The sequence below is a fragment of the Micromonospora sp. NPDC047793 genome, from assembly GCF_040642635.1.
Lineage (GTDB): Bacteria > Actinomycetota > Actinomycetes > Mycobacteriales > Micromonosporaceae > Micromonospora.
The window spans coordinates 1-115,343 of record NZ_JBEYSG010000020.1 but is presented as its reverse complement, the minus strand read 5'-3'; the positions used below and the strand labels follow the sequence as shown (position 1 = coordinate 115,343).

92 protein-coding genes and 1 pseudogene (1 of these 93 running past the window's edge) are annotated in these 115,343 nt (G+C 67.9%); 51 read left to right on the top strand and 42 right to left on the bottom strand.

What is annotated here, in order from left to right; all coding sequences use genetic code 11:
• A protein-coding gene (locus ABZ738_RS28460) for a LamG-like jellyroll fold domain-containing protein (RefSeq protein ID WP_176093537.1) crosses the window boundary here: on the top strand, positions 1-913 show its 3' portion. Its footprint begins 50 nt before the window's first position; only the last 913 of its 963 coding nucleotides appear in the window; its start codon lies beyond the left edge, outside the window; its stop codon occupies positions 911-913.
• Positions 914-1,387: 474 nt separating this feature from the next.
• Complete coding sequence (locus ABZ738_RS28455) at positions 1,388-2,950, top strand: Ig-like domain repeat protein (protein WP_357218188.1); 1,563 nt, start codon at positions 1,388-1,390, stop codon at positions 2,948-2,950.
• Positions 2,951-3,013: 63 nt separating this feature from the next.
• On the opposite strand, the gene ABZ738_RS28450 is transcribed toward ABZ738_RS28455, so the two are convergent.
• Complete coding sequence (locus ABZ738_RS28450; protein ID WP_357218186.1) at positions 3,014-4,831, bottom strand: HAMP domain-containing sensor histidine kinase; 1,818 nt, start codon at positions 4,829-4,831, stop codon at positions 3,014-3,016.
• Positions 4,828-5,535 carry a response regulator transcription factor gene (locus ABZ738_RS28445; RefSeq protein ID WP_131052979.1) on the bottom strand — a complete coding sequence of 236 codons (708 nt, stop codon included), beginning with the start codon at positions 5,533-5,535 and terminating at the stop codon, positions 4,828-4,830. Before ABZ738_RS28445 ends, ABZ738_RS28450 begins: the two co-directional genes overlap by 4 nt.
• Before the next feature lie 90 nt (positions 5,536-5,625).
• On the opposite strand from ABZ738_RS28445, the gene ABZ738_RS28440 reads away from it, so the two are divergent.
• The 3 genes from ABZ738_RS28440 to ABZ738_RS28430 are packed head-to-tail and all read left to right on the top strand — an operon-like array spanning position 5,626 to position 8,803.
• A complete protein-coding gene (locus ABZ738_RS28440) occupies positions 5,626-6,849 on the top strand; it encodes an efflux RND transporter periplasmic adaptor subunit (protein WP_357218182.1) in 1,224 nt (407 codons plus the stop codon).
• 32 nt (positions 6,850-6,881) lie between these two features.
• On the top strand, positions 6,882-7,589 hold the full coding sequence (locus tag ABZ738_RS28435) for an ABC transporter ATP-binding protein (RefSeq protein ID WP_357218210.1): 708 nt from the start codon (positions 6,882-6,884) through the stop codon (positions 7,587-7,589).
• Positions 7,586-8,803: an ABC transporter permease gene (locus tag ABZ738_RS28430; protein ID WP_357218179.1), complete on the top strand. Its 1,218-nt coding sequence runs from the start codon at positions 7,586-7,588 to the stop codon at positions 8,801-8,803. The genes ABZ738_RS28435 and ABZ738_RS28430 overlap by 4 nt, the downstream gene beginning before the upstream one ends.
• A 148-nt stretch (positions 8,804-8,951) precedes the next feature.
• On the opposite strand, the gene ABZ738_RS28425 is transcribed toward ABZ738_RS28430, so the two are convergent.
• The 5 genes from ABZ738_RS28425 to ABZ738_RS28405 form a co-directional block, all read right to left on the bottom strand.
• Positions 8,952-9,533: a hypothetical protein gene (locus ABZ738_RS28425; protein WP_357218176.1), complete on the bottom strand. Its 582-nt coding sequence runs from the start codon at positions 9,531-9,533 to the stop codon at positions 8,952-8,954.
• A gap of 149 nt (positions 9,534-9,682) precedes the next feature.
• Positions 9,683-11,338 carry a CotH kinase family protein gene (locus ABZ738_RS28420; protein ID WP_357218172.1) on the bottom strand — a complete coding sequence of 552 codons (1,656 nt, stop codon included), beginning with the start codon at positions 11,336-11,338 and terminating at the stop codon, positions 9,683-9,685.
• Positions 11,338-12,015, bottom strand: a complete 678-nt coding sequence (locus tag ABZ738_RS28415; RefSeq protein WP_131052984.1) for a DUF4956 domain-containing protein — start codon at positions 12,013-12,015, stop codon at positions 11,338-11,340. Before ABZ738_RS28415 ends, ABZ738_RS28420 begins: the two co-directional genes overlap by 1 nt.
• Before the next feature lie 15 nt (positions 12,016-12,030).
• Entirely contained in the window at positions 12,031-12,921 is an 891-nt protein-coding gene (locus ABZ738_RS28410; protein ID WP_357218167.1) for a polyphosphate polymerase domain-containing protein, read from the bottom strand.
• 136 nt (positions 12,922-13,057) lie between these two features.
• Positions 13,058-14,731, bottom strand: a complete 1,674-nt coding sequence (locus ABZ738_RS28405) for a cellulose-binding protein (protein WP_357218164.1) — start codon at positions 14,729-14,731, stop codon at positions 13,058-13,060.
• 632 nt (positions 14,732-15,363) lie between these two features.
• Between ABZ738_RS28405 and ABZ738_RS28400 the strand changes: the two genes are divergently transcribed.
• Positions 15,364-15,597 (top strand): winged helix-turn-helix domain-containing protein, encoded by a 234-nt coding sequence (locus ABZ738_RS28400; protein ID WP_201272548.1) that lies wholly within the window; start codon positions 15,364-15,366, stop codon positions 15,595-15,597.
• A 301-nt stretch (positions 15,598-15,898) separates the two neighbouring features.
• Here ABZ738_RS28400 and ABZ738_RS28395 read toward each other — a convergent pair whose 3' ends face one another.
• Together ABZ738_RS28395 and ABZ738_RS28390 are read right to left on the bottom strand one after the other, a co-directional pair.
• Positions 15,899-17,236, bottom strand: a complete 1,338-nt coding sequence (locus ABZ738_RS28395) for an amidohydrolase family protein (RefSeq protein ID WP_357218160.1) — start codon at positions 17,234-17,236, stop codon at positions 15,899-15,901.
• A 26-nt stretch (positions 17,237-17,262) separates the two neighbouring features.
• On the bottom strand, positions 17,263-17,991 hold the full coding sequence (locus tag ABZ738_RS28390; protein ID WP_131050982.1) for an Atu4866 domain-containing protein: 729 nt from the start codon (positions 17,989-17,991) through the stop codon (positions 17,263-17,265).
• A 128-nt stretch (positions 17,992-18,119) separates the two neighbouring features.
• Between ABZ738_RS28390 and ABZ738_RS28385 the strand changes: the two genes are divergently transcribed.
• Entirely contained in the window at positions 18,120-18,947 is an 828-nt protein-coding gene (locus ABZ738_RS28385) for a helix-turn-helix transcriptional regulator (RefSeq protein WP_131050980.1), read from the top strand.
• 21 nt (positions 18,948-18,968) lie between these two features.
• Here ABZ738_RS28385 and ABZ738_RS28380 read toward each other — a convergent pair whose 3' ends face one another.
• The 4 genes from ABZ738_RS28380 to ABZ738_RS28365 all read right to left on the bottom strand — a co-directional run bounded on the left by ABZ738_RS28380 (position 18,969) and on the right by ABZ738_RS28365 (position 21,702).
• Positions 18,969-19,400, bottom strand: a complete 432-nt coding sequence (locus tag ABZ738_RS28380) for an Atu4866 domain-containing protein (protein ID WP_357218156.1) — start codon at positions 19,398-19,400, stop codon at positions 18,969-18,971.
• 73 nt (positions 19,401-19,473) lie between these two features.
• Positions 19,474-19,935, bottom strand: a complete 462-nt coding sequence (locus tag ABZ738_RS28375; RefSeq protein WP_357218153.1) for a DUF6069 family protein — start codon at positions 19,933-19,935, stop codon at positions 19,474-19,476.
• Between the two features lie 28 nt (positions 19,936-19,963).
• On the bottom strand, positions 19,964-20,956 hold the full coding sequence (locus tag ABZ738_RS28370) for an RNA polymerase subunit sigma-70 (RefSeq protein WP_357218150.1): 993 nt from the start codon (positions 20,954-20,956) through the stop codon (positions 19,964-19,966).
• A 146-nt stretch (positions 20,957-21,102) separates the two neighbouring features.
• Positions 21,103-21,702: a TetR/AcrR family transcriptional regulator gene (locus tag ABZ738_RS28365; RefSeq protein ID WP_236145516.1), complete on the bottom strand. Its 600-nt coding sequence runs from the start codon at positions 21,700-21,702 to the stop codon at positions 21,103-21,105.
• 91 nt (positions 21,703-21,793) lie between these two features.
• Between ABZ738_RS28365 and ABZ738_RS28360 the strand changes: the two genes are divergently transcribed.
• Positions 21,794-22,543, top strand: coding sequence for an SDR family oxidoreductase (locus ABZ738_RS28360; RefSeq protein WP_131050974.1), 750 nt, complete (start codon positions 21,794-21,796; stop codon positions 22,541-22,543).
• Positions 22,544-22,555: 12 nt separating this feature from the next.
• On the opposite strand, the gene ABZ738_RS28355 is transcribed toward ABZ738_RS28360, so the two are convergent.
• Positions 22,556-24,187, bottom strand: a complete 1,632-nt coding sequence (locus tag ABZ738_RS28355) for a LamG-like jellyroll fold domain-containing protein (protein ID WP_357218145.1) — start codon at positions 24,185-24,187, stop codon at positions 22,556-22,558.
• 810 nt (positions 24,188-24,997) lie between these two features.
• The gene (locus ABZ738_RS28350) at positions 24,998-25,627 is read right to left on the bottom strand and encodes a TetR/AcrR family transcriptional regulator (RefSeq protein WP_131050972.1); all 630 of its coding nucleotides are present in this window, start codon (positions 25,625-25,627) and stop codon (positions 24,998-25,000) included.
• 198 nt (positions 25,628-25,825) lie between these two features.
• Here ABZ738_RS28350 and ABZ738_RS28345 point away from each other — a divergent pair, with 198 nt between their 5' ends.
• The 4 genes from ABZ738_RS28345 (at position 25,826) to ABZ738_RS28330 (ending at position 32,242) form a co-directional block, all read left to right on the top strand.
• Positions 25,826-28,051: an MMPL family transporter gene (locus ABZ738_RS28345; protein ID WP_131050970.1), complete on the top strand. Its 2,226-nt coding sequence runs from the start codon at positions 25,826-25,828 to the stop codon at positions 28,049-28,051.
• 319 nt (positions 28,052-28,370) lie between these two features.
• Complete coding sequence (locus ABZ738_RS28340) at positions 28,371-29,084, top strand: hypothetical protein (RefSeq protein ID WP_131050968.1); 714 nt, start codon at positions 28,371-28,373, stop codon at positions 29,082-29,084.
• 108 nt (positions 29,085-29,192) lie between these two features.
• A complete protein-coding gene (locus ABZ738_RS28335; RefSeq protein WP_255446584.1) occupies positions 29,193-29,318 on the top strand; it encodes a hypothetical protein in 126 nt (41 codons plus the stop codon).
• 863 nt (positions 29,319-30,181) lie between these two features.
• Positions 30,182-32,242, top strand: coding sequence for a BTAD domain-containing putative transcriptional regulator (locus tag ABZ738_RS28330; protein WP_131050966.1), 2,061 nt, complete (start codon positions 30,182-30,184; stop codon positions 32,240-32,242).
• On the opposite strand, the gene ABZ738_RS28325 is transcribed toward ABZ738_RS28330, so the two are convergent.
• Together ABZ738_RS28325 and ABZ738_RS28320 are read right to left on the bottom strand one after the other, a co-directional pair.
• On the bottom strand, positions 32,163-34,688 hold the full coding sequence (locus tag ABZ738_RS28325; protein WP_236145514.1) for an FtsX-like permease family protein: 2,526 nt from the start codon (positions 34,686-34,688) through the stop codon (positions 32,163-32,165). The genes ABZ738_RS28330 and ABZ738_RS28325 overlap by 80 nt on opposite strands.
• Positions 34,685-35,494, bottom strand: a complete 810-nt coding sequence (locus tag ABZ738_RS28320) for an ABC transporter ATP-binding protein (protein WP_131050964.1) — start codon at positions 35,492-35,494, stop codon at positions 34,685-34,687. Before ABZ738_RS28320 ends, ABZ738_RS28325 begins: the two co-directional genes overlap by 4 nt.
• Positions 35,495-35,763: 269 nt before the next feature.
• Here ABZ738_RS28320 and ABZ738_RS28315 point away from each other — a divergent pair, with 269 nt between their 5' ends.
• Positions 35,764-36,939, top strand: a complete 1,176-nt coding sequence (locus ABZ738_RS28315; protein ID WP_131050962.1) for a histidine kinase — start codon at positions 35,764-35,766, stop codon at positions 36,937-36,939.
• A complete protein-coding gene (locus ABZ738_RS28310) occupies positions 36,936-37,598 on the top strand; it encodes a response regulator transcription factor (protein ID WP_131050961.1) in 663 nt (220 codons plus the stop codon). The genes ABZ738_RS28315 and ABZ738_RS28310 overlap by 4 nt, the downstream gene beginning before the upstream one ends.
• A 57-nt stretch (positions 37,599-37,655) precedes the next feature.
• Here ABZ738_RS28310 and ABZ738_RS28305 read toward each other — a convergent pair whose 3' ends face one another.
• Both ABZ738_RS28305 and rfbB read right to left on the bottom strand, forming a co-directional pair.
• Positions 37,656-39,191 (bottom strand): 4-hydroxyphenylacetate 3-hydroxylase N-terminal domain-containing protein, encoded by a 1,536-nt coding sequence (locus ABZ738_RS28305; RefSeq protein WP_131050959.1) that lies wholly within the window; start codon positions 39,189-39,191, stop codon positions 37,656-37,658.
• Between the two features lie 102 nt (positions 39,192-39,293).
• Positions 39,294-40,283 (bottom strand): dTDP-glucose 4,6-dehydratase, encoded by a 990-nt coding sequence (gene rfbB, locus ABZ738_RS28300; protein WP_131050997.1) that lies wholly within the window; start codon positions 40,281-40,283, stop codon positions 39,294-39,296.
• 165 nt (positions 40,284-40,448) lie between these two features.
• On the opposite strand from rfbB, the gene ABZ738_RS28295 reads away from it, so the two are divergent.
• The 14 genes from ABZ738_RS28295 to ABZ738_RS28230 all read left to right on the top strand — a co-directional run bounded on the left by ABZ738_RS28295 (position 40,449) and on the right by ABZ738_RS28230 (position 56,941).
• Positions 40,449-41,834 carry a cation:proton antiporter gene (locus ABZ738_RS28295; protein ID WP_357218135.1) on the top strand — a complete coding sequence of 462 codons (1,386 nt, stop codon included), beginning with the start codon at positions 40,449-40,451 and terminating at the stop codon, positions 41,832-41,834.
• A gap of 305 nt (positions 41,835-42,139) precedes the next feature.
• Positions 42,140-42,838 (top strand): LmbU family transcriptional regulator, encoded by a 699-nt coding sequence (locus ABZ738_RS28290; protein ID WP_236145513.1) that lies wholly within the window; start codon positions 42,140-42,142, stop codon positions 42,836-42,838.
• Between the two features lie 146 nt (positions 42,839-42,984).
• Positions 42,985-43,518 (top strand): PH domain-containing protein, encoded by a 534-nt coding sequence (locus ABZ738_RS28285; RefSeq protein WP_201272248.1) that lies wholly within the window; start codon positions 42,985-42,987, stop codon positions 43,516-43,518.
• Entirely contained in the window at positions 43,515-45,203 is a 1,689-nt protein-coding gene (locus tag ABZ738_RS28280) for a PH domain-containing protein (protein WP_357218129.1), read from the top strand. Before ABZ738_RS28285 ends, ABZ738_RS28280 begins: the two co-directional genes overlap by 4 nt.
• 76 nt (positions 45,204-45,279) lie before the next feature.
• Positions 45,280-46,296, top strand: coding sequence for an aldo/keto reductase (locus ABZ738_RS28275; protein ID WP_343232736.1), 1,017 nt, complete (start codon positions 45,280-45,282; stop codon positions 46,294-46,296).
• Between the two features lie 94 nt (positions 46,297-46,390).
• Positions 46,391-46,888, top strand: coding sequence for a GNAT family protein (locus tag ABZ738_RS28270; RefSeq protein WP_161594867.1), 498 nt, complete (start codon positions 46,391-46,393; stop codon positions 46,886-46,888).
• Between the two features lie 27 nt (positions 46,889-46,915).
• Positions 46,916-47,926: an NAD-dependent epimerase/dehydratase gene (locus tag ABZ738_RS28265; protein WP_343232735.1), complete on the top strand. Its 1,011-nt coding sequence runs from the start codon at positions 46,916-46,918 to the stop codon at positions 47,924-47,926.
• An 18-nt stretch (positions 47,927-47,944) separates the two neighbouring features.
• Entirely contained in the window at positions 47,945-49,231 is a 1,287-nt protein-coding gene (locus ABZ738_RS28260; RefSeq protein ID WP_131050951.1) for an activator-dependent family glycosyltransferase, read from the top strand.
• A gap of 2 nt (positions 49,232-49,233) precedes the next feature.
• Positions 49,234-50,505: an activator-dependent family glycosyltransferase gene (locus tag ABZ738_RS28255; protein WP_131050950.1), complete on the top strand. Its 1,272-nt coding sequence runs from the start codon at positions 49,234-49,236 to the stop codon at positions 50,503-50,505.
• Positions 50,506-50,538: 33 nt separating this feature from the next.
• Positions 50,539-51,816, top strand: a complete 1,278-nt coding sequence (locus ABZ738_RS28250) for an activator-dependent family glycosyltransferase (RefSeq protein WP_357218123.1) — start codon at positions 50,539-50,541, stop codon at positions 51,814-51,816.
• A gap of 25 nt (positions 51,817-51,841) precedes the next feature.
• Entirely contained in the window at positions 51,842-53,101 is a 1,260-nt protein-coding gene (locus ABZ738_RS28245; RefSeq protein ID WP_131050946.1) for an activator-dependent family glycosyltransferase, read from the top strand.
• Positions 53,098-54,372, top strand: coding sequence for an activator-dependent family glycosyltransferase (locus tag ABZ738_RS28240; protein WP_131050944.1), 1,275 nt, complete (start codon positions 53,098-53,100; stop codon positions 54,370-54,372). Before ABZ738_RS28245 ends, ABZ738_RS28240 begins: the two co-directional genes overlap by 4 nt.
• 5 nt (positions 54,373-54,377) lie before the next feature.
• Positions 54,378-55,652 (top strand): activator-dependent family glycosyltransferase, encoded by a 1,275-nt coding sequence (locus ABZ738_RS28235; protein WP_131050942.1) that lies wholly within the window; start codon positions 54,378-54,380, stop codon positions 55,650-55,652.
• On the top strand, positions 55,652-56,941 hold the full coding sequence (locus ABZ738_RS28230; protein WP_201272246.1) for an activator-dependent family glycosyltransferase: 1,290 nt from the start codon (positions 55,652-55,654) through the stop codon (positions 56,939-56,941). The genes ABZ738_RS28235 and ABZ738_RS28230 overlap by 1 nt, the downstream gene beginning before the upstream one ends.
• Before the next feature lie 54 nt (positions 56,942-56,995).
• Here ABZ738_RS28230 and ABZ738_RS28225 read toward each other — a convergent pair whose 3' ends face one another.
• Genes ABZ738_RS28225 through ABZ738_RS28190 form a run of 8 tightly spaced genes read right to left on the bottom strand, consistent with a single transcriptional unit; the run spans position 56,996 to position 65,860 of the window.
• The gene (locus tag ABZ738_RS28225; protein WP_131050940.1) at positions 56,996-57,925 is read right to left on the bottom strand and encodes a methyltransferase domain-containing protein; all 930 of its coding nucleotides are present in this window, start codon (positions 57,923-57,925) and stop codon (positions 56,996-56,998) included.
• Positions 57,922-59,463, bottom strand: coding sequence for an aromatic amino acid ammonia-lyase (locus ABZ738_RS28220; RefSeq protein ID WP_201272245.1), 1,542 nt, complete (start codon positions 59,461-59,463; stop codon positions 57,922-57,924). The genes ABZ738_RS28225 and ABZ738_RS28220 overlap by 4 nt, the downstream gene beginning before the upstream one ends.
• Complete coding sequence (locus ABZ738_RS28215) at positions 59,460-60,614, bottom strand: class I adenylate-forming enzyme family protein (RefSeq protein ID WP_131050939.1); 1,155 nt, start codon at positions 60,612-60,614, stop codon at positions 59,460-59,462. The genes ABZ738_RS28220 and ABZ738_RS28215 overlap by 4 nt, the downstream gene beginning before the upstream one ends.
• A gap of 8 nt (positions 60,615-60,622) precedes the next feature.
• Positions 60,623-61,495: a glucose-1-phosphate thymidylyltransferase RfbA gene (gene rfbA, locus ABZ738_RS28210; RefSeq protein ID WP_131050937.1), complete on the bottom strand. Its 873-nt coding sequence runs from the start codon at positions 61,493-61,495 to the stop codon at positions 60,623-60,625.
• Entirely contained in the window at positions 61,495-62,034 is a 540-nt protein-coding gene (locus tag ABZ738_RS28205) for a flavin reductase family protein (RefSeq protein WP_201272244.1), read from the bottom strand. The genes rfbA and ABZ738_RS28205 overlap by 1 nt, the downstream gene beginning before the upstream one ends.
• Before the next feature lie 53 nt (positions 62,035-62,087).
• Positions 62,088-63,626, bottom strand: a complete 1,539-nt coding sequence (locus tag ABZ738_RS28200; protein ID WP_131050934.1) for a tryptophan halogenase family protein — start codon at positions 63,624-63,626, stop codon at positions 62,088-62,090.
• 30 nt (positions 63,627-63,656) lie between these two features.
• Positions 63,657-64,631 (bottom strand): class I SAM-dependent methyltransferase, encoded by a 975-nt coding sequence (locus ABZ738_RS28195; protein WP_131050933.1) that lies wholly within the window; start codon positions 64,629-64,631, stop codon positions 63,657-63,659.
• Positions 64,631-65,860, bottom strand: a complete 1,230-nt coding sequence (locus tag ABZ738_RS28190; protein ID WP_131050931.1) for a class I SAM-dependent methyltransferase — start codon at positions 65,858-65,860, stop codon at positions 64,631-64,633. The genes ABZ738_RS28195 and ABZ738_RS28190 overlap by 1 nt, the downstream gene beginning before the upstream one ends.
• A 245-nt stretch (positions 65,861-66,105) precedes the next feature.
• On the opposite strand from ABZ738_RS28190, the gene ABZ738_RS28185 reads away from it, so the two are divergent.
• Genes ABZ738_RS28185 through ABZ738_RS28175 form a run of 3 tightly spaced genes read left to right on the top strand, consistent with a single transcriptional unit; the run spans position 66,106 to position 68,342 of the window.
• Positions 66,106-66,360 carry a hypothetical protein gene (locus ABZ738_RS28185; protein WP_357218112.1) on the top strand — a complete coding sequence of 85 codons (255 nt, stop codon included), beginning with the start codon at positions 66,106-66,108 and terminating at the stop codon, positions 66,358-66,360.
• A gap of 42 nt (positions 66,361-66,402) precedes the next feature.
• On the top strand, positions 66,403-67,368 hold the full coding sequence (locus ABZ738_RS28180) for a carbamoyltransferase C-terminal domain-containing protein (protein ID WP_357218109.1): 966 nt from the start codon (positions 66,403-66,405) through the stop codon (positions 67,366-67,368).
• Entirely contained in the window at positions 67,365-68,342 is a 978-nt protein-coding gene (locus ABZ738_RS28175; RefSeq protein WP_357218106.1) for a hypothetical protein, read from the top strand. Before ABZ738_RS28180 ends, ABZ738_RS28175 begins: the two co-directional genes overlap by 4 nt.
• Before the next feature lie 123 nt (positions 68,343-68,465).
• Here ABZ738_RS28175 and rfbC read toward each other — a convergent pair whose 3' ends face one another.
• Genes rfbC through ABZ738_RS28150 form a run of 5 tightly spaced genes read right to left on the bottom strand, consistent with a single transcriptional unit; the run spans position 68,466 to position 73,281 of the window.
• The gene (gene rfbC, locus ABZ738_RS28170; RefSeq protein WP_131050924.1) at positions 68,466-69,083 is read right to left on the bottom strand and encodes a dTDP-4-dehydrorhamnose 3,5-epimerase; all 618 of its coding nucleotides are present in this window, start codon (positions 69,081-69,083) and stop codon (positions 68,466-68,468) included.
• Between the two features lie 31 nt (positions 69,084-69,114).
• Positions 69,115-70,257 (bottom strand): nucleotide disphospho-sugar-binding domain-containing protein, encoded by a 1,143-nt coding sequence (locus ABZ738_RS28165; RefSeq protein ID WP_131050922.1) that lies wholly within the window; start codon positions 70,255-70,257, stop codon positions 69,115-69,117.
• 12 nt (positions 70,258-70,269) lie between these two features.
• On the bottom strand, positions 70,270-71,607 hold the full coding sequence (locus ABZ738_RS28160) for an NDP-hexose 2,3-dehydratase family protein (RefSeq protein WP_131050921.1): 1,338 nt from the start codon (positions 71,605-71,607) through the stop codon (positions 70,270-70,272).
• 1 nt (position 71,608) lies between these two features.
• Positions 71,609-72,718 (bottom strand): DegT/DnrJ/EryC1/StrS family aminotransferase, encoded by a 1,110-nt coding sequence (locus ABZ738_RS28155; protein ID WP_131050919.1) that lies wholly within the window; start codon positions 72,716-72,718, stop codon positions 71,609-71,611.
• A 29-nt stretch (positions 72,719-72,747) separates the two neighbouring features.
• A complete protein-coding gene (locus ABZ738_RS28150) occupies positions 72,748-73,281 on the bottom strand; it encodes a GNAT family protein (RefSeq protein WP_131050918.1) in 534 nt (177 codons plus the stop codon).
• A gap of 214 nt (positions 73,282-73,495) precedes the next feature.
• Here ABZ738_RS28150 and ABZ738_RS28145 point away from each other — a divergent pair, with 214 nt between their 5' ends.
• The 4 genes from ABZ738_RS28145 (at position 73,496) to ABZ738_RS28130 (ending at position 79,859) form a co-directional block, all read left to right on the top strand.
• Complete coding sequence (locus tag ABZ738_RS28145; RefSeq protein ID WP_131050916.1) at positions 73,496-73,984, top strand: hypothetical protein; 489 nt, start codon at positions 73,496-73,498, stop codon at positions 73,982-73,984.
• 143 nt (positions 73,985-74,127) lie between these two features.
• The gene (locus ABZ738_RS28140; protein ID WP_357218097.1) at positions 74,128-77,202 is read left to right on the top strand and encodes an amino acid adenylation domain-containing protein; all 3,075 of its coding nucleotides are present in this window, start codon (positions 74,128-74,130) and stop codon (positions 77,200-77,202) included.
• Between the two features lie 40 nt (positions 77,203-77,242).
• Positions 77,243-78,505, top strand: a complete 1,263-nt coding sequence (locus ABZ738_RS28135) for an activator-dependent family glycosyltransferase (protein WP_201272243.1) — start codon at positions 77,243-77,245, stop codon at positions 78,503-78,505.
• Positions 78,506-78,548: 43 nt separating this feature from the next.
• The gene (locus ABZ738_RS28130; protein WP_131050911.1) at positions 78,549-79,859 is read left to right on the top strand and encodes an activator-dependent family glycosyltransferase; all 1,311 of its coding nucleotides are present in this window, start codon (positions 78,549-78,551) and stop codon (positions 79,857-79,859) included.
• Positions 79,860-79,941: 82 nt separating this feature from the next.
• On the opposite strand, the gene ABZ738_RS28125 is transcribed toward ABZ738_RS28130, so the two are convergent.
• Both ABZ738_RS28125 and ABZ738_RS28120 read right to left on the bottom strand, forming a co-directional pair.
• A complete protein-coding gene (locus ABZ738_RS28125; protein WP_131050910.1) occupies positions 79,942-81,138 on the bottom strand; it encodes a hypothetical protein in 1,197 nt (398 codons plus the stop codon).
• Between the two features lie 145 nt (positions 81,139-81,283).
• Positions 81,284-82,873, bottom strand: a complete 1,590-nt coding sequence (locus tag ABZ738_RS28120; protein WP_131050908.1) for a glycosyltransferase family 39 protein — start codon at positions 82,871-82,873, stop codon at positions 81,284-81,286.
• 468 nt (positions 82,874-83,341) lie between these two features.
• Between ABZ738_RS28120 and ABZ738_RS28115 the strand changes: the two genes are divergently transcribed.
• The 3 genes from ABZ738_RS28115 to ABZ738_RS28105 all read left to right on the top strand — a co-directional run bounded on the left by ABZ738_RS28115 (position 83,342) and on the right by ABZ738_RS28105 (position 86,085).
• Entirely contained in the window at positions 83,342-83,584 is a 243-nt protein-coding gene (locus ABZ738_RS28115; protein ID WP_131050906.1) for a hypothetical protein, read from the top strand.
• A 284-nt stretch (positions 83,585-83,868) separates the two neighbouring features.
• Positions 83,869-84,546: a hypothetical protein gene (locus ABZ738_RS28110; protein WP_357218090.1), complete on the top strand. Its 678-nt coding sequence runs from the start codon at positions 83,869-83,871 to the stop codon at positions 84,544-84,546.
• Positions 84,547-85,173: 627 nt separating this feature from the next.
• Positions 85,174-86,085: a hypothetical protein gene (locus ABZ738_RS28105; protein WP_357218087.1), complete on the top strand. Its 912-nt coding sequence runs from the start codon at positions 85,174-85,176 to the stop codon at positions 86,083-86,085.
• A 126-nt stretch (positions 86,086-86,211) separates the two neighbouring features.
• Here ABZ738_RS28105 and ABZ738_RS28100 read toward each other — a convergent pair whose 3' ends face one another.
• Together ABZ738_RS28100 and ABZ738_RS28095 are read right to left on the bottom strand one after the other, a co-directional pair.
• On the bottom strand, positions 86,212-87,222 hold the full coding sequence (locus ABZ738_RS28100; RefSeq protein WP_357218083.1) for an endonuclease domain-containing protein: 1,011 nt from the start codon (positions 87,220-87,222) through the stop codon (positions 86,212-86,214).
• Between the two features lie 213 nt (positions 87,223-87,435).
• On the bottom strand, positions 87,436-87,657 hold the full coding sequence (locus ABZ738_RS28095) for a hypothetical protein (protein WP_357218080.1): 222 nt from the start codon (positions 87,655-87,657) through the stop codon (positions 87,436-87,438).
• A gap of 50 nt (positions 87,658-87,707) precedes the next feature.
• Here ABZ738_RS28095 and ABZ738_RS28090 point away from each other — a divergent pair.
• Positions 87,708-88,954, top strand: a protein-coding gene (locus ABZ738_RS28090; protein WP_357218077.1) for an IS3 family transposase whose coding sequence is annotated in 2 segments (ribosomal slippage) — positions 87,708-87,990 and positions 87,990-88,954 — 1,248 coding nt in all. Because the reading frame shifts where the segments join, the coding sequence is not laid out codon by codon here.
• A 1,291-nt stretch (positions 88,955-90,245) separates the two neighbouring features.
• On the opposite strand, the gene ABZ738_RS28085 is transcribed toward ABZ738_RS28090, so the two are convergent.
• From ABZ738_RS28085 to ABZ738_RS28075, 3 genes are all read right to left on the bottom strand, one after another.
• On the bottom strand, positions 90,246-92,276 hold the full coding sequence (locus tag ABZ738_RS28085) for a hypothetical protein (protein ID WP_357218074.1): 2,031 nt from the start codon (positions 92,274-92,276) through the stop codon (positions 90,246-90,248).
• 79 nt (positions 92,277-92,355) lie between these two features.
• A complete protein-coding gene (locus ABZ738_RS28080; protein ID WP_357218071.1) occupies positions 92,356-94,347 on the bottom strand; it encodes an ATP-binding protein in 1,992 nt (663 codons plus the stop codon).
• Positions 94,344-95,027, bottom strand: a complete 684-nt coding sequence (locus ABZ738_RS28075; RefSeq protein ID WP_357218068.1) for a hypothetical protein — start codon at positions 95,025-95,027, stop codon at positions 94,344-94,346. Before ABZ738_RS28075 ends, ABZ738_RS28080 begins: the two co-directional genes overlap by 4 nt.
• A 391-nt stretch (positions 95,028-95,418) precedes the next feature.
• Between ABZ738_RS28075 and ABZ738_RS28070 the strand changes: the two genes are divergently transcribed.
• The 6 genes from ABZ738_RS28070 (at position 95,419) to ABZ738_RS28045 (ending at position 105,975) form a co-directional block, all read left to right on the top strand.
• Positions 95,419-96,885: a hypothetical protein gene (locus tag ABZ738_RS28070; protein ID WP_357218065.1), complete on the top strand. Its 1,467-nt coding sequence runs from the start codon at positions 95,419-95,421 to the stop codon at positions 96,883-96,885.
• Positions 96,886-97,642: 757 nt separating this feature from the next.
• Entirely contained in the window at positions 97,643-98,581 is a 939-nt protein-coding gene (locus tag ABZ738_RS28065) for a hypothetical protein (protein ID WP_357218062.1), read from the top strand.
• The gene (locus ABZ738_RS28060) at positions 98,578-99,540 is read left to right on the top strand and encodes an AAA family ATPase (RefSeq protein ID WP_357218058.1); all 963 of its coding nucleotides are present in this window, start codon (positions 98,578-98,580) and stop codon (positions 99,538-99,540) included. Before ABZ738_RS28065 ends, ABZ738_RS28060 begins: the two co-directional genes overlap by 4 nt.
• Positions 99,540-101,417, top strand: coding sequence for a hypothetical protein (locus tag ABZ738_RS28055; protein WP_357218055.1), 1,878 nt, complete (start codon positions 99,540-99,542; stop codon positions 101,415-101,417). Before ABZ738_RS28060 ends, ABZ738_RS28055 begins: the two co-directional genes overlap by 1 nt.
• A complete protein-coding gene (locus ABZ738_RS28050; protein ID WP_357218053.1) occupies positions 101,414-102,676 on the top strand; it encodes a CHAT domain-containing protein in 1,263 nt (420 codons plus the stop codon). Before ABZ738_RS28055 ends, ABZ738_RS28050 begins: the two co-directional genes overlap by 4 nt.
• A 440-nt stretch (positions 102,677-103,116) precedes the next feature.
• Positions 103,117-105,975: an AAA family ATPase gene (locus tag ABZ738_RS28045; RefSeq protein ID WP_357218206.1), complete on the top strand. Its 2,859-nt coding sequence runs from the start codon at positions 103,117-103,119 to the stop codon at positions 105,973-105,975.
• A 1,100-nt stretch (positions 105,976-107,075) separates the two neighbouring features.
• Here ABZ738_RS28045 and ABZ738_RS28040 read toward each other — a convergent pair.
• Complete coding sequence (locus ABZ738_RS28040) at positions 107,076-107,801, bottom strand: hypothetical protein (RefSeq protein ID WP_357218050.1); 726 nt, start codon at positions 107,799-107,801, stop codon at positions 107,076-107,078.
• 351 nt (positions 107,802-108,152) lie between these two features.
• Entirely contained in the window at positions 108,153-108,344 is a 192-nt protein-coding gene (locus tag ABZ738_RS28035) for a hypothetical protein (protein WP_357218047.1), read from the bottom strand.
• Positions 108,345-108,528: 184 nt separating this feature from the next.
• Here ABZ738_RS28035 and ABZ738_RS28030 point away from each other — a divergent pair, with 184 nt between their 5' ends.
• The 4 genes from ABZ738_RS28030 (at position 108,529) to ABZ738_RS28015 (ending at position 113,495) form a co-directional block, all read left to right on the top strand.
• A complete protein-coding gene (locus ABZ738_RS28030) occupies positions 108,529-109,389 on the top strand; it encodes a hypothetical protein (protein WP_357218044.1) in 861 nt (286 codons plus the stop codon).
• The gene (locus tag ABZ738_RS28025; protein ID WP_357218041.1) at positions 109,382-110,158 is read left to right on the top strand and encodes a hypothetical protein; all 777 of its coding nucleotides are present in this window, start codon (positions 109,382-109,384) and stop codon (positions 110,156-110,158) included. Before ABZ738_RS28030 ends, ABZ738_RS28025 begins: the two co-directional genes overlap by 8 nt.
• A 543-nt stretch (positions 110,159-110,701) precedes the next feature.
• On the top strand, positions 110,702-112,849 hold the full coding sequence (locus ABZ738_RS28020) for an ATP-binding domain-containing protein (RefSeq protein WP_357218038.1): 2,148 nt from the start codon (positions 110,702-110,704) through the stop codon (positions 112,847-112,849).
• Positions 112,836-113,495, top strand: coding sequence for a DUF2290 domain-containing protein (locus ABZ738_RS28015; RefSeq protein WP_357218035.1), 660 nt, complete (start codon positions 112,836-112,838; stop codon positions 113,493-113,495). Before ABZ738_RS28020 ends, ABZ738_RS28015 begins: the two co-directional genes overlap by 14 nt.
• Before the next feature lie 219 nt (positions 113,496-113,714).
• Here the strand turns inward: ABZ738_RS28015 and ABZ738_RS28010 are convergent, their stop codons facing one another.
• On the bottom strand, positions 113,715-114,095 hold the full coding sequence (locus tag ABZ738_RS28010; protein WP_357218032.1) for a hypothetical protein: 381 nt from the start codon (positions 114,093-114,095) through the stop codon (positions 113,715-113,717).
• On the opposite strand from ABZ738_RS28010, the pseudogene ABZ738_RS28005 reads away from it, so the two are divergent.
• Positions 114,045-114,185: pseudogene (locus tag ABZ738_RS28005) on the top strand (transposase); the annotation flags it as partial. The gene ABZ738_RS28010 and the pseudogene ABZ738_RS28005 overlap by 51 nt on opposite strands.
• Before the next feature lie 95 nt (positions 114,186-114,280).
• On the top strand, positions 114,281-115,343 hold a 1,063-nt coding region (locus ABZ738_RS28000), incomplete at its 3' end, for an Hsp70 family protein (protein ID WP_357218029.1).

Sequence of the window (115,343 nt, the reverse complement as noted above, 5' to 3'; positions counted from 1 at the left end):
GGACCTTCCGCTGTCGTCGGCAGAAACCGCCGAGAGCGACCTGACCACTCCGCACGACACCCCCGACATCGTCGAGCCACGCACTCCGTCCGCCACCGGGGAGCGGGACGCCGACCCGACCGGGACCAACCCGACCGAGACCAACCCGGCCGGGACGGACACCGCGGTGACGCGCCCCCGGCGACAGCGACTCCGTCGCGCGCTGAGGTCGGTCCCGGGGCTGATCGGCATCGTCGGCGGCCTGGTCGGGATCGTCGCCGGCATCGCGGCGCTGATTCCGAAGGAGCAGCCGTCGGACCCGTTCCGGCACGCGTTGTTCACCGAGCCGTTCACCTCGACCGTCAGCGATCCGGACGAGGTCCTGGCGCGGTACGCGCTCTGGGTCGACACCGAGGACGGCGACGACGACGTGTGGCGGAGCGAGATCGACACCGTCCAGGGTCTGTTCCGCCTCTCCAACCGGACCGACGCCAGCCGGGTGCGCTACATCTGGATCAACGCCACCAACGCCGGTGACCGGGTGCCGGTCGAGATGACCGACAGGCCGGTCTCCGTCGACGTACGAATCGCGGACCGGGCCCTCTCCACCAGCGCGGCCGGATTGATGTACCGGTGGTCCGGTCAGCCGAAGCGGTACTACGCCTTCCTGCTCTCCGGAGACGGCACCTATTCGTTCGTGGCGCGCAGCGACACCCTCGGATTCTCCTACCGCCTGACCGAGCGTTCCGAGAAGATAACCGCCGAGGGCTGGAACAGTCTGGCCATCGTCGGCAAGGGCGATCAGCTCGATCTCTATATCAACGGCACGAAGGTGAAGACGGTCGACGCCGTCGATTTCCCGGACGGCACCGCCGGGGTGATCGCGACGAGTCGCGGTGCCTTCGAGTTCGACAACTTCCGCATCTACGAGTGACGGCGTCGCCGCGATCGCCGGACACGTGAGCCGGCCCCCGATCGGAAGCCGAGACGACTCCGTGGTGACGGTGCGTCGATCCCCGCACGGCCGTGACCAGGAGCGACCTGAGACGTAACGGCCCTGGAACACTCTTGACATCGAAAGGCGACCCCCGCCACACTACCGATGCTAATTCGATTTAGCACAGGACCAGATCCACAGAGTACCGAAACGGGTCATACCCCCCACCGGGCAGTAGCCCACGTGGCCCACGAGGAGGCTCTCCATGTCCGACCACCCCGCGCCTCGTCGCGCAGACCTCACCCACCTTCAGCGGCTCCGGCGGCAGTAAGCCGGAGCCGAGAGCCAGGGTCCGAACACGACCACGAGATCCGAACAGCACCGCGAGAAGCGGTTGTAGAGGAGTGTGCTCAGTTGAAGACAGAGACCGGAAAGCGCAGGCTCAGGCGTACCGTCTCGTTGCTCGCGACCATGTCACTCGGAGTCGGCCTCGTCGTCTCCGCGCCGGCTGCCGCCTCGGCCAAGCCTGCGGCCAAGGAGGGTGCGACCGTCAAGGCGGACAAGCACTCACCGACCGGATACACGGTCACCTTCGTCTACCGCAACCCGAACGCCACGCAGGTCCGTCTCGCCGGGGACCTGACCCTGCTCGACGTGAACACCGGCAACACCCGGTACCAGCCGGAGGAGTGGCAGCCGGGTCGGTACCACGCCGGGGGAACCGAGTTCCTCCGCGACATGACCAGGGACAAGAAGGGCAACTGGTCGGTCTCGCTGCCGCTGCACGCGGGCGGCATCAGCTACTGGTACCGGGTCTGGGACCCGACCCAGGGCTGGGAGAACAAGCGCATCTGGGACCCGGCCTCGACGAACCCGCGTCCGCCGGGCGAGTCCTCGTTCCGGACCCGGAACAACGACGTCCTCGACGCCGTGTACGTGCCGTACGCGACCAAGCAGAACGACCCGGTGCTCAAGAGCCGTGCCGAGTACGAGCTGCCGGCCAAGCCCAAGGACCGGGGCACCGTCAGGTACGTCCCGTACACCACCATCCTCGGCGACAGCGGTCACTACCTCGGTGTCTACCTGCCGCCCGGTTACAACGCCAAGCGCGCACAGCCGTACAAGGTGGCGTACCTGGCGCACGGCATCTTCGGTGACGAGACCGACTTCATGGTGCCGGCGAACGTCCCGAACATCCTGGACAACATGACCGCGAAGGGCGAGATCGAGCCCACCGTGGTCGTCACCATGGGCAACCACTTCACGGGCACCAGCCTCGGCTTCGCGTCGTACAACCAGACCAACGCCGCCGACAACCTGGTCCAGACGATCCTGCCGCTCATCGAGGACCGGTACAACGTCGCCACCGACCGGTCCGGCCGGGCGTACGCCGGGTTCTCGTACGGCGGTATGACCGGCGCCCACGTGATCCGCGGCTACCCGACCACGTTCGGGTACTACGGTCACTTCTCCGGCAACCCGTCGCTGAGCGCCCAGGACTACGACAACGTCGCGAACGCGGTCGGCGACGACGACCTCCTCGTGTTCCTCGGCAACGGCGTGTTCGAGGGCAACCTCAACAACCAGAACGCCATCGCCGACAACTTCCGCGCCCGTGGGTACACCGCCCACACCACCCAGGTCCCGGGTGCGCACGACGGCATGACCGCCAGCCAGCTCTTCACGATCTTCGCCCGCGACCACCTCTGGACGGGCGTCGACACGGTCGGTGACGCCCGTGCCAAGGTCAAGGCGAAGGCCGCGCCCGCGTCGGTCCCCGCCGGCCGCGCGTTCACCCTCGACGTCGAGGTGCGGGCACAGAAGAAGCACAAGAAGTCGCCGACGCCGACCGGCGAGATCACCGTGACCTTCGCCGGCAGCACGCACGTGGTGACGCTGAACAAGGGCAAGGCCGTCGTGAAGCTGCCGACCAGCGGGCTGTCCGCCGGGTCGTACGCGGTGCACGTCGCCTACTCCGGTGACCGGACCTACGCGCCCACCGCAGAGGTGCACCAGAAGCTGCGGGTGCGCTGACCGATGAACACGGTGGGCCGTTGACCTCCCCCGTCTCGGTCCACCCGCACCGGCGGGGCCGCGTCATTCCTGACGCGGCCCCGCCGGGGTGTCCGGCAACCGGACGGTGAACAGGCTGCCCTCGCCCAGGGTGCTCTGCACGTCGATGGTGCCGCCGTGTGCCTTCACGAGATGCTGGGTGATCGGCAGACCCAGGCCGCTGCCACCGGTCGCCCGGGTACGCGAGCCGTCCGCCCGCCAGAACCGGTCGAAGATCTTCGGCAGGTGCTCGGCCGCGATGCCCACCCCGGTGTCCCGTACGGTGATCGTGGTGTCCTGCGCGGCGACGGTGACCGACCCCCCGGGCGGGGTGTAGCGGATCGCGTTCGAGACCAGGTTGCCGACGATCTGCCGCAGCCGTACCGCGTCGGCCGGCAACACGGGGTCCTCATCGATCTGAACGGTCAGCGCGATCCCGGCCGCCTGGGCCGTGCCCCGATGACTGTCCACCACCTGCGTGACCACGTCCCGCACGTAGGTCGGCTCGGGATGGATCCGCAGCGTGCCCGCGTCGGCGGCGGCCAGGTCGGCGAGGTCGTCGATGATGTGCTGGAGCAGCACCGCCTCCTCGTGCAGCAGGTCGAGCAGTTGGGCGTCGGTCGGCGCGAGATCGTCCTGGGCCGCCTCCAGCCAACTGCGGATGTTGGTCAGCGGCGTACGCAGTTCGTGCGCGACGTCGCTGACCATGGCGCGTCGCTGCGCCTCGGCGCGGTCCCGACGGTGGGTCGAGTCGTTCAGCGCCCGGGCCAGCCGGCCGATCTCGTCCGGTGCGGAGACCGGGGCCGGCTGCTGCCGGTCGACGGCGTCGGTGAGTGTCCGCAACGGACGGACCAGCCGGCGGCCGACCAGCACCGTGACGATGATGGTGGCCACCAGCACCGCGCCGGTGACCGTGACGATGCGGACGGTGTTCTCGCCGGAGAGCGTGAAGGTGGTCTGGTCGGCGCCGCTGTCCGGGGCGGTGATGAACAGCAGCACGGCCGGGGCCACGTGCGGCTGGAGCATGCTCCGCCGCGACTGCTCCACGCACTCGCTGATCAGGGCCGCTTCGTCCGCGTCCACGTCGACCCGGAAGGTCTCCCGGGGGGCGGGACGGACGCTGCGCTCGTCGACGGAGATGTTGATCAGGTACGCGCTGAAGTCGGGCAGGATCTCCAGTCCCTCGTCGTCGGCCAGGTCGAGGCACCTCCCTGCCAGCTGCCCCAGGGACCGCAGCGCCTTCTCCTCGGCCTGGCCGGCCGTCTCGGGCTTCGCCTCGCATCGATCTGCCGACCCGCGCGGATCCGGCGTGGTCAGCACGACGGTGAACCGCCCGTCGGGCAGCGGCTTGATCTCTCCGTCCAGGCGACTCCCCCGCAGGCACCTCAACTGTTCCTCGGCCTTCGCGAGCAGTTCGTCGCTGACGTCGTCCGGCACCCGGAACGGGCCGACCGCCCGAGGGTCGATGCGGTCGGTGCCGCCGGTGAGGCCGAGGTCCAGGTTCAGCGGGTCGACCACGGCGGCCGGGCGGGCGGCGTCCAGCGAGGGGCCGTCGAGCGTGTCGGCCACGATCGTCCGGTCGTCGGTCATCAGCGTGATCCGCCGGTCCAGTCCGGCGGCCCGCTGCTCGATGAGCGGCGACACCGCGGACCAGTCCGGGTGGGTGGCCGCGTACTCGATCAGCTCGTTGTAGACCTCGGTGTTCTCGGCGAGTGAGCGACCCTGCTCCTGGCTGATCGCCCGGGTCGCGGTCCGGGTGGCCAGCCAGGCGGTGGAGGTGATCGCGGCGATCGCGATCAGCACCGAGGTGACCAGCAACCGGGTCACCAGACTGTGCCGGATCGGCACCCGCCGGGTGCTCACCGGGATGTCGCCGAAGCGCCGGCCAGCTTGTAGCCGACCCCGAAGACGGTCACCAACCAGACCGGCCGCTGCGGATCGCGTTCTATCTTGCGACGCAGGTTCATCACGTGGACGTCGATGGTCCGCTCGGTCGAGCTGCGGTCGAGCCCCCGCGTGTGGTGCAGCAGTTGGCCTCGGGTGAAGACCCGGTTCGGCTGCTTCACCATCGCCACCAGGATGGCGAACTCACCCCGGGTGCAGGCGACCCGGACGCCGTCCACGGTCACCTGGTGCGCGGTCGGGTCGATCTCGATCGGTCCGACCCGCAGCAGCCCGGCCCCGGCGGGCGACGGTGTGCCGGGTCTCGCCCGCCGCAGCAGGGTCCGCACCCGGGCCATCAGTTCCCGGGGGCTGTACGGCTTGGTCAGGTAGTCGTCGGCGCCCAGGTCCAGTCCGGTCAGCAGGTCGTCCTCGGAGGACCGGGCGGTCAGCATCAACACCAGGACGTCGGACTCCCCGCGCAGGGTCTTGCACACCTGGAGACCGTCCATCTCCGGCATCATCACGTCCAGCACCAGCAGGTCGGGACGGAGTCGGCGGGCCGTCTCCAGCGCCGCCCGACCGTCGTGCACCACCACGGCCTCGTGCCCCTCGGCGGTCAGATAGCGGCGGACCACCTCGGCCTGGCGAGGATCGTCATCGGCGACCAGCACCTGTGCACACATGGCGGCGATGATAGGACCGGATTCCCGACGGCAGGGCTCCGGCGGCGATACCTGACAGGTTTCTAACGACCGCTGGACACCCTCGTCGGCATGGATCCGAAGCAGGACGCCCCGACCGAGTTCATACCGCGTGTACCCGATCCGCCCGTACGGCGACGTGGTGTGCGGTGGATCGCCGTGGCGCTCGTGGTGGCGGTGCTGACGGTGGGTACCGGGATCGTGGTGACCCGGCACCGGGCAGACGCACAGCCGGCGTCGAGGGAAACCGACGTGGTCGCGACCACGCCGATCGCGCGCCGTGACCTGTCGACCACCCGGACGCTGCCCGGAAGCATCGGGTACGGCCCGACGCGCCCGCTGGCCGGGCACCTGACCGCGACGGTCACCTGGTTGCCGAAGGCCGGCACCACGGTCAAGCGGGGTGGGCAACTGTTCCGGGCCGACGACCGGCCGGTGGTGCTCTTCTACGGCAGCATCCCGATGTACCGGGACATCGCCGGCACGAACCTGGTCGGCCGGGACGTCCGGGTGATCGCCGACAACCTCCGTGCGCTCGGTTACCCGATCGGCTGGCAGCCGTCGCCCGGCGAGCAGGTGACGCCGCAGCCGCCGACCCGCAACGCCGCCGACGATGACGACGACGAGCCGGCGGCGGCAGCGGAATCCCCGGCAGCTTCGCAGCGGGTACGCAGCGGCGAGGGCGTCCTCACGCCGGCACTGGTCGCGGCGATCAAGCGCTGGCAGACCGACCTCGGTGTGCCGGCGACCGGCACGATCCCGGTCGGACACGTCGAGGTGGCGAGCGGGGCGGTCCGGGTGGACTCGGTGACCGCCCAACCCGGTGACCCGGCGGAGACGCCACTGATGTCGGTGACCTCGGTCCGCAAGGTGATCACGGTCGGTGCCGAACTCACCGACGCCGCCGCCATCAAGCGTGGGGACCGGATCCGGGTGGGCCTGCCCGACGACCGTGAGGTCCCCGCCCGGGTCGTCTCCGTCGGCCGTGATCTCGTCGCCAGCGACAGCGGCATTGCGAACGGCCCAGCGCTGCTCACCGTGACGGTGGCCGTCGACAAGCCGCAGACCATCGCCGACCTCGACTCCGGTGAGGTGCAGGTGCACTTCACCGGTCGTACCGCCGTCGACGTGCTGGTCGCGCCGGTCGAGGCGCTGGTGGCGTTGCGCGAGGGCGGTTACGCGGTGCAGGGACCGGGCGGGCTGGTCGCGGTCCGCACCGGCATGTTCGCCGACGGCTGGGTCGAGATCACCGGCGACGGACTGACCGAGGGCACCGAGGTGGTGGTGCCCTCGTGACCGGACCCGTGCTCTCGGTGCGTCACGCGTCCATGGTCTATCCCGGCGGGGTCACCGCGCTGGCCGACGTCAGCCTGGACGTCGCCGCCGGGGAACTGGTCGCCGTCGTCGGGCCGTCCGGATCGGGCAAGTCGACCCTGCTCAACATCATCGGCACGTTGGACCGCCCCACCTCGGGCACCGTCCACATCGCCGGCCAGGACGTCGCCACGCTCGGCGACCGGCGGCTGTCCGCGCTGCGGGCCCGGGAGATCGGCTTCGTCTTCCAGCAGTTCCACCTCGCCGACGGGCTCAGTGCCGTCGACAACGTCGCCACCGGCCTGCTCTACGCCGGGGTGCCACGACGGCAACGGCGGGAGCACGCCCTGCGCGCCCTGGCCCGGGTCGGTCTGGCGCACCGCACCGGGCACCGCCCGGGGCAGTTGTCCGGTGGCGAGAAGCAGCGCGTCGCGATCGCCCGCGCCCTGGCCAACCAACCGTCGCTGGTCCTGGCCGACGAACCCACCGGCGCACTCGACACCGCCACCGGTCAGTCCGTGCTGCGGCTGCTGCGTCGGCTCCACGAGGAAGGCACCACCATCGTGCTGATCACCCATGACCGAGGCATCGCCGCGTCACTGCCCCGGCAGATCGAGATCCGCGACGGACGACTGATCCGCGACGACACGCACCCCTCGCCCGTCCCGGCGCGTGCCGTGGAGTCGGGCGACCCGGCCGGCGATGCGGTGTCGGACCGGTGACCGGGCCGATCGACCGGGCACCACGACCGGCCCGGCTGGCCGTACCGGACCTGCTCTCGCTCGGGCTGACCGGCCTGCGGGCCCGCCCGCTGCGGGCGGTGCTGTCGGCGCTGGGGATCGCGATCGGCATCGCCACGATGATCGTGGTCACCGGCATCCCGGCCGCCGGCCAGGCCGCGCTGCTGGCCGAGTTGACCGCGCTCGGCACGAACTCCCTCCAGGCGGTGGCGGCACCGGATCGTGATCCGCCGACCAAGCTGCCGGAATCCGCCGTGGTGATGGTGCAGCGGATCGGCCCGGTCACGGCGGCCAGCGCGGTCGGCAACACCCGCACCGTGGTACGCCGCAACGACCTCCTCGATCCCACCGACGGCTCCGGCCTCACCGTGCTGGCCGCCCGCCTCGACCTGTTGCCCACCATCAACGCACGGATCAGCGTCGGCAGTTGGCTGAACCCGGCCACGGCGGAGTTCCCCACCGTCGTACTCGGTTCGGTGGCCGCCACCCGACTCGGCATCGCCGACCTGCCCGCCGGACAACCCGCACCCCAGGTGACGATCGCGGACCGGCGGTTCACCGTGGTCGGCATCCTGGCCGAGACCCCGCTCTCCCCCGACATCGACCGGTCGGTGCTGGTCGGGTGGCCGGCGGCCCGCAGCGAACTGCGGTTCGACGGCCACCCGACGGTGATCTACATCCGTTGCGAGGAGTCGCAACTGGAGGCGGTACGCGGTGTCCTGGCGGAGACGATCTCGCCGGAGCGTCCCGGCCAGGTGGTGGTGAGCCGCCCCTCCGACGCGTTGGCCGCGAAACGGGCCACCGAGGGCAACTTCTCCGTGCTCTTCCTGGCGCTGGCTGCGGTCGCCCTGCTGGTCGGAGGCATCGGGGTGGCCAACACGATGGTCGTCTCGGTCCTCGAACGGCGTGCCGAGATCGGCCTGCGACGGGCACTCGGGGCGACCCGGGGACAGATCCGGGGCCAGTTCCTGACCGAGTCGACGGTGCTGGCGGCACTCGGCGGTCTGGTCGGCACGGCGGTGGGACTGCTCGCCACCGTCGGATACGCGGCCTGGCAGGGATGGCCGCTGGTGCTGCCCAGCCAGGCGGCGGTCCTCGGGGTCGGCGGTGCCGTGGTGATCGGGGTGCTCGCCGGTGTCTACCCCTGCGTACGCGCGGCCCGACTACCCCCGACGCAGGCCCTCGCCGCCGCCTGACCCCACCGGCCAGCACAGACGAAAGGGCGCGGCGACCGGTGCTCCGGCCGCCGCGCCCTGCTGTGCGTGTAAGGAGGGGTCCCTTCCTAACGCCTCGTGTATAGGAAGGGACCCCTCCTTACATTCTCGCCGCGCTCGTCGGGCGGCGTCAGTTCTGCGCGGCGGCGACCTTGCGCTCGCACTCGGGTGCGAACTCCAGGCCCATGCTGATCGAGCGGGAGTGGTTCTGGTCCCCGCCGAAGGCGAGCGAGATGCCGTCCTCGGAGACCTCCACGTACTTGACGCCCTTGTCCTTCAGGCACTTCACGACGGCGACCGCGAAGTCCCGGGCCTCCGGGTTGGCCGGGTCCTTCTCCCACGGCGGCAGCGGATAGAACTTCGGCTCACAGATCAGGTTCGCCGCCTCGTACGCCTCCGCCTCCTTGGCGTTGGTCTCGCCGGACGGTCGGCCGGGGTGGCCTGCGGTCAACTTGTCCGGGACACCCTGCTGCTTCAGGCACTTGCGGTACGGCCCAAGCAACGCCTCGTACTCCTCCGACGTGGTGTCGAGCCGCTCGCGCGGACGTTCCTCCTTCGGCTGCGCCGAACCGGTCCGTTCCGGCTCCGGGGTGGCCAACGAGGCCACCTGTCCGCTGCCGTCGTCCGTTTTCTTCTCGTCGGCCGTCGCCCCGCAGGCCGACAGCGCGATCAGCATGACGGCACCCATCAACAGCGTCCGACTCCTGCGCATGACAACGCCTTTCGTCCGATCGGACCGGGACATTCCCGGGCCACTGCGGCCGGTTCTTGGCCCGGCCGCAGCCAGCCTCCCGATCGGACGTGAGGAACATGTCAGGTCGGCGGGCCCCCCGCCGGACATCGACGGAGGGCCATGACAACTCAGCTCTGGGTGATCACCGGATCTGCGGCGAGGCTCTCGGTGCGTTGACCGATCAGGGTGCGCAGCCGATCCGCGTCGTCCGTCACGGTCTGCGCGTCCTGCCCGTCGACGCTCGACAACACCTCGGTGATGCCGTCGAGTGCCGCCAGTGCCGAGCCGTCGGCATAGACCTGCCGATAGATCTCGCGGTACGCGTCCTCGTACACCTTCGTGAACGTCTCGCTGGCAAGGAAGCGTTCCTTGAGGAGGTGGCCGCCCCCACCGGGCCCACCACCACCGGGCCAACCGCCAGCGGGCCCACCACCACCGGGCCTACCGCCCTCTCGCCCACCCGTACGCGGCTCCCCGGTGTCGGGACGGTCCGCACGCTCGGGCATCGTGTCGGCAGCGCCGGGCGCGCCTTCCGGCTGGCCGGGCATCGTACGGGTGGCACCCCCGCCCCGGAAACCACCACCGAGGCGCCCCTGCTCGTGCGGGCCCTGGCCGGCGTCCCCGCTGAACGCCAGGTTGTAGTCCCAGCCGACCACGGTGAACTTCTTACTGGTCAGGTCGTACCAGAGGTAGTAGTTGCGGCCCGGACCGGACATGTCGTCGAAATTGAGCAGCAGGTTCTGCCAGGCCACGTAGCGGGCGAAGGACTCCACGTCGACCCGGTCGGCGAGGTGTTCGTCGAACTCGGTGTCGCTGGCGTTCTCGACCCATCTGATCAGGTCGATGACCGGTTGCAGGTCCTGACTGCCCTTCATGGTGATCTGTTTGAAGTCGTCGTCGTAGGCGGTCGGGTCGTCGCCCTGGTCGGTGAAACTGCCGGTGGCCAGCGCCTTGTAGAGGACCCCACTGCCGTCGATCTTCGCGGTGAAGTTCTCGTCGGGATGTTCCACCACCAGGCGGGCGGTGGTCGGCCGGTCATTGACGGTGAAGCTGGTGTACGCGTACTCCTGGGCCACCTCACCGGCATCGCCGAGCAGGTCGAGCGTCACCGCCTCGTTGAGCACCGTGGAGCCGCCGCCCATGCCGGCGACGCGAACGGAGATTTCCCGGTGCCCCTGGTAGCGGCGGCCGTGGACGTACTCGTCGAAGCGGATGAGCCAGGGCAGGTTCTCCGGTTCCTCGGCCTGGAGCGAGATCCGCGACATCCCGCCGCCGTCCGGCAGCGGACCAGCACCGCCGCGATCGCCGCCGTCCGGCAGCGGACCGGCACCGCCGCGATCGGCGCCGGGCGGCATGGGACCAGCACCGTCAGGTGCCGCGCCGCCCGGTCCGCCCTGCGGGGTCTCGCCGTTGCGGCTCAGGCTGCGCAGCGTGGAGTTGCCCTTCAACCGGATACCGACGCTGGGCACGCTGGTGCCGTCGACGACCAGGTCCGCCTCGATGTAGTCCTTCTCGCCCTCGGCATAGAAGGTGTCCAACATCCGCTGGTAGTCCGCGTCGCGGAAGACGAGCGTGATGCGGTGTGCCACGGTCTCGTCGAACAGGTCGACGGTGCCGGCGATGTCCTGGGTGACCAGGCCACCGCCGACCGCACTGCTGGTGACGTACGGGCGGATGCGCACCGTGCTGAGCGTCACCGTGAGGACGAGCAGGAAGGCGGCGCAGCCGGCCAGGAACTTCCAGTAGTGCCGGATCCGGATCGGGATCCGGTGCTTGAGCCTCATCACAGGTCCGTCTGGTCGTAGCCGGTCAGCACCGTGACCCGCTGACCGCCGGTGCGTTCGGCCAGCGCGGCGATCAGGTCACCGGGTTCGGTGCCCTTCTTCAGCCGGACCGTGTACATGATCTCGGTCAACGCGCCGCCCCGAATCGTCTCCATGCTGACCAGCTCGAACTCGCTGGTGTGGCGCACCAGGACGTCCTGGATGGACTCGGTGTAGTTCTCCACCGGCGGGACCTGCACCTTCACCACCTGCCGCTGCACGTTCGCGGCGAACCAGTTGAAGCGGTACATCAGCACGATGATCATGCTGATCACGACGGCGGCGACCACGGCCAGGACGTAGAACCGGGTGCCACAGGCCATGCCGATACCCATCACCAGAAAGATGAAGCCGACGTCCCGGGTCTCCTTGATGGCGTTCCGGAAACGCACCACGGACAGTGCGCCCACCAGAGCGAACGCGCGGGCGATGTTGGACCCGACGACGAGCATGATCAGCGAGATGAGCATGCCGAGAATGACGAGCGTCTGCACGTACGACTGGCTGTACGAGATGTTCCGGTGGGTGAATCGATAGACCCAGCCGATCATCGCGCTGAGTAGGAAGGACAGCGACAGGACGAGGGCGATGTCGCCGACGCTGAACGTACCGGAGAGATCCTGGAATTCGAACGGCATGAGAATCGCTGCTCTCTACACGTAGGGATGGGAGACGGCGGCGTCGTCCGTCACGTGGAAGACGGATCGAGGGGCGCGACCGAACGCCTCCACGCTCTGGCAGTACTTCGACAACCGGACGATCGACAGGTTGGTCCGGGCGGCCAGGTCGGTGAACCAGTACGGCACCCGCTCGTTGGCCTTGATCTCCACCACGGCGAGCGTGGCCGGCACGATCAGGCGGTTCTCCGCCTCCGCGCCCAGGTGGAAGTCGCGGTCCCGCCCGCGTACCCGATGGTCGATCGTGACCCGCAGGCCGACGTCGGAGTCCCGCCCGACGAACGCCTCCCGCTGGTAGCCGGTCATCGCGACCGGACGCAGATCCAGTCCACAGACCAGTTCCAGCACCTCTTCGAGGAAGGCCCGCTGGTCGGGATGGTGCGCGACCATCTCCCGGCGGTCGCAGAAATCGCGAGCCAGGCGGTACGGCAGAGCGACGCGACGCTTCTGGGTGACCCGGTTGACCCGTTGCTTGATCTCGACGTGCACAAGGCTGTCGTCGGTGATCGTGGACCGGTCGCCGTAGTGCCTTATCCGCAGTTTGCGACGGAACCGGAGACCTTCGATCTTCTCCCAGTAGAAGAGCAGTCGATCCGTGTCGTAGTAGACGCTCCACACGCCGTATCCGGTCCGGTCACCATGGCTGTCGCGCCCCATCCGCGCGTCCAGTTCGGCACGCAGCGCCGGCACGTCGGCGACCGGCACCACGTATTTGACCTCGTACCGATTGAAGGCGTGCAATCGGCTCGGGGCGCGGAGCGCGTGTCCGGCCTGATCGTCGCGGTCCGCAGCCGGGCCGGACCCGACGATCGGTGCCGATGGTGTACGCGTTGAGCGAGCGGGTGCCCGGTTGCGCCAGGTGAGCATGGGATGTTGGCCGATCCGTAGGCGACAGATGCCAACGAATACCAACAGGCGTACCTATGAACGAGCTTTGATTCTCGGATGAACCCCCGGTGAACGACGTCGGCGTCACCGGTGACGCCGACGTCGTCCGTGTTCGTTAGGGGGTGACCACCCGGCCGCCGAAGGTCACGACCAGCCGGCCGTCGGAGGCGAAGGACCACCCCAACGACCCCGAGTACGACGAACACCGGGACCCGTTGGTGCCGGACCAGAACTGGTTCGAGCTGTCGGAGTTGCCGACGATCCGGTCGTTCGAGCCGCCGCTGCACGAGGTGTTGTTGCGGAACACCGAGGAACCGCCGTCGAAGTTGAAGTTGCGCTCGGTGTTGCCGATGTTGGCGTTGTTCGACACCGTCATCGTGCCCAGGTTCCGGTTGTAGGTGAACCCGTGCTTGCCGTTGTCGTAGGCGATGTTGCCCCGGATGGTGTGGTTCACCGCGATGTCCTCGCCGCCGAGCTTGAACCCGTTGCGGTCACCGTTGCCGGCCTGACCACCGTTACTGAGGGTGCCGTTGCCGTAGGCGAGGGAGGACTCGATGGTCACCGCGCCGATCGCGCCGGTGTCGCTCTTCGTGTAGAGGTCGTACCCGTCGTCGATGTTGTTGTGGGCGACCGTGTAGCGGAAGACGTTGCCGGCGCCGACGGTCAGCTTCGGGGCGAACCCGTCGGCGTCCTCACCGTCGGAGTCGACGTTGTCGTGCGACACCGTGCTGACCACGAGGTTGTTGGAGGGCCACTGGTCCCGGGGCGCGTTGGCGATCAGCCGCGAGAGCTGGAGCCCGGAGTCCCGGTTGTGGCGGGTCACCACCCGCTCGACGATGTTGTTGTTGCCGGCGAGCAGGATGCCGTTGTCCCCGGCCCGCTCGACGACGATGCCACGGACGTGCCACCACGATCCGCCCATTTCGAGTCCCCGGTTCGCCGGGTCCTCGCTCTGCGCCGAGAAGTTCAGGACCGGGGTCTCCCCCGCGTACGCGAAAATGTTCTTGCGGGCGCTTGACGTGCCGTTGTTGCCCTGGCCGATGGTGATCGTCTGCGAGTGGCGGTAGGTCCCGCCGCGCAGGAAGATCGTCCCGCCCGAGGTGATCCGGGTGATCGCGGAGGCGAGCGTCGTCGGACTCGCCAGCGTACCGGGCGCGCTGTCGGTGCCGGCCGGCGCCACGTAGAGCGTGTTGGACGACGGCGGAGGCGTGGTCGGCGGAGGCGTGCTGGGCGGCGGGGTGGTCGGCCCGGTCGTCGGCGGCGGCGTGGTCGGCGGGGTCGTCGTGCCGGAGGCGTACGTCTCGAACTCGGCGACCCTCGGCGTACCGCTCGCGCTGGTGATCTCGAAGTTGATTTTGCGCAGCGAGGCGGCGGCGAAGGTGATCGTCCCGGCCCCGGTGCCGCTGGCCAGCGTGGCGCCGGTGTCGTTGTTGACCAGTCGCCAGCCGCCGATGACCCCGACCGCGCCGGATGCCTCGCGGATGGTGACCGAGCCGACCGTGGTGGCGGAACCCCACTTGACCGAGATACGGCCGGTCGAGCCGGACGGCGACCAGTATGTGCCCACGTCGCCGTCGATCACGTTGCCGTAACTGGTGCCGCCGCCCTTGCTGGAGCCGTCGGCGCCGGCACCGATGCTGAGGTTGGTCGCGTTGGCGACGACCGAGGCGGCGACGAGGCCGTCCGCCGCTCCCGACGCGTGGGTCAACGGCAGCGCCGCGACCACCACGGCCGCCGCGACCACTGCGGTGCCGCCGGCCAGAAGCCTGTGTCGCACTGTGGTTCTCACTGTTGGACTCCTCGGGAGTAAGCGCGGCGCGAGACACGTCCTGCACAGCCCGACACCGCAGGTGACTGAGTTTCGTAAGCTCTCGAACTGGCCATAGAGCGAAACATCGATGTAATCTCAGGCTAGGAAAGCGCTTACTCGCGGCGCAAGAGTAGAGATGTGCAGGTTTGTTGCAGAATCCCGGAGTTGTCCGCGAGTCACGGCAGACCGGCCCACCATCCAGGCCCGAGCCTCAGTCCGACGGCCAGGGCTCCCGCACCCGCCGCCACGCCAGGATCCTCGCCCGGGCGACCGCCACCCTCGGACACCAGCCGTCCGCGTGACACCGGAGGCATCGCCGGATCCGGTGACCGTCGATGACCGCCCAGGACAACTCGACCTCGACCGGGACGCGGCTCTCGTTCACCGACACGCTCCCGCCCGGTACGCACCCGCCTGCTCCGGATAGGCGGTGGCCGGACCCACCCGGTCGAGCAACGGCCCACGACCACGACGACGCCACCACCAGCGCTTCACCGAACCTCCCACCAGCATGTTTACGACCACCTACAGAAGGTAACCCTGTACGTCCCTGTACGTCTATAGACGTACCGAACGGCTATGGTCGTCTACCGCATTCATAGGTTTCTGTCGTGGTCAATCCGATGAGCCCGACGCCCGTCTACGTTCAGTTGGCGGATCTCCTGGCCGCGAAGATCGAAAGCGGCGAGCTTCCCGCCAACCACCCACTGCCCAGCGAGAAGCAGCTACAGCAGGAGCACGGTGTGGCTCGTGGAACCGCCCGCGCGGCGGTACGCCTCCTACGCGAACGAGGACTCGCGTTCACCGTCCCGCAACGCGGCACGTACGTCGCCGACAGGTCCTGACTCAGCGACTCGGCATCCCCGCGCAAGCCCCGCCGGGCCACCCACACGAGACAGCCCGCCCAACGTCACCCCCACGAAGCAGCCACCCGCACGCTGCCGCTTCCGGCGTGCGGGTGGCATCTCGCCTCGTCGATCATGGAGTTGTGGCTAGAGTTTTGGCCTTATTCGCCCTTTTCGCGGCTACCACAACTCCATGATCGCCGAATGCGTCTCGCCGTGCGGGCAGGGCGGGCAGGGCGGGCAGGGCGTGCGGGCAGGGGCAGGGGCGGGCAGGGCGGGCGGGGGCGGGTGAGACGCGGGGTCAGGCGTTGGCCACGGTCTTGCGGATCGCGTCGCGGGACTCGGTCACCTGGCGGCGCAGGTCGTCCAGGTTCACGCCGACGAGCTGACCGTTCCGCTTGCGCACCTGGCCGGCGACCAGGACGGTCTCGATGTTGCGGGCGTCGGCACCGAGCACCAGCGTGCCGACCGCGTCGTTGAGCGGCATCGTGTTGACGGCGTCGGCGGCGACGACCAGCAGGTCCGCCTGCTTGCCGGGGGTCAGCGAACCGGTGACGTCACCGAGTCCGTTGGTCCGGGCGCCCTGCGCGGTGGCGAAGTCCAGCACGTCCCGGGTGGTGATCCGGTCCAGCGTGGTGTCCGTGCCGTACGCGTCGTTCACCGCGCGCATCCGCTGGATGGCGTGCAGGGTACGCATCTGGGTGAACATGTCGCTGGCCAGCGCCACCTCCACATCGATGCTGAGTCCGGGTCGGATGCCGACGGCCAGCGCCTCGTCGATCGCGGGTACCGCCGTCTCCAGGCCGATCTGCGCCTCGGAGGTCGGCGCCAGCGACACGGTGACTCCGGCGTCGCCCATCGCCTGCCACGCCTGCGGGGTGAGGCCGGTGGCGTGGATCAGGGTCAGGTCGGGGCCGAGCAGCCCGTCGGCGGCCCAGCGCAGGATCGCCGCCGACGACGGCACGCCGAACACCGCGTCCACGCTGACACCGAGGTCGAGATCGCGGGCGACGGCCGCCAGCTCCGGCCCGTAGGCCAGGGCCGGACCGGCGATCTCGTCGGTGGCCAACGCCGCCAGGCGCAGCGTCACCAGGCCGCCGTTCGTCGCCTGGTACGCCCCGCACAGCCGGGCCAGGTCGCCAGGCCACTGGCGGTCCCACTCACCGAAGTGCGGTCCCATCGACGCGTGTACGCCCCGGATGCCGGTGTCGACAAGCGCCTGGATCGCCGCGTCCGAGTGCGCCGCCGTACGGGAGTTGTGCGAGAAGTCGAGCATCGTGGTGATGCCGGCGTCGAGGGCGGTGAGCGCGGCGAGCCGGGTGCCGACGTACATGTCGTGCGGGGTGTACGCGGGCGCGATCCCGGCCAGCGTCGACATCACGTACGCCCCCAGGTCGGTCACGTCCGGGATGCTGCGGCGCATCTGTGCCTGCCAGGCGTGCCGATGGGTGTCGACGAATCCGGGACTGACGATCCGGTCGGTCGTGTCGACGACGGTCGCGCCCGCCGCCTCCGGGTGAGACCGCAGGTCCGGGCCGACCGCGACGATCCGGTCCTCGCGAACCAGCACGTCACCCCGTTCCAGGTCGCCGATGGCCGGGTCCATGGTGACGACCGTGCCGCCGCTGAACAACATCATCGGACTCTCCCCCTCGTAGTCGGTGATCAACGGCGGCGCAGGACGTATCCGGCGTGGTACAGCACCCCGTCGACGAACCGGCCGTACGCCCAGAAGCCCAGGTCGTCGCGGTAGACGATCCGGTCGCCGTCGATCCAGAACGCCCCCTGGTACGCGTGCGGCCGACCGCCCCGCGTCTCGTCGTACCGGCCGTCGGCGGTGAGTTCCTGGTGCAGGAAACCGGTCTCGTCGATCCACATGCCCAGGTAGGGGCTCTCGACCGATCGTGGTCCCGAGTCCGGCTCGACCGGAGCGGGCGTGAGTCGGTGACCGTTGGCCAGCGCGATCTCGCCGTCGACGACGATCGCGGCGGCCTGTTCCGGACGCCAGACGATCATCTCCAGCACGGACCGGCCGGAGGTCGGGCCGGCGATCAGGGCGAAGGTGGCCGGGTTTCCGGGGGTGAGCGCGCCGACCCGGTCGGCCGGACGAGCACGCAGGCCGGCGACAGCGACACCGTCGACGACGGCGGGCACGATGGCCAGGCCGGTGCAGTCGATGACGATCGCGCCGTCGTCCTCGGCGGCGGTGTGCAGGCCGGTGCCGACCGCGACGATCTCGTTCGTACCGACCAACAGGTCAGCCGTGGCGAAGTCACCGATCACCGGGTCGAGCGTGTGGATGGCGGCGTTGACGAACATCAGTGGACGGTGCTGGTCACCGGTGTTCCCGGCGATCTCCGCCAGTACCGCCTCGTCGAGCATGGGGCTGCTCATGGCGTACCTCCTGGGGTTGGGGTTCGTGCTCCCACCGTCACCGGAGGCGGAGTCGGCAGCCAGGCCGGAGCGAACCAGGGTGTGCCGCACCCTGCCTGGTCGGAGGCCGCGCGGTTACCGTTGGTGGCATGCCGACGACCGCGCTGGGGGCGTTCCTCACCGCCCGACGCGCCCGGTTGACCCCGGGCGACGTCGGCCTGGTCTCCAGTGGGACCCGGCGCGTCGCCGGGCTGCGGCGCGAAGAGGTCGCGGTGCTGGCCGGGGTGAGCGTCGACTACTACACCCGGCTCGAACAGGGCCGGGAGCGCAACCCGTCCTCGTCGGTGCTGGCCGCCGTGGCCCGGGCGCTCGACCTCGGGCCGGACGCCCACGACCATCTCTTCCGGCTGGCCGGGCTCGCACCTGGCAGTACGCCGACCCCCGCCCGACCGCAGGTCGGGCAGAGCCTGCGGGAACTACTCGACGCCTGGCCGGACACCCCGGCCGTGGTCATCGACCGGCGACTCGACCTGCTGGCCGGCAACGCGCTGGCCGACGCGTTCTACGCGGACTTCGCCGAGGCGGACAACCTCGTCCGGATGGCCTTCCTCGACCCTGCCGGCACGACGTTCTTCGCCGACTGGCGTCGTACCGCCGAGGCGTGTGTGGCGAACCTGCGTCTGGCCCTCGGCCACGACCCGCACGACCGGCGGGCGCGGGAGCTGGTCGAGGAGATGGGTACCGCGAGCCCAGAGTTCCGCAGGTTGTGGGGGCGGCACGACGTGCAGGGCAAGACGCACGAGGCGAAGACGTTCCGGCACAGCGCGGTGGGCGAGCTGACGCTGTCGTACCACGCGTTCGACGTACGGGACGCGCCCGGCCAGCAGTTGATCGTGTACCGCGCGGAGCCGCACAGCCGCAGCGCCGAGGCACTGCGGCTGCTGGGCACCCTGGCCGTCAGCCGCTGGCTCCGCTGAGCCGCGAACCCAACCTGGCCCCTATCCGTCCGTCCTCGCTTGCCGGTGCGCGTCGCTGCCCTCGCGATAGAAGACGTATCCCGCGTGGTGCAGAACGTCCCCGTCGAAGGTGCCGTCCGCGCTGAAACCGGTGTCGTCGACGTACTCGATCCGGGTCCCGACGACCTGGTAGGAACCCGTGTAGGCGCTCTCCCGCTCGCCCCGGGCCTCGTCGTACCGGCCGTTCGGCAGCAGCATCTGCCGGATGTGGCCGTCGGCCGTCACCCACATCCCGACGTACGGGTGCGGCGACACGTCTCCGGCGGTCACCGGTGGCGTCGGTGTCGCAGTCGCCGAGTGCGGTGCCGCGCCGTCGGAAGCGGCACCACCGCTGCCCGCCTCGGCGGAGCAACCCACGAGCAACAAGACGCCGCAGGTCGCGCTGAACAGGCCCCCGAATCTCGAATTCGCCATGTCGACCACGGTAGGTATCCGGTCCGGCAACAGCCTGGTCCCAGTACTCCCAGGAAGAACGCGCTACCCGCCCTTACGGCCGGCTCTCATGACGCCGGAGTTCCCGTGCCAGGACGGGGATCATCACCGCCGCAGGGACGACGTGCAGCCCGAGGAGGGCGGCGATGGTCGCGACGTTTCCGCCGGCCAGGAACGGCGGGATCATCGAGACCACAGTCAGGGCCACCGTGGTCCACACGAAACGTAGGGCGGGACGGGCGCTCCAGCGGAGCAGGGCGACGGCGATGACGACGCCCACGACCGAGAAGAACCCGGTCACCACCGTGAAGCCGCCCAACGGGATCGCCTCGCCCCCCTCGGGGAGCGCGAAGTCAACACCCACCACCCGGGCGAGTGCGGCGGCGAGGGTGGTCACGACCATCGCCGCGAGCGCGGCGACAAGACCGATGCCGACGAGTCGGCCGAATCGACGGGTACGGCGGGGGCGGTCCGCTGCCGGACCGGCGACGACATCGGCGTCATGTGTGCTGCTCATGTCGTTCCTCCTCTCGTTCCTCGTCGGATCAGGCCCGGGACTGCTCGGTGTCGTCCGCCGGCAGCGACGTCGGCACACCGAGCCGGGGGAACTGGTCGGCGTGGAACGTGATGATCTCGGTGATCGCGCCGCCGCTGATGCGCAGGACGTCGATGGTCAGCGGCAGGTACGCGCTTGCACCCTCTCGCCGGTGGTAGAAGGCGACGGCGGGCTGCCGGTTGACCCTGGTGGGGATGCCACGCAGGTTCAACATGTTCTCGAAGCCGTTGTCGACCCAGTCCTTCACCACCGGGTCACGACCGACGAACAGGCCCGGGGTGGGCGGCATCGAGCAGCGGACGTCCTCCCGCAGCAGCGCGGTGAGCCCACCGATGTCCGTGGCCACACTGGCGTCGGTGTAGCGGCGTACCAGCTCACGGGTCCCGGCGTCCTCCTCACCGCCGGTCCAGTCCTGGCGCTCGGCGGGCAGGTGCTCCCGCATGCCGGCGCGGGCCCGCTGCAACGCGCTGTTCACGGAGTTGACCGAGTCCCCCAGGAGTTCCGCCACGTCCTTCGCCGGCCAGCCGAGCACGTCGCGCAGGATCAGCACCGCCCGTGGGCGCGGCGCGAGATGCTGGACCGCGACCAGGTACGCCAGCTCGATCGTCTCCCGCGCGACGGCGACCGCCTCCGGCTCGTCCGCGTCGCCGGTGGTCAACTCGTCGAGCAGCCGGTCCGGGTAGGGCTGCAACCAGAGCACCTCGCCGCCGGTCGCCGGTTCGGGGCGGCGCTTGGCGAGCAGGTCCAGGCAGGCGTGGGTGGCGATCCGGTACAGCCAGGCCCGGAACGTGGACCGTCCCTCGAATGTCTCCCGCCGACGCCAGGCTCGCAGGAACGTCTCCTGCACGGTGTCCTCGGCGTCCTCGAAAGACCCCAGCATCCGGTAGCAGTGCACGTGCAGTTCTCGCCGGTGCCGTTCCGCCAGCCCCGAGAACGCCGACTCGTCGACCTCGCCCAGACCACTCATGACCTGCTCGCCCATCACGCCATCCTCATGCCTCGCCGCATCCTGACATAGGTATGACGGGCGCGGGCCCGACAACTCATCACTCCTGCCCGCAGCGCCGGATGCGCAAGGGAGGTGGGTAGATCTGTTGTCGTTGGGGCGACAACAGATCTACCCACCTCTCAGGTCGGCGGCCAGTGCCGTAGGGCGGCGTCGGCCACGCGTTGGAGGTCCTCGCGTGTCGCGCCGCCCGCCGCCTGCACGGCCATTCCGTTCGCGATCGTCATGACGAATCGGGCGATCAGGTCCGGGTCGGCGTCGGCGGGCAGATCCCCCTTCTCGACGGCCAGCTGGAACCGGTCGCGGAGGTGCTGCTGACCTCGGGCGCGCCAGGCGGCCAGGGTGTCGCGCGCGACCTGACCGGTCTCGCCGACGACCAGTGCGCCCTGGACGCCCAGGCAGCCGGCGGGGCATCCGGGCCGGGTGTTGGCCTGAACCGAACCGGTGAGGAAAGCGGTCGCCACCTCGCGGGCGGTGGGTGCTCCCAGCGCCTGGACGACGTAGGCGCCGGGACCTTCCTCGTAGCGTTGCAGGGCCAGGTGAAAGAGCTGCTCCTTGTTGCCGAAGGCCGCGTACATGCTGGTGCGGGAGATGCCCATCGCCTCGGTCAGGTCGGCCAGGCTGGCTCCTTCGTAGCCCTGCTTCCAGAAGACCGTCATGGCCTTCTGAAGTGCCGCCTCGGCGTCGAACCCGCGCGGCCGACCCTGTTGCACCTTCTCCACACGACCATCCTACCCCTTGTGCACCGATCGGTTCAGAAGTGCTACGGTCTAGTTCCGTACCGATCGGTGCGGAAGTTTGGGGAGGTCAGAAATGCGTAGGCTGAAAGGCAAGACCGCCGTCGTCACGGGAGGCGGCACCCGGGGGATCGGCCGGGCCACCGCTGCCCGACTGGTGGCCGAGGGTGCGCACGTGTTCATCACCGGCCGACGCGAGGCCGAGTTGGACGAGGCGGTGCAGACCATCGGCGCGGGCGTGACGGCCGTACCCGGCGACATCACCGTCCCGGCCGACCTGGACCGGCTCTACGACAGGGTCGCGGCCCACGGTCGCGGACTGGACGTCCTCTTCGCCAACGCGGCCACGGCCTCGTTCGCGACCATCGAGACGATCACCGAGCGGGACCTCGACCAGATCTTCGGGGTCAACGTCAAGGGCACCCTCTTCACCGTGCAGAAGGCGCTCCCGGTGCTGAACCACGGCGCCTCGGTGATCATCAACGCCTCCACCGCCGCCGATCGCGGCACTGCGGGCTTCGGCGCGTACGCGGCCTCCAAGGCGGCCCTGCGGACCTTCACCCGCATCTGGGCCAACGAACTCAAGGCACGCGGCATCCGGGTGAACGCCATCTCACCCGGCCCGATCGACACCTCCGGCATCACCGAACTCGTCGGCGAGGAGAACGCGACGGCCTTCAAGGCAAACGAGGCGGCCCGGATCGCCATCGGACGCATGGGACGCACCGAGGAGATCGCTGCCGCAGTGGCCTTCCTCGCCTCCGCCGACAGCAGCTTCATGCTCGGCGCCAACCTGTACGTCGACGGCGGCGAGAACCAGATCTGAGGATGCGCTGCACTACTCGGGACAGGCGTCGCCCGGGTCGTCGCCGAAATCGCCGAGGAAGAAGTCGAACGTCAAGCCCTGGCCATCTATTTCGAGCAGGGCGCTGTGCGACAGGCCGCACTCACCGCCGAAGGTCGCGGTGACGGTGTAGACCCCCGGCGGCACGCCGGTCAGGGCGTAGCTGCCGTCGGCGGCGGAGGTGGCCTGGTATCCGCCGGGCTGCAACTGGACCACCGCCCCCGCCAACGGCAGGAAGTATTCGTTCCACACGTTCCCGGACAGGCTCGTCGCCGGCCTCACGGTGAACTCACCGTCGTTCTTGTCACTCACCCGGTTTCCGTCGGCGACCGCCGCCGCGTAGACCGGGCGGGAACCCCTGGTGTCGCCGACGTCGAGGGTGACGGTGGCCGTGCCGCCCGGCGTGGCGGCATTCACCGTGCTACCGAGGCCGGCGTCGCCCATGCTGTACCGGAAGGCGATGACGTTCGTGTCACCACGTGCGTCGAACCGTACGGTGATCTGTCCACCCCCGGTGACCTCGCTGCCGTGCGGGAACGTGACCGTCGGCGGCAGCGGCACGGCCAGCTTCGCCAGCTCCGTCGAGGTCGCGACGGAGGTGTACACCCGTACGTCGTCGACGAGACCTGTGAAGAAGCCGTCGTCGCCACCGTTCCACCTGCGTTTGCCGACCGCCACCTCTGCGGTGGCGTCGAACCCGCCGACCAGGGTCGTGGTCGCGGCCTGGGCGACACCGTTGACGTACAGGGTCATCGTCTTGGTGCTCGCGTCGTAGACGCCGGCAAGATGCGTCCACCTGTCCACCGTCGGTGCCGCGTCGGACAGCACGCTGTGCAGGGCCGCGTCGTCGGTGTCGGCGGCCGCCATGGAGAAGCGCCAGCGCTGGTCACCGCCGGCATAGCCGAGGTGGTACGCGGACGTCCGCGAGCCGCTCGCGCTCACCACGGTCTGCACGTCGCCACCCGACGTCGAGCTGATCCTGGCCCAGGCGGCGACGGTGAAACTCGCGTCGGTCCTCATCGGGGTCGACGCACCGGTGAAGGGGTGCGGCGTGTGGAGCGCTGCGGTCCTGGTCGCCGCAGTCGTGCCCGGCAGCGACAGCGCGGTGCCCACCCCGGACCGGCCGGCGACCCGGACCGCAGGCTCACCGAGTGTCAGGGCGTTGCCGTGGCCGGAGACATCGGTCGCGGCGGCGCCCGTCTCCTCGAACGTCCAGCGGGCGGCGGGACCGGAGTCGGCTCGGACGAAGAACATGTACGTCACCTGAGTGGAGATCCGACCCGCATGACTCTTCGACCAGAGGTGGAGCACATTGATGCCGTCATGCCGTGGTGCCACCGTGATCGATGCGCCGTGGTCCGTCGACCGCGCCGCGACAGTCTCCGCTGCGCTCACCACACCGGATTCGAGGCTGTAGGCGTACTCCTTCACCTCGTGCGCACGGGTCGTCGGCGGGATCACCTCGAACGTGCCGGGCAGTCCGACGCCGCCGCGCGGCGCACCGTCGCTGAGGTAGTCGCTGGAGGTCACCGCCGCTGGTGGCGGTGGCGCCTCGGGCGAGGTGGACGCTGCCGCCCCGGCTGAGGTGGGCGCTGCCAGCGGCGACGACACCAGTACCAGCGTCAACCCCACTGTCCACCAACGCCGAGACACACTCGTGCGGTCACCAGCCACCTGACACCCCCGTGATCAAGCCAGTCGATGCACGAACAGTAGGCATCGAGGACGTTCGGTGTAAAGAGCGATCACAAGACGTAGCCACAGACGGGTGCGCCGTCCCTACCGGAGCGCGATGAGGCTCCGATAGGGACGCTTGTTCCCGAAGTCAGGACCGACGATGCGGCGCAGACCAGCGCCCGATACGGTCGCAGCCCCGGCGAACGCCACGGCCGGATCGACCGGTGGACGCGTTCACCTCCGGCGCCGGAACCGCAACGGTCCCGGCCATCGGTCACGTTCGGCAACCCGCGACCACGCGCGGACCGAGGCGTGATGCAGCCCGGGGCGAGGCCACTGCATCTCCCGCCCCGGCTCGGGCCCGCGGCGACGGCTTCGCACCGGACGAGTGAACCTCTGCCGCTCTCCCCGGCGCCACCGCACGATCAGCGGTTCGGGAAGGCCATGAATGACGAGGGCGGCGGCGTTGTCGGACTGACAGTGACCATCGCGAGGCGGCGGCGAAAGCCGGATAGGTAGACCGATGGCGGACGGCACGATGAGAGGACGCGTAGACATGATCCCTCTGAAGACCTGACGAAAGGCACGGAAAGAGAGCCGACGACGAGGTCGGCGACCGATGCGCGGAGCGGTGTCAGGTCTACAGAGCGGGCGGGGTCACGCGGGGTGATGTCCTCTCGGAGGGGGCACAGGAAGACGGTCTCGCTGAAACATAGGCCGCAACCGGGTGGAGAGGCCACCGATTAGTCCTGCTGTCGCCTAGCCATCGGTCTCTGCCACCTGCTGGTCCGGCGGCGCGAGGAGGCGCTGCAGCAGCAGCAGGCCGCTCTTGATGTCGGCGCTCCCGTCGAGCAGCCACTGGGTGCTGAGGCCGTCGGCCGCCGCGAGGACGAGCGAGGCCGCCTGGTCCAGGGGGATGTCTGTGCGTACGACCCCGGCCTCCTGGCCTTCGGCGAGCAGGCCCGTGATTTGCTCGCGCAGGTCGGCGTACCGCTCGGAGAAGTGGGCGCGCGAGTGTTCGTTTCCGGCCTCCAGGGCGTGGGCCACCATGCTGTTCAGCAACGACATCAGCCCGGGTACGCGCATGCTGTGCTCGGCCGACTGGTGGATGAGGTCGACGAAGCTGGCGTCCCCGTCGTACGCGGTCTCGAGGAAGCGGCGGTCGTGTTCCCGCAGCACCTCGATGAAGAGCTGCTCGCGGGTGCCGAAGTGGTGCTTGAGCACCGGATGCGTCACGCCGATCGCCTCACCGATGGCGCGCAGTGAGGTGCCCTCGTATCCCAGCCGGTCGTAGACCGCCAGCACCTCGTCGATGATCTGCTGCCGCCGCGCGAGCCCCTTGGCGTACGGCCCCCGCTTCGGGCGGTCCCGCTTTTCCGGGTCGGTCATGGCCCACCTCCAGAGCGATCGGCGGTCGGCATGGTGCGCCGCCTGCCCGATCCTATGACCACCACCACGAAAATATCCAGTCGGATATTTTCGTGCTAGCGTCTGCGGCACGACAGGCCGTGAGGTCGCGCTTCGTCGGCGGGAGCCGGGCGAGGTGCCCACGCGGGACCTGTTCACCGAGACGCAGGAGGAGACGGCATGGCATGGCACTTGTTCAGGCTCGGACGCTGGTCGTTCCGACGCCGCTGGACCGTGGCGGGAATCTGGGCCCTGCTGCTCCTCACCGTGGCGCTCGGAGCGACGACCCTGTCGGGCAAGACGAATGACAGCTTCGAGTTGTCCGGCATCGAGTCGACGCAGGCGTTCGACCTGATCAGGGAGCGCGACCCCGACGCCGTGCCGAACGGCGCGACGGCGCGGGTGGTGTTCCAGGCCCCGGACGGCGAGACGCTGGCCGACCCGGCCAACCAGCAGGCCGTGTCCGACTCGCTCGCCGCGCTCAGGACCGAGAACGTCAGGTCGATCGTCGGCCCGTTCGAGGCAGGGGCCGTCTCCGAGGACGGGCGGACCGGTTTCGCCTCGGTCAGCTACGCCCGCAGCGCGGTCGACCTGACCACCTCGGACCGGGAGGCGCTGGAAGCCGCCCGCGACGTCGCCGAGCGGGCCGGACTGACCGCCACCGTCGGCGGAGACGTACTCGGTGTGGAGATCGGTGGCGCCATCGCCGAACTGATCGGCATCGCCATCGCCTTCGTCGTGCTGGCCCTCACCCTCGGGTCGCTCGTCGCGGCCGGGATGCCGCTGCTGACCGCGCTGGTGGGCGTCGGAATCGGTGCCGCCTCCATCGCCGCTCTCACCGGCTTCGTCGATCTGAGCACCACCACCCCCGCGCTCGGCACGATGCTCGGGCTGGCGGTCGGCATCGACTACGCGCTGTTCATCCTCTCCCGCTACCAGGCCGAGGTCCGCCAGGGACGCCCGCTGGAGGAGGCGATCGGCCGCGCCGTCGGCACCGCAGGCTCCGCCGTGGTCTTCGCCGGCCTCACCGTCGTCATCGCCCTCGTCGGCCTCGCCCTCTGCGGCATCGGATTCCTCACCGAGATGGGGCTGGGTGCCGCGTTCACCGTCGCGCTCGCCGTACTCATCGCGCTGACCCTGCTGCCCGCACTGCTCGGTTTCGCCGGTGCCCGCGTCGTGAAGAAGCAGCTCGCCGCCGCCACCGAGGACACCGGCAGCGACCAGAGTTCCCGCACGTCACGTACCCTCGGTCGCCGTTGGGTCGAAGGTCTCGCCCGCCTCCGCTGGCCCGCGCTCATCGTCGGCGTCGCCGTCGCCGCCGTGGCCTCCATCCCGGTGGCCTCCCTGCAACTCGCGCTTCCGGACGACAGCACCAAACCCGCAGGCAGCGATGTACGCGTCGCCTACGACCTCATCGACGAGAACTTCGGCGCGGGCGCCAACGGGCCGCTGCTCATCGTCATCGACACCGCGCAGGCCACCGACCCGGCCGCCGCAGTCGGGACCGCCACCGAGAGGCTCCAGACGCTGGCGGCGGAGGACGACTCCAACATCATCGCCGTGATCCCGGCCATCACCAGCGACAGCCCCGAAGCCCAGCAGGCCTTCATGCAGCAGCTCGGCACGACGCAGTACGTGACCCTCACGGTGATCCCCCAGTCCGGACCGTCGGACCAGTCGACCAAGGACCTCGTCGCCGACATCCGGGCCACGCTCTCCGACCTGCCCGACCAGACCGGAGCCCGCGCCCTGGTCACCGGCGTCACCGCCGTCGGCGTCGACATCTCCAACGAACTGACCGAGGTGTTCCCGCTCTATCTCGCCGTCGTGGTGGGGCTGGCACTCATCCTGCTCATCGCCGTGTTCCGCTCGATCTGGGTACCGGTCAAGGCGGCGCTCGGCTTCCTCTTCTCCGTGGGCGTCTCCCTCGGAGCGACCGTCGCGGTCTTCCAGTGGGGCTGGCTCAACGAACTCGTCGGTCTCGACACCGAGGGGCCGGTGCTGTTCCTGCTGCCGATCCTGCTCACCGGCATCCTGTTCGGCCTCGCCATGGACTACGAGGTCTTCCTCGTCACCCGCATGCGGGAGGCGTACGTCCACGGCACCCCGGCGCGCCAGGCGGTCATCGACGGCTTCACCCACAGCGCCCGCGTCGTGGCCGCCGCAGCGCTCATCATGGTCGGCGTCTTCGCGGGCTTCACCCTCACCGACGACATCATCCTCAAGACCATCGGCTTCGCCCTGGCCATCGGCGTACTGGTCGACGCCTTCCTGGTCCGCATGCTGATCGTTCCGGCCGTCATGCTCATCCTCGGCCGGCGCATCTGGTGGATGCCCCGCTGGATGCAGAAGGTCGTGCCGACCTTCGACGTCGAAGGCGAATCGCTCGCTCGACACCTCGCCTGACGCTCGGCCCCGACCGGCATCTGCCCGGCCGACGCCAGCCGCTCGCACACGACCAACCAGGCTCGGCAAGTCGCTCCGATGGGGTGGCGGGACGCAGTGGACCCGCCACCCCATCGGAGCACCCGTTTCTGATCTCCACCGAAGCCGGGCAGTTCACTCCACCGTGTACGGGCGAGGACGCCGCCAGTACTGGTCGCCCTGTCGCCGGGTACGCGTGCACCGGCATTACGGTGGAGGACCGGGCAGACCCCCCACACGATCCGAAGAGGGTCCGACGCACTAGCATTGCCGCGGTCCGCAGCGGCTGAAACGAGGCGAGATGCGTTGGCTCCGGCAATTGCTGGGTAGCAGGCGAGTCCAGCTCGATCCAGAGCGGCAGCAGACGCTGCTGCGGGACGTGCGGCACCGGTACGGCGCCGGCTCGCAGGCCCGCTTCCCGGAACAGGTCGAAGCGATCACCCGGACGCTGGACGACGACGACGGCCTGGTGGTGGCGGCCCGGATGGTGAGCGAGGCCGCCAACGAGGCCCACACGCACCTGCAGGCCCAAGCCCACGACGTGTACCGACGCACAGGTCGCAGGCTCCTGGTGCATCGCCGGAACTACCGGCCGCTGTGGAAGGAGGCCGGCCCGGCGCTGCGGTGGCCGTTGTTCACGCTGCCGTGCGGGCTCCACCCGTACGCTCAGGTGGCCGCCGCCGTCGAGGTCGTCGGCAGCCACGCGTCCCGGCTCGACAAGGTGACCGACCCGCTCCCGCTCCTGGCCCACGTGTTCGAGGTACTCGACCTCACCACCGTCGCCATGGAGCACGGCCAGGTACGGGTGGACACCGATGCCGCATCCCTGGCCGACCGACTGATCTCGACCGCTGGTCAGATCCTCGCGGCCATCGACGACCCGCCCCGGCTACCGCCTCCGGTCCGCGAGATGATGCGCCGCAACAACACCCTCGACGTCCACGATCCGGCCGGGCCCCGCACCGTCGGCGGAATCAACCTGGGCGCACGGATGCGCGAGATTCTCCTGGCCTGAACCCCGCGATCACGGGGCATCCCGGAACAGCCGAGGCCGCTACCGACATTTTCGCTGGTTACGGCCCTGATCGCGAAGTGCACCCGAAGGCTCGAACACTGCGTGGCGGTGCCGAACCCGCATCCGGACCACGCCCGCTTCACGGCTGCGGACCTCCTACTCACCAGCGCCACAGACCTGTCGCTGGACGCGGTCATGGCCGCACTGGCCGGGCAGGCGGGCCGCCTCCGCTGAGCGGAGGCATCGAGGAACCAGTCCGCGGCCCGGTTGGTGGTGTCGTTGCGGAAGTTGTAGCGGGTGGTCGCGTTGCCGCCGCACCCGTGCATGATCTGGCGGCGACGTCGAAACGGCGGCTGGTCGCCCAGGCCGCCGCGGGCCTTGCTGCTGAATGGCACCCGGGCAATGAACGGTTCCGCACCGTGTCCGCGACTCGGAATCGTCTCGATCTTGTGGTGGCCATGGGGATTCTCCGTGGTCCGCGGCCGGGCCTTCCCCACCTTGCCAGGGGAGTCGACGATTGGCCGAGCCCATGATGAATGGCGACAAGGAACTGACACCAGTTGCTGCAGAATCCAGCAGACCACCCCAGAAGCCGTCCATATTCATTATCAACAAACGATTACGCCATCTCTATCCATTCTTTACCGAGGAATCGCTGGCGGGCCGCCGACGACCGCGCGCCGACACCGAGGGCACTTCGCAAGGACGACGGGTCGGTGCCGCTCTTGCGAGTCACGCGAGGGATCGACTCTCCTGGCCGGACAAATATCGCTAATTCAGCGCAATCTCCCGGGAAGAGCGACCCCCGGGGTGAACCGCTGGGCACCGCTCGCTCTCGGTCGCGCCCCAGGGTCGCCTCGATCCTCGCGCGGGCGGGTGCTGCCGACCCGGGACGAGCCACGACGAGAAGGTACGGTTCGCCCGAATCGGGCCTTTGGCCTCGTCGAACGGCCTGGTTACCAGCTATTTTCATTTCATTGAAGGCCGTCGAGAGCTGAGGAAGCCTGGTAAGGGCTCATTTCCACCATCGACCTCAGGCCGCTCAACGCCTCGGAGGCAGCGGACTCCCGACGAAAATCGGTCATCACTGTTAACCTATGCCACCGGAGGTCGGCGCAATGGAGGGGGAAATATTTGTGGTCGCAAGCGCGCAAGCACGACTGTTGGGGCCGGTCACGGTTGCGACCACCGATCGGGAGGTCGAACTCGGCCCACCGAGGCAGAAGTCCGTTTTCGCCGTGCTGGCCGCAAACGCCAACCAACGGGTCAACCGGGACGAACTGATCGAGGCCGTGTGGGGCAGCGAGCCTCCGGCGACGGCACGCAACAGCGTCCACACCTACGTGGCCGGCATCCGTGCCCGCCTAGAGCCTGAGCGTCCCCTCCGCGCGCCGTCGGAACTGTTGATCTACAACGGGTCCGGGTACACGCTGCAATTCGCGCCGGAGAACATCGACCAGCAGTACTTCGAGGCCCGTCTGGCAAACGCGGGTCGGTTGCGCCGGATGAACTCCCTGCACTCGGCGATCGGCGAGCTCGATGCGGGCCTGGAATCCTGGCGAGGAACTCCGTACGGCGGCACGGTGGGGCCCTTCGCGGAGGCCGAACGCCTCCGGCTGAGCGAGATGCGGCTGATCGCGCTCGAAGACCGTGCCGAGCTACTCCTGGAAACCCGACAATATTCGCAGGTCATGGTGCACCTGCTAAGTCTGGTACGGCGCCACCCGACGCGGGAACGGCTGCGATACCTGCTGATGTCCTGTTATGTACGGATGGGCCGTCAGCCGGCCGCCCTTCAGGAATACCACGACATACGCGCTGCGCTCGCCGAGGAGGTCGGCGTCGAGCCGGGCGACCGACTTCAGCAACTCTACGAGCAGATCCTGCGCCGCACCGGCGACGGCGCCGACGGCCAGCCGATCGGGCTGCCGGACGACCGTGTCCTGGTCAGGCTGTCGACCGGACCGGCCCCACCGATGACCGGCGGCCAACTCGACGAGCCCGACGGACAGTCCACCACGATGGCACAGCTGGCCCGGACCGTCCCCGGCTTCACCGGCCGGGCAGCAGATCTGCGACAGCTCAATGACGTGGTGTCCGCCGCACACAGCGCGGGGGAAGCCGCGGTCGTCGCGCTCACCGGCCCGCCGGGGGTCGGCAAGACCGCGCTGGCGGTGCAGTTCGCCCACTCCCTCGCCCGGCAGTTCGACGACGGGCAGCTGCACATCGACCTGCGCGGCTTCGCCGAAGAGGGCAGCGGTCCGATGTCCGGAGGAGAGGCTCTCGGGCATCTTCTCGCCGCGCTCGGAGCGCCCTCTCCCGGCGGCGACCTGGAACGGATGAGTGGGTTGTACCGGAGCCTGGTGGCGGGGCGACGGATGCTCATCCTGCTCGACAACGCCCACTCCGCCGAACAGGTGCGGCCACTGTTGCCGGGTGCCACCTCCTCGCTGACCATCGTCACCAGCCGCAACCGCCTGACCGGACTGACCGTCCGCGACGGCGCCCGTCAGCTCGCCCTGGGCCCGCTGGGCGAGAGCGATGCCGTCGAGCTGTTCGGCAACATGCTCGGGCGGCCGGCGACGTTGCAGCGGAACCGATCCGCGGTGCGCAAGGTGGTGCATGCCTGCGGGCGGCTGCCGCTGGCACTGCGGATCGCGGCTGCCCGCATCGCCGGATCGCCAGCACCGGACCGGGCGCTACTCGAACCGGTCGGGACCGAACTACTGGACCGACTGGAGGTCCCCGGGGACGAGCACTCCTCGCTGCGCAACGTCTTCGGTTGGTCCTACCGGGCGTTGGCGCCGGAAGCGGCTGCTATGTTCGTGGCGCTCGGGCGGTCCACCACCCGCACCATCAGTCTCACCACCGCGAGCGCGTTCGCCGGCACCGAGTCTTATCACGCGCGCCACGCCCTAGACGCGCTCATCGATGCAAGCCTGGTCGAGGAGATGGCGACGGACCTCTTCCGGTTGAACCCCCTGATCTTCGCGTATGCACGCGGCTTGGCGACGGCCGGCGACCTGGAATCGGACCCGTGCCGCGCACCTGGATGCGCCACACGGGTCCGGCCGCAGGCTATTCGTGATGAATCGCTCGGAGGACATTCATCTTCGAGGCCCGACGGGCGGGCCACAGGGCGGCGACCACCGCGATGACGATCGCAGCGAGCAGGTAGGAGCCCAGGCGGCCCACGGGAATGCGGAGTGTACTGACCTCGTCGGCCATCGCCCGCTGGAGAGCCCAGCCGACGGCCGTGCCGAGCGCCACCCCGAGGACGGCGCCAAACAGTGCGATCATTATCGATTCGTACCTGATCATGGCGGCGACCTGGGACCGCGCCATCCCGACTGCCCTCAGCAGACCGATCTCCCGGGTCCGCTCGATGACCGAGAGGCCAAGGGTGTTCACAATCCCGAGGGTCGCGATTGCGATCGAGAGAACGAGCAGCACCACCACGACCGTCAGGATCTGATCGATGCCCTGACGGGCGGTCGCCTTGGCATCCTCCCGGTCCTGGAGGTCGACGTTCGGGTACGCCCGCAGCACGTCACGCACCTCAGTGAGCGCTGTCGCGGCCCGAGTGTCGTCGAGGTCCACGAAGGCCTTCTGGATCAGCGTGGTAGGCGCGTGGCTGGTGTAGCCGTCGGGATGGATCACGATCGAGCGGCCCACCACTCGGTTGTCGGAGAAGATCCCGCCGACCCGGAAAGTGGCGGTTTTGCCGTCCGGATACCTACCCGAGACCGTGCTGCCGATCTGCCAGGCCCGCGACTCGGCGAGCGAGCGCTGCACCAGGATGTCGTCGGTTCCCAGCGCCGCGGAGCCCGCCACGATCGTCAGGTTCGCCGGCACCGCCAGGGCCTGCGCGTCGGCGACCACAGCCGCCATCTCCTCCTTACCGACTAACAGCGAGCCGATCTGCAACGGCGTGACGGTGCGGACGCCTGGCACCGCGGCCACCTTGTCGACCACCTCCCGGTTGAACCCGGTCAGCCCACGTGGCTCCATCGTGTAGTCGGCGCCGAACTGTCGGTCGACATCGGCCTCGGCGGAGGCACTCATCGAGGTGGCCAGCACCGTCGCCACCGACACCAGGGCCAGCCCGACCATCAACGCGGAGGCGGTCGCCGCCGAACGGCGAGGGTCCCGGTGGGCGTTCTCTCGACTCAGCCGGCCCACCGCGCCGGTCACCTTCGCGATCGGCCAGCCGAGCAGCCGGATCACCGGGCGGCCCAGGTACGGGCTGAGCATGGCGGCGGCCAGCAGCAGGACCAGCCCGCCGATCACCACCAGGGCGGCGCCGCCGGCGCCGGGGTCCGCCATTCCGCCGGCCAGTGCCGCGCCACCGAACAGCGCCACCACCAGCCCGAGGACCAGCCGGACCAGCCGGGCCCGGCGGGCCTCCGTGACGTCGTCGCGCAGTGCCGCCATCGGCGGAATCCGCGACGCGCGCCGCGCCGGGATGTACGCCGCCGCCACCGTCACGAGCACGCCCACCAGGTAGGACCAGAACACCGTCGTGGACGCGACGACCGGCGTCCGCAACGGCAGCTGGGTGCCCGCGAACTGGGTGAACAGCAAGCGCAGCAGGAACGACACCCCGACGCCGGCAACCAGACCGAGGGTGGAGCCGAGCAGCCCGATACCCAGCCCCTCGACGAGCACGGCCCGGGTCACCTGGGCGCGTCCGCCGCCCAGCGCGCGCAGCAGTGCGAGCTCCCGGGTGCGCTGCGCGATCAGCATGACAAACGTGTTGAAGATGATGAATGAACCCACCACCACCGACACCCCGGCGAAGGCCAGCAGGAAGCGGCTCAGCAGGGCGAAGAGTTGCATGAGTTCGGCCTCGAACTGTTCCGCCTGCTGGTCCGGTGTCGTCGCCTCGTACTGCTCCGACAGCAGCGGCCGCACCTGCTCGATGATCTGCTGCTGGGAGGCGCCCTGGTCAGGTTTGAGGAAGACCGCGGAGTAGCGATCCGGCCCGGTCAACAGTTCGTGGGCGGCAGCTGGCGAATAGCCGATGTACGTCACCACCCGACCGATGTCGTCGTCCTTGAGCGCGAAGATGCCGACGACCTTCATCTTGCGGGTGTCGCGCTGGGCGACCACCGTGAACGAGTCACCGACCTTGACCAGACCTTCGGTCGCGGTCCTGGTTTCCACCACTATCTCGTCCGCCCCGACCGGCTCCCGGCCGCTGAGCAGCGTAAGGGTGACACCTGGCCGCGGCGTGAACGCGCCGCCCAGGTTGGCGTTGACCCCCTCACCGACGATCGAGCCATCGTCGCGCACCAGCGCGGAGTATCCCTCGATCTGCCCGTACACCTCGGCGTCGGTGACCTTCTCGGTGAGGGTGGCGAGCAGGGCGGCCGGGACGGTCGGCGGCGGCGCGCCCTCACCGGAGACCGTCTCCACCCCGCGCACGGTCACCGTCTCCGCCTGGGCCCGCTTCTCGAGGAGCGGCCCGAAGCTCTGGCTCGCCGTGTCCCGGAAGATCATCGTTCCGGCGACGAACGCGACCCCGAGCGTGACGGCGATCGCGGTGAGCAGAAACCTGGCCCGGTGAGCGAGCAGGTTGCGCAGCGCCAGCTTGGCGATCATGACTGGAGCTCCTCGGCCGCCGCCACCCGGGCGTCCAGATTCTTCATCCGTTCCAGGACGGTCGCCGGGGTCGGCTGCCGTAGGCGGTCGACCAGGCGACCGTCGGCGAGGAACACCACGTTGTCCGTGTAGGCGGCGGCGACCGGATCGTGGGTCACCATCACGATCGTCTGTCCGCTGGCGCGAACCGATTCCCGCAGAAAGTTCAGCACCTCGCCGCCGGAGCGGGAATCCAGGTTTCCGGTCGGTTCGTCGGCGAAGATGACGTCCGGCCTGCTGGCCAGGGCACGCGCGCACGCCACCCGCTGCTGCTGGCCGCCGGAGAGCTGACTGGGCCGGTGGTCGAGGCGATTGCGCAGATCGGTGGTCTCGATGACGGTGTCCAGCCACTCCGCGTCGGGCTTCCGGCCTGCGATGCTCATCGGGAGGATAATGTTCTCCAGGGCGGACAGGGTGGGGATCAGGTTGAACGACTGGAAGATGAAGCCGATCCGGTCCCGCCGTAGCCGGGTCAGCTGTTTGTCGTCCATCCCGGTCAGCTCGTCGCCGCCGATGAATACCCGGCCCGCGTCGACCGTGTCCAGCCCGGCCAAGCAGTGCATCAGTGTCGACTTGCCCGAGCCGGACGGCCCCATGATCGCGGTGAATTCTCCGCGTGCCAGGTCGATGGTCACGTCGTCCAACGCGACCACGGCGTTCTCGCCCAGCCCGTACCGTTTGGCCACGCCCTCGGCCCGAACCGCGGCCGTCCCGTCGCTGTGTGCGGGAGGGATCGGCTGCGCCGTTCGCTCCGTGATTCCGGTCATGGGTGCTCTCCGATTCGGCGGATCTGCGGTCATGTCGAGGCCGGCGGACGATCTCATGTTGGCCCACCACGGTGCCTGGCCTCGAGTGGCGAAAGTGCCCGATCCGGTGGCCGGCCTTCGACTTTGGTCGACTGCACCGGCCACGCCGCCGGTCGGTGGTCTGCGGGCATGAGCGGCTTCGGCGCCCCGGCTCCGCGCGACGTGGCGCACGCTCACGCAACCGGCCCGCGGAAGGCGGGAACGGACCAGCACCGACCCCGTGCGCGCTCATGACCCTTCGCTGGCGTTGGCGCGGGGCCCGCAACGTCGTCGTCGACGTCTGCTGCGTCGGCATCGCGTTGATCATCGCGGTCGCCATCGCCGGTGAGGCCGAGGGCACCGGCCAGGTCACCGGTCGGGCCCTGTTCTGGGCGCTGGTGCCGGCTGTCGTCGGGTCGGTCATGCTCTGGTGGCGGCGGCGGTATCCGGTCCGGGTGGCTATCGCGCTCGCCCCACTGGCAATGGTCACCGACATGGTGGCCGGCGCTCTGTTGATCATCGTGTTCACGCTGGCCGAGTACTGCAGGTGGCGGGTCACCGCCGCTTTCACGGTGACCTATATCGCGGCCCAGGTGCCGTACCTGCTGGCCCGGCCGGAGCCGGACCAGTCCCCGCTGGTCATCAGCACGGTCCACGCGTTCCTGCTGACGATGGTCGCCCTCCTGGGCACGCTCGTGCGAGCGAGGCGGGACGCCGTCGCCGCGGTGCGGGACCGGGCGGCACGTGCCAAAGCCCAGGCGGAGCTGCGCACCGAGCAGATCCGCGCTGTCGAGCGGGCCCGCATCGCCCGGGAGATGCACGACGTTCTCGCGCATCGAATCTCGCTGGTGAGCTTGCACGCGGGAGCGCTGGAGATCCGGGCCGACCTCCCTGCGGCGGACGTTTCGAAGTTGGCCGGAACGATCCGGGTCACCGCGCACGAGGCCCTCGACGACCTGCGGGAGATCCTGGGCGTGCTTCGAGGTGGTGGCCTGGCCGTCGACGGCGCACCGATGGGCCTACGCCCGCAACCGGATCTGAACGACCTCGCCGCCCTCGTCGCGGAGTGCCGGGAAGCCGGCGCTCAGGTCACCGTCACCGACGACCGACCGGACCGGGCGATGTCCACATCGGCGAGCCGTACCGCGTACCGGGTGGTGCAGGAAGGGCTGACCAATGCCCGTAAGCACGCGGCGGGCATCGAGGTGCGGGTGCGACTGGCCGGTACGCCGGACGACGAGTTGTACGTGGAGCTGTGCAACCGGCTGGCGGACCGGGCCACCGCCATTCCGGGCGCTGGCGCCGGCCTCGTCGGGCTCGCCGAGCGGGTTGTTCTCGCCGGCGGACGATCCCGGCACGGCGTCCGGCCCGACCAGTCGGGAGCCCTGTTGTTCCGTCTGGAAGTGTGGCTGCCGTGGCAGAAATGATCCGGGTGCTGGTCGTGGACGACGACCCGCTGGTGCGGGTGGGACTGTCGTTGGTACTCAGCGCCAGCGGCGACATGGAGGTGGTCGGCGAGGCCGGTGACGGCAGGCAGGCGCTCGAGGCGGTCAGCAGGTTGGCCCCCGATGTGGTGCTGATGGACATCCGCATGTCCGGCATGGATGGCCTGTCGGCGACCGAGGCGTTGCGGGCATCCGACGCTCACATCGCCGTAGTCGTGATCACTACCTTCGACACCGACGAGCACATCCTGCGGGCACTGCGCGCCGGTGCCAGCGGGTTCCTCCTGAAGGACACTCCCCCTCTGGAGATCATTGACTCGGTACGCCGGGTTGCCGTAGGGGAGTCGATGCTGTCCCCGACGGTCATCAAGCGACTGATCGACCACGTGGTGCGTGCCGATGTCGACACCGGGCGCATCAACGACCGCACGGCGTACGCCCGGGCCGCGCTGGCCCGGCTGAACGAGCGTGAGCGCGAGGTCGCCGAAGCGATCGGCGCCGGCCGGTCGAATGCGGAGATCAGCGCCATGCTCTACATGAGCCTCACCACGGTGAAGGCATACGTGTCGCGCATCCTGGCCAAGCTGGAGTGCACGAACCGGGTTCAGGTCGCGATCTTGGTCTACGAGGCCAGAGGCTGACCCGTTGCGGTGGTCACCGCACGACGGCGGTGCCGCCCCTGCCCCCACGGACGCCGCTCATCTCGGATTGATCAGGTCGGGCCGGGTCCAGCCGTCCAGGTCGTACTCCGACATGCACTGATCGGCGAACCCCTTAAGCGCGTCGGCCTGACCGTTCGCCTGGTACGCCTGCAGCGTCTGGACCCGGATACCCTCGTGGTCACCGCCGTAGTTGCGCTCGTACAGCTCGTGCCGGGCACCGAACTCGGTGCCGATCGCGTCCCAGAGCAACTTGAGCAGCTTCACCCGGTCGATCGCCTGCACTCCACGGGAGCCGCGCAGATAGCGGTCCAGGTACGGCCGGACGTCCGGGTGCTTCCAGTCGTCGGCATGCGAGTTCAGATAGATCAACGCGCTACCCAGGGTCTGCTGGATGATCTCGCGGATGCGCGGATAGCCCACGCCCATGAACGTCCGGTACGCCAAGCCGTAGTTGAGGTTCGGCTGCACCGCACCGCCCACCCACGGCGTGGGTGATTTCGCCATTGCGTCCGAGAGCCCCCAGAACATGTCGCGCCAGTTCAGGATCTCGCCAACCTGTGCCTGCACTCCACGGAACGTGCCGGAGCCGGTCGTCTCCACCGCCTTCAGCACACAGCCGGCGATGAAGTCCAGCTTTACCGCCAGCCGGGCACAGCCGTGGAACGTGAACCGCTCGACGAAGCCGGACTTCGTGGCGAACGCGTTCGCGGACGCCGCATCGTAGGAGAAGACGTTCTCCCACGGCACCAGGACACGGTCGAACACCATGATGGCGTCGTTCTCGTCCATCCGGCTGGACAGCGGATAGTCGAAGGGGGTGCTCAGAGTCGCGGCGGCCAGCTCGTACGAGGTCCGGCACAGCAGCTTGAGCCCCGGCGTATCCATCGGGACCGTGAAGACCAACCCGAAACGCTTGTCCCGCAGCGGCAGCCCGAAGTGCGCGACCAGATTCGCGTTGGTCAACGCCGAGCCCGTCGCCACCACCTTCGCGCCACTGACGATCAGGCCGTTGTCGGTTTCCTCCTCGACGTGCACACAGACGTCAGCAGTGCGGTCCGCCGGCCGGTCCCGGTCCACCGGCGGGTGCGCGATGGCGTGGTTGAAGAAGAGGACCCGCTCCTGCGCCTCGCGATACCAGCGCTGAGCGTTGCCCTTGTAGTCGCCGTACAGGTCCGCGTTCGCCGAGAGGGTCCCGAAGAAGGCCGCCTTGTAGTCCGGGGTCCGGCCCATCCAGCCGTACACCAGCCGTTGCCAACCGACGATGGCCCGCCTCGCCGCGAGCAGATCATCCGACGACCTCGCCGTGGTGAAGAACGGGTGGGTGAAACCGCCGTTGCCGGTGTCGGTCGGCACCCGCAGTACGCCCTCCGCGGTCGGGTCGTGTAGCGCGTCGTACAGCGCGGCGATCGACCGGGCGCTGTTGCGGAAGGCCGGGTGCGTCGTCACGTCCCGGACCCGCTCGCCGTAGACGTAGACCTCACGCCCGTCCCGGACGGACTGCAGGTACTCGTCGCCGGTCATCGGCCGGATGTCGTTTCGGGAGCCGGTGGGTGCGGTGGACGTGATCGTCATCGTGACTCCTCGTCTGGCTACGGGCGAGTTCGTCCCGGGCACACCGGGTTCGTGCCCGGCGAGCTCGGAAAGTACCCCAGCCGACCAGTCCGGACGAGACCGTCAGCGCCCGAGCTTCTCGTAACGGGCCTCGGTCCGCTCCTTCTGCGGCTTCCACCACCACTCGTTCGTCCGGTACCAGTCGATGGTCGCGGACAGTCCGGCGGCGAAGTCCTTGTATTCCGGGAGCCAGCCGAGTTCGGTGCGCAGCTTGGTGCTGTCGTTGGAGTACCTGAGGTCGTGGCCGGGGCGATCGGCAACGTGGTCGTAGGCGTCCAACCGTTGGCCCATCAGGTCCAGTACCAGTTCCAGGATCTCCCGGTTGCTGCGCTCGTCGCCGGAGCCGATCAGGTACGTGTCGCCGATCCGGCCCCGGTCCAGGATGAAGTGCACCGCCCGGTTGTGGTCCTCGACGTGCGTCCACTCCCGCACGTTGACGCCCGCGCCGTACAGCTTCGGCCGGGCGCCGACCAGCACGTTCGTCACCTGTCGTGGGATGAACTTCTCCACGTGCTGGAACGGGCCGTAGTTGTTGGCGCAGTTGGAGAGCGTGGCCCGCACGCCGTAGGACCGGACCCACGCCCGAACCAGCATGTCCGACGAGGCCTTGGTCGCCGAGTACGGGCTCGACGCGTCGTAACGGGTTTCCTCGGTGAACCGGTCGGCCGAATCCAGCGCCAGGTCCCCGAACACCTCGTCGGTCGAGATGTGGTGCAGCCGCGCGCCGTGCCGCCGTACCGCCTCCAGGATCACAAACGTACCCAGCACGTTGGTGCGGACGAACGGCTCCGGATCGTGCAACGAGTTGTCCACGTGCGACTCGGCTGCGAAGTGCACCACGACGTCGGTGTCAGCGATGAGCCGGTCGACGAGCTCGGCGTCACAGATGTCGCCGTGTACGAATCGAACCCGGTCGGAAACCGGGTTCAGGCTGTTGCGATCCCCCGCGTAGGTCAACGCGTCGAGGACCGTCAGCCGGTGGTCCGGGTGGTTCCGGATGGTGTGGTGCACGAAGTTCGCGCCGATAAATCCGGCACCGCCGGTGACCAGCATTCTCGTCATGGCGCGCATGTTAATCAGCCGGACGGCGTCGGCGGGTGGCCGCTGAAGGTTCGTTGTGGCCGGGAACCGGCTCCCCGACAATCGTCGCCGCTCATGCCGATCGTGATCGTCGCGGGACATGCTGCCCCGCGGCGCAGGCCGCCCGGAGGTCGACCCGTGAACCCGACGTTGTCTGCTGTGGCACCCGTAGCGCCCATCGGCGCGGACGCACTACTCGTGCTGCTGTTGCAGCTCGGCCTGCTGATGTCGATGGCGTTCGCGCTGGGTCGGCTCGCCGTCCGGCTCGGCATGCCCGCCCTGGTCGGCGAGTTGAGCGCCGGCATCATCCTCGGTCCGTCACTGTTGGCGCACTTGTCGCCGGACGCCATGGCCTGGCTCCTGCGGCCGGAGGCGGCACAGCTGCACCTGCTCGATGCCGTCGGCCAGGTGGGTGTGCTGCTGCTCGTCGGCCTCACCGGCGCGCACCTCGATCTGAACCTGGTGCGCAGACGTGGCTTGACCGCGGTACGGATCAGCTTCGCCGGCTTCGCCGTGCCGCTCGGGTTCGGTGTGCTCACCGGTCTCGTGCTACCAGGCTGGCTGGTGCCGGAAACCGCCGACCGGAGCACCTTCGTGCTGTTCCTCGGCGTGGCGATGGGCGTCAGCGCGATCCCGGTCATCGCCAAGACGCTGATGGAGATGCGGCTGTTGCACCGCAACGTCGGCCAGCTGACGCTGACCGCGGTCATGATCGACGACATCATCGGCTGGATGATGCTGGCGGTGGTGTCGGCAATGGCCACCACCGGTGTGCGCGCCGGGACGATCCTCGTCTCGCTCGGGGCCGTCGCCTTGGTGGCGGTCACGGCGGTCCTGCTGCGCCCGGCGGTGCGGGTCGCGCTGCGGTTCACCGACCGGACCGATCGGAGCCAGGCCGCCGCGGGCACGACGGTAGCCCTGGTGGCCACGCTGTTCCTGTTGGCTGCCGCCGGCACCCAGGCGTTGCATCTGGAGGCGGTGTTCGGGGCATTCGTCTGCGGGATCATGATCCGCAGCTGCGGCGTGCTGGAGCCGGCGCGAGTGGCTCCGTTGCGCACCACCGTGCTGTCCTTCCTGGCTCCGGTCTTCTTCGCCACCACCGGCCTGCGGATGGACCTTACGCTGCTGGCGGATCCGGCCGTCCTGCTGACCGGGGTGGCCGTTCTGGCGGTGGCCGTCGTCGGCAAGTTCGTGGGCGCCTACGTCGGCGCGCGACTCAGTCGCCTCACGCACTGGGAAGGGCTCGCGATCGGCGCCGGAATGAACGCCCGGGGCGTCATCGAGGTCATCATCGCCATGGTCGGCCTGCGCCTCGGCGTGCTAGGGCCCGAGATGTACACCATCATCGTGCTGGTCGCGGTCGTTACATCGCTGATGGCACCGCCGATCCTGCGAGCGACGATGAACCGGGTCGAGGAGACCGCAGAGGAACAACTACGGGCGGACCTGCACGAGAGCAGCCCGTCGGTCACGCCTGCGGAGGGTCCGGCCGAGCCGCCGGTGGGCGGCGGCCGGGCCGGCTGATCCGCCTTCTTATTGAATTTCTGCTCGGCCCGGGATGCGACAATCCACCGGTCGAGCAGGTTGCCCGCCTCCCGCCGGGTTCCGGTATGACGGCTGCGGCGCGGCGCCCGACCCCACCCCGTGTCGCTGCTCTCGAAGCCCGGCCACCGGGCCGTCGGGGAGGCCTCGCAGGGCAGTCGGGCGCGGCCGTCCCGCCGGCGAGACGGGCCCCCTCCGGCGTCTAGATCTTGTGTAGTCATCATCCAGCACCCGCTGAAACGATCCGCGTTGCTTGGTCCGAACGACAAACTGCGGGGGCGGTAAGTGTGATCAGCAATCGTACGGTCAGACCTGCGACAGCGAACACGGGCTCGACACAGCAGAGCCTGACGGCCGAGGGAAGCCGCAACGACCCGAACGCCAGGGCGATCAACAGCCGGCTGGGGGTCAATGGCAGAGCCGCTACGAAGCGCACGAACCTGACGATTCCTCAGGGTATGCCAATAACGGCATGGCGCAATCTCGGGAAACAAATATTTGTCATTGCCGACTCGTCGGCCTGGTGGCTCGGCGACTGGCTCATCTACGGCCAGTCCGCCTACCCGGACCGCTATCGTCACGCCATCGCCGAGACCTCGCTGGACTACCAGACGCTGCGGAACTACGCGTGGGTCGCCCGTCGGTTCACACCTCACCGACGGCGGGAGCGGCTGAGCTTCCAGCACCATGCGGAGGTCGCCGGCCTCCCCGAACAGGAGCAGGAGGCCATGCTCACCCAGGCAGAGCTCAACGGCTGGTCACGCAATCAGCTGCGCCGCCAGATCCAGCAGCGGCGCGGTGTCGCGAAGACCCAACCCGCCGAGATCGTCCAGTTGCAGATGAACTTGGTCGCTGATCAGAAGCAACGCTGGCAGGCGGCGGCCGAACGAGCCGACACGGATCTGCTCGCCTGGATCGTCGCCAACCTCGACCACGCCGCCACGGTGCAACTCGAGACCGGCTCCGTACGAGCGAACGGCAGCTGAGACCGGAGCGCGGCAGTCGGCGGTCCCGACGTTTCCGTCGGGGCCGCCGACTGCCGCACCGCGACAATTTGCTGGCAATTTCTCGTCAATTGTCGGGGGTCAACCGGTCGTTGCGACAGGCAGCCGGCTTCATGCAGCATCATGGGATGACAGAAATGGTTGTACCGGAAGCGGGGTCAGCGCCCACACCGACCCCCGTCACACTGCGCCCGCCCCGGTACCGGGTCGAGAGGAAGGCGATCCTGCTCTGGACCCTGCACGCGGTCATCGGCGCCTTCTGGGTCCTCGGCGGGCTCGGCCTGACATACCGGCTCTGGGAGGCATCGCGGCCGTGGCTCGGCCCGATCCTCTGGGTCCTCGCCGTCATCTACCTCGTGAACATCACGATCATGCCGTCGTGGCGATACCTGGTGCACCGGTGGGAGGTCACCGACCAGGCCGTGTACGCCCTCAGCGGCTGGCTCACCCGCGAGTGGCGGATCACCCCCATCTCACGCATCCAGAGCATCGACACCACCCGGGGTCCATTGGCCCAGGTGATGGGGCTCGCCACGCTGAAGGTGACCACGGCCGCCAGGCAGGGCAGCATCACCATCGCCGGGGTGGACGCCGAGACGGTCGCCGAGGTGGCCCAGCGGCTGACCGCGATCACCCAGCAGACCCCGGGGGACGCCACGTGAGCGCCGTGTCCCCACCGAGCACCTCGGAGCAGCCTGACGCCGGGCGGACCGACCTCGCGGAAACCGGTCAGGACGAGCTCGACTACACGTCGCACCCGGCAGTCGAGGAAACCCCCTGGCTACGGCTGGACATTCGCGTGGTCTTCGTCGACCTGGCCATGTTCGTCATCTCGTTCCTGCCGACCTTCCTGGTCTGGGTGGTCTTCGACGTCGACTTCGACTCCGGGTCCTTCGGCATCTGGCCCGCCCTGGTGGCCACCTCGATCGGCGTCCTCAACGCGATCGTGGACCTGCTGCGCTGGCTGAAGACGCGGTACCGGGTGACCGACGAACGGATCGAGCAGCGGATCGGGTGGCTGACCAAGAAGTACCGGTCGGTGCCCCGGGACCGCATCCGCAGCGTCGACTTCACGGCCAGGCCACGGCACCGAATCGCTGGACTGCGGGTGGTCGGCGTCTCCTCCGGTGAGGCGAAGCAGGCCTTCAAGCTCGACGCGCTCTCCGTCGAAGCCGCCACCGCGCTGCGGCTGGAACTTCAGCGCCAGTACCGCAGCCGGCCCACCTCGCAGGAAGATCGGGTCCCCGTTGTGCCGACCACCGAGGACGAGCCGAAAGCGGCGGAAGCCGCGCCGGCCGGGGAACCGCGCGAGGAAACGTTGATCGCCAGCGTCAAGTGGTGGTGGTTCTTCTACAACGTCGTCAACATCTGGGCGTTCCTGGTCGCCGCCCTGCTGCTCTGGGGTTTGTTCTGGGTTCTGCAGATCGTGAACATCGACCTGCGCGACGTCGTCGGCCGGATCGTCGACTGGGACGCGGTCGGCCCGGTCTGGTCCGCGGTCATCATCGTCGGTGGCACGTTCGTGATCGGCATGGCCGGGCTGGCCTGGGGCTTCGTCAAGGAGAACTGGAAGCTCCAACTGCTGCGGGCGAAGACCGAGTCCGGCTCGGCCCTGGTCACCAGGACCGGCCTGTTCGACACCCGCGAGGTCTATCGTGACGACTCCCGCCTGCGCGGCATCCACCTGAGCGAACCACTGTTCTGGCGGTGGATGAAGCTGACCGAAACCCAGGTCATCTCGACCGGCCTGTCGGCATGGTCCGGCGGCGAGTCCGGCGCCACGATCCTTCCCCGGGTGCCGCTGCGCGAGGCTAAGCGGGTCGCCGCCCTGGTGCTCAACGACGACGTACAACCGCTGGAAGCTCCGTTACGACGGCATCCCGACTCCGGGCTGGTCCGCCGGCTCTGGTGGGCGGTCACCGGTCCTGGACTCCTGGCCGTGTTCACCTTCTGGCTCGGCCGGACGGGTGCGCTGCCGGACTGGGTGTGGGAGATCTTCGCCTGGCTGGTGCCGGTGTCGATCGTGCTGGCTGTCGTCGCCCAGCGCACCCTGGGCCACACGCTGGCGGGCGACTACCTGGTGATGCGCGCCGGTTGGAACCGTCGGACGACCAACGCGTTGCACCGCAGGGCGGTCATCGGCTTCATGATGGGCGAGACGCTCGTCCAGCGGGCCCTCGGCCTACGGACGATCGAGGTCTCGACGGCGGCCGGCGAGAAGGCTTACCAGGTGCGCGACATCGGCACGGCACAGGCTGTGGCGTTCCTGCACGAGGCCCTGCCGCACGTGGTCGACGATTTTCTCGAATTCGCTCACCAGCCATCAAGAGACAAACGGGGAAAGTGATCTGACTCCGCCGAACTATTGCGCGACGCCACTCGTTTGGGGAACATCCACTCCCGACGACACCTAGGTCACCGAGATGGTGGATTTGAGAGTGGAAATGCACGAAACCAGGCTCGCGGATGGTTTTCAGGTCAGCGCGATCGGTCTCGGTTGCAGCTCGATGTCCCATGGTTACGGCACGGCGGAGCGTGACGACGAAGAGTCGGCCAGGGTCATCCATCGGGCGGTCGAACTGGGCATCAATCTCTTCGACACCGCCGACGCATACGGCCCGTTCACCAACGAACGGCTGGTCGGCCGGACGTTGCGTCGATATGGCGAGTCGGTGCACATCGCCACCAAGTGTGGCCTGGTCACCGGACCGGACGGCAAGTTCAGCCGCAACGGCAGGCCGGAGTACCTGCGCAAGGCATGTGAGGCATCCCTGCAGCGGCTACAGGTCGAGGTGATCGACCTGTACCAGCTGCACCGGGTCGACCCGGTCGTTCCGCTCGCGGAGACCTGGGGCGCGCTTGCCGACCTGGTCATCGAGGGGAAGGTTCGGAGCCTGGGCATCTCCCACGCCACCTGCGAGGAACTGGATCAGGTCCACGCGCTCTTTCCGATCACGGCCGTTCAGTACGAACTCTCGGTGTGGGCGCCCAGCAGCCGTGAGGACATCCTCCCGTGGTGCCAAAAGCACAACGTGGGCTTCCTCGCGTTCGCCCCGCTCGGACGCGGCTACCTGTCCGGACGGGTGGATCCGAGCGCGCTGGTGCCCGAGGACTCGCGGCTGCGTGATCCCCGGTTCAAGGCGGACGCGGTACGCACCAACCAGCAGATCGTCGACGGCATCCGGCGGATCGGCGCCCGGTTCGGCTACACGCCGGCCCAGGTGGCGATCGCATGGACGCTGGCGCAGGGCAACGGGATCGTGCCGATCCCGGGCACCCGCCACCGCCGCTGGCTGGAGGAGAACGTCGCCGCGCTCGACCTGCAGCTCACCCCCGAGGCGCTGCACGAGATCGATCTGTTGCCGAGCCCCGCCGGCGAGATGAGCTGGGACTACAGCCGGCACAACGGCACCCGAGCCGACATCAGCGGGGCGTCCTGACCTGTACGCAACGCCTGCGGCCGTCCCGCCAGCGGGACGGCGACCCACCCTGGAGCTGACCGTGATCTTCCCGTACACCATGTCTCGACGGATCGTGCTGAACCCGGCGACCGCTGCGGACCGGGCGAACTTCTACCAGCACGTGCTGCGGACCGGGCTCGGCTCGTCCCGCCAGTCCGGGCGGGCCACCAACGCCGACTCCCGCCCACACGCCACGTTCCTCGTGGCCCTGCGCAGCAGCGGCGAGGTTCTCGGGTTCAGCGCGCTGCACGCTCTCGACCCGGCCGGACACATCAGGCTGGGGGTATACCTCGACACCAGGCGCGCTCGCCTCGGAATCGGGTCGGAGGCGGTCAATCTCTCCATCAATTACGCTTTCGCGACCCTCGACATCGATAAGATCATCGTGCAGACCACCCAGGTCAGCTTCGCATCTTTCGGCGTGCGCCCCGGCAACAACTCGGAGCGGGCAGTCCTGCCCGAACACGTCTATTTCCGGGGCCGGTTGTGGGATCTGCACAGCTTCGAGATCCTGCGGCAGGAATGGATCGAGGAAGCCAATCTCGATGGCGTCCTGCTGACCCGTCACTGACCCGCACGAATATTGAGAGGAGCGGCCGTGGAAGGCCAACGGAAGCCACCATTGATCGCAGTGCTCGGCGCCTCCGGGCTACTCGGTACCGCCGTCTCTCGTACCCTCGCGCGTCGTCCGGTGCGGCTACGGCTCGTCGGCCGCCGGCCCACCGCACTGCCGGCCGGCGCTCGGGCCGAGACCGAGGTGCGCGCGCTCGACCTCACCGACGAGGGTGCGGTCGCCGCTGCGATCGCCGGCGCCGACGTGGTGGTGCACCTAGTGGCGCACATGACCGGATCAGGCACCTGGCGCTCCGCGGCCACCGATCCACAGGCCGAACGGGTCAATCTCGGCCTGGTGCACGACATCGTGGCCGCGATCCGGGCACAACGGCCGGCCCGGCCACCCGTGGTCGTCTTCGCCGGATCCATGTCCCAGGTTGGCAAGCCGCCGTCGCACCGGATCGACGGCTCCGAGCGGGACGAGCCGATCACCGCCTACGACCGGCAGAAGACCGCCGGTGAACGGCTGATCGAGTCGGTCACCGCGGACGGGCTGCTGCGCGGCACCACCCTCCGCCTGGCCACCCTGTACAGCCAGGGCGCCGATCCGACCGGCCTGGACCGCGGCGTGGTGGCGACCATGACCCGCAAGGCCTTCGCCGGTGAGCCGCTGACCATGTGGCACGACGGCAGCGTCACCCGCGACCTGCTCTGCGTGGACGACGCCGCCGCCGCGTTCGTCACTGCGATCGACCGCATCGAGGAGCTGGTTGGCCGGCACTGGCTGGTCGGGACCGGGCAGGCGACCAGCATCGGTGACCTGTTCTCGACGATCGCCAAGGTGGTGGCGACGACAACCGGCCAGCCTGAAGTGCCCGTGGTCACCGTGCCGCCGGCCACCCACTCGATGCCGACGGACATGCTCGACTTCGTTCTGGACCCGGCTCGATTCCAGGGGGCGAGCGGTTGGGCGCCGCAGGTGGCACTGCAGGACGGCTTGGAGAACCTCGCCCGCGCGCTGGCCCATGAGAGCGCTCCGGCGCGGACGTCCTGAGCTGCGGGGAGTGACGCGATGCGGGTGCTGTTCGCCCTGAACCCGGAAAAGACCATCTTCCAGTACATGGTGACCACCGCCTGGGCGCTGCGGACCGCCGGGCACGAGGTGCACGTGGCCAGCCAGCCCTGGTTCGCCGACACCATCACCCAGGCCGGTCTCACCGCGGTGCCGGTCGGCGGCAACCGCGACCCGTGGCGAATCACCGCACACCGCCCAGATCTGCTGGCCCAGATGCGCGTCGGCCACTTCAAGCCGTACGACGCATTCGATGATCCGACCAAGGCGACCTGGGAGTACCTGCGGCCAGGCATCGCCCGCGCGGCGGCCGGATTCCACCGGGTGGCGAACTTTCCGATCATCGCCGAGTTGGTGGAGTATGCCCGCCACTGGCGGCCGGACCTGGTGGTCTGGGACGCTCTGTCCTATGCTGGCTCGATAGCGGCCCAGTCCTGTGGCGCCGCGCACGCCCGGCTGCTGTTCGGCGTCGATGTCTACGGCGGAGTCCGGCAGCTCTATCGTCAGCTGAACGCCGCCCAGCCGGAAGATGAGCGGGCGGATCCCATCGCGGACTGGTTCGCTGGCTACGGCCGCCGGTACGGGTTCGACTTCACCGAGGATCTCTTCACCGGCCACTTCACCATCGACCAGCTCCCTCGCAGTCTGCAGGTCGAGGCCGACCTGGAGTACGTGCGCACCAGATACGTCCCGTACGGGGGTCCGGCGGTGGTCCCCCGCTGGCTGTTTCGTCCGCCGGAGCGGCCACGGATCGGACTGACCATGGGCGTCAGCGCGACCGAGATCTTCCGCGGCTACGCGATCTCGATGGCCGACGTGTTGGCCGCCCTGGCCGACCTCGACGTCGAGGTGGTGGCCACCGTGGCAGCCGATCAGCAGGCCGGCCTCGGCGCCCTTTCGGCCAACGTCCGGCTCGTCTCATACGTTCCGTGGCACGCCCTGGTGCCGAGTTGCTCGGTGGTCGTCAACCACGCCGGTGCGGCGACCCTGGCCACCACCGCTCTGTACCCGGTGCCTCAGCTGGCACTGCACCATCACGCCGACCAGCCGATCCTCGGTCGGCTGCTCGCCGAGCAGGGCGCCGGGCTGGAGCTTCCGACCACCTTGGCGACCGGTGAGAGCGTGCGCGCCGCCGTGCTGCGCCTGCTCGGTGAGCCGACGTTCGGCCTGCGGGCAGCCGCGCTGACCGCCGAGATCGAGGCCCTGCCGACGCCGAACGAGATCGTGCCGAGGCTGGAGGAGCTGACGGTGAAACACCGCGCCGGCACCGTGACGGCGGGAGGTTAGCCGTGCGCGTCCTGTTCACCTGTAATCCGGACCGGAGCATGTTCCAGTCGATGGTGCCGTTGGCGTGGGCGCTGCGAACCGCCGGCCACGAGGTCCGGGTCGCCAGCCAGCCGGCCTTCGCCGACGTCATCACCCAGGCGGGCCTGACCGCCGTGCCCGTCGGCGCCGACCGCAATCTGTTCCGTGCGTTGAAGGGGGTCGGGGTCACCGCCGAGATGCTGGAGGAAACCAGGGTCGGGCTGCCCGCACCGTACGACACGGCCGTCGAGCAGCCCCGGTCCGAAGACTTCATCCGGATGCGAGAGTCGTACGACTATCGGGTCAGGCACTGGCATCGGGTAGACAACTTCCCGATGATCGCTGGGCTGGTCGCTTTCGCCCTGGACTGGCGCCCTGACCTGGTGCTCTGGGAGCCACTGACCTACGCGGGAGCGATCGCCGCGTCGGCCTGCGGTGCCGCCCATGCGCGCCTGTTGTGGAGCATCGACGTCTTCGCGGTGGCGCGGGAACGGTATCTGCGGTTGGCCGCCGGGCGGGGCCCGGATCCGCTGGCGGCGTGGCTCGGCGGGTACGCCCGCAGGTACGGCGACGAGTTCACCGAGGAGATGGCGCACGGGCACTTCAGCATCGACCAACTGCCGCCCGCCCTGAGCATGCGCGCCGACCTGCCGTACTTGTCGATGCGCTACACCCCGTACGGCGGCGCTGCGGTGGTGCCCGGCTGGCTCGCGGCGCCACCGACCCGGCCGCGGGTGGCGCTCACCCTCGGCATCACCGCCACCGCGCAGTTCGCCGGATACGCCGCGAGCATCCAGGACATCCTCGACGCGCTCGCCGACCTCGACATCGAGGTGGTGGCCACCGTCGCTGAGTCCGAACAGAGCCGGCTCCGCGCGGTCCCGGCCAACACCCGGGTGGTTTCCTACGTCCCGCTGCACGCACTCGTCCCCACCTGCGTGGCGGTCATCAACCACGCTGGTCCCGGGACATTTCTGACTACGGCGCGGCACGGGGTGCCGCAGCTGACCGTGCCGTGGGACTTCGACGAGCCGGAGCTGGCCCGCCGCGCGGCCGTGCAGGGCGGCAGCCTCACCGTGCGCGCCGACCGGGCCACCGGCGCGGCCGTCCGGGAACAGCTGCTGCGCCTAGTGCACGAGCCCGCCTTCCCCGCCCGAGCTCGGGACCTGGCCACCGAGATCGAGTCCATGCCGACACCGAACCAGCTGGTACCGGTGCTGACCGAACTCACCGCAACCTACCGCGCCACGGCGTGAGGGCACGCGGACCGCAAGGACGAGAGGAGCACCATGCGGATCCTGTTCACCACGTACCCGGACAAGCCCATTTTCCAGCCGATGGTGCCGCTGGCGTGGGCGCTGCGCACCGCCGGGCACGAGGTCCGGGTCGCCAGCCAGCCCGAGTTCACCGACCACATCACCCAGGCCGGGCTGACCGCGGTGCCGGTCGGCCGTAACCGGCATACCTGGCGGATGGCCGAACTGGACACCGAGGTGACCGAGGAGGAGCGTCCGGGGCTGCCCGAGCCGTTCCGGGCGGCGGTCACCGATCCGGCCGAGCTCGACTTCGCCGCCTTGCGCGACGGGTACGAACACCACATCCAGCTCTGGTACAAGCTCGACAACTTCCCGATGATCTCCGGCCTGCTGGACTACGCGGTCGGCTGGCAGCCGGACCTGGTGCTGTGGGAGCCGAACACGTACGCGGGGGCGATCGCGGCGAAGGCGTGCGGAGCGGCGCACGGCCGGGTGCTCTGGAGCATCGACGTCTTCGGCGTGGCGCGGGAACGTTATCTGCGGTTGAACGAGGCTCAGCCGGACGGCGAGCGCCACGATCCGATGGCGCAGTGGCTCGGCCCGTACGCCCGACGTCACGGCGACGGGTTCACCGAGGACCTGGTCACCGGCCAGTTCACCATCGACCAGCTGCCGCCGTCGCTGAGCATGCGCGCCGACCTGCACTACCTGCCGATGCGCTACATCCCCTACAACGGCCGGGCGGCCCTGCCCGCGTGGCTGCGGAAGCGGCCGGACCTTCCTCGGGTGGCGCTCACCCTCGGCGTTACGGCCACCGACCGCTTCGCCGGCTACGCCGCCGACGTGGGGGCCATCCTGGCGTCCCTGGCCGACCTGGACATCGAGGTCGTGGCCACCATCGCCGAGGCACATCACGACCGGCTGGGCGCAGTCCCGGACAATGTCCGGCTGATTCCCTTCGCGCCGCTGCACGACCTCGCCGCGACCTGCTCGGTCGTCATCAATCACGCCGGGCCGGGCACGTTCCTGACCACCGCGGCGAACGCGGTTCCCCAGCTGACCGTGCCGTGGGACTTCGACGAGCCGGAGCTGGCCCGCCGCGCCGCCGCGCAGGGCGGAAGCCTCACCGTCCCGGCGAACCTGGCCACCGGCGAGGCCGTCCGCGGGCAGTTGCAACGGCTGCTGTCCGAGGAGGTCTTCGCCGACCGTGCGTGCGCCTTGCGCGCCGAGATGAAGGCGATGCCGAGCCCGAACGAGTTGGTGGGGCAGCTGGAGGAGCTGACCGCGAAGCACCGCACCGCAGGCACCTGACCACGAGTACGAGAGAGAAGGCATCGTGCGCGTCCTCTTCGCCGTGAACCCGTCCAAGACGATCTTCATGTACATGGTCCCGTTGGCCTGGGCGATGCGGACCGCCGGTCACGAGGTCCGGTTCGCCAGTCAGCCGCAGTTCGCCGGCGTGATCACCCAGGCGGGCCTGACCGCGGTCCCGGTCGGCCATGACCGCGACCTGACCCCCGACAAGGAGCACCGGGCCGGCATCCCCGTTCCCTACGACGCGTTCGACGATCCGTCGAAGCAGAACTGGGAGTACCTCAAGCCGGGGATGGCGGCCACCGACAAGTGGTGGCACCGGTACGGCAACTTCCCGATCATCGCCGACCTGGTGGAGTTCGCTCAGCGCTGGCAGCCGGACCTGGTGATCTGGGACCCGCTGACGCTGGCCGCGCCGATCGCCGCGAAGGCGTGCGGCGCCGCGCACGCCCGGCTGCTCTTCGGTGTCGACGTCTACGGCGGAGTCCGCCAGCTCTACACCCGACTACGCGACGAGCAGCCCGAGGGTGAGCGCAGCGATCCCGTCGCCGACTGGATGGCCGCCTACGGCCGGAAGTACGGCTACGAGTACTCCGACGACATGCTCACCGGACACTTCACGATCGACCAGTTTCCGGCGAGTCTGGCGGTGGACGCTCCCGGGCTGGAGTACGTGCGGATGCAGTTCATCTCCTACGGCGGTCCCGCCGTCGTTCCCAGGTGGTTGTGGGCGCCCCCGGAACGCCCGCGGATCGCCCTGACCATGGGGCTCAGCGCGACCGAGGTCTATGACGGATACACCATTTCGGTATCCGAGGTGCTTCAGGCGTTGTCCGGCCTCGACATCGAGGTGGTCGCGACGGTGGCCGACAGCGAGCGGCAGGGCCTCGGCGCGGTGCCGGACAACGTACGCCTGATCCCGTTCGTGCCGTGGCACGCGTTCGTGCCGACCTGCTCGGTGGTCATCCACCATGGCGGCGCGGCCACCCTCGCAGCGACCGCCCGGCATCCGGTGCCGCACCTCACCCTGCACTACCACTATGACCAGCCGATCTACGGCAGGCTGCTGAGCCGGATGGGTGCGGGGCTGGACATGGCCACCGGCCAGGCCACCGGCGACGCGGTCCGCACGGCGGTGTTGCGGCTGCTGCACGAGCCGACGTTCAAGGCCGGCGCCGCCCGGCTGCGCGACGAGACCCTCGCCCTGCCGAGCCCGAACCAACTCGTCCCGCAACTGGAGCAGCTCACCACCAAGTACCGCACGGACGGTCGAGCCCGATGAAGGTCCTCTTCACCACGTATCCCGAGAAGACCCACTTCATGCTCCAGGCGCCGCTGGCGTGGGCCCTGCGCACGGCCGGGCACGACGTACGCGTCGCGGTGCAGCCGAAGTTCGCCGACGTCGTCACCCAGGCCGGGCTGACCGCGGTACCGGTCGGCACCAACCACGACCTGTGGGACTTCATGCACCGGGTCGGGGACTGGCTCGGCCCCGAGGACACCGGCTGGCCCACGCCCTACGACGCGGCCGAACGGGATCCCGCGGACATCTCCTGGGAGTATCTGCACAGCGGATACCAGGGGCAGGCGATCCGCTGGCACAAGACCAGCAACGTGCCGTTGGTGACCGGGCTGGTCGAGTTCGCCGGGCACTGGCAACCGGATCTGATCATCTGGGAGCCGCTGACGTACGCCGGCGGCATCGCGGCCAAGGCGCTGGGGGTGGCGCATGCTCGGCTGCTGATCGGCGCCGACGTCTACGGGATCACTCGCGATCACTTCTTACGACTCAACGCGCAGCGGTCACCCGACGACCGTGACGACCCGATGGCCAACTGGCTCGGGCGCTACGCCGAGAAGTACGGCGGACAGTTCTCCGAGGACATGATGACTGGTCACTTCACGATCAATCAGCTGCCGCCATCGCTGGCCATCAACGCAGACCTGCACATCGAATATCTGCGTTACGTTCCCTACGGCGGTCCGGCCGTGGTCCCCCGCTGGCTGTGGGAGCCGCCGCGGAAGCCACGCGTCGCGCTGACCATGGGTCTGACCGCCACCGAACGCGCGGCCGGATACGCGGTCAGCGTGCAGGACGTCCTGGACTCCCTCGCCGACCTCGACATCGAACTCGTCGCCACCATCGCCGACTCGGAACAGGCCCGGCTGCGGTCGGTACCGGACAACACCCGCCTGGTCTCCTACGTGCCGCTCCAGGCGCTGTTGCCCACCTGCTCGGTCGTCATCCACCATGCCGGCGTCGGCACTCTGGCCAGCAGCGCGCTGTACGGCGTGCCGCAGCACACGGTGCCGTGGGACGTCGACCAGCCCGCATTGTCGGAGCGGGTCGCCGTTCGCGGGGCGGGGCTGAACACCCACGCCACCAAGGCGACCGGACAGACGATCCGGGAGAACGTGCTGCGGCTACTGCACGAACCGTCGCTCCGGGCCGGCGCCGATTCCCTGCGCACCGAGGTGCTGGCGCAGCCGACACCGAACGACCTGGTGCCGCGCCTGGAGGAGCTCACCCAGCAGTACACCGGAAAGGGCTGACCGACGTGAGAGTCCTGTTCACCACCTACCCGGAGAAGGCGCACCTGCTGATGATGGTGCCGCTGGCCTGGGCCCTGCGCACCGCCGGGCACGAGGTCCAGGTCGCGGTTCAGCCGCACTTCGTCGACCACGTCACCCAGGCGGGGCTCACCGCAGTGCCGATCGGCTCGGAGCGGGACCTGTGGCAGCTGATGAGCACCGACGACCGGTGGATCAGCTCTGGCATCAACGGCATGCCGATCCCGTACGACACCGCGGACTGGCGGCCGGAGACGGTAACTATGTCCTACCTCCGCGACGGCTACGAGACCCAGGTCGAGCGCTGGCACCAGGTCAGCACCACGCCGATGTTGCGTGGACTGGTCAACTACTGCCGGCAGTGGAAGCCGGACCTGGTGATCTGGGAGCCACTGACCTACGCCGGACCGATCGCGGCCGAGGCGTGCGGTGCCGCTCACGCGCGCCTGGTGTTCGGCATCGACTCGCTGGCCATTACCCGCGAGCACTTCCTGCGCCTTCACGCCCAGGAACAACCCCCCGGCTCTGACCCGCTCGCCGAGATGCTCACCCGGTACGGCGAGCGGTACGGCGTCAGGTACTCGGAAACCCTGGCGACCGGGCAGTTCACGTTCACCCTGCTGCCGTCGGCGCTACACTCCGGGGCCGCCGGCCTGAAGTACGAACCGCTGCGGTTCGTCCCGTACGGCGGCCCGGCGGTGATTCCGAAGTGGTTGTGGACGCGGCCGGAGAAGCCCAGGGTCGCGTTCACGATGGGCATCAGCCACGCCCAGCTGGGGATGATGTACTCGATGGAGTTGCACGACGTCTTCAAGGAGCTGAGCCGACTCGACATCGAGGTGGTCGCGACCGTCCCCGAGGCGGCGCAACGCGAACTTGAGTGGGTGCCGGACAACGTGCGGATGGTGCCTTATGTTCCGTTGGCGGCGCTGGTGCCGACGTGCGCGGTCGTCGTCCACCACGGTGGCTTCGGCACCCTGGCGACCACTGCGCTCCACGGCGTCCCGCAGATTGTCGTGCCGTGGGACGACGACGGCCCGGCGCTCGCCCAGCGGGTCGCCGCGGTCGGAGCCGGGTTCGCGATCCATGCCAGCCAGGCCGACGGCACGATGCTCCGACAGCGGATCACACGCATCTTCGACGAAGACGCGCTGACCGTCGGCACCGCCGCCCTACGCGAGGAGATGCTGGGTATGCCGTCCCCGACCGAGGTGGCCGACCAGATCGAGGCCATCGTCGAGACGCATTGCGGAGCCCGGTGATGGAGCCGATGCGGGTGCTGTTCGCGGCGAACCCGGAGAAGTCGCACTTGTTGGCGATGGCACCCCTGGCCTGGGCGCTGCGCACCGCCGGGCACGAGGTGCGCTTCGCCGTGCAGCCCGCGTACGCCGACATCGTCAAGCAGGCCGGCCTCACCGCCGTTCCGCTCGGACGCGACGTGGACCTGTGGAAGGAGCTGGCCCGCGACCCGTTCAACCCGGGCTGGACGTGGGACCCTGCGTACGGGCTGCCCAAGCCGTACGACGTCGTCGACGACCCGTCCCTGGCGACCTGGGACCACCTGATGCACGGATACGCCGAGGCCCTGCACACCTGGCACAAGCCCGGATCGTTCCCGATGATCGCGGCACTCGTCGAGTACGCCCGCCGTTGGCGGCCGGACCTGGTGATCTGGGAGCCGATGTGTTTCGCCGGGCCGATCGCGGCGAAGGCGGTCGGCGCCGCCCATGCCCGGCTCCTATGGAGCGCGGACGTGTTCGGAGTGACTCGTGATCGGTTCCTGCGGTTGCAGGCACAGCAGCCGGAGGGCGACGAGACCCGATTCGACCCCCTCGCGCACTGGCTCGGCGGCTACGCCAACAAGTACGGCGGCGAGTTCACCGAAGACATGGTGACCGGGCACTTCACGCTCGACCAGATGCCGCCGTCGCTGCGTATGCAGGCGAGCCTGGACTACGTGTCGTACCGGTTCGTGCCGTACGGCGGCCCAGCCGATGTGCCGCGCTGGCTGTGGGACGCACCGACCCGACCTCGGGTGGCGCTGTCGATGGGGCTGAGCCTGACGGACCACCAAGCCGGATACGCCATCAACCTGCAGGACGTGTTGGACGCGTTGTCGGACGTCAACGTGGAGCTCGTAGCGACCGTCCCGGAGAGCGAGCGGCACCGACTGGCTCGCATCCCGGACAATGCCCGGCTGGTTTCCTACGTTCCGCTGCACGCCCTGGCACCGAGCTGCGCCGCTGTCATCAACCACGGCGGCTTCGGCACGGTCCTGACGGCGGCCCGGTACGGCGTGCCACAACTCGCGCTGCCGTGGGACTTCGACGGTCCGGCGTTCTGCGCCGGGCTGACGGCGCAGGGCGGTTCGCTGGTGATCCGGGCCGACGAGGCGACCGGCGAGGCGGTGCGCGAGAGCGTGCTGCGGCTGGTGCGCGAGGAGCGGTTCCCGATCGCCGCCGGGCATCTCCGGCAGGAGATGCTGAACATGCCCAGCCCGAACGACATCGTGCCGCTGCTGGAGATGCTGACCGCCAAGCATCAGCGCTGAGCCGCGCGACGGCCGCCGCTCCGTTCGGATGCGGCGGCCGTTTCGGCGGGATCGTCAGGCGGGACGGTTCGCGACCACCAGCACCACGCCGTCCGTCGGATTCTCCTCGACCTCCCAGTCCGCCGGCGTGGACTCCTTGATGATGGTGTCCAGCTCGAACCACAGGTCGGTCCGCTCCCGGATCAGCGGGTACGCGTGCGCGAGGGTGTTCTTGGTGTTCTCAGTAATGTCGGTGACCTCTACCAGCTCCAACCCCGCCGCGACGGCGAAGCCGCTGTAGTCCTCGGCTCGCGCCAGTGGCGCCTGCCGCCAGCAGGCCAGCATGAACAACGTGTCCTGCTCGTCCTGGCCGGTCAGTTCCGGGCCGCGAGCGACGTCGTCGGTGAGCACGATCCGCCCGCCGGGCTTGAGCAGCGGGCTGATCCGGGCCAGCAGTTCCCCGCGGTCGGCGAAGTACGCGAACGAGTCGATGGCCACGATCGCGTCGAACGAGCCCGGCTCGAACGGCAGGTCCAGCGCGTTCGCCTGTTGGAAGGTGACGTTCTCCGCGTCGTCCTCACCGGCGGCGTACGCCTGGGCCAGCTCCACGTCCCGGCCACTGATCGAGATGCCGACGACCTCCGCGCCGGTGCGCCGGGCGATGCGCACCGCTGGCCGACCGGTGCCGCAGCCCAGGTCGAGGATCCGCGCCCCGGGCCCGATTCCGGCGAGCCGATCGATGAAGACATCGGTCATCCTGTTGCTGGCCTTCAGCATGCTGCTGGTGTCTGACGGCCCGTCCCAATAGCCCTGGTGCATATTGCCGCCGAAGAACCCGCAGATCATCGAGTTGTACCGGTCGAAGAACTCGGCGACCCTCGCCGGCGTCGGCGGCTCGTAGGGGAAGCCCTCTGGCCGGTCGTCTGCCGCCGCGTCCCCGGCCTCGTCGGTGGCCGGTGCCAGGAACTGGTTGACCTGCGCCCTCAGATGTTGCTCCACACTCATCTGTTCGCCGCCTCATCGTTGTCGTCGGACAGTTCCGCCGCGTACGCCGACATGAGGTCACGCGCCGCGCGCACCTCCGCCGCCATCGGCCGATCGGCTTCCAGAGCCGGGGATATTTCGGCCAGTCGTGCCCACACCCCGGTCGGTGCCGGCGCCTCGTCGATCATCACGGCCGCCTGCGCCACGCCCAACGCCAGCGAGCCGATCGCCAGCCAGCCCAGCTCGAGCGCGTCGGAGACCGCGTTCGCGCCGTTGAGCGCCATCGGAACGTGGTCTTGGTTCCACCCGTTCGTCGGCAGGGTGGTCAGCGACGACGGGTACACCATCTGCCGAATCCGGGACACGAAGGACGTGGTGCTGATCTGCACACCCGCCAGGCCGCAGCCCCGGCCCGCGCGCGGGGTCAGCATCATCGGCAGGTCGCCATTGGTGGCCGGACTGAGCAACAGGTTCAGCTGCCGCTCGGCGAGGTAAGCGACCATGTGCATGGCCAGGCCGATCTGGTCCGAGGCCAGGCCGACCGGCATCGCGTGGAAGTTGCCGCCGTGCAGTACCCGATCGGCGAAGGTGATCGGATTGTCGGTGGAGCCGCTTGCCTCCCGGGCGAGGATGTCGCCGGCACCATCGAGCTGGTCGAGCACCGCCCCGAGCACCTGGGGGGCACAACGCAAGCTGTAGGGCTCCTGCAGTGGCCGGCGTGGGTCGCGGGTCAGGCCGGCGGGCAGCTCGCGACGGATCCAACGCGCCGTGGTGAGCTGACCGGTCTGGTTTCGGGCCAGGGCGATGCCGTCTTCGTAGTGCTCCGGGTTGGCATGCAGCAGGGCGGCGATCCGACCGGTGAGCACCGACGCGGCGCGGACCAGCCGAACCGCCGACTGCTGGTTGAGGATCGAAACCGCCAGGCCGACCCCGGTGCCGTTGACAAACGCGAGCGCCTCCCGGACCGGCCACTGGAACGGGGCCGCGCCGAGCGCTGCGAGCGCCTCGGTCGCCGGGCGGGCGGTCCAACCGCCGTCCTCGGTGCGCAGCCATGCCTCGCCGAGACCGGTGAATGACAGCGCCGCGTGTGCCAACGGCTGGAGGTCACCGCTCGCGCTGACCGTGCCGTCACGCGGGATCAACGGGGTGAACCCGCCGTTGTAGAGATCGGCGAGCCGCTGCCAGAACCGCGGCGACACCGAGGAGTACCCACGGCGCATGCTGGTCAGCCGCAGATACAGCACGAGCCGGGCGACGTCCGGGGCGAGTGGGTGGCCCTGTCCTGTGCCCAGGTGCGAGATGAGCGAGCTGCCCTGCTCCATCTCCGACTCCGCGGAGTAGAGCACCAACGGGCCGAAGCCCTGGGTGAGGCCGTAGATGGGCTCATCCGCGGCCAGATGGGCGTCGATGACGGAGGTGCTGTGCTCCATCGCCGCGCGATTCCGCTCGGAACAGGGTTCCAGGGCGACGTCCCAGGCGGCGTTGCGTACCACCTCGGCCAGGTAGCTGGTGCCGGACGTCCCCGCGACGGTCGTCGGCGGGGCGTAGTCGATACTCACGATACTTCCTCTGCGTCTGGTCGATGGGGGGTGCCTGGTCCGGAGGTGAGTGCCGGCTGAACCCGGCGGAGCTTGCCGGTGTCGGACCGTTCGATACGGGGCACGAAGTGAACCTTGCGCGGCCGCAGCCCGATCCGGGCGATGCCGTCGACCAGCCCGATTTCGGCCGCCCTCGTGCCTGGCCGCAGCACGACCAGCAGGTCGACGTGCTCACCGATCATGTGGTGCGTCACCGGAAGCAACGCCAGGTCGGCGCAGTCCACGCTGGCTCGCAGGACGAGTTCGGCCTCGTCCAGGCTGATCCGACGACCGTTGACCTTGACCAGCCGGTTTCGCCGCCCGGCGAAGGCGAACGTGCGGTCGTCGAGGCGCCGGACGTAGTCGTCGGAGGTCCACTCGAGCGGGGCCGGTTGGCCCGGAGCGAACGCCAACCGCGGACCACGCACCACGAGCTGGGACTCGCCGTCCTCATCCACCGCGACCGGCCCGGAATCGGCGTACGAGACGTCCGGGAACAGCGTCCACGGCGGAGGGCTGCCGGTCCGCCACCGCCGGGTGGCGATGCCACCGGCCTCGGTGGAGCCGAGCACCTCCACGATCAACGCCCGCTCCGGCCCGGCCTGGTCCAGGAAGTCGCCGGCGGTCGATGGGAGCATCGCCCCGCCGTGCAACACCGTCAGGTGTTCCTGCCTGCGTACCCAGGCCATGTTCTCGAGCAGCAGCGTGAAGATCCACGGAGTGGCGACGACCACCAGCCGGCGCTGCTCCAGCTCCGGCATCGCGCCATAGAACGAGGGCCGGAACCAGGCCGGCACCCGCAGGTGCGCCGGGATCAGCACGCTGGCCAGCGCACCGTAGAGGTGCACTGGCGGCACGCACGACAGCAGCGCCTCGGGTCGCTCGGGCGCGACGAACCCGGCCAGCATGCCAGCCTCCAGCCACACGTTCTCCCGAGTGCGCCGCCAACACACCCGAGGGCCGGTGCTGCCGGAGGTGTGGAAGTCGACCGTGGCCGGCACGGTCCGGTGGAACAGTTCCTCCGGGTCCGCCTCCGCCTTGCCCCAGTGAACCGTCCAGGCCTGTTCGGTCACCTCCGGCGCCGTCAGACCGAGGGCCAGCAGTTCCTCGGGAGTTCGCTCGCGATAAGCCATGTCGCCTCTCAACCGGCCGTCTGGGCGAGTTCCATCAGATACTTGCCGTAGTCGGAGCTGCTCATCTCGGCGCCGATCTCGTGGCAGCTCTCCGAGTCGATGTAGCCCATCCGCAGGGCGATCTCCTCCAGGCAGGCCACCCGGACACCCTGACGCTTCTCGATCACCTGCACGTACTGGTTGGCGGCCAGCAGCGAGTCGTGGGTACCGGTGTCCAGCCAGGTGAACCCACGGCCGAGCCGGACAAGGTTCGCCCGCCCCTGTTTTAGGTACACCTGGTTGACATCGGTGATCTCCAGCTCACCGCGCGGGGACGGCGTCAGGTCCTTGGCGATCTCGATGACGTCGTTGTCATAGAAGTACAGGCCGGTGATCGCGTTGTCCGACCGGGGCATGGCCGGCTTCTCCTCCAGCGACACGAGCGCACCGCGCGCGTCGACCTCGCCGACGCCGTACCGCTCGGGGTCGGCGACCGGATAGCCGAACAACGTGCAGCCGTCCAACTCTTCTCGGGAGGTCCGCAGCAGCTGGGGGAATCCGGCGCCGTGGAAGACGTTGTCACCGAGGATCAGCGCGGAATTGCCGTCGCCGATGTGATCGGCTCCGATGATGAAGGCCTCGGCGATTCCGCGTGGCTCGGCCTGCACGGCGTAGCTGATATCCAGCCCCAGCCGGGAGCCGTCGCCGAGCAGCGCCCGTAGCGGCGGCACGCTGGTTGGAGTGGAGATCACCATGATCTCCCGGATGCCGGCCAGCATCAGCACGGACATCGGGTAGTACACCATCGGCTTGTCATAGATGGCGAGCAACTGCTTGGAGGTCGCCAGCGTGAGCGGGTACATCCGAGTCCCGCTGCCGCCGGCCAGCACGATGCCTTTCATCAGGATCCCGTCCTTTCCTCGATCAGCGGGTGGCCTGCGGCTCCGGTGTCACGCAGAGTGCGGTTGGAGAACGTGTGTCGTCCGTAGAGCAGCGGGTTGCCCCGCGTCGTCTGCACCGCCACGACCTCTCCGAAGACGACGGCGTGGTCGCCGACGATCTTCACGTCGGCCACCGTGCACTCGGCCATCGCATACGCGTCGTCGACCAGCCACGGCAGACCACCCGAGCGGTTCTCCCGCCAGCCGACCCGGTCGAACCGGTCCGCCGCGCGGGAGGCGAACAGCTCCGCCGCGCCGCGGCCACCCTCGTGCAGCAGGTTCACCAGGAAACCGGCCCGGTCGCGCACCGCCCCCAACGTGCCGCTGTGCTCACCGAGACAAACCAGCAGCGTCGGTGGATCGAGCGTGACGCTGGTCAGCGAGTTGCAGGTCAAGCCGTGTGGCCTTCCCTCGGCGTCGACGGAGGTGACCACCGCGACACCGGTGAAGTACGCGCTCATGAAGCCCCGGAATGCCTCCGGGGTCGGTCTGCCCGGCACCGATGCCGGTGTCCGGGCCGTTGCTCCGGTGGTGGTCACCCGGTTCGCCTCCCTTATCGGTTGATGCTGGCCAGGTACTCGTAGCAACTGGGCAGTGCGGCCACCATCTCGTCGGCCTCGGCTCTGAGCCGGTCGAACTCGGCGATCGCGTTGGCCGGGTCGATGTGGCGCAGCGCCGGGTTCGCGGTGCGCGGCTGATGCCCCAGGCCCAGGTTCATCGCGTTCCACGAGTAGCTCTCGAACCCGTGGTAGTAGGGATAGATGGTGTCCTCGTCCAGCAGCCGGGACTCGGACAACTGGAACTTCTCGGCCAGCCCCGGTGGCATCGCCCGTGTCTTGGCCTCCTTCCAGTACGGGGTGTCGTCCCGCTTCGCCGACTTGTAGTGCAGGACGAGGAACTCCTTGACCCCGTCGACCGCACGCGCCACCCGCGTGTTGTACGCCGCGATGGTCACCGGGTCGAAGCGCTCGTCCGGGAAGTGCTTCACCAACTGCTCGATCGCATGCTGGATGAAGAAGATGCCGGTGGACTCCAACGGCTCGACAAAGGCGCTGGACAGCCCGATGGCCACGCAGTTCTTTACCCACGAGTCGGTGTTGCGGCCGATTCGCATCCGGATGTGGTTGGCCGGCAGGTCGTCCCGGCCCGGGGCGATCGTGTTGCGTAGCTCCCGCTCGGCCTCTTCCGGGCTGATGAACTGGTCGGAGTAGACGTAGCCGTTGCCGTTCCGGCGGAACAGCGGGATCGTCCACATCCAGCCCGAGTTCATCGCGGTCGCGGTGGTGTACGGGCTCATCTCGGTGGAATCCTCGCGCGGGACCCGCAGCGCGACCGCCCGGTTGTTGGGCAACACGTCCTCGAAGGACTGGAACGCCGTGCCGAGCGTCTGGTTGATGAGCAGCCCACGGAAGCCGGTGCAGTCGATGAAGAGGTCACCGGTCAGGTCGCCGTGCTCTGCGGTGCGGACCGCGGAAATCCAACCGCGCTCGTCCTGGTCGACGCGGTCCACGTTGTCGACCACGTGCCTGACCCCGCGGGCGGTGGCGTACCCGGCCAGATACCTGGCCACCTCGTCGGCGTCGAAGTGGTAGGCGTAGGGGAACTGCGCGCGTTGCTCCTCGAGAGTGGAGCGCCCGAGTGAACTGTCCAGGCCGGAGACGAACAGAGAGCCGTCAAGCATCCGTGGTGACCGCTTCGCGTCGCACAGTGCCGTGGTGATGAAGCAGGCCCGGTCGAAGGTTTGGCTGTGGTCGCCGAGCTCCAGCCACCAGTCGGCGAGCGAGAATCCGTGGACCGTCCGCAGTCGCTCGAACGGGTGGTAGAAGTGCTCCTCCGGCTTGCGCCAGTTCTCGAACCGGATGCCGAGCTTGTAGCCGCCCGCGCACTTGGGCAGCCAGTCCACCTCGTCCAGGCCCAGGTAGTCGAAAAAGTGGCGAACGGTGCTGAAGGTTGCCTCGCCGACTCCGATCCGTGACACCTGCGCCGATTCGACCAACGTCACGTCGAGCCGATCGGCAAAGGCGGCCTTGAGATAGCTTGCCGTCATCCAGCCGGCGGTCCCACCGCCCACGATGATCACGGATCGAATCATGTTGCGCACTCCTCAGGGTCGTGACGGTTTTCAGGCCAGCTCATACAGAAAGGAGTCGGCGGGCACCGATACCGGCCGCACGGCGTGACACGTCCACCCGCTGTCCACGAAGACGCCCTCCCACTCGGCGAGGGTCGGCAGGTAGACACCCATCAGGTCGTGGGCGGTCTCGAAGGCGAGAGTGAACACCGGCTTGTCACGATCCGGGATGCCAACCGTGCGGGCGGTGTCGCCGAGCAGGAGCCGGCGCGCATTCGGGAACGCCTCCCGGATCCGGCGCAGCGAGGCCACGCATTCGTCGCGGGGCCAGAAGTCGTGGCCCATCATGAAGCAGGTGAGGACCTCCACCTCGGCGAATCTGGGGTCCGGCGCCAGAGCGCGGGCGTCGCCCTGCACGAAGGAGAACCGGTCGCCAAAGCCGGCGACGTCCAGGTACGACGCCGCGTCCCGCAGTGCAGACGGTGCGATGTCGATGCCGACGCCGGTGACACCGGGATAGCGGGCGGCGATCTGCGCCAACCGGCCGCCGGTGCCGCAGCCCAGGTCGGCGACGCTGTGGAAGGCGAAGTCCAGGCCTTCCATAGCCGACCAGAACACCGGGTCGAAGGAATGCAGGTTGATGTCCCGGCAGGCGTACCCGATCGCCGCCGCGTTGCGTCGGTAGAAGGTTCCCGCCCGGTTCTCGTTGCGCAGGATGTTCGGCATGTCGGCGAACAGCTCCGCGCAACCGATCGTCAGCCAGTGGAAGAACGCCTTGTCCCGGTAGACCTCGTCGAACGACGGCCCGACGTGGACGGTGTCGTGGGCCCGCACGACGACGTCCACCGAGGCCAGGGCGCTTACCATCCCCCGCACCGACTGGGTGTGCAGGTCGTGCTTCGCGGCGAAGTCGGTGATGTCCAGCGGGCTCTCGTCGCGCAGTGCCTCGAGAAAGCCGGACTCCCAGGCGGAGGCGATGGCGAACCCGGCGACGGTGGCGTTGAAGACGCTCGCGGAGGCGCCCATCAGACGATCCGAACCGTCGGCACGTAGAGGATCCACTGGCCGCCCACCTCGCGGAAGGACTGTTCGTTGGCCATGATCTCCTCGGCGTGGTTCCACGCGTACAGCAGCGCGTAGTCCGGGTACGCGGCGGCGAAGTCAGCCGGCGGGCGCACCGGGATGTGCATGCCAGGCGTCACCCGCCCCTGCTTGAGTGGCGTGTTGTCGCAGACGAACTCGACCAGGTCGGGGCCGATGCCGCAGAAGTTGTTCACGGTCGCGCTCTTCGCGGTGGCGCCGTAACCGACGACCCGCTTGCCCTCGGCCCGGAGTCGCCGCAGCAACGCCACCAGGTCATCGCGGATCTGGCTGACGCTGGTGCCGAACGCCTCGAGCGTCGCGTGGTCGGCGAGCCTGCGCCCGGCCTCTTCCGCGACCAGCGCGGCGACCGCCGGGCTCGCCTGTCGGGCCCCGGCTCGGGCCAGGGTGTAACGAACCTCGCCGCCATGCACCGGCAGGCGCTCGACGTCGACCAGCTCCAGTCCGTGGCGGGCGGCCATCGCCTGCACCGACGTGGCGCTGAAGAAGAAGAAGTGCTCGTCGTAGATCTGGTCGAACGAACTGCGCTCGACGATGTCGCCGAGGTAGGGGTCCTCAAAGACGAAGATGCCGTTCGGTGCCAACAGAGCGGTCACGCCGTTGAGGATCGAGGCCATGTACGGGATGTGGCACAGGGTGTTGGCCGCGTAGATGACGTCGGCCGGGCCATCGGTCGTCCGGATGTCTTTGGCCGTCGTCTCCTCGAAGAAAGACTTTCGGACCCGAATTCCTCTGGCCGTGGCCAGATCCGCCACGCCGCCGGAGGGCTCGACTCCCAGGTGACGCACGCCGGCCTCGGCGACCGCCTTGAGCATCACACCGTCGTTGCAGCCCAGCTCGACCACGAACGGATCGTCGCCGGTCAGTTCTGCGGTGAGTAGGCGCTTCGCCATCTCTTCGAAGTGGGTCCGCATGTAGGACGAGCCTGAGGAGTGGTACGGGTACGCCTCGTGGAACATGCGGTCGCGCGGCACCTCCTCCATCAGCTGCACCATCGTGCACGACTCGCAGACACCGGTTGCCAGGTTGAAGAAGAACTCCGCGGCGAAATCCGCGTCCGGCATGAGGAACGCATCCGACAGCGGCTGCCGCCCGAAGTCGTAGAACTCGCGGACGATGCCGTCGCAGACGCGGCACTCGGACGTTCTCGGCATACATGCTCCTGATTAGGCGGCAGGCAGGGGAATCGGTCCGCGCCGGACCGGGAATGCCGCAGATCATTGCCCCACAGGGCTGGCCCGAACAAGGCTTGGCGTCGCGCCGTTCGGCAAACCCGCAGGTCGGCTGTCCCGCCAGCGGGACAAGAACGCATTGACCGGGTCACCGGCTGTGGTTAACGTCGCGCCGCCGCCGCTACACCGAAAAGCGATGACGGGCGACGGTTTCGGAAGGACGATCGATGATTATTGCCGGAGTCAATTCCGCCAGGGGCGGTGGCGTCGCGCTGATCTGCGGGGACCGGCTCACGCTCGGTGCGACCGGGGACGTCGACGATGCCCGAGTGCTGCGCCAGCTTCTGGCGAATAGCGGTCACACACCGGTCGACGTGGACGAGTGGGCGCAGCCCGGCACGCCCGCGTCGCAGGGCGTCGGACTCGCGTCTGCCACGGCGGTCGCGTACCCGCGATCGGAGTGCCGCCTCGCCGCCGCATGATGCACCAGCCCGTTCGCCGCCAGCGGGGAACGGGCCACCGTCGTGGTCTGGGACACCGACGCCGCTGCGTTGGCCTATGCGGTTGACGCCGACGGCCGGTACGCCCGGATCGACGCGGAACCCTTCGACACCGTCCCAGAGCTGGGCGACCGGTTGCGCACGGCTGGCGACGGCGGCCCGATGAACCTCTGCCTGACCGGGGACCGCGCCCTCGACGTGACGCTGAGCAGCGCGATCCGCACACTGCCCGAGGTGAAGGCGCTGTGGGTGCCGCCGTTCCCGGACGTGACCGGGGACGCGGCCGGAGCGGCGGCGCTGCACCTGGCCCACTGCCGCACCCGAGCGGCAACCGACGCCGGCGACCCGGCCGATCCGGTGCTGCCCGGTCTGGCCTGGCGGCTGCGGAGCGGGACCGTCCCGGCCCGACCGGTACACGCGCCGGCCGGCTGGACCGTCTCACCCTGCCGGCCCGAGGAACTCGCCCGCATGCTGGTTCGCGGCGGCCGCCCGGTCGTCTTCATCAATGGGCCGGCGAAGCTCGGCCCGTACGCGCTCGGCAGCCGCAGCATCCTCGCCCCGGCGACCTCGGGGGACGCCCGGGCCCGGCTCGGCGCGCTCCGAGGGGACCCGACGGGCACCACGGTCACGGCGCTCTGCCTCGAACGGGACGTGCCGGACGTCTTCGCCCCGGGTATCCCCGACCCCTACGTACGCTTCGAGCACCGGCTACGCGACGAATGGGCCGACCGGCTGCCAGGCCTGGCCGACGGCGGTCCCGGGCCGCTCCGGGTACAGACGGTGAGCATGGACGACGACCCCACGCTCTCGACCGTGGTCCGGGAATACCACAAGTGGAGCGGGATTCCGGCGCTGTGCGCCACCGACGCCGTCCCGGCCGACACCGGACCGCTCGCCGACGTCGCCGCCGCGCTGAGCTGGGGCGGTCTCGATCTGGTCTGGAGCGACAACATCCTTTACCGCGCGAACCGACAGGAGCCGCCGCGATGACCCGCGCGCCACGGGCGATGGTGATCTCGTTTCAGAAGTCCGGCACGCACCTCATGCAGGAGTTGATGCTGGAGCTCGACTACCGGATCGTCGGCGTTCCCCGGCCGGCACCACATACCGTTCCGCAGTTCGACGACGAGCAACTGCGGTCGATCGCGGCGCTGGTGCTGTCGAAGACCGAGTACGACGATCTGCTCTCGCTGCGCGGTGAAGCGGGTGGCGACAAGGCGTTCACCGACCGGGCCGAAGACGCCTGGAGCGCCTTGGTCTGGCACTGGTATCAGCGCCTCGGTCAGCAGGTGGTGAACCGCTACGGGCAGACCCGGATCGACTTCGCCGAGACGATCGTCAGCAACTCCTACCTGCCGTACACCCGGTTCGCCGACACCCCGGCCGGGCTCTGCTGGATGTTCCACGAGCTGGACATCCACCGGGTCGACGGCAGCTTCCTCAGCGAATGGGTGGAGACGGAGAGCCCTCCGCTGGTGTTGAACTACCGCGACCCCAGGGACGCCGTCATATCGATGATCAACTTCTTGGAGGGCCGCACCCGGGAGGGATACGGCAACTTCTACGAGGCCGATATCTTCAGCACCATCCTGGCCAGCAAGCCGACCTGGGACGAAAAGATCGACTACGCGCTGCGCGATCCGTCGTTCCTGGCTCGGGACCAGTTCGAGAAGGCGCTCTGGCTCTATCACCACCCCAAGGTCTGCAACGTCCGCTACGAGGACCTGATCGGCCCACGCGGCGGCGGTTCCCGACGAAGCCAGGTCGAGGCCATCGACCGCGTGCTGCGGCACATCGGCTCCAACCGGGACGCGGAGGCGGTCGCCGACAAGGTTTACAACCCCGACTCCTGGAGCTTCTACAAGGGGCGCAGCGGCGGCTGGCGTGAGCGGTTCTCGGAGCGCAACCTGGCCCGGTTCACCGAGCAGTTCGGCGACCTGCTGGAACAGTACGACTACGAGTGACCACCCACGTCGAACGGGGGCGCGCCGCTGGCGTGCCCCCGTTCGACGTGGGTGCGGTCGTACCCGGACGAGCCGACCGGCGATCGGATGCTCAGCGAACGCAGCCGCTCGGACGGGTGGACCTCACCCTCCGCCCCTGAGCGCGGCGTAGTGCGCCAGGCAGTCGGCGTAGGTGGGCAGTCGGCCGGACGCCTCGGCCTCCTTGAGGGTGGGCGCGTCGCGGTCCTTCTCGGACATGATCGGCTGCTCGGTGAAACCCCACGGGATCCCGATGTCCGGGTCCAGCGGGCTGACCTCGATCATCGTGCCCGGCTCGTACGTCTTGGAGCACAGGTAGCTCATACACGCGTCGTCGGTCAGCGCGAGGTACGCGTGGCCCAGGCCGTCGGCCAGGTACAGGGCGACGCCGGAGTCCTCGTCCAGTGGCACGACGTCGTAGCGCCCGAACGTCGGTGACCCGACCCGCAGATCGACCACGACGTCCAGAACCGCGCCGCGGACGCAGGTGACCAGCTTCGCCTGACCGGGCGGGACGGTGGTGCTGTGGATGCCCCGCAGGGTGTTGCGGCGGGACAGCGAATAGTTGCCCTGCTCCAGGACGAACGGGTAGCCGATCACCTTGGACAGCACGTCCGCTCGGTACGCCTCGAAGAAGTTCCCGCGCAGGTCGGGATGCTTCATCGGGGTGATCCGGTAGGCGTCCGACACCGCCAGCTCGGTGATCTGGGTCGACTCGAACATATGCAAGCACGCTCCGGCTACGTAGTAGGGGTCAGACGGCGAGCTTCGCCAGCAGGTCCACGACCTCGGCGGGCGAGGGCTGCGCGACGATGTCGGCTGCGACCTCGACGGCCGCCTGCCGGTAGGAGGGCGCCTCGATCAGGCCCGAGATCAGTTCCGCCACGAGTTCCGGGCTGGTCTTGTCCGGGGCCAGCCCCAGGCCCGCGCCGGTCCCGGAAACCGCGACCGCGTTGTCGAACTGATCGTCGAACTGCGGCAGAATCAGTTGCGGACAACCGGCGCCCAGAGCGGTGAGCACCGAGCCGTGTCCGCCGTGGTTGACCACAGCGTCGCAGCCGGGCAACACCTGGGCCAGTGGCAGCCGTCCGATCCAGTGCGTCCCGGACTCGGCGCCGGCCCAACCGGTCACCGCCGCCGGGTCACCGGCCACCAGCAGCTCGACACCGAGTTCCTCCAGCGCCCGCAGCAGCGGCACGATCATGGCGGCGCCGGACGTCCGCAGGCGCGGCGCGATGGTGCCGAACGTGACACAGACCCGGGGCCGGGTGCGGTCGCGGAACATCCAGTCGACCAGGCGGACGGTACCGTTGTACGCCAGGTCCTGGATCGACTGGTGCCCCACGGCGTGCGGCAGTCGCATCGCGCTCGGCCACGGGTTGAGCACCTCGGTCGGTTCCGGCAGCCCGGGCAGGCCCAGCGCGGCCAACTGCGGCGCCAGCACCACCTGGGCCGCAGAACGGTACTCGCTCAGCGTCGCCACCCCCCAGTGATAGGTGACCGACGGCACCTCAGCTGCGGCGGCCGCGACCGGACCGGCGAACTCGGCCCGTTCGCTCACCACCAGATGCGGGCGCCAGGACTCGACCAGCGCCCGGGTGCCGGGCAGGGCCCCGGCGGCCAGCCGGCCGAAGGCCATCCCGTGCCGGTAGCGATGCGCGTCGACGCCCGTCGGCGCCGCCCCGTACCCGCCGCTCTCGCCGACGGCGACCAGGTCCACGAAATCGGCCGCCGGTCCGGAGGCCGTGGCCGGCAGCCCCGACTCCAGCACCACTGGCAGGAAGCTGTCCGGCGCAGCGACCAGCACCTCGTGCCCGGCCGCCCGGGCCGCCCACGCCAACGGCACCAGCGGATACAGGTGCCCCCGCAGCGGGCCCGTGGTGAACAGGAAGCGCATCGAGGGTTCCTCTCAACACAGGCTGTGCAGGCAGGCCAGCAGGCTGCGGGCCTCGATGTTCAGGTAGTGCCCGTGCCGTAGCAGGTCACCGAGCTGCCGCACCGTGATCCAGCAGTAGTTCGGGGGTACCTCGATCGGCACGTCATCGCCCACCTCCACCACCTGGTATCGGGTGAGGGCGTGGTAGAAACGGCCGCCCTCCTCCGACAGGACGGCGTCGTACCGGGTACGAGCCGAGCCGGCGGCCAGCACGTCGTGCAGGAATTCGTCCGGCAGCCGGTCGGCGTCCGCACCGGGCAACAGGTGCACTGTCGGCGCCATCTCCACCAGGTCCATCAGTCCGTGCTCGGGGCGGGCCTGGACCAGCAGGTGCAGCACACCACGGATCGGCCGGACGACGAAAACAGCCAGGCCCTCGCCCCGTGGATACAGCAGCGGCTGGGTCCACCGCCGCACCTCCCGGGTGCCGGCCTCGACCGACACCGCGATGATCCGGAACTGCCGGTCGTCGAGATCGCCGATCTGGTCCGCGGTCTGCGTCCAGCCGGTCACCTTGGCCAGCGGCACCAACCGTGCCGTCCAGTCCAAGCGGGTCTTCGTCTCGGTGAACCAGCTAAGGATCTCCCCGGCGGTGTGCAGCTCCGCCCCCCGGGCGCCGGACTGGACCTGGAACGAGCGGATCAGGGCGTCGCGGAAGTCGTCGCCGCTCGGCGCCTGATCGTCCGGCAGCTCGAACGGCATGCAGGACAGCACGGTCCGGGCATCCATGTTCACCAGGTTGTCCACCCGGGTCAGCGCTCGCACCTCGGTGAGTGGCAGCCACCGGTAGTCGTCGTGCAGCGGCACGTCGCCGCCGACGAGCACGACCATGTTGCGGTTGCGCTTACGCCAGAACCAGGCGCCCTGTTCGGACTGCAGTACATCGACGAGGACCTGACCGCGACGAGGACCGGCGAAGTACTCCAGGTAGCGGGTGCTGGTCCCGCGGTGCACCTTGGTGTAGTTGCTGCGGGTGGCCTGTACGGTCGGCGACAGTTGCAACGTGTTGATGTTCCCGGGTTCCATCTTCGCCTGCATCAGGCAGTGCAGGACCCCGTCGAACTCCTTCACCAGGATGCCGAGGATGCCGATCTCGGGCTGGTTGATGATGGGTTGGGACCAGGTGTCCACCCCGGCGTCGCGGACCTGAAGCCCCTCCACGGTGAAGAAGCGTCCGCTGGTGTGCGCGAGGTTGCCGGTACTCGGTTCGAAGTTCCACGCGTCGAGCTGGGCGAACGGGATCCGCTCGACTACGAATTGCCCAGCCGCCAGCCGCTCCGCCCACCAGGTCTCAAACGCCGAGGTGGACATGTCAGACCTTCGCCAACACAGCGCAGACGGTGTCGATGACCCGTTCCTGGTCGACGTCGCTGAGCGAGGAGAACATCGGCAGCGAGAAGATCTGGTCGGCCACCTCCTCGGTCACCGGCAGGGAACCCTTCCCATACCCGAGATGGGCGAACCCGGACTGCGTGTGCACCGGCCACGGATAACTGATGTTCAAGGCGATATCGTGCTGTTTCAGCATCTCGATGATCCGGTCGCGGGCCGGGTGGCGCACCACGTACACGTAGTAGACGTGCTCGTTGCCACGCGCGGTCACCGGCGTCACCAGGTCGGTGTCGGCGAACGCCTCGGCGTACCTGGCGGCGATCACCTGGCGGCGACTCACGTAGTCGTCCAGCCGGGTCAGCTTGCGTCGCAGGATCTCGGCCTGCACCTCGTCGAGCCGGCTGTTGTAGCCCGGGGTCTCTACGACGTAGTAGACCTTCTCCATGCCGTAGTAGCGCAGCCGGCGCAGGTTCGCGTCGACCTCGGGGTCAGCGGTGATCGTCGCACCGCCGTCGCCGTACGCTCCGAGCACCTTGGTGGGGTAGAACGAGAACGTCGCGGCCCTGCCCATCGAGCCGGCGATCCGGCCGTGGTGGCGGGCGCCGTGCGCCTGCGCGCAGTCCTCCAGGATCGGCAGGCCGTGCTTCGCGGCCACCGCCTCCAGCGGTGCCATGTCCACGCACTGGCCGTAGAGGTGCACCGGCAGCAGGCACCTGGTGCGCTCGGTGATGACGGACTCGACCCGTTCGACGTTCATCAGGTACGTGTCGCGGTCGACGTCGACGAACACCGGCGTGGCGCCGACCGCGTCGATCGCCAGCACCGTCGGCGCGGCCGTGTTCGACACGGTCACCACCTCGTCGCCACGGCCCACGCCCAGCGCGCGCAGGCCGAGGACGATGGCGTTGGTGCCGTTGTCCACGCCCGCGCAGTGCGGCACGCCGTGATAGGCGGCGAACTCTCGCTCGAACGCCTCGACGCTCGGACCGAGCACCAACTTCCCCGAGCGGAAGACGGTGTCGACAGCGTCGAGGATGTCGGCGCGCTCCTTCTCGTACTCGGACAGGTAACCCCACACATAAAGGGTCATCTCAGCACCTCACCTCCGGGGCGCGGGTTTTAGACGATCTGCTTCAGCAGGTCAACCCCGAGCGTGTTCCATTGATCCCTGTACATCGCTAAAATATGGACGTCCCAACGCCTCCCATAGAAGTAGACGTAATCGGTGAGCACGGCCTCCACCTGAACCATCGCGGAGTGCTCGAGCCCGAATCCCAGACTGCAGGGGTCCGGATCGGTGGAGTGGAAGTAGACCTTCCGGGTCCGCCACATGGAAAAGGCAAAATTGGCCGTCAACGCATTCGCGTCCGCGCTCACGCCCTCCTCCTCGCCCGCTTGGACATGAACGTCGGCACGGACATGCCCGGCCGGTGACAACTCCGACAGGGTGGCGTTCCCGACCACATCGCCGTCGTCTTTTCGCATGATGACGAACGATGCCGACGAACCGCGCCCGAAGGACTCGTTGAAGGCCTCGAACATCGGCAGCTGCACCCGCCCCAACCGGAACAGGATGTCGTAGATCTTCATCGCGTCCTTGCCCGTCGCCGGGCGCAGCGAGATCCGTCGAGTTTCGAGGTACGGGAATAACATGCCTGGTCACCCTCGCTTTTCGGGTAAAGCCTCGGCCGTGCGAACACAGCAGCCGTCCCGCCGGCGAGACGGAAGAAATACGGGACGGATCCAGACCCTAGCCCCGCGACGAATACCTGGCAACGCATTGCCGAGCGCCTCTCCTCTATTGACCGGCACGGAACGGCGTGGCTAGTGTCGGCACCCTTCGACCATCAGAAGGGCTCATCTCGATATGACGGACACCGGCATGATGACAAGCGTCGACCCGAAGCTGGTCGCGCATCTGAAGCAGGGCACCGAGGTCGACGACGCCTTTGTCGACGAGATGGAGACGGTCGTCCGGACAACTGCGGAGATGATTTGCGCGGAGCAGCCGGACGTGCCCAAGCCGGAAAGCCTTTACGACCTGGACTCCTTCTCCATGGTGCAAATCCTGCTGGAGCTGGAGAACACCCTCCAGATGAAGCTCCTGGAGCGGCTCGAGGGCTTCGAGGGCACCACTTTCCGCGACGTCGGCTTGTTCATCATTCGGATGGCTCAGGAGGACGACGCGCTGGCCCGAGGCGTCACGCCGCCGCCGGCGGCGGCCGGTACCGGCGAGCCGACCTCTCCGGAGGCCGCATCCGCCGGGACCGATCGCCTAGCCGCTACGGCCGACGGCACACCTCCGGTCGCCACCGCGCCGGCCGAACCCCAGGCCTCCAACCGGACCAGCGACTGAACATGCAGGCCGACCGGCTCGTCGTTCCCGCGACGTGGGGCGAGGACGAAGACGGGCCGCCCGTCACGGTCAGCACACCCTTCCATGACATAGAACCTGAGCTATGGAAGTTGGTGGGGTCGGATGGACCACTGCATACCGCGGTGCTGGCCGCTCATGTGGCGGTCTGGCGCGCGGTCACCGGACCGGTGCCCTACCAGACCTCGATCGCACGCCCGCACGGCGTCGCCTCATTCCTGGCCCCGGTCGCGGAGACCTGGCGGACCCTGGTGGTGGCGGTCCGCGACGCCTCCGCAGTCGACATACCAGGGCCCCTGACCAGCGAGGACACCGCTGTCCTCTTCGACCCGGACGGCGCCGCGGCGCACACCCACGCCGCCGTCCGGGTGTCGGTTCGCGGCAGCAACCTGGTGCTGACCGCGCGGCGGTGCGTCATGGGGCCGGAGCGCGCCGCGGTGCTCGCGCGGATGTACCGCCTCGCGCTCATGTCGATGGCCGCCGACCCCGACGGCAGCACCGGTGCCTCACTGCTGCCACCCGCCGAACGCCGCCGGCTCCTGTCGATGGGCCGCGCGCCGCAGATCCCCGCACCACGCGAGGCTGTGCACGAGGCCGTTGCGGGCCAGGCGCGGAACACCCCGGACACCGTCGCCGTCCAGGCTGGCCCCTACTGCCTGACCTACCGTGAGCTGGACCGCCGCGCCAGGGCGTGGGCGGTCGCGCTGACCGCTGCGGGCGTACGGCGGGGCGCGCTGGTCGGCGTTGCCATGCCCCGGGAGGCAGAGCTCGTCGCCGCTGTCCTCGGGATCCTGCACGCCGGTGCCGTCTACGTGCCGGTCGACCCCCAACACCCGGCCGAACGACTGGTCACGATGCTGCGCGAAGCCGAGGTGCGCACGCTCGTCGTCGGCGACGCCACCTCCTGGTCCCTGCCGGGCGGGCCAGCCACGGTGCTCTCCCCGGCTGAGGTACCCGATGTCGTCGGCTCGGCGGACCCCATCCGCAGCGGGGCCGACGATCTGATCTACGTCGTGCACACCTCCGGCTCCACCGGCACACCTAAGGGTGTGATGGCCCGGCACACGGCACTCGCCGACCGGGTCGCCAGCATGCGCCGCAACGTGACGCTTTCCGCCGCCGACGTCCTCGTCGTCGTCGTGCCGATGACCACGGACGTCGCCCAGCTGGCCATCTTCCTCGCCCTGACCACCGGAGCCCGACTCGTGCTGGCCGCCGAGGACCTCGCCAGGGACCCCCGATCACTGGCCGACCTGCTACGCCGTAGCGGGGCCACCTTCATGCAGGCATCGCCCACCACCTGGCGGATGCTGCTGGAGTGCGGGTGGACCCCGCCGGCCGGGTTCCGCTTGTTGTCCGGCGGTGAGGCGATGAGTGGCGACCTGCTGGATCGGCTGCGCGCCACCGAGGCGCAGGTGTGGAACATGTACGGGCCGAACGAGGGCACGGTGTTCTGCTTCGGCACCCGCCTCACCGGAGCCGCCGCCCCGGCCTGGCAGCCGGCCGCGAACACCCCCGTGTACCTGCTCGACGACCAGCTCGACCCGGTCCTGCCCGGGGTCACCGGCCAGATCTGGATCGGCGGCTCCGGGCTGGCCCGCGGCTACCTGAATCGGTCCGAGCTGACCGCGGCGGCGTTCCGGCCTGACCCGTACGCGTCCGAGACCGGAGCACGGATGTACGCCACCGGAGATCTGGGCCGGTGGTTGCCGGACGGGCAGATCGAGATCATCGGCCGCCGCGACCACCAGCTCAAGGTGCGTGGCCACCGGGTCGAGTTGGGCGAGGTGGAGACGACGCTCGCTCGGCACCCGGGGGTCCGCGCCGCGGTGGCGCATCCGGTTCCCGGCCCGGCGGGCGAGCCGCAGCTCGCCGGGTATCTGCTGCTGCGGCCCGGCACCAGCGCGGCACAGGTGTCGGCGTACGCCGGGAGGCACCTTCCGGAGTACATGGTGCCGACCCATCTGGTGGTGCTGGACTCGTTCCGCCGACTGCCCAATGGCAAGGTGGACCGGTCCGCCCTGCCGGTTCCCGAGCGCGGCCGGTCCACACTGACGCCGTACGCCCCGCCGGCCAGTCCGGCTGAGGAGGCGGTGGCCCAGGTCTGGGCCAGTGCCCTCGGCATAGACCGGGTCGGCCGGGACGACGACTTCTTCGCCCTCGGTGGCCATTCCCTGATGACGGTGCGGATCATCGAGCGGTTACGGCAGGCGCACGCGCTGCGGGTCACCTTTCGCGACTTCCTCACCCGGCGGACCGTCCGCGGGGTGGCGGCCACCGCGGTCGCCGCGGTCGCCGCGGACAGCCGAACCCACGACGAGTCGGCACTGGTGTGGCTCAGCACGTCCGGCTCGCGTACGCCACTGTTTTGCCTGCACCCGGGCGGTGGCAGCGCGCAGTGGTACCTGGACCTCGCCGACACCCTGGCGCCGGAGCGTCCGCTGGCCGCGTTCGAGTGGCCAGGGCTGCACGGCGGGCCGCCCGGTCCGCGCACTGTCGCCGAACTGGCGGGCGTCTACCTCGCCGAGATGCGGGCGGCGCAACCGGCCGGCCCCTACCACCTGCTCGGCTGGTGCGGTTCCAGCGGCATCGCCTGGGCAATGGCGTCGCGGCTGCACGCCGAGGGCGAACAGGTGCGGCTGATCCTGCTGGATCCGACGGTGGACACCGCGTTGCGCGACGACGCAGCCCTCCTGCACAACGTCGCGGTGTTCCGGCGCGCCGAACGGTACTTCACCGCGCTACGGGACGGGCCGCCGGACGACGGGCAGCGCCGCGACGTGCACGACGAACTGCTCGCGGTGCTGCGCAACGTCGCCGAAGACGCCGAGTCGCTGGCCACCGCGCTCGCCGACGAGGCCGGCCTCGGCGACGCCTGGGCGCAGCGGCTACGTGCCTGGCGCGGGCTGCTCGAGGTACGCCTGGACTACCGGTTCCCGCAGTACCCCGGCCAGGTCGACCTGATCCTGTGCGAGGAACTGGCCACCGAGCGCTACCAGCCGATCGTGGGCCACCGGCTGGACGAGTACCTGGCGCAGTGGAGGCGGCTGGCCGATGGCGGTGTCACGATCCACCGGGTGCCGGGTGATCACCGGAGCGCGGTGCGTCCGCCACATGTCCGGGCCTTGGCGTCGACCCTGGAAGAGATCCTGATCCGGCCCGACACGGGGCGAGCGCCGGCCCGCCTCGGCGAACGGTGACAGCGTGACGTACCGAAGGGCGACACCCATGCGCGTGTTGATGACCACTTATCCCGAGAAGACGCTGTTCTATTCGATGGTGCCGTTGGCCTGGGCGCTGCGCTCCGCGGGTCACGACGTCCGGGTGGCCAGCCAGCCGTTCTTCTGCGACACCATCACCCGGGCCGGATTGACCGCGGTGTCCGTCGGGCGGGACCGTCGGCGGCCCACCGAGCGAATGATGGAGCTCGACCCGGAGCAGAACGAGGATGACCGCGAGGGCCTGCCCGATCCGTACAACGCCGCCGCGCGGGATCCGGCGAGGCTGGACTGGGCTGCGATGCGCGACGGGTACGACTTCCTGCTGCACACCTGGCACAAGCTGGAGAATTTCCCCATGCTCGCCGAGCTGGTGACATTCGCCCGCCAATGGCGGCCGGACCTGGTGCTGTGGGAACCGTCGACGTATGCCGGTCCGATCGCGGCGAAGGCGAGCGGCGCGGCACACGGCCGTCTGCTCTGGAGCATCGACGTGTTCGGGGTCGCCCGCGAACGTTTCCTGGCGTTGACGCCGGACCCGGCGCACGAGCGGCCCGACCCACTCGCCGGTTGGCTGGAGTCCTACGCGCGGCGGTACGACTTCGCCTACGACGAGGATCTGATCACCGGGCAGTTCACTGTCGACCAACTGCCGGACTCGTTGCGGATGAAGGCCGACCTGGAGTACGTGCCGATGCGGTACGTACCGTACAACGCGACCACCGTGGTTCCCGACTGGCTGCGCCGGCCGCCGGACCGGCCCCGGGTAGCGGTCACCCTGGGCATCACCGCCACCGACGTGTTCGGCGGATACAAAGTGAACCTCCAGGACCTGTTGGACCAGTTCGCCGGACTGGACGTGGAACTCGTCGCCACGGTCGCCGCCAGCGAACGGGGCAAACTCACCCGGGTGCCGGCCAACGCACGCGTGCTGCCCTGGGTGCCTCTGCACCCCCTCGCACAGAGCTGCGCCGCCGTGGTCAACCACGCGGGGCCGGGCACCGCTCTGACCACCGCGATCTGCGGGGTACCGCAGCTGCACCTGCCCTGGGACTTCGACGAGCCGGAGCTGTCGCGCCGGTTCGCCACGCAGGGCTCGGCGTTGTCGCTGGACGCCGGTACCGCGACCGGCGAACAGGTTCGGGAGGCGGTGCAGCGGTTGCTCGATGAGCCGGACTTCGGGGTACGGGCGGCGGCGCTGCGCCGGGAGATCGGGGCCCTACCGTCACCGAACTCGGTGGTGCAGCGGCTGGTGGAACTGGTCGACGCGCACCGCCCCGGGTGAGCTCGTCACCACCGACCGATCGACGACCACGAGGGGAAACGCCATGCGCGTGCTGTTCACCACCTATCCCGAAAAGACGCACTTCATGCTGCTCGCGCCGCTGGCCTGGGCGCTGCGGACGGCCGGGCACGAGGTACGGGTGGCCGTGCAGCCGCGATTCGTCGACACGGTCACCCAGGCGGGGCTGACCGCGGTGCCGATCGGCCGGGACCGCGACCTGTGGGACACCATGGGCCGGGTTCGCGAGCTCGAAGTCGATGACTGGCTGACGCTGGACGGCGCCGGCTGGCCGGTCCCGTACGGCGCGGCGGCGAAACCGGCCGGTGAGGTGACCTGGGAGGACCTGGTCGATGGGTACGAACGCAACGTGACCCGCTGGCACAAGGTCAGCAACATGCCGATGATCGGTGACCTGGTGATGTTCGCCCGGTACTGGCAGCCGGACCTGGTGATCTGGGAGCCGGTCACGTTTGCCGGAGCCGTGGCCGCCGTCGCGTGCGGTGCCGCACACGCCCGCCTGCTGATCGGCACCGACGTGTACGCCATCACCCGCGACCACTTCCGTCGGCTGTCCGCGCAGCAGCCCGAGGACACCCGGAAGGACCCGCTCGGCGACTGGGTCGCCGGGTACGGCCGCAAGTACGGCCTGGTCGACACCGACGCCACCCGCGAGGAATTGATCCGCGGCCAGTTCACCATCGACCTGTTGCCGCCGTCGCTGCACCTGCAGGGCAAGGGACACTACGAGTCGCTGCGTTACACCCCCTACGGCGGCGCGGCCAAGGTGCCAGCGTGGCTGTGGCGGCCGCCATCCCGGCCCCGGGTCGCGTTGACCATGGGCCTGACCATCAACGACCGTGGCACGGGATATCCCATCGACGTGCAGGAGACACTGGACGCGTTGGCGGATCTCGACATCGAGGTCGTCGCCTCGATCGTCGAGGAGGAACAGGCGAAGCTCACGGAGATTCCGGAGAACGCCCATCTGGTGTCATACGTGCCGCTACAGGCCCTCCTACCGAGTTGCACCGCGGTCATCCACCACGCCGGAGTAGGCACCCTCGCCACCGCCGCACTGAATGGCCTGCCGCATCTCTGCGTGCCGTGGGACACCGACCAGCCGCTGATCGCCGACCGGCTCGCCGAGATGGGCGCCGGACTGACGATCCCCGCCAGTCAGGCGACCGGCTCAGCGATCCGGGAGAGCCTGCTGCGGTTGCTGACCGAGCCGTCGTTCCGCACCGGGGCCCAGCGGTTGCAGATGGAGTTCCAGGCGCAGCCGTCACCGAACGAGTTCGTGCCTCGCCTGGTGGCGCTCGCCGACGAGTACCGCAGGGTTGCCACCAACGCCTGAACAATGCACCGGGCCGCTGCGCGACTCCACAGCTGGCCCGGTGCCTTCGGTGTCTGTCTCGTGCTGGCGGGAGGCCCCTTCGTCAGCGGTACTGTTTCAACATCAGCGGCCGTCCCGGCCCCCCGTCGCGGCGCACCACATCCATCCGCACCCGCACACCGGCGTCGCCGTTCCTCAGCCGCAGGAACCCCCGGTGGTAGGTGTACCCGGCCTCGGAAAGTTCCCGGAAACTCTCTACCCGAGGACGCATCGAACCGTCCTCGTCGAGTACCAGGCAACCCTTCGATGTCCACGGCGGCACCGCAGCCGAACACAGGTCCTTGGGCAACGCCCTCAGGTGCACGCGGCCCACCGCGCGTTCCTTCGCCGGGCCGGGTGCAGGAGCATAGAACGCCAACCGGATCCCGGCCGGGCTGACGGCGCGAAGCAGCCCCACCTGCTGATACAACAGCACCATGCTCAGATAGCGGACGATCCGCTCCACATGCTGCGCGGTCCCCTCGGTGGGATACAGCGTCGCCAGCCTGCGCAGATAGTGGGCGCGGGTCTCGGAGATGATCTCACCGTTCCAGCCCGCCGCACGCAACGCCAGATACGCCTCACTCTCCTCTGCGCCGTCGGCGTTCCAGTAGGCCAGTAGCAACTCGCGGTTACGCTCCGCCTGCGCGATGCTCATCCGGTAATCGGTCCTGACCAGGTCGAAGAAGACGTGCGTACGGACCGCCGGCCCGGCGACGGTCCGCAACAGGTCGGTAAGCGCCTGCGCGTACCGGTGCGAGCCGTCATGGACCGACGCCTGAACGTCGGCCGAGAACCCGTAGGCGTCCTCGTACCAGACCCCGAAGTCCTCGATGACCACGTCGAGGCGGGCTCCGGGCGGGTAGACCGCTTCGATGTCCCGGACCACCTGGGCCAACCGCAGCGCGGCGAAAACCTCGGCCAGGTCGATTTCCTGGTCCTCGTCCAGCACATAGTGCTTGATGGCTCCCCACATCGTGACCAGTGGCACGGGAGCCCCCTCAGCCACGGCCGCCGCCACCCGGCTTCGGATGAGCGCCCGCCCCTCAGCATCCGGCCTCGGCGCGAACCGGGTGCGCTTGGAACCGATGATGACGGCGACGATCTGATCCGCCAGGTTCTCGCCCGGCTCCACCAGCCTTTCCGCACCCGCGACGGTGACCACGCCGGTGACACAGGCGGCGATCAGGCCGGCTGGAACCACCACACCCTCGGTGGACCAGTCGACGGTGATCCGGCCGCCGAGCGCGTCGACAGTCATGGTGTCTGCGTAGCAATGATCTGCAACTGTCACAGCGCCCCCAGTTCAAGATCCCGAAACCAAAGTCGACGTCAGCTGTCCGCCGGCCGCGCCTTCATCTGCGGGAGGTCCCACCCCTGGCTCGTACAGGGGCGACGCAAAGGGATCAGATCACCTGCAAACTCTGGATCTGCGGCCACAGCTCGGACCACTGCAGTTCACTCGCCTCGCACAACCAGATGGCGGTGCCGAGCTCCGGGTTCACTCTGGCCGTCACCTCACCGATTTGACGAACGTCGCGGAAGTGCGCCCGTAAGTCCTCCTCGGAACCGCCCACCCACATCACCGTGCCGACCTGCCCCTTCGGTCGGTCGAAGTAACCGAAGCCCCGGCTGGCGCTGTACGGCTTGGGCAGGTTGTACGGTTCTCGGGTCCCGAGCACCTCGAGCACGCCGGCCTGCCCGAAATGCTGCGTCACGATGGTGGCCCGAGCAGCCACCTCAGGCGGTAGCGAGTGGTACGCGCGGGACACGGAATCCGTGTACTCAGGCCAGCCGAGCATCCTGACATCCTGAAGACGACTGAGCAGTTCGGCTTTGGTCTGCGGCTGCGTGATCGACGACTCCGGCTTCCAATTCATCTCCGTCACGGGCGGGAAAAACGACAGGGCGACGATCGGCAGGCTCACCGTCCATCGCCACCACCACGCCGGCCGTTTGCTCTGCACGTATACGGCGGCGGCTGCGTAGAGCAGCGGGAATACCCCGATCGCATACGTGAACCGCCCTCGGGTGACGAAGACCAGCGCGATCACGAGCACACTGGTCCAGCCAAGGAAGCGGAAGTCCTGCAGGCCCGGCCAGCGGAAAAGTTTCCACAAGCCGATGATGGCCAGAACGGTCCCGATCCCCATCCCCGTCATGAGCAACAGATACGTGAAAAAGGTCCACCATGGACCGAAGAACCAGAGGTTCTCAGCGGCCAGCACGCCGGTCATCCGCAGTTGCGGCCAGCCGTGCGTAGCCTGCCAGGCCATCGTCGGGATCGCAGTCAGTCCGGCGATACCGAAGCCGATCCACAGCGCGCGGCGGCGCAGCATGTCCTGCGGACCGGCCACCAGGACCGCCAGCACAATCGCCGCCCACAGAATGAGGACCTGGAATTTGACCTGCAACGAAACAGCGGTAGCCACTCCCGCCCAGATCAACAGGACGTCGATGGCTCGGCCCTGCCGGTACAGCCGGACCCAGCGGGTCACGAGCAGCATGATCACCAGCCACAACGTGTCGCTGAACGTATCGGTGTCCAAGACGCAGCCCGAGGGCAGGAACGCCACCGAGTACCCACACGCGGCCAGGAACTGCGCTCTGCCACGTGCGCCGAACTCCCGCGCGAGTTGACCGACCAGCAACACCCCGGCCATCAAGAGGAACACGTCGGGCAGACGCATCATGAAGGTCGACCCAGGCGCAATCGTGTCCATCAGTCGCGCGACCAGTGGCACCAGCGGGGGCTGATCGGCGTAGCCCCAGTCCAGGTGTCGACCTGCGGAGATGAAGTAGTACTCCTCATCGCTCAGTCCGTACCGGCCAACGGTGAGCAGGAGCGGAACAGCGATGGCGATGGCGAGCGTCAGCAATGCCTTCCACGCCAGCCGCGGATGATCGTTCTGCTCACCCGCATTCCCCACCTCGGCCCCCGACGCTCCAGTGAGCGGTGTCGCCGATGGCGCTTCAAGACCGTCAGCCGCACCCATTAGCCGCCTCCCGCGTGATCGCACTACCTGATGACAAGGCATGGAGGCTCGCCAATGAGTGAAGCGCCTCAGAAATCGATGCAGTTCAACAGAAGCACCCGACACGCGTCAACCGGCAGCGCTGTGCGACCAGGGCTAACTGCAGGTCAAGCGGTGTGGGGATGGCGGCCAATCGCCAGCGCGGGCGGGTGTGAACACGGGACGCACCACCGCCCGGAGTTGGTCCGGATCCATGCGGCCTGACTGCGCGACGCGGTACGGGTGTTCAAGGGTCAACCCTCGGACGGGCCACGCCGGCGCCGCTGAGCCGTCCTGTCGGCAGGACGGCACCCGCCCGCGCGGTGGCCCGATATATGGGTACGCCCAGATGGCTCAACTCCGCGTTGTCGCTGGCCAGCAGGGTCGGTGACACACGCGGCGGCGCCCGCGCTGTTGTCCCCGCCTGGGTTCTACGCCAAGCTGGCACGCATGACGAACAGCCACAATCGCGAACGGACTCGGAAGAGCCGCACGGTGGCCGGCATCTTCCTGGCGGTCGCTGGCGCCGCGCTGCTCGTCGTCCTCTTCACCGGGCTGGCCGACCGGCTCAAGGACGCGGGCGGGATGGCATTGGTTCTCCTGTTCGGACTGCGCGCGCTCGCGTGCTGGGCTGTTATTGGCGGCGCCTGGATGGCATACAAGGCCTGGAACCGGATCAACCAGGCGAGTTGACGGCCGCACCGCCTCAGCCCGGCCCGACGATCGGCTACAACACCGGCGGTTTCAGGGCGTTGGCATCATCAGCGCTGTCGCGACCGGGCCGCAGTTCGAGGGCACCTGCCAGGGATATGACTACACCGGGCGCGTGTGCTCGCGGGTCGCGTTGCACATCAATATCGGCAGCATCCTGTCGCACTTCAACCTGACCATCGCCACCAGCTGACCCGATGACCCCGCCGTCGGGCCACACATCGATGTGGCCCGACGGCAGGTCCGCAGCTACGCTGAGTCTTGCCATGCGTATGCAACGAATCGGCTTGGTCGCAGCAGCCAGCTTCCTGGCGGCGACAGCAGGGTGCGCCGGATCCGAAGCCAACGATCTTGGACAGCCGGCGCGGCCAAAACCGGCCCAAAACCGGGAACTTCTGACGACGCCCTCCACGACTCTCGGTGACACACCGCGAGAACTGCTGATCCGGGACGCCGAACGCACCTATCCCACTATCTCGTACTCAGGCATGAGCGCCGATGGAGCGGCGCTGGTGATCCACCGCGTGCCAGTGCCACGAGTGGACGAGATCGACACCGGTCTGCGCCTTCGACACCCGGAAGTCCAGGTGGCCTTCGCCGACGCGCAACATCCACGCACCGTGCTCAACGAGGTGTCGGACAGCATCAAGAAGGACATCCCGTACTGGCAGACCGAAGGAGTGGCCGTCGCGGCCGTGGCACCCCGCGCCGACGGATCCGGTGTCATGGTCATGGTCGACCAACCGACTGCGGACCTGGCCGCTGCCATGCGGGAACGATACGAGTTCCCGAACCTCAAGCTGACCCAAGGCGAGATCGGCCCCACCCTGACGCCCCTTCGTCCTCATGCAGATCAACCTGGCACCAATTTCGGAACCACGCCCTCACCCCACCCCGCCCTCCACGCATTCGATCAACTTTCGTGGATTGATCGAGGAGGGTGAAAGTTCGGCATCGTCAAGCTCGCACGGACCCGCCCGGACGCCCCCGGACAGTCCGACACGCAGGGGATGCTCGTCGCACGAGCAGCCACCGAGCAGCCAACCGTCCCTCATGGACAGAAACAGACAAGGCCCTGACCGCCGTAATGGCAGGTCAGAGCCTTGTCGATCTTGTGCGCCCGAAGGGACTCGAACCCCTAACCTTCTGATCCGTAGTCAGATGACCTTACGGAGAGTGACCGAGTTCCACAGCGTCCCACCCCGTCCAGCCGAGTCCGACCACATCCCCGCAGGTCTGGGACTTGATCGAGACAGGTTGATTTCTTCATCGGGGTCCTTCGAGGTAGAGAATCCCGGTCAGTCCCAGCACGTCCGCGTCAGTTCCCCGACGTCCGAGCACCCAAGAGCAGCCCCGCTCTGCCACCACCCGCCCCGCGTAACTACTCAGGGTTATCGCGGATGAGCCTTCAAGTTGGCACCTAGTCGACGGAGGCGCGGGGTTGCCAGTCGCGCCGGTCCTCGCGCGGAACGTCTTCTCGGCGGCAGCGCCACCTCTACTCGCCGCGCTACCTGCCCCGCTGGAACCGAAACCCGTTCGAGGATGTCGGACGGCGTCGACATAATCGCGAGATGCCCAACGGGATCGACGCAACCTTCCGCCTGACGCGCCCCGGCGTCCCTGCTGGGCAGGCAGCCACGTGGCAAACCGTCCTGACGGAGTTTGCCGCCGAGATACCCGACCCCGAGCGGGTCGAGGTGATCATCACCGACGAGTTCGAGAAGGTGGCCGGCGAGTACCGCGTTCAGGCGGTCGACCAGTCCAACGAGTCGGAGACCGCGGAGCAGTATCGCGCCAGCCGATCGGACGGTGCTCGGGCCGCCGCGCTCACCGTGCGGCTGCCGCACGACAAGGACGTCGTAGTAGTTGGCAGTCCGCTCTACGCCCACGGCGTCCGGAGCATGCGGCACACGCTGCTTCACGAAGCGCAGCACGTACGTCTAAACCAGCACGGCGACACCGCCCACGCGGTGCACCGCCGAACGTCGTTCACGCTCCCGTCAGACGACATCACCTGGGAGTACCTGTGGATCGCCGAGAGCAGCATCGACGAGTTCCGGTGCGAACGGACGGTCCATGAGCGCGGTTGGACCGATCCCTCGAACACGAACAGCCCGCAGGACGTCGACGGGGTGGAAGCCACGTTCCACGCGACGCGTGCGCAGTACCGCCGTAATCAGAACGTACGGGCCGCTTACGAGAACGGGATCGCTTCGCTGGAGCGGCTGGCGACAGTCCTTGCCTACGGAGCTGCTGGGCTCGCCACCGGCGTGGTCACCGCCGAGTCGTGGGCGGAAGCGCCGGCGATGGGACGCGTTCTCGACGTGCTGGAAGAACTGCCTGGCACCAGCGTGGTGGTGCCTCGGGAAACCTTGATCGACACGGCGGTGCAACTGGCCAAGCGGCTGCGACGGCTCCTACAGGAGCAGGGGTTCGACTGCTACTTCCTCGACGACGGGACTCTGTGGTTCGAAGTCCGGTAGCTCCCGTGTCAGTAGGGTGCAGCTTGGAAGCGATCAGCGACCCTGGGTACGGGTCGCGTTGCGGACAGCAGCGCCGTAACGGGCTGCGCCTGCTGATACTCCACGGCCGAGGTCTCCGTCTCGCCCTCACTCACCGGGCTGGGACACGAGATGGTGCATTCCCGGCTTGAAGCCGGCAGGTAGGTAGAGCACGTCAATCCCCAGGATCACCGAGGGTGGTCGGCGACGGTAGTTGTTGAATAACAGCGAGTCGGTCCGGCCTTCGGCGGTGTTACACGATGAGCAGAGGAGGCCGCGAATCAGCCCGCTTGGATAATCATGGTCCCTCACCAACCTGCCGCCAGTGTGACCCTGCCCGCAAACCGCGCAGCGGCCTTCGTGCCAACGCTCCAACTCGGCGTAGGCGGTCCGCTGATGCGGCAGCACGTTGACGTCGGCGCTTACTGGGGTAACTCCGGCCGCCACCACAGCGACGTCTGAGGGCATGGCCCATGACCAGCACGCCGGTCGACCTTCGGGTGTGGCCGGGTCAAGGTCAGGGAGGCGAGGCTTACACGCACCGCAGAGTCGGCTCTTCACCGCCACGACGCCGTCCCGCGCCATCATCGCGACCACCTCCAGCGAGCCGATCTGACACGCTCCACCCGATGCCTGCGCAGCAAGGAAGCCGAGGACTTCTTCCAGGTCGCCACCATGCCCTTCGAACAGCACCGCGAAAGTGTGCAAGTCCTCGGGAAACTGCGGCGGCGCGGGGCGGGGCGGGCGCCGGCAACTCGACCTGTGGATCTTGCCCTTGTTCAGGAGGTAGGGGTAGCTGTCAGGATCCAGCGGCTGCTGCTCTTCCCTCCAGCGTCGAACAGCCTCCTCATGTTGGCGGCGTGCCTCCGGCAAGTGGGACATCGCCAGATCGCAAGAGCTACAGCAGGCACTGTCCCACTTCGTTGCGCGAAGAAGATCGTCTCGGATCTCCCCCGCATCTCCCTCGTCCGCCGCGATTCTTTCCAAGATCCAAAGCACTGTTGGAAGGTCGAGGGACCAGGTTTCCTTTCCGCCAAACTGCTTCCAGTAGGTCAGGGTGGAGCCGTCGAGGGACTGGTCACCGACGCGTATGTCCAACTTGAAGCTGTAACTTTGCATGGGAACTCCCGCACCGCATCGATAGCCTCCGCAGCGCCAGCAGGGTAGCCACTCGGTGCGACATCTCGAAGCGGATGCAAGCTTGGAAAGGCCCGTCAAGCCAGTTGTAGGGGTACGGCTTGAAGTGCAGAGCTGCGTACGGGCGCAACGCCCGAGGCCGAGGTGATGCTTCACCAAGGTGGACATCTGACCCGCACTCGCCGCATGGGTCGTTCATGGGAGCCCGTGAAGCCTGCGCCACAGCCGTGTGTCGGTGCGTTGCCACAGGCTGTGGGTGCGATGGTCGTACCCGTCGCCGAGCCCGAGGGTAAGCCTCAGAAGCCCCTGCGGCGGGTGTTCTGAACGACGTTTCAGCTCGACCACCTGGTAGGCGGTGACACTCTGGGCGTTGAGCGACTTCAGTCGCTTGAGGGCCTGGTCGCGCTTCAGCTTCATGAACCGCCCCGGATCTTGTAGAGACTTCCCCGCTTGGGAAGGATCGAGAGATGGCAGGAACGAAGCCGTATCCGCAGGAGTTGCGGGAGCGGGCGGTGCGGATGGTCGCGGAGGTGCGGCCGAACTACGAGTCGGATTGGGCGGCGATCACGGCGGTGGCGGCCCGGCTGGGGGTCGGCACGGCGGAGACGTTGCGGAAGTGGGTCCGGCAGGCGCAGGTCGACGACGGTCGGCGGCCGGGGGTGACGTCGGAGGAGTCGGCGGAGCTGAAGCGGCTGCGGCGGGAGAACGCCGAGTTGCGTCGGGCGAATGAGATCTTGAAGGCCGCGTCGGCTTTCTTCGCGGCCGAGCTCGACCGGCCTACGACACGCTCGTGAGTTTCGTCGACGAGCATCGGGACCGCTTCGGTGGAGTCGAGCCGATCTGTCGTGTGCTGCGCCGGCACGGGCTGCAGATCGCCCCGAGTGGGTACTGGGCGGCCAAGAAGCGTCCGTCGTCGAAGCGGCAGGTGCGTGATGCCCGGTTGACGGACGTCATCGGCCAGATCCACTCGGCGAACTACGGCGTCTACGGAGCCCGCAAGATCTGGCATGAGCTGCGTCGCCGAGGGCATCCGACGGCCCGGTGCACGGTCGAGCGGTTGATGCGCGACTGTGGTCTGGCCGGTGTCGTGCGGGGCAGGAAGATCCGCACCACGGTCGTTGATCCGGGGCATGAACGGGCCTCTGACCTGCTCAACCGGGACTTCACCGCCGCCCGGCCGAACCGGTGCTGGGTTGCGGACTTCACCCATGTGGCCGCCTGGTCCGGCGTCGTCTACGTCGCGTTCGTTGTCGACGTCTACTCCAGGGCGATCGTCGGCTGGTCCGCGGCGACGAACAAACGCACCCCTCTGGTCCTGGCCGCCCTGGACATGGGGCTGTGGCGCCGCGACCGCGCCGGCAAGCCGGTGGGTGCGGGCCTGGTGCATCACAGCGATGCGGGCAGCCAGTACACGTCGTTCCGGTTCACAACCCACCTGCTCGACGCCGATATCGACGCCTCGATCGGCAGCGTCGGTGACGCGCTGGACAACGCGTTGATGGAGTCCACCATCGGCCTCTACAAGACCGAGCTGATCAAACCCCGGGGCCCGTGGCGCAGCCTCGCCCAGGTCGAACTGGCCACCGCCGAGTGGGTCGACTGGTACAACAACCAGCGCCTGCACTCAGCAACCGGCCACGTCCCACCGTCCGAATACGAATCGATGTTCTACGCTCAACCCCAGCCCCGCGAGGTGGTTGAAGCCAACAGCTGAGGTCTCCACAGAACCCGGGGCGGTTCATCATCTGCGCGTCGGCCGGGTCGCCCTCGTCAAGAAGTCCGGGGGTGAAGTGCCATGGCTCGACATGGGGGCGAAGCACTTCGTGGACCGCCGGGAGCACGTCGAGGGCAAGATTGTCGAGGTCCTTTCCCTGTTGCGGAGGCACCACCAACATGGTGACCTTGATGGGGATGAATAGTTTTTGCAGCACGGGCCATTTGCCCCGAAATTCCTCCATGCTGAAGTACAAGGCATCGCGGAAGGTCCGCCGATCAGCGCTGCTTTCCGGGAGACCCGGTAACGGCAGCGTCAATGGCAACGACAGTAGGTCCTGCCACCGCTGGGTCTCGTGCTGCTCAACCAAATCGACCAGCTCGGGCCAACGCCGGACCCCACCGCCGTCGCGAGCGCCCGACTCCGAGATCTGGTAGGGCGCGGACGAAATTGCACCATCCACCAGCCGGTCCATCGCGATCAGCAACCGCTTTTGGGCAAGCTCGAGGTTCTGGTAAGTACTCCACGCCAGCAGGGACGCCTTGAACCGGTCCCGCGCAGGATCACCAGTCGGCAGCGGTACCTCCGTGTCCCACTCCTCACGCGGGTCGATGCGCGGGTATTCGTCTTCCTCGTCCTCCCTGAACACGTCCCGGTTCTCGCGGTGCGACTGTCTGACCCTCGACAACTCGTGGGACACACGCAGGTCCTCCACAGCGTCTCGCAGCGGCTGCGCGTGGATGATCGTCTTGGGGCCCTCGGGCCCGGGCGGCTGCCCGCCTCCTGGCCAAGCCTGGTCAAGAGAGACGTGCAGCAGCTTGACCTGACGGTCGTTGCGATAAACCAGCGGCCGTCGATCGGCGCTCAGCACGGCGGTCGCACCGGGCTGTTCAAGAACATCGAGTGCCCACTTCGCCATTCGGTGAATCGCGGGCGGCGTCGGGCGCGTCGAGACGAACCGAAGTTCCAACGCGACTCGCCCGGTCATCGCTCGGTGTCCCGCCGCTCGCTGTTGTGCGGCCACCTGCCGCTGGAACTCCCAGACCGCCCGGCGGCCCCGCTCACCCTTACCCTCCGGCTCCCCGTCCACGTCGATACGCCTAACACGTCGGCGGCGCACGGACGATCGGTACTGCCATGCCTCAGGCGAAGACCAGAAGCCGGAGCGGGTCGATGAGCGCATCGTCATCATGAACATGGTAGAGAAGGCTCGGGCATGAATTCGGTAGCCGTTGCGAACCAGTTCGACGTTCAGGCGGTTGACCCCTGGGTCCTCCGTAGAAGACTTTGGTTAGTGAGAGTACGAGCGCGGCGTGCTCCGGTTACCGATGACGACACCGACTACGACGTAGCGGTCGACGCTGCTTCCGGTCGGTCGATGTGTCGTGATCCATGCGGTTTCGCGGAGGTGTCGGACACCGTCTGGGTGTTTGGTGAGGTCGAGTACCAGCAGTTGTCCAAGTGTGGCGTTGGTTCCGGAGTAGTCGGCCGCCTGGGTCAGATATGACTGTTCCAGGGAGGTGTCCGTGGCGTCGGTGAGTTCGCGCTTCACTTCGATGTAGAAGCGGATGGTTCCGAAGTTGACCTGGATGTCGACGCGTCCCGTGGCGACGTTGGAAACCTCGACCTGGATGCGCCCGGCCAACTGCCCGCCGCGTAGCCAGTTGGCGTAGTCGGTTTGCAGCTTCTCCTCATGCGGAGCTTTTCCGGCCGGGAATGGTTTGAGATAGGCGAGGTCTCCGGACAGCTGCATGTCGTGCCGGGTGGCGAGGAACGTTGCCAGCTCCCAGTTCAGAAGGTCGAAGTACTGCCGTACCAACCCGGCGTAGTCAGGGCAGTCCTGCAGGCCGGCGTCGAGCTTCCGCTTGAGAAGGTCTACCGCAGGTCCACCGGCGGATTCTGAGATCCTGCGATACGCCACGCCCTCCATGATGTCGAGGGCACCGTCGTTCACGTCCCGGGCCAGCAGTTCTGCCTTCTGTGGACCGAGGACGGCGAGCAAGGTGGGGGCTCTGGCGATCAGCCGTTCGAGCGTCGGTAGGTCGTCCTCCGACGGGTCATCGGGCTCACGTGCGTGCCGCTGCTCGACCGGGCGATCTGTGAGTACGTCGATCCTGTCCCGCAGCGCCTCCAGTTGCGGTGCATCGATTGGTGGATCCGGCAACGCCGCGGCCGACTCGGTGGCGTGGCGCATCGAAGCGAGTAACGACTGCTGCTGCGCGATGGTCTTTTCGATGGTTGGCCGGATGACGGCTTCAATGCCCGGCATTCCTGCGAGGCCTGGCACGGGGTTGACCCCTCGATCCAGTTCGTACGCCTCTAGGACGGCCGAGAGCGCCTCCCACACGTCCAACCACGCAGGGGCTGCGAGATGCTCCGCCGCGCCGTCGAGGATGAGGACAAGCTTCGCCCATGCTCGTCCCGCCTCTTGTCTGGGACGACGCCAAGCGGGGGTATGTAGACCGCGGAGCCATGCTTCCCGATGGTCCAGCAGCGACGTCACGGAGTCTCGGGAGGTCACGAGCATCGCACGGTCGGCACGCGAGAATGCCACGATCGCATCGAGGCCGGCGCCGTATAGGGCGGCGTCGTCGCGGGCCTCTTCAGACGCGGCGGCGGTCGCCATCTGTTCGCGTGCCCGGATGATTAGGTCGAGCGCCGTCGTTGCTTGAGCATTGGCGGCCTGACGAAGCAGATCCAAGCCGTACTCGAAGGTGGCATCAGCGGCAGCGTCCGGGACGCTGCGGAGGCTGTCGAGATCCTGCCGCAGCGTAAGGGCGACGGCTTCGTCGGCGCCCCATCGGTCGAGTGCCGCGCCGATGAGGCGTGGTAACCGCTCCGCGTACTCGGGGTCGATGTGGGAGACGTCATCGAGCTCCAGTGCGCCGATCACCCGGATGGGCCGCGCAGCCCCGACGATGGCGAGTCGGAGCGCGCCTTCCAGATGCCCCGCGGCGAGGAAAGGGCGATCATCGAGTGTGCTCGCGTGCCCGCGTAGCAGCGCGTCACACAACCGTTGGCCTAACTGGTTGACGAACTGCTCGCTGCCCAGCAAAGCCTCGATTGCGTCGTTCAGCGTAAGGAGGCTGCGTTGGCTACCCACTCCTGCGAGTAGGGCTTCGATCGTCGCCGGTTCCAGTGCTTCGCCGTCCTCAAGCGCTCGAACCGTTGCTCGGCACGCCAGGTGCCCTAGCGGGCCCGCCGCAGTGTCCCGGACCGCTGTTGCCAGATCCTCCGCTATGAGGTCGCGCAGCAGGACCGTGAGCGACGGCGTGGCGTCGGTTTCGGCAGCTTCCGCCAGGAGATCATCCAGAGCGTTCACCTCGTCCCCCCGACGTCAGCGATGTCGTTTGCCTGCCCTTTTGTCCGAATCGTGTCAGCGGGAACACGTCAGACGCTGTTTACCACATTGGCCCACCCGGACCTGCGGGCGCGATGACCTTTGACTTCGTCAGGATGTCGCGGGCCAGAGGTTCGTCGACGAGCGTCAGGATCGCTTGCAATCCGGGAATCTCGGTGGTGAGACTCTCCAGCTCGGTAAGCAGGGCCGTAGCGTCGATGTCTTGCACTTCCTCAGCCTTGGGGCTGTCGATCAGGAGGAGGCCCGGGTGGGTGGCGAGGCCGAACTGCGTCCCGACGCGGAGAAGGGCGACGACAACCGCAATGCGCAGCCTCAGACGCTCCCCCGGACTCTGCCTGCTGAACCACTCTCGCGGACCGCCCGACTTGTACACCTGCAGACGAGCACCCCTGTCGATCTTGACTCGCTCAAGGTCTCGCATGCCGAACCGCTGAGCGGCCTTCACGATCTCGGTGTTCAGCGCGTCGAACAAGCCCTGACTGGCTTGGACGCCGTCGGCCTCCAGCACACTGACGGCGGCGTTGAGCACCCGCTGGATATCGTCGAGTCCTCCGCCTTGCGTGCCATCCGGGGGCGTCAAGACGCTGAGTATGCCCTCCAGGCGTGCGATCGTCGCGGTCAGCCCTGCCCGTTCGCCAGTCTGCGTCGCGCGTTCGGCCATCTGAAGACGCTGCTCGACGTCCGCCACCTTCCCGCGTACCGAGCGCGCTGCGGCGGATGCGGCCACCAACTGATCCTTGGCGACCTGCTCAGCTTCTCGGCTCGCCTTAACGCGGTCCCGGGCCTCTTGCTCGACGTGCTCCCGGCTGCTCTCTTCGACCGCGACAGGGCTCGCGCACATCGAGCAGGTGTGCGCATCTCTCTCCGCTGCCTTACGGGCGCTCGTCACAGGGGCTTCGCAGCGGGGGCAAGCCACCGGGTCCAGCGCGTGGAACAAGGCGCGGGCCACGGCACTCTCCCGTAGATCATTCAGGGTTTTCTCGTCGCTCTGCCGCTGAGCTCGCAGGATGTCATACGCCTGCTGAGTGTGTCGCAGCGCTGACTCCGCATCGACCAGCTCGCGTCCCAGTTTCACGACGGCAGCCGCCAGCGAGCCGACCGAATCGGCGCCCTCCGACGGGTCCGTCAGCGCAAGGAGGCGTTCCTTCGCGGCGGAAAGCTCCAACCGTGTCTGCTCATACTGCTGCGCTTGCAACGCTCGTAGCCGTGCCACGTCGGCGTGCTCGGCTTTCGAGGCGGCGGCACGCGCGTCGCGGATGGCCCTGACCTGCGTCAGTAACGCCGCGCTGGGCAGGTCGAGGAACACCTGGAGTAGCCGGCCGGCAAGTCCTCCCATGACGACATCACCGAGCAGTGCCCGGTCGCCACCCGCAGGCAGGTAAATCGCGCCGAAGTAGACAGGCCAGCCGTGGGCGGCCCTGCCGCTGGCCGCTGTCGCCTGCGCGTTTTCCAGCCGCCCAAGGTTCATCAAGTCCAGCATCAGCGCCGCTGTAGCGTCGCCGTACGCTGCCTCGTCCTGAACCGCGACGACCTCGGTGACACCGAGGTCGGCACGCGCGACGCGGACATCGCGCAATGCCTCCAGCGTCGGAGCCGAGAGGATCCGGGCGTCGAGAATCTTGCCGTGATCCATGGTGAGCCGGAATCCGAGAGGGCGACCCGCTACCAGGGCGTCGCAGTCCAGCTCCCTGATCCACGACTTGACGACACCCTGGAGGTCCTCGCGGTGCGTGCCGCGCAGACACCACGTAATCAGCTCTAAGACACTGGTCTTGCCCTTGAGGTTGTTCGCCACCAACACCGTGAGGCTGTTGCCGAGGTCCAGGTTGGTGTCGAACGAGCCTTTGGGGGTGACTGTGCGATCACCGGCAATCCTCAGGCGACTCACGCGTAGCGGGCGCGGAAGGGCCGCCGCGCTGGCAAGAGGCAGACCGTGCTGTTGGAACGTAGTCAGCACGAGCTGCCGGCTGACGCCCGCTTCGAGCGCGATGCGGGCGGGCAGGTCGTCTTGGTTGCCGTCGTTACCCATCACGACCTCGCCCCGTCGACAGTCTCGGCTCGGAGTTCGACCAAGCGCTCTCGGGTCTGTTGCGCGATGCTGCCGATCCGGCTTCCGATTGGCGTGTTTCGATACTCATCGTGGAGGTATTGCCGCGCCTTCAACTGCGTCCCGCCATGTCCCTCGGTGAGAGTGGCCACCAGGTTCACGCGGTCGACGTAGTAGCTGAAGACCGGTTCAGTGACCAGGATCTTGTCGACGGCCTCCCGGCCGCGTGTGGTCAGGAAGTAGTCGTGCTGCTGAACACGACCGGGTGTTCCGCGTTTGCGACGGATGACAAGGCCGGCGCTGCGGAGCACGGCCAGCGCGTCGTCAAGCGGCTCGTATGCGCCGAAGAGGTAGCGCAGCATCGGGTACCGGCGGACCTCTGGCTCATCGGAGGCCAGGATCTCATCTGCCAACTCCAAGAGGTACGGCTCTCGACTGACCTCGTAGTCCTTGAGCAACGTCGCGGCCAGATAGTCCGGATTGCGTACCCAAAAGTCGATTTTCTGCAACTTGACCTGCGTCTCCACGACGCCTACCGCGTCGGCGAGAGCTGGGTCGGGGGACGGCGGCTCCGGCATGGGTAACGCACTCGCCGCGATGATCAGCAGGATTCGGACAGCGTCCTGCTCACGACTCGTCGATGCCGCCAGTTCGACCTCAACCACGCCCGCAGTGTATGTAAATCCGTCACAGGGGCCTACAGGCCGCGAGTTCCTTCTTGCGGTACATAGCGTCGAACGAGTTCGCCACTATCTGGCTCGAACCCCTCCAGACGGGTCACCGGTCGTGGCCGTGCGGCCGAGCCCGCCCACAGGCCGCCAAAGTTGACCTTCCGCGCCCGAGCCGCAAACGGCCCCCGCTAGATCTCGTCAAACGCTCCATAGAGCACCCGCATCGGGCCGATCCGCGATTAGAGTGACTTCCCATCGACCTGCTGAAACACCCAACTCAGCCCTGCGGTGCCAACTTCGCGTCGCCTGGCGCGGTGTGAGGACACGCTCGGCCAACGCGAATATTGCAGCGGGAGCTTGAGCGACGGGTACTACGGTAGGACGGATGAGCTCGCCGACCAGTGGTCTGGTGTCCGTACACATCGGCCAACCCGAACCCGGCTCCCAGCGCGAGCAGCAGATGCTGGTGCAGACCGAGTACGACCGGGAGCGGTACGGACCACGCTCCTTCCGCGTCCCGGGGCACCTGGACTGGCTGGGAAAGGGCCTCCAACCGCGGTGGCTCGGGATGGAAACCGGCGACTGCACCGTGGCCATCGAGCCGAGCATCTTCCAAGGCCAGGGTGCGGACGAACGTAACCGCTTCCTCGCCGGAGCGCGCCAGCGCGGGGAACTCGCCTTGGCCGTGACAACGATCGGCGACGTCAACGACGACCCCACACACCACTCGCTGTTCCCCGCCGGCGCCAGCGTCGACCTCGGCGTGCAGTACACCAGCGTCTACGGTCGCCGTCTGCCGACCGGCACTCGACCCGAGATCGTCCCAGGGCTGAGCGCTGCCGACCGTGACCTAGCGATCCGGCTGCTCAGCCGCCCTCCGGACGCCCCGTGGTGGGCGCTGGAACTCACCAGCGTTCGCCTCAGTCGGGGCGGTGGCTACGGCGGGGAGATCCACGAGCCGGAAGGGGAACTGCACCCGATCCTGGTCGACACACTGGGCAAGCCGGTAGTAGCGGCCTGGACCTCACCGGCGGGCGACCAGCGGTGGTACATCCTCCCGGCCGCCCCTCCCTGGACCAACGTCCTGGGATGGCTCGTCGAGCGCGCGCTACCCGAGTATGTGCCCAACGCCCTACGCCGAGCGCGCTCACCACACTTCGACGACCCCGATCTGCGCACCGCCGACGAGTTGGCCGCCCGCCGAGCCCTTGACGACCTTGAGGCGCGGTACGCCGAGGAGAAGCTCCGCATCGAGGAAGAGTTGCGCGAGGCGAAGGATCGCGCCGAGCCGGTACGGTACGGACTGCTCTACGGCAGTGGCACCGAACTCGTGCGCGCGGTCGCGGCGGTGCTCAACGCGGCCGGACTGCGAACCGTTGACCTCGACGACACGGTTGGCACCAAGTCAGCCGATCTACTGGTGGATGGCGAGGGTTCCACGCACCGCCTTGTCGAGATCAAGGCGACGGGTGGCGCCGCCCAAGAGAACCTCGTCAGCTACCTCCAACGGCACCTCAAGACCTGGCCCCAACTCCGCCCCGACCGGCCCGTGACCGGCGGCGTCCTGGTTGTCAACCACCAGCACAAGCTGCACCCGTCCGAACGCACCGCACAGGTCTACTCCCGGCCCGAGTTCGTCGCTGCCTTGCCCTTCACCGTCCTGAGCACCGTCGCCCTCTTCAACTGGTGGCGTACAGAGAACTGGGCCGACATCCGCGAAGCAATTCTCGGCGACGAGCCGTTCGGGGAAGCGGCCGTCGCCGTCGAGCCAGCAACCCCGCGATCAAATACGGACGCTGCTGCTGTACCGCTGCGGCGTCGGTGGTGGTCGAAGGCCGCCCGAATGTCGTAACAGCAGCAAGGGTGAGAGTTGGTGCCCTGTCCGAGCCAGCCAGGGCAGCGTGGCGGCGCGCGGACCAGGTCGTGACCGCGCTGGCCGTCGCGGACTGGTCTCACGCCGTCGGCCTGGGCGAACCTGTCCAGATCCGCACTGAGGCGCTGCGAAGCCCCGTGTGGTGAAGGCGTTAGCGCACCGGGGCTCCTCGGGCGCCTACGCCGAAGCGGTCCGCCGCGCTTGGACCACTTTGTGCATATATTGCTGTCGGATGCTAGACGGTCGAGGCGTTGCACATTATCGTCGCGTCTCCTCATCGGTAGGGTGCAGATTCGCTCCGCGGGTGAAAGGCAACCATGGATGAACTCCGCCTCGCGCGTACGCTGCGTGAGGTCTACTCGCCGCTGCTGGAACCTCAGCAGGGTTTCGATGCAGTTCATGAAGAGGCTGACGACCTGCAGATCGGTGACATGCGGCGCGCACTTCGACGCACGTACGATAAAAATGCCGCCATTGACCGGGTCCTGCTTGTCGTCTCGGGCGTCGTGGTCGGCGTCACCACCCGAGAACGGGTGTTACTTGTTCATGGCACAGCAGGCACGACCATAGCTCCGCCAGTGGGGGAGGGTGACCGTGCCACGCAACTGGGCGACTCGACCTGGTATCACGTAATTTCGTTCACATGCGGGAAGTGTGACCACTCGGAGGCCCGGGTCTTTTTTGACGAGAGACGGGTCCCTGTCTGTGACCTCCACGGAAATATGGAGCTAAGGCGGTGAGTCTCAACACCGTTGGCAGTCCGCCGGCCGCGTTCGGGTCTGGACGCTTCTTCCGGATCGGTTACCTGCCGACTTACGTCGTCCTGCTGTGGTTTCTGGTATTGATCTGGGCTGGCGCGCCCGGCGACACACTAAGCTTCACCGCTGCCTGGAGCGTTGCTTCTGGCCTCGGCGTCGGTGAACTCGTTCTCATCTCTGTGGCCATCGTCGTCGTCGCATCAGTACTGCATCCAATGCAATTATCGATTGTGCAGCTCCTCGAAGTGGGCCCTCCGAGGTGGTTGGGGTCGGAACTGTTGCGGCAGCGGCAACTGGCGCGAAAGCGGAAGATCGAGGCCAAGGCGATCCTTCCACAGCCACCGGCGGTTCCTCGAGAAGACCAAGTTCGCGCCGCGGGTCTTGCCGGATCAAAGCTGCGCCAGCAGTATCCTCTTCCGGATTATCTCGTCCGGCCGACCGCCTTCGGTAACGCCCTGACGGCGATGGAGGATACAGCGGGTCGTATGTTCGGCCTCGATGCAGTCGTAGCGTGGCCCCGCCTCTACACCCTGCTCGGCGAAAGCGTTAAGACGATCGTTGACGATCGCCGGGACGCCCTCGATGGTGCTGTACGAATGGCGGTCTCGGGTGCCGTCGCCACCGTAGGGTCAACTGCCTTGCTTTGGGGCGCGACCCACAGGTGGTGGCTACTTGCGCTGATTCCCGCAGCTGTCTCGGTCGCCTCGTACCGCGGGGCGGTGCAGGCTGCCCTCGCATATGGAGAGGCGGTTCAGGTGGCATTCGATATGCATCGCTTCGATTTGCTCGCCTCGCAAAAGTTGGAGTTGCCGGCCACTCCTTCCATGGAGAGTGCAGTCAACCGACAGTTGTGCGACCTCTGGCGCCAGGGCGTGCCATTGGCAATCTCCTACGGACAGGAGAAGGATGCACCATGACGACCCTACCCGACAGGCCCTTGGTTTTGCCCTACTCGTTGGTCGTCGGTCAGACGGAGCTGCGACGTGCGCTGGAAGTATCATTCGTCGACCCGGGGCTAGGGGTGCTTGCAACCGGCATGCGCGGCACCGCCAAGTCGACGACTATCCGAGCCTTCTCGATCATGGCTTTTTCGGAACTCCCGACCACTCTTCCCATCGGCGCGTCCGACGACCGCGTGCTTGGCGGGCTCAGCATTGAAGCACTTCTTCGTAACAGACACGAATGGCAGCCGGGCCTCCTGGAGCAAGCGAGCGCGTCGGCCGGTCGCATGCTATTCATCGACGAGGTCAACCTTCTAGATGACCACCTGGTGAACGTTATCCTTGACGCGGCCTCCACTGGAATTCTGGTCGTCCAACGCGACAACGTTGACCACGGTACGACTCCGGTGAGGTTCTCGTTGATTGGAACAATGAATCCCGACGAGGGCGGACTGCGGCCCCAGTTGTTGGACCGTTTTGGCTTGGTCGTCGAGGTAGACGCAGAGGGTGACGTACAGCATCGCCGCCAGGTCTTGGAGACCGTTCTTCGGTTCGAGGAGGAGTGCGAGAATACCTCCTCCGAGTTTCTTAGCGCTGCTCGGACGCACGACGCTGCCCGGCGACGAAAATTGATCGCGGCACGGGACAGAAGGCATGCCGTGTCGATCCGACACGCCGCGGAGGCGTGTGCCCGGATCGCGGTGGAGCTAGAGGTCGTTGGGCATCGAGGCGAGTTAACACTTATCCGTGCGGCACGTGCCGTGGCCGCGCTAGACGGAGCACCTGCGGTCGGACCGAAGCACCTCCGAACGGCCGCCAGGATGGCGCTCGTTCACCGTCGCCCGAGTGCGCAGTCTGGAACCCTCTCGCCATGGTTGGAGGAAGACGACCGCCGCATCGCTAAGGTGGTCACCGAGATGGCAAAGGCCTGGTGATGAACCCAGCGGTGTCACCCGATCACCGCAGCTTGGAGTTGGTGCGCTGTCTTGCAGCGGCACCAACGCTTTGCGGTGTGCTGTTCCTCGACCTCGATCCGGCTTTTTTGCCGTCGATTGGACAATGGCTCGCGGATGCTGCCGCTACCGGCGGTGGCCCCCCACCGCGTATCCTGACACTCGGATCATGGCACACCGAGGACGACCTGTGGGTTTCCGTGCGGCTCGTTGGCGACCGGTTGGAAACCGCACCAGGCGTGCTGGTTGAAGCACCTGACGAGTCTGCGCCGATAGTCTTGGTTCCAAATCTCGCCACCGCGGGTCTGGCCGTACAGCACGCAGCCGTATCATTGGTGGGCGCGGAGGTGGCGAGCTGTGAACGTCATGGCCGGACGTTGATGTGGTCGCCGAAGGCCCGCTGGCTGGTGGGATGTAGCCGCGAAGATGCCTACCGAACGTCTCCCCATCTCCTGGATCGACTTCCTGTCAGAGTGGATGGCACGGCTTTCGGAGCGTGCATTGCCGCACAGCGCCCCATTAGTGCCGCTATAGAAGGAACCGACGATGAGAACGCCGCGCTTGTTCGGCGACTCCTCGGAGCTATCGAACCTGTGAGGCATCACCGGCCCCGGGTCACCGCCGAGGCGCTGGACCGTGTTATGGAGCTATCCCCTCCGTCAGCCGCTCGACGCGACATCGCACTGGCCAGGCTGGGCCGCGCCGTTGCTGTCCGTCGCGGAGCTGTAACCGTCGAGTCGGAAGATGTGACGACAGCGGCAGCGCTGCTCGGCCTTGTTGCACCCCCCGAGCCTGCGGTTGTGCAGTCCCCTGACGAACCTCCTATGGAGGACGTGAAGCTGCCGGAGGTGCCGCCGCCAGTGCAGGACACCGAGGCGACGTTCTACTTTGAGCAGAGCGCCGACCCCATAGTCAAGGTCACGGTTCCCGCACTGCTCCGCGTGGCTTCTCACTCATTCGAGGGGCTTGCGTTACCCCCTGCTCTGACTGACATGTATCCCGAAGACGAACCCGACGCGGTTACGGAGCCGGCACAGTTGCGGGTGCGCTGGCAGCGGCCGTCGAAGCCCATACCGGCGGCCCGTGGGCAGATTATCGGTACGGAGCAGACCGGCGATTTGCGAGACCTGGCGATCGTCGCAACGCTGATGGAGGCACTCAAGTTTCAGGTCTTCCGGCCCCGTCCCATGGGCCGGAAAGACACTCTCGTCCTCTCCTCGGCCGACCTGCGCCGTTACCGACGTCGCCCGGAACCTGCCGCCGCGCTACTACTCGTGCTTGACCACACCTGCCACTGGGACTGGGACTGGTCTGGCGCTCTTTCTCCCTGCTTGCAATGGGCGTACTCGGAACGCGCGTTGGTCTCGGTTATCGAGTTCGGGCATCGCGACACCACGATGGAGCTTCGCGCCGAAAGGTACAGAGCCCGGAGCCTGCTCGATCCACGGATCACCGCCTCCCTCAGCCGGGCGCCAGGCAGAGCAACGCCCCTGGCTTCCGCCATAGATCTCGCGGTCGATGAGTTGCGGCATCTCATTCGGCGAGGACGTGTCCCGGTCAGCAATGTGCTTTTGGTCCTGGTGAGCGACGGCCGCGGCAACGTGCCTTTCGATGCCAGCGTGCGCAATACCGTCACGGCAGCGGTCGGGCGACGCGGAGTGCACGACGCCGTCGAACTCGCCCGGCCGGTAGCCGGCATGCGTGAAGTGCGCTCGATCGTCCTGGCACCCGACCTCGCGCCCTATCCGGAGATTCCGTTTGACCTGGCGGATGCGCTAGGCGGCGTGGTGATGACCGTATCGGCTTCCAGCAGAGCAGAGATGAGTTTCGTAAAGCACTACGGTCGGGGTGCGAGGTGAGCCAGAGGTATCCTAAACCCGCCGGTATCCGACAACACCTCCAACCCCACGGCCCGCAGGCTCAACTCGAGGAGAGGGCCAGACCTGCCGCATGGGTATCCGAATCGGATGTTGACCAGACGGCAGGCGAGCCGACGACCTTCGACCCTACGTATGGGCGGCTCGCCGACAGCCTTCCGGAGCGCACCGCGCTGTTGTGTGTGACGCCCTACCAGGAGGCGGGTCGCCAACTGTTCAGACTGCACTGGTACTTCAATGGGCGTCCGGACGAGTCGCGGCCCGGGGACGTTCAGATGCAGGGAAAGCCCGACTTCACCGTAGCTCAGATTCTGAAAAGCAGGAACTGGGAGGACGCTTATTTCGACGTATTGAACTGGTGGGTCGACAAGAGGCGTCTGAACGACTGGATAGGCGGTCTGCTTGAGGTAGCGACACAGGAGAGCGAGGAGCCCATTCGCTTGGTGATATGGGACAACACCGACTATCAAATCCCTTGGGAACTGTTCTACTCGGATTCCAATGCGATCTGGCTCGGCGCAGTGGTCCAGGTCGTTCGCTGGACCTCCATTCATGACGCCGGCCGTGTAGCGCGTTTTACTGCGGAGGCATCGGCTTGCAACGGTGGCATCCTCGCTCTGGAGACCGAAGACATCTATGGCCCCGACGGCCCGGTCCTCGATGCCCCGCTCGCCCGGTACGGTTGCACGCCTGTGCGGACAATGAAGCAGTTGCTCACCGCGCTCGACGATCCGTCACGGCGTGTCGGGCTGGTTCTGGTCCGGTGCCACGGCGTGTACGGCGAGAACGTTAACGAGTTCGAGTTAGGCGCGATGAGGATGAACCGATACGGCGAGTTCTCCATGCTTGCGCTGAGGCGGTTCCCTGCAGTGGTGTTCTTGAATGCCTGTGACACTGCCTCTGCAACGTCGACCGGAAGGCACTCGTTCGCGGCTACCCGAAGCTTCGCCGAGCTTTTCCTCCGGCGGGGCGCATGCAGCGTCGTGGCTACTCTAGGCCAGATTGACTGGGACTTCTCCCACGACTTCGCCGCCCGGCTGCTCGGTGCCGAGGGGCAGGAGCAACGGCTCACAGACATCCTGCTGGAGCAGCGCCGCAAAGCAGTCATGCGCACGCAGGGACGTCATGAGGATCGCGACGAGTACGACTTCCAAGCGTTCTTCCAGGGATTTGCCTACGTATACTTTGGGCATCCCGACACCACTCTCAAACTTGTCCCGCAGGCAGGGTGCCCGGGATGAACGGCCCAGCGACGGCGCTTCGGCCCGTGGTGAGCTGGCCCCGCCACGTCAAGGTAGGCCGGAGCTACCTCATTACCGTGGATATCGCCGCCGACCTGCCTGAGGACTGGCCGTACGAACGAGAGGAATACTCTGTCGGTTGCGTCATCGAGGGACCTGCTGGGGTCACGGTTACGGCGAGCGGACCGAGCACCCTCGTCGTACATCGGTTCGGTGGCACTTACGGCCCCGTGGCCTTTATCGCGAGGGTGGGTGAGGTGTCTGGCCCGCTAGATTACCTGCGCCTGACCCTCATTACCGCCGGTGGTCTACCCTTCCACACAGTCAACCTGGCCATTGATGCTGAGCTGACCGATGGAATGTTTCATACTGGAAACGACCCATGGGAATCCCCGGCAGGCCGCATTCGTTTATGGGAAGCGTCGGAGAACGAAGCCGACGTGCTAGCCGGCCCCTTGGTGGGCCGAGAAGCCGAGCTGCAACTCATCGAGTCCGAGCTCCTAGCGGATATCACTCCTGGTGGTACCGCAGCGGTCATCCTGAGCGGCGTAGCTGGAGTGGGAAAGAGTCGGCTTCTGCAGGAAGCATCGTCGCGGTTGAGCGCAGCTGGCGCTGTGGTCCTTCGCGGCACCTGCCTACACATTGGTGATTCTCCGCTGCATCCACTTATTCACGCGCTACGTCGCCTCGATACAGATCGAATGGCCGGGAACACTCGCGTGGCCTCCGCAGTGCGCGAGCTGCAGCAGATGGCCGCTGACCGGACAGCAGCTCCGGACGGAGCGGGTGCCCTGTTAGAACGGGTATCGCGAGGGCTACGCCTGATCGCACAGGGCTACCCGCTGGTGCTGGTGCTAGACGACCTCCAGTGGGCCGATCGGAGCACCCGTCAACTGCTGCTCTATCTGCTCGCCGGGCTCGGCGACCTGCAACTGTCGGTTCTCGCCGCGGTCCGCGCCGAGTCGTTGCAGGGTGCCCATCCGCTGCGCCGAGTGCTGACCGAGCTGCGCCGGCTGCGATCGGTGCGGGTGCTTGACCTCGGTCCGTTAGATAGGGGAGAAACCGAGCAGCTCGCGGCTTCGATCGTAGGTGAGCCACTTCCCTCGGAAGCGGCTGAACAGCTGTGGCGGCGAAGCGGCGGGAATCCGCTCGTCGTCGAGGAGCTCTCTCGGGATATGCGCGAGGGCCGAGACGATTTCTCGGACACCCTGCGTGAGGTCTTCTCGGCCAGGGTGGATGCCCTACCTCAGCCGGCCCACCGGGCCGTGCACGCGGTCGCCGCTGGCGCGGAACCGGTCGAGCACTGGCTGCTCGCTCGGGTGGTCGGATTACCCGAGCATGACCTACTGGAGGCTGTCCGCGCGGCGGTGTCGCACCGGTTGCTGGTCGGTTCCGACGATGGCTATCGGCTGCGTCACCGGCTCGTGGCCGAGGTGTTGGAGGACGAGCTGCTGCCGCCCGAGCGGAGGGTGCTGCACCGCCGCTACGCCGAGGCGTTGACCTCGGCGCCGGGCGAGTTGCAGCAGGCCCGGTTGGCCCACCACTGGCGGCTGGCCGGTGAGCCGGAGCGGGCGCTGCCGGCGGCGGTGGCCGCCGCCGAGGAAGCCGAGCGGCTGCATGGTTACGCCGAGGCGCACCGGCACTGGTCGGTCGCGGTCGAGCTGGCCGAGGGGCTGCCCGGTGTCGACCGGGCCAAGCTGCTCGCACGGGCGGCCGAGGCGGCCCACCACTGTGGTGAGTACGCCCGTGCCCTGGCCCTGTTGAAGGAACTGGCCGACACCGATATTCCGGCCTGTGAGCTGCACATCCGGCGGGCCCGTTACCTGGCCGCCGCCGGCCGTTCGGCGCTGGCCGAGGTGGAGTATGAGCAGGCGCTCGCCGTCGCCGACTGCACCCCAGGGCAGCGGGCCACCGCCGCCGCCCGGCTGGCAGAGCTGCTGCTGCAACTCGGGCGGTACGCCGAGGCGGGCCAGCGGGCGCGGGAGGCGCTGGCCTTGGCCGAGCAGGTGGACGGGGCGACCACCGAGGTGGTGCTGGCCAGCGCCGCGCTCGGCTTCTCCGAGGCATGCTTGGAGGATCCGGACACGGGCCTGACGGTGCTGCGCCGGGCGCTGGCCACCGCCGAGCGGGCCGGCCGTCCGGAGGACGTCGCGCTGGCCTACCTGTATCTGGCCGAATTGCTGACCGGGCCGCTGAACATCCTTGAGGAGGGGGTGGTGGTCGCTCGCCGAGGTGCCGAGCGGGTGGCTGAGCTCGGGTTGGGCCGTTCCTACGAGACCCGGCTGCTGGCCATCGCCACCAATGGACTGTTCCGGGTGGGGCAGTGGGCCGAGGCGGAGAAGGTGGTCGCGACGGCGCTGCGGCACGGTCCCTCCGGCGCGGACGCCGTCGAGTTGCTGCTGGCCCGCTGCCGGTTGTCGGTCGCTTGCGGCGAGGTCGAGGCGGCCGACCGGGATCTGGACGCGGTGGCGACGATGCTGGCCGGTGGTGGTTCGCGGCACGTCATCCCGCTGCTGACCCTGCGCGCCGGGCTAGCGATGTGGCAGGGGCGGCACGACGTGGCCCGGCACGCCGTACAGCGTGGTCTGACCGAGACCCGCTCCGATGACCTGGTCATTCTCGCGGTGCTGGTCTGGCACGGTCTGCGCGCCGAGGCGGAGGCCCACGCGAGCCGTACCGTCGCCGTGGACGACAACGCGGTGCGCCGTTTGCGCGAGATCGCCGACCGGGTGGCGTCGCGCAGCGAGCGGGCTGCCCGACCGGTGCGCTACGTGGTCGACGGATACCTGGCGTTGTGCGCCGCCGAGGTGAGCCGACTCGACGGGACGGACCCGGAGCTCTGGGCGCGGGCGGCGGCGGAGTGGGATCACCGCAACCATCCGTACCCGGCGGCGTACTCGCGGTTGCGTCAGGCCGAGGCGTTGCTGGCCAGCCGCCGCGAGGCCGCCACCGCCGGAAAGCTGCTGCGCCAGGCGTACCAGACGGCGCAGGCGCTCGGCGCGATGCCGTTGACCGAGGAGATCCGTACGCTCGCCGGGCGGGCCCGGGTCGCGCTGGAGGAGCGCGGTCCGGTCGGGGCGACGACGCCCGACGGGTCCGCCGAGGAACTGGCCGCGCTGACCGCCCGGGAGCGGGAGGTGTTGGCCGCGGTGGCCGAAGGGTTGACCAACAAGGAGATCGGCCAGCGGCTGTTCATCAGCGAGCGGACCATCGGCGTCCACGTGTCGCACATCTTCGACAAGCTCCAGGTGCGTACCCGCGTCGAGGCCAGCATGATCTTCTTGCGCAATCGAGGGTGAGTGGCAACACCACGGCAGTCCAAAGCCGCGCTCAGGTCGACAGGACAGCACCGAGTAGGCCGACCTGGGGCAGGGCCCGCAGCGTGGTGCCCGATCGGTAGCGGGTCGTCACAGGTGGGCAGACGGCAGACGTGACCGTCCCGGTTTGACGGTCTCCGCGCGACAGGGGCGGCCGCGCCAACGATCCAGGGCTCTTGCATCGGCGAGGCAGCTCTCACTCGACATGTGTACGGCCGTTCGCCTTTTCGAGTCATAAGCGAGCTTTTGTGAGGTTTTGGGATCACTGTCGTTGCTTGACTTCTTGTGACTGCCTTCGCTCGGCGTGCTGAGCAGGGCTCGCCGGTCCGTCTCGCGGTTCGGCGCCGATGCGTTCCGTGGGTAGAGGAGTGACTCGATCATGCGCCGAGCCGCGACCATGTTCATCACCGCCGGGATCGCTCTGGTGACGGCGGCCGTCGTACCTGCACCGGTGTCGGCCGCTGACGGTAAGCCGCGCGGCGGCGGCAAGACGTGTCCTGCCGAGCGGGTGCTGGCCCAACCACCGTTCCCGCCGACGAACGTGGACACGCGGTTTCACCCTGAGCCATGTCGATCAGGCCGAGTGGTACGCCGAGATTTACAGCGACGTGGAACTTGACCTCGGACGGTGGGACCTTAGGAAGCGCGTCGACCGGATTCTCATCGGCGCACCCCTGTGGGTGCGCACCGACGCTCGCCAACCGGTCACCCGCTACCACGAGGTGCGGAGGTCCCTCGACTCCAAGCACAGCAAGCTGTCACGCTAACTCGACGGACGCCAGCGGCGCCGCACCCGCTCGGCGCGCTGCGATCCCGCCGACGATGCGAGGGTCGAAGTATGTCCTTGCCGGCGCTCCACGAACAGTCACCGGTCCGAACCTGGACCGAGCAAGAACGTTTTTTACAGCCACCACGGTGACGCGCCCCCGCTCTTGCTAGGCAGCGCTGGGCTGTCCGAATCAAGATCCACACCAGAATATGAACTATTAACTGCATCTGTGAAGAAGGGCGCCGCCTCCGCCTGCCCAAGGGCGGGCGGAGGCGGCGGCCTTCTTCTGCGTTCCGGCTTACAGGACGAGCACCTACACGTCCTTTGCCCCCACCAGCTCGAGGTTGTCGATGGACATGCCCGGCTGGACGGTCACCTCGAACTCCAGGACCACCTCACGCTCGAAGCCGATGTACGACTTTCGCTCGTTCCAGTCGAACGTCCAGATCTCCACGCCGCGGTCGCCGTACGTGTCGTGCTTGAACATGAATCCGTCGAGGGTGACCCGGGCTCGAATCTCTGCGGTTCCGACTTCGGTTCCACCCTCGTACGCCTCAGCCGGGTTCCAGTCCAACGTGTCCAGGTCCGGCTCAACATTCTGGACCGAGATCTCGTCGACCAGGTCACGCGGCAGCTCGACGTCGCTGAAGTTAAGGCCGGGCACGTAGAGGTCATCCTCCCCCGGCACCTCGACCATCTCGCCGGCCAGGCCCTTGCAGAGCGACGCGATCTCCGCGCGAAGCATTTCCTTCACCGACGGCGCGGCCTTTGCCAGCGCCTCGAACATGAAATTGGATGCCTGCTCGGACCGGATTTCAGCGAGAGCGGTACGGAAGGAAACAGCACTCTCGTCCGCCCGCTGCCTGGCTGCGGCGTACTGCTCCTCGATGCGGCGCTCGGCCTCGGCCCTGGAGATCTCCAGCTCTATGGCTAACTCTTCGGTGAGGTCGGAGTCCTCGCGCATCACGTTCAGCGCCTCGGCGTACCGGAGTCCGTACGCCGCCGCGAGCCGCTTGGCCTTGGGGTTCTTGTTGCTCATGACGGTATCCATGTCTCCCGGAGGTAGCTCCCACGCCGCCACCGCCGGGTGCGATTGGAGTACCCGTCAGTGGTGAGTTTGGTCTGCGACGAGCCTTGCGAGCCCTTGTCTCTCGATGTCGCGCTGGGGCGTGGGCCTCGGGCGACAGGAGGAACGGGTGGCGCAGTGCCACCGCTACCTCCAGTATACCTGCCGAAGGATGGTCCTCAGAAGCACGGAACGCGCTCGCGATGGCCCGGTGTGGAGGGATTCCAAAGCATGGACGTCAACTGGCGTGTCTGCCGCCACGCCCACCTCGCTCGCCCTGACCACCGCCCATCGGGGTGCCGGACGATCAGGCCCGCTGAGCGATCATCGCCCCACGATGGTGTGGAACAGCATCAGCGCACCCCCCGCAGCACCGCCGCCCCAGAGCACAGCTGATGGGAGAGAATGCTCGGTCAGGTACGACAGCCCACCGGCGAGCACGCCGACGATGAGCGCGAGGAGCAGCACGACGGCGGCGCGGACGGTCAGCAGCGGGCCAGGGGGCGACGGTGTCACGAAGACCTCCGATTCAGGTGGTGAACGACGCCCGGCTGTAGGTCCACATCGGGGAGACACCCCACGCACGCGACAGGTTTGAGCTGCGGAAAAGGTTCACAGAAATAGTTTGGGAAAGTCCGTGGGGTGACCGCCCCGGGCACACCTACAAGGGGTCGGCACAAGCGAGACGACCGAAAGGGCGATGGTGGTTGGCAGCGGCGGCGCGGCGGGCGAGGTGCCTGCGGGCGAGGCGTACACGGCTGCTTTACAACCTCCCGACCGTGCCGATTTCATTCTGGGGCAGCCCGTTCCGCTGCGGGACGTGCTCGCCAACATGAACAAGGTCTTCGGCGATGACACCCGGCGGCTGCAAGAAGCCCTGCAGCGCCGTGAGGCCGACCGGCTGCTCCTGGCAGACCTCGCCGCCGGGGACTTCATCGGCCCCCGGTATCGGCGCTTCGAGGACGAACTCGCTGCCTACGGCATGGCAGTGCTCCGCGGCTGGATGCACTCCGGGTACATCTTTACCGTGAGCGCCGCACGGGGGTTCTCACTTAACCCCAGCGAGGCCGAGCTGGAGGAACTGTCCCGCGACTCGGACGCCCGGGAGGAGCTGGCCATCATGACCGTCGCGCTGGCGCTGCCCCGATTCCGCAAGAACGCCCTCGTTGGTGGCGGCTGGCGGTTCGAGGGTGGCGCGAGCCTGGCTACGTACTTCATGGGTGCCTGCCTCTACGAATTCCCCAACCAAATGCGTACGCGCCGGGCACAGCGCAGAAGGTGGCACCTGCAAGATCACGGCGATCCAAGCCTCGTCACACCCGTGGAGAGCAGCGTCGACGACCCGGCGTTCATCACCGTCGGGAACCAGCGGGTTCGTGACGACCTCACCCGGGCCGACGCACGGACCCGCGCGGTTGTGGCACTCACCCTGGACGGCTACAGCCAGGAGGAGATGGTCGAACTGCTGGGCGAGACCTCCGTCCGCGCGATCGAGGGCGTGCTGCACCGGTGGCGCAAGAAGGAGAAGACGGCGCATCAGGGAGGTGGGCCCCGTGGCTGAGCACGACGGCGACCTAGATCGCTTTGAGGAGCTCTTGCAGCGTTCTTCTCTTGGCACGCCCGGCGCCCGCCAGCTTCGCCAACGGACTGATGCTGCTCATATCGAAGCGGTCCGGAGGATTTACCAATTGCGTAGCCGGATGGTGCACTCCTCGTCGAAGGACAGCACAGCGGCGGCGATTGAGTTGGTCGAGTACCTGACCAAGCTCGGCTATCACGGGCAAGCCGATCATCTGCTGCACGAGGCATTCCCAACCGGTGAGGGCGCCGCTATGGCCAACTTTGCGGCGAGGATGGCAGCGCTGGCCGCGCTGCGTGAACATCGGAAGCGCCGACGCTCCCAGAGCGACAGCCCTCAGCAGGAGCAATTGTTCGATGTTCCCGACGAAGATCGAACAGGCATAGCCACACTCACCCTCACGGCGTCCGATGATCGGTTCCCCGACGACGACCCCCGCTGGCAACACGAGCTGCTGACGCTGTACCTGGCCCTGCATCGACAGGTCGACGCTGTGGCAATTACGACCAAGGGCTCGCCGTACCACGCTGAAGCTGACGATCGACCCCAGCTTGTTCTGCTCGTTCCGATCTCTCCTTCCACCGTCAATGTGATCTTCGTCGGCCTGCGTAAGTGGGTAAACAGAGAGCCGGGCCGCCATCTCGACATCAACTACACCTCGGCAGAGTGGTCCTTCCGTCGGACCCTTCACCATGGCCCGAGCGGCTCACCGCTCACCGCAGACCTCCCCTCCCGCCTCGCAGGCGAGTAAGGGGACACCTACCTGGCGCCTGCCTTGCCCTGCTCACCGGACGGCGTCCCGAGGGTCCGGTGGCCGGGCGCCACCGCGCCAGCAGTTCGGTGCGGGCCCGCGCCACCGCCGGCATCTGCGGCGAGTGGGTGCCACCCCCCGCTGAGTCGGGCGCTGAGCGCGCGTCCAGTGCGGCGGGGGATGACCACCACACCGCCATCCGGTCCTCGCCGCGCATGCTCGATTCCGCGGCATCCGCCGCCTTCCACCGGCCGGCCGAGGGCCGCATGGCCTCGGGCCACCGCGCAGCGACCCAACGTGCGTCAAGGTCCGCTCGATACGACGGACCGGGCGGTAGTCCGCTCCTACCTGGGTGGGTCGATGGCAGACGGGGTCGTGAGGACTTCGCCCGCTGGGCGTAGGAGACAGGCAGATGACCCGCCGGTCGGGCCGGTCGGAACAAGCCGTTGTCCGACGGCGGAGCTACAGTGCTGATGCCGCCAGCAACTCGGTCCATGGCTTCTGGCGCAACCCCGCAGCTGCACGAAGGAGACGCGAAGCTCGATGGCCCTTGAGGTGGTGTATGGCGAAAGCCGCGATAGAGGCGTTGCGTCGAGCCTCGCGGAAGCCCTAAAAAGGAGCATCACGGAGGGGACTGTCTACCTTGGGTATCCGGTTCTCACTACAGCCGATGACCGCGTCGAGATTGACGCTCTCCTTATCAGTGAGCAATGCGGGCTAGTAGCATTTCTGCTCGCCGAATCAGTGCCTCACAGCCTGACAGATTGGAAGCATTTCGTCGATGCGCAGGACCGCCTCTATGCCACGCTTGAGGCAAACCTTCGCCGTCACGACAGCTTGCGCAGGGGGCGTCAGCTCGCAGTTAGGATCGAGACGGCTACGATCTTCTCTGGTCCGGTAGGTGCACCGCCGCTCGGCTCCGAAGGCAAGTACGTTGCCATCGAAGACGTGTCCGACTGGGTCGGTGAACTTCACGGCATCAGCCGCGACGAAGAGCGCTCCCTTCAAGGAGCACTTCAGCGGGTAAGCACCATTAAACCGGCCAAGAAGAGAACGTCTGTCAAGAAAGCTACCTCTAGGGGTGCGACGCTCAAGGTTATTGAGCGCGGCATCGCGAACCTCGACCGCTGGCAGAAGGCCGCCGCAATCGAGACGCCGGAAGGGCCACAGAGAATCCGGGGCCTTGCGGGCTCCGGAAAGACGGTTGTTCTTGCACTAAAGGCGGCTTACTTACACACTCAGCACCCGGAATGGCGAATTGCGGTCACATTTCATTCCCGGGCACTATATCAGCAGTTCCAAGATTTGGTTACCCGATTCACCTTCGAGTATAACAATGACCAGCCCGACGAGGACAGGCTCCAGATTCTTCACTCGTGGGGCTCCCGGTCGCGGCCGGGTATTTACAGCGAGATCGCCGCCGCTTTGAACACCACCCCTCGGGACTGGAACTATGCACGCAACGTCTACGGCATGGACAACGCCTTCCGCGGAATTTGCAAGGAGCTACTGGCCGTTGCCAGGGAGTCCGACCCCGAACCAATCTTTGATGCGGTACTAATTGATGAGGCTCAGGATTTGCCGCCCGAGTTCTTTCAGCTCGTCTACCTTCTTACGAAAGAGCCGAAGCGGATCGTCTGGGGCTTTGATGAGCTGCAGAAACTATCCGAGGCGGCAATGCCAGGCACCGATGAACTATTCGGCGTAGGGCCATCAGGGCAGAGTCTAGTGAGCCTAGATAACCGGGAGAACGAGCCCCGCCGAGACATCGTCCTGCCCGTTTGTTACCGCAACACGCCTTGGGCCCTTGCGACTGCCCATGCCCTTGGCATCGGGGTCTACCGTGACGGCGACCTGGTCCAACACCCGGACGACCCGAGACTGTGGGCTGAGATCGGGTACAACGTGATCCACGGCCACCTGCGCCTCGGCTCTCACGTTACCCTGGAACGATCGCAAAGCAGCTATCCAAGCTACTTCACGGAGCTACTCAATGAGGAAGATGCGGTTGTTCTTCGTAGTTTCGATGACCAGGTGTCTCAGGACACATGGGTCGCGAGGCAAATTGCCGAAAACCTGTCAACGGACGAACTCGAACACGACGACATTCTGATCGTTCTTCCCGACGTCTACAGGGCGAAGACGAGAGCACCGCGCCTCATGCGGGCACTGAAGGAGCAAGGAATAAATTCCCACTTGGTAGGCGTCAACTCTAGCGTCGACGAAGTGTTCGTCAAAGACTCCGTTGCTATCGCGCACATCTTCCGCGCGAAGGGGAACGAGGCACCGATGGTCTACGTCGTTGATTCTCAATATGCCACCGGTGATGTGAACGCTGTTACTCGTAGAAACACCCTCTTCACTGCAATTACCCGAAGTCGCGCCTGGGTGCGTATTGCAGGCTGGGGCGAGGACATGGAAGAACTCAGCACAGAGGTAGATACGGTTCGGCAGAAGGGCTACAAACTCGACTTCGAGATCCCAACGCCACCGCAGTTGGCAGCGATGCGCCGCACTGATCAGGACAGCACCGTCCAGGAGCTGGCGTCGCGCAAGAGAGCGACGGAGGGCTTGCGGGCTTTCATGGAGGCATACGAGCGGGGGGTGATCGATCTTTACGATCTTCCACCAGCGCTGCGGACGCGCCTGTTGGCAGCGAATCTGCAGGAAATGCCCGGTGACGACGACTAGGGTGGTGCGAGATGAGGTCAACAACCTTCTTGACTATCTGCTCGGAGCCGAGATAGCCGTCTTCTCAAACGTTGTCTCCATCACCGAGACGCGTGTTACATGGCACGCCCTCAACCCCACCGCTCCTTTTCTTGTAAATCGGGGGGACCCCTCTCTCGACGATTACAAGCACTGGGTCGAGGCGGGTGCCTACTCTGCTTTGCTGTTCGATGGTTCACTCTTACAGATCACCTACGATGTCGAGGGCGGCAAGATCGTCGGCCATCGGCTGGCATACATACCATGCCCCTACCGATTAGACCCGACAATGGTGAAAACCGATCCGATTCTCGATATAATCGATCTCCATGTCGACACGGAACCTACATCGATGGTGCTCCACTCATGGGTACGCTTCGATTTTGACCCTGAGGCTGCCGGTCCGAGCCATCCCGCTGCGCACATGACGATCAACGGAATGGATTGTCGTATCGCTTGCGCCGCGCCGCTGCACCTGGGCAGATTCGCGGACTTTGTATTTCGTCACTTCTACCCCGAAATATGGAGAGCCCACCTTTCATACTTCACAGCCGGCGCCCGCAGGGAAATCGGCGAAAGAACCATAACCGAGGAAGACAAGAACAGCCCTCATCTCCATTGGAATTGATGAGCAACTCCCGTCGCCGATTATGGGTGAAGGTGAGTTTCCGAGGCGATGCGTTGGGTGCCATTCGGAGAGGGGGCGAGCACGTCGGCCTGCCGCGCCATCAGAAGCGCGGACCTCCAATCCGGCGCACTATCCGACGGTGCCAATCGCCTACGATTGCATGGGCGGACACAGCGAACAAATCGCTCTATGCGAGAGACCAGTCGACATCTCCGTCCTTCACGCTGGCGTCGCTGAGTTGAGCGAGGGCCACTTGCTGCCCGGGAAGGATCGGCTGTCCACCGCCTCGCCGTGCAGGTTGACCATGCTGGTCGCCTGCGCGGCCAGGAACGCCGACAGGGTGGTGACCGCGGTAGCGACGATCGCGGTGTTGACGCCGGCCTCTTCGACGACAATGGCGGCACCGGCCCACGAGAAGACAGCGGAGCCGAAGGCAGTAATTGCCGCGATCGCGGCGACGATGAGCTTGGCTAGGACAACTTCCAGGGTGGTGTAGAAGGCTGCTCCGGCTGCCGCGCAGGCGAGGAGGTGACCTGAGGTGCTGGCCGCGAAGCTGTCCGCGATGACCTGTTCGCCTACGTGTTCGAGTACCTCGGTCATGACGACGGGGTGCTGGTCGTCGATGAGACCGGATTCCTGAAGAAGGGGATCAAGTCGGCGGGGGTGCAGCGTCAGGACTCCGGCAGGGCGTAGGTGTGCCGGGCTCACACTTCCTGACTCGATGGCTTCCGCTGTGCGTAGTTATGCCCTCACGTGATGACGTGATTCATGTTTGACTATGGCGCATGCGATCGGAGCAGGTACGGCTGGCGATCGACTGCGGAAGTGCCAGCACAACCGGGGTGGTGGCGTGGACGGACGGGTCGTGGTCGCCGCTGTCGTTCGACGGCGAGCCTGGACTACCGAGTGCGGTGCTGGTCGCCGACGACGGGTCGGTTGTGACGGGGCAGCAAGCATGGCAGGCGGCAGTGAAGCACCCGCAAAGATTCGTTCCTGTCCCCCGTCGCCCCGCCGATGAGCAAGTCAGCGTGGCCGGTAGGGAGATAGCGCTGGCGGATCTGGTGGCGGCGACGTTGCGGCGTGCCGCTGACGAGGCACGACGGCTCGCTGGCGGCGAGGTCGAGGATGTGCGGTTGGTGGTACCGGCGGGGTGGGGGCCGCGGCGTCGTACCTGGCTGCGTCACGTCGCGCATCGGGCAGGGATGCCGCAGCCGCGTCTGGTGGAGGCGCCGGTAGCGGTGGCGTCGCATCTGCTCGCCGGAGGTGTGCCTCTGCCGGTGGGTTCGGTCATCGTGGTGTGTGACCTGGGCGGCGGCGCCGAGGTGAGCGTCGTCCGCCGCAGTGCGGTCGGCTTCGAGATCCTCTCCACCCTCGCCGACCCGGAAGCCGGTGGTGACGCCATCGACGCAGCGATGACTGCCGCCCTCTCCCCCGTCCCGGTCGCTGCGGGGACCGGTGAGGAGGTGGCGTTGACGGCGAGTGTGCGGACGGCGAAGCATGCCCTGTTCGGGCATCCGGCGGTGACGGTGGCGGTGCCGTCCGGTCCAGCGGTGGTGGTCAACGACCTGGTGTTGACGCAGGCGGCACGTCCGGTCCTGAAGCGGGCGGCCGGTTTGGTCCGTCATGCGGTGGACGCGGCGGAGGTCGACCCGGCGACGGTGGCGGGGTTGTGGTGTGCGGGTGGGACAGCGCAGATGCGACTGGTGGCGGAGGTGCTGGCCACCGACACAGGTCTCACGCCGCTGCTGGTGCAGGATCCGCCGCTCGCGGCCGCGCATGGGGCGGCGGACGCCGGCGCGCGTAGTCCGGGCGAGGGCCCGGAGGTGGTGGTGGAGCCGTTGCCGTCGG

Bases quoted from the DNA above. Each gene is read 5' to 3' on its own strand.
- ABZ738_RS28455 (WP_357218188.1), top strand. From the start codon at position 1,388: ATGTCACTCGGAGTCGGCCTCGTCGTCTCCGCGCCGGCTGCCGCCTCG.
- ABZ738_RS28445 (WP_131052979.1), bottom strand. From the start codon at position 5,535: ATGTGTGCACAGGTGCTGGTCGCCGATGACGATCCTCGCCAGGCCGAG.
- ABZ738_RS28440 (WP_357218182.1), top strand. From the start codon at position 5,626: ATGGATCCGAAGCAGGACGCCCCGACCGAGTTCATACCGCGTGTACCC.
- ABZ738_RS28435 (WP_357218210.1), top strand. From the start codon at position 6,882: ATGGTCTATCCCGGCGGGGTCACCGCGCTGGCCGACGTCAGCCTGGAC.
- ABZ738_RS28425 (WP_357218176.1), bottom strand. From the start codon at position 9,533: ATGCGCAGGAGTCGGACGCTGTTGATGGGTGCCGTCATGCTGATCGCG.
- ABZ738_RS28420 (WP_357218172.1), bottom strand. From the start codon at position 11,338: ATGAGGCTCAAGCACCGGATCCCGATCCGGATCCGGCACTACTGGAAG.
- ABZ738_RS28415 (WP_131052984.1), bottom strand. From the start codon at position 12,015: ATGCCGTTCGAATTCCAGGATCTCTCCGGTACGTTCAGCGTCGGCGAC.
- ABZ738_RS28410 (WP_357218167.1), bottom strand. From the start codon at position 12,921: ATGCTCACCTGGCGCAACCGGGCACCCGCTCGCTCAACGCGTACACCA.
- ABZ738_RS28395 (WP_357218160.1), bottom strand. From the start codon at position 17,236: ATGATGTTGTTCAGCGGCGGCACGGTCGTCACCATGGACCCGGCCATC.
- ABZ738_RS28390 (WP_131050982.1), bottom strand. From the start codon at position 17,991: ATGAGCAGCCCCATGCTCGACGAGGCGGTACTGGCGGAGATCGCCGGG.
- ABZ738_RS28385 (WP_131050980.1), top strand. From the start codon at position 18,120: ATGCCGACGACCGCGCTGGGGGCGTTCCTCACCGCCCGACGCGCCCGG.
- ABZ738_RS28380 (WP_357218156.1), bottom strand. From the start codon at position 19,400: ATGGCGAATTCGAGATTCGGGGGCCTGTTCAGCGCGACCTGCGGCGTC.
- ABZ738_RS28375 (WP_357218153.1), bottom strand. From the start codon at position 19,935: ATGAGCAGCACACATGACGCCGATGTCGTCGCCGGTCCGGCAGCGGAC.
- ABZ738_RS28370 (WP_357218150.1), bottom strand. From the start codon at position 20,956: ATGGGCGAGCAGGTCATGAGTGGTCTGGGCGAGGTCGACGAGTCGGCG.
- ABZ738_RS28360 (WP_131050974.1), top strand. From the start codon at position 21,794: ATGCGTAGGCTGAAAGGCAAGACCGCCGTCGTCACGGGAGGCGGCACC.
- ABZ738_RS28350 (WP_131050972.1), bottom strand. From the start codon at position 25,627: ATGACCGACCCGGAAAAGCGGGACCGCCCGAAGCGGGGGCCGTACGCC.
- ABZ738_RS28345 (WP_131050970.1), top strand. From the start codon at position 25,826: ATGGCATGGCACTTGTTCAGGCTCGGACGCTGGTCGTTCCGACGCCGC.
- ABZ738_RS28340 (WP_131050968.1), top strand. From the start codon at position 28,371: ATGCGTTGGCTCCGGCAATTGCTGGGTAGCAGGCGAGTCCAGCTCGAT.
- ABZ738_RS28330 (WP_131050966.1), top strand. From the start codon at position 30,182: ATGCCACCGGAGGTCGGCGCAATGGAGGGGGAAATATTTGTGGTCGCA.
- ABZ738_RS28325 (WP_236145514.1), bottom strand. From the start codon at position 34,688: ATGATCGCCAAGCTGGCGCTGCGCAACCTGCTCGCTCACCGGGCCAGG.
- ABZ738_RS28320 (WP_131050964.1), bottom strand. From the start codon at position 35,494: ATGACCGGAATCACGGAGCGAACGGCGCAGCCGATCCCTCCCGCACAC.
- ABZ738_RS28315 (WP_131050962.1), top strand. From the start codon at position 35,764: ATGACCCTTCGCTGGCGTTGGCGCGGGGCCCGCAACGTCGTCGTCGAC.
- ABZ738_RS28310 (WP_131050961.1), top strand. From the start codon at position 36,936: ATGATCCGGGTGCTGGTCGTGGACGACGACCCGCTGGTGCGGGTGGGA.
- ABZ738_RS28305 (WP_131050959.1), bottom strand. From the start codon at position 39,191: ATGACGATCACGTCCACCGCACCCACCGGCTCCCGAAACGACATCCGG.
- rfbB (WP_131050997.1), bottom strand. From the start codon at position 40,283: ATGCTGGTCACCGGCGGTGCCGGATTTATCGGCGCGAACTTCGTGCAC.
- ABZ738_RS28285 (WP_201272248.1), top strand. From the start codon at position 42,985: ATGACAGAAATGGTTGTACCGGAAGCGGGGTCAGCGCCCACACCGACC.
- ABZ738_RS28275 (WP_343232736.1), top strand. From the start codon at position 45,280: ATGGTGGATTTGAGAGTGGAAATGCACGAAACCAGGCTCGCGGATGGT.
- ABZ738_RS28260 (WP_131050951.1), top strand. From the start codon at position 47,945: ATGCGGGTGCTGTTCGCCCTGAACCCGGAAAAGACCATCTTCCAGTAC.
- ABZ738_RS28250 (WP_357218123.1), top strand. From the start codon at position 50,539: ATGCGGATCCTGTTCACCACGTACCCGGACAAGCCCATTTTCCAGCCG.
- ABZ738_RS28240 (WP_131050944.1), top strand. From the start codon at position 53,098: ATGAAGGTCCTCTTCACCACGTATCCCGAGAAGACCCACTTCATGCTC.
- ABZ738_RS28230 (WP_201272246.1), top strand. From the start codon at position 55,652: ATGGAGCCGATGCGGGTGCTGTTCGCGGCGAACCCGGAGAAGTCGCAC.
- ABZ738_RS28225 (WP_131050940.1), bottom strand. From the start codon at position 57,925: ATGAGTGTGGAGCAACATCTGAGGGCGCAGGTCAACCAGTTCCTGGCA.
- ABZ738_RS28215 (WP_131050939.1), bottom strand. From the start codon at position 60,614: ATGGCTTATCGCGAGCGAACTCCCGAGGAACTGCTGGCCCTCGGTCTG.
- rfbA (WP_131050937.1), bottom strand. From the start codon at position 61,495: ATGAAAGGCATCGTGCTGGCCGGCGGCAGCGGGACTCGGATGTACCCG.
- ABZ738_RS28200 (WP_131050934.1), bottom strand. From the start codon at position 63,626: ATGATTCGATCCGTGATCATCGTGGGCGGTGGGACCGCCGGCTGGATG.
- ABZ738_RS28195 (WP_131050933.1), bottom strand. From the start codon at position 64,631: ATGGGCGCCTCCGCGAGCGTCTTCAACGCCACCGTCGCCGGGTTCGCC.
- ABZ738_RS28190 (WP_131050931.1), bottom strand. From the start codon at position 65,860: ATGCCGAGAACGTCCGAGTGCCGCGTCTGCGACGGCATCGTCCGCGAG.
- ABZ738_RS28185 (WP_357218112.1), top strand. From the start codon at position 66,106: ATGATTATTGCCGGAGTCAATTCCGCCAGGGGCGGTGGCGTCGCGCTG.
- ABZ738_RS28175 (WP_357218106.1), top strand. From the start codon at position 67,365: ATGACCCGCGCGCCACGGGCGATGGTGATCTCGTTTCAGAAGTCCGGC.
- rfbC (WP_131050924.1), bottom strand. From the start codon at position 69,083: ATGTTCGAGTCGACCCAGATCACCGAGCTGGCGGTGTCGGACGCCTAC.
- ABZ738_RS28165 (WP_131050922.1), bottom strand. From the start codon at position 70,257: ATGCGCTTCCTGTTCACCACGGGCCCGCTGCGGGGGCACCTGTATCCG.
- ABZ738_RS28160 (WP_131050921.1), bottom strand. From the start codon at position 71,607: ATGTCCACCTCGGCGTTTGAGACCTGGTGGGCGGAGCGGCTGGCGGCT.
- ABZ738_RS28155 (WP_131050919.1), bottom strand. From the start codon at position 72,718: ATGACCCTTTATGTGTGGGGTTACCTGTCCGAGTACGAGAAGGAGCGC.
- ABZ738_RS28150 (WP_131050918.1), bottom strand. From the start codon at position 73,281: ATGTTATTCCCGTACCTCGAAACTCGACGGATCTCGCTGCGCCCGGCG.
- ABZ738_RS28145 (WP_131050916.1), top strand. From the start codon at position 73,496: ATGACGGACACCGGCATGATGACAAGCGTCGACCCGAAGCTGGTCGCG.
- ABZ738_RS28135 (WP_201272243.1), top strand. From the start codon at position 77,243: ATGACCACTTATCCCGAGAAGACGCTGTTCTATTCGATGGTGCCGTTG.
- ABZ738_RS28130 (WP_131050911.1), top strand. From the start codon at position 78,549: ATGCGCGTGCTGTTCACCACCTATCCCGAAAAGACGCACTTCATGCTG.
- ABZ738_RS28125 (WP_131050910.1), bottom strand. From the start codon at position 81,138: ATGACTGTCGACGCGCTCGGCGGCCGGATCACCGTCGACTGGTCCACC.
- ABZ738_RS28120 (WP_131050908.1), bottom strand. From the start codon at position 82,873: ATGGGTGCGGCTGACGGTCTTGAAGCGCCATCGGCGACACCGCTCACT.
- ABZ738_RS28115 (WP_131050906.1), top strand. From the start codon at position 83,342: ATGACGAACAGCCACAATCGCGAACGGACTCGGAAGAGCCGCACGGTG.
- ABZ738_RS28110 (WP_357218090.1), top strand. From the start codon at position 83,869: ATGCGTATGCAACGAATCGGCTTGGTCGCAGCAGCCAGCTTCCTGGCG.
- ABZ738_RS28105 (WP_357218087.1), top strand. From the start codon at position 85,174: ATGCCCAACGGGATCGACGCAACCTTCCGCCTGACGCGCCCCGGCGTC.
- ABZ738_RS28100 (WP_357218083.1), bottom strand. From the start codon at position 87,222: ATGCAAAGTTACAGCTTCAAGTTGGACATACGCGTCGGTGACCAGTCC.
- ABZ738_RS28095 (WP_357218080.1), bottom strand. From the start codon at position 87,657: ATGAAGCTGAAGCGCGACCAGGCCCTCAAGCGACTGAAGTCGCTCAAC.
- ABZ738_RS28070 (WP_357218065.1), top strand. From the start codon at position 95,419: ATGAGCTCGCCGACCAGTGGTCTGGTGTCCGTACACATCGGCCAACCC.
- ABZ738_RS28060 (WP_357218058.1), top strand. From the start codon at position 98,578: ATGACGACCCTACCCGACAGGCCCTTGGTTTTGCCCTACTCGTTGGTC.
- ABZ738_RS28055 (WP_357218055.1), top strand. From the start codon at position 99,540: ATGAACCCAGCGGTGTCACCCGATCACCGCAGCTTGGAGTTGGTGCGC.
- ABZ738_RS28040 (WP_357218050.1), bottom strand. From the start codon at position 107,801: ATGAGCAACAAGAACCCCAAGGCCAAGCGGCTCGCGGCGGCGTACGGA.
- ABZ738_RS28030 (WP_357218044.1), top strand. From the start codon at position 108,529: ATGGTGGTTGGCAGCGGCGGCGCGGCGGGCGAGGTGCCTGCGGGCGAG.
- ABZ738_RS28020 (WP_357218038.1), top strand. From the start codon at position 110,702: ATGGCCCTTGAGGTGGTGTATGGCGAAAGCCGCGATAGAGGCGTTGCG.
- ABZ738_RS28010 (WP_357218032.1), bottom strand. From the start codon at position 114,095: ATGACCGAGGTACTCGAACACGTAGGCGAACAGGTCATCGCGGACAGC.